The 113,421-nt window shown below is 72.7% G+C and carries 100 protein-coding genes, 2 tRNA genes and 1 riboswitch (1 of these 103 only partly in view); of the genes, 52 read left to right on the top strand and 50 right to left on the bottom strand.

Annotation, left to right across the window (positions count from 1 at the left end):
* The 3 genes in view from ACGF0J_RS33580 to ACGF0J_RS33570 are tightly spaced (each overlapping or abutting the next) and all read left to right on the top strand, a layout consistent with a single transcriptional unit that may run on beyond the window.
* A protein-coding gene (locus ACGF0J_RS33580) for a glycosyltransferase family 2 protein (protein ID WP_393152462.1) crosses the window boundary here: on the top strand, positions 1–642 show its 3' portion. 312 nt of this gene lie to the left of the window's left edge; 642 of the gene's 954 nt are visible here — the last part of the coding sequence; its start codon lies beyond the left edge, outside the window; its stop codon occupies positions 640–642.
* Positions 639–1,439 carry a polysaccharide deacetylase family protein gene (locus ACGF0J_RS33575; protein WP_393152459.1) on the top strand — a complete coding sequence of 267 codons (801 nt, stop codon included), beginning with the start codon at positions 639–641 and terminating at the stop codon, positions 1,437–1,439. Before ACGF0J_RS33580 ends, ACGF0J_RS33575 begins: the two co-directional genes overlap by 4 nt.
* Positions 1,436–2,815, top strand: a complete 1,380-nt coding sequence (locus ACGF0J_RS33570; RefSeq protein WP_393152457.1) for a lipopolysaccharide biosynthesis protein — start codon at positions 1,436–1,438, stop codon at positions 2,813–2,815. The genes ACGF0J_RS33575 and ACGF0J_RS33570 overlap by 4 nt, the downstream gene beginning before the upstream one ends.
* Here the strand turns inward: ACGF0J_RS33570 and ACGF0J_RS33565 are convergent.
* Positions 2,753–3,703: a glycosyltransferase family 2 protein gene (locus ACGF0J_RS33565; protein ID WP_393152455.1), complete on the bottom strand. Its 951-nt coding sequence runs from the start codon at positions 3,701–3,703 to the stop codon at positions 2,753–2,755. The two genes, ACGF0J_RS33570 and ACGF0J_RS33565, sit on opposite strands and share 63 nt — an antisense overlap.
* 99 nt (positions 3,704–3,802) lie before the next feature.
* Between ACGF0J_RS33565 and ACGF0J_RS33560 the strand changes: the two genes are divergently transcribed.
* The 4 genes from ACGF0J_RS33560 (at position 3,803) to ACGF0J_RS33545 (ending at position 10,110) form a co-directional block, all read left to right on the top strand.
* Positions 3,803–4,975, top strand: a complete 1,173-nt coding sequence (locus ACGF0J_RS33560; RefSeq protein WP_393152453.1) for a DegT/DnrJ/EryC1/StrS family aminotransferase — start codon at positions 3,803–3,805, stop codon at positions 4,973–4,975.
* A gap of 88 nt (positions 4,976–5,063) precedes the next feature.
* Positions 5,064–6,149: a glycoside hydrolase family 26 protein gene (locus ACGF0J_RS33555; RefSeq protein ID WP_393152451.1), complete on the top strand. Its 1,086-nt coding sequence runs from the start codon at positions 5,064–5,066 to the stop codon at positions 6,147–6,149.
* Between the two features lie 146 nt (positions 6,150–6,295).
* Positions 6,296–9,703 (top strand): glycosyltransferase, encoded by a 3,408-nt coding sequence (locus ACGF0J_RS33550; protein ID WP_393152449.1) that lies wholly within the window; start codon positions 6,296–6,298, stop codon positions 9,701–9,703.
* Positions 9,700–10,110 carry a hypothetical protein gene (locus tag ACGF0J_RS33545; RefSeq protein ID WP_393152447.1) on the top strand — a complete coding sequence of 137 codons (411 nt, stop codon included), beginning with the start codon at positions 9,700–9,702 and terminating at the stop codon, positions 10,108–10,110. Before ACGF0J_RS33550 ends, ACGF0J_RS33545 begins: the two co-directional genes overlap by 4 nt.
* Before the next feature lie 12 nt (positions 10,111–10,122).
* Here the strand turns inward: ACGF0J_RS33545 and ACGF0J_RS33540 are convergent, their stop codons facing one another.
* Genes ACGF0J_RS33540 through ACGF0J_RS33530 form a run of 3 tightly spaced genes read right to left on the bottom strand, consistent with a single transcriptional unit; the run spans position 10,123 to position 13,562 of the window.
* Complete coding sequence (locus ACGF0J_RS33540; RefSeq protein ID WP_393152445.1) at positions 10,123–10,935, bottom strand: SDR family oxidoreductase; 813 nt, start codon at positions 10,933–10,935, stop codon at positions 10,123–10,125.
* Positions 10,932–11,975 (bottom strand): phosphotransferase family protein, encoded by a 1,044-nt coding sequence (locus tag ACGF0J_RS33535; RefSeq protein WP_393152443.1) that lies wholly within the window; start codon positions 11,973–11,975, stop codon positions 10,932–10,934. The genes ACGF0J_RS33540 and ACGF0J_RS33535 overlap by 4 nt, the downstream gene beginning before the upstream one ends.
* 9 nt (positions 11,976–11,984) lie before the next feature.
* Entirely contained in the window at positions 11,985–13,562 is a 1,578-nt protein-coding gene (locus ACGF0J_RS33530; protein ID WP_393152441.1) for a PLP-dependent aminotransferase family protein, read from the bottom strand.
* A 72-nt stretch (positions 13,563–13,634) separates the two neighbouring features.
* Between ACGF0J_RS33530 and ACGF0J_RS33525 the strand changes: the two genes are divergently transcribed.
* The 7 genes from ACGF0J_RS33525 (at position 13,635) to ACGF0J_RS33495 (ending at position 22,365) form a co-directional block, all read left to right on the top strand.
* Entirely contained in the window at positions 13,635–14,273 is a 639-nt protein-coding gene (locus tag ACGF0J_RS33525; protein WP_393152439.1) for a pyridoxamine 5'-phosphate oxidase family protein, read from the top strand.
* 86 nt (positions 14,274–14,359) lie between these two features.
* Positions 14,360–16,870, top strand: a complete 2,511-nt coding sequence (locus tag ACGF0J_RS33520; RefSeq protein ID WP_393152437.1) for a serine/threonine-protein kinase — start codon at positions 14,360–14,362, stop codon at positions 16,868–16,870.
* A gap of 112 nt (positions 16,871–16,982) precedes the next feature.
* Positions 16,983–18,671 carry a serine/threonine-protein kinase gene (locus ACGF0J_RS33515; protein ID WP_393152435.1) on the top strand — a complete coding sequence of 563 codons (1,689 nt, stop codon included), beginning with the start codon at positions 16,983–16,985 and terminating at the stop codon, positions 18,669–18,671.
* A 21-nt stretch (positions 18,672–18,692) separates the two neighbouring features.
* On the top strand, positions 18,693–20,180 hold the full coding sequence (locus tag ACGF0J_RS33510) for a hypothetical protein (RefSeq protein WP_393152433.1): 1,488 nt from the start codon (positions 18,693–18,695) through the stop codon (positions 20,178–20,180).
* Positions 20,181–20,228: 48 nt separating this feature from the next.
* Positions 20,229–21,560 (top strand): DUF2510 domain-containing protein, encoded by a 1,332-nt coding sequence (locus ACGF0J_RS33505; protein ID WP_393152431.1) that lies wholly within the window; start codon positions 20,229–20,231, stop codon positions 21,558–21,560.
* A 70-nt stretch (positions 21,561–21,630) separates the two neighbouring features.
* Positions 21,631–22,224 carry an oligoribonuclease gene (gene orn / locus ACGF0J_RS33500; protein WP_393152429.1) on the top strand — a complete coding sequence of 198 codons (594 nt, stop codon included), beginning with the start codon at positions 21,631–21,633 and terminating at the stop codon, positions 22,222–22,224.
* Between the two features lie 65 nt (positions 22,225–22,289).
* Positions 22,290–22,365: transfer RNA gene (locus tag ACGF0J_RS33495), tRNA-His, on the top strand.
* A gap of 182 nt (positions 22,366–22,547) precedes the next feature.
* On the opposite strand, the gene ACGF0J_RS33490 is transcribed toward ACGF0J_RS33495, so the two are convergent.
* Positions 22,548–22,859 (bottom strand): LuxR C-terminal-related transcriptional regulator, encoded by a 312-nt coding sequence (locus ACGF0J_RS33490; protein ID WP_393152427.1) that lies wholly within the window; start codon positions 22,857–22,859, stop codon positions 22,548–22,550.
* Positions 22,860–23,351: 492 nt separating this feature from the next.
* Between ACGF0J_RS33490 and ACGF0J_RS33485 the strand changes: the two genes are divergently transcribed.
* The 3 genes from ACGF0J_RS33485 to ACGF0J_RS33475 all read left to right on the top strand — a co-directional run bounded on the left by ACGF0J_RS33485 (position 23,352) and on the right by ACGF0J_RS33475 (position 26,478).
* Positions 23,352–24,068 carry an LPXTG cell wall anchor domain-containing protein gene (locus tag ACGF0J_RS33485; protein ID WP_393152425.1) on the top strand — a complete coding sequence of 239 codons (717 nt, stop codon included), beginning with the start codon at positions 23,352–23,354 and terminating at the stop codon, positions 24,066–24,068.
* Positions 24,058–25,827 carry a DUF4012 domain-containing protein gene (locus ACGF0J_RS33480; RefSeq protein ID WP_393152423.1) on the top strand — a complete coding sequence of 590 codons (1,770 nt, stop codon included), beginning with the start codon at positions 24,058–24,060 and terminating at the stop codon, positions 25,825–25,827. The genes ACGF0J_RS33485 and ACGF0J_RS33480 overlap by 11 nt, the downstream gene beginning before the upstream one ends.
* Before the next feature lie 72 nt (positions 25,828–25,899).
* Positions 25,900–26,478, top strand: a complete 579-nt coding sequence (locus ACGF0J_RS33475; protein ID WP_393152421.1) for a hypothetical protein — start codon at positions 25,900–25,902, stop codon at positions 26,476–26,478.
* Here the strand turns inward: ACGF0J_RS33475 and ACGF0J_RS33470 are convergent.
* From ACGF0J_RS33470 to ACGF0J_RS33450, 5 genes are read right to left on the bottom strand one after another with little or no spacing between them, the layout of a single operon-like run.
* Positions 26,456–27,844 carry a polysaccharide biosynthesis tyrosine autokinase gene (locus tag ACGF0J_RS33470; RefSeq protein WP_393152419.1) on the bottom strand — a complete coding sequence of 463 codons (1,389 nt, stop codon included), beginning with the start codon at positions 27,842–27,844 and terminating at the stop codon, positions 26,456–26,458. The two genes, ACGF0J_RS33475 and ACGF0J_RS33470, sit on opposite strands and share 23 nt — an antisense overlap.
* Positions 27,845–27,848: 4 nt before the next feature.
* Positions 27,849–28,880 (bottom strand): glycosyltransferase family 4 protein, encoded by a 1,032-nt coding sequence (locus ACGF0J_RS33465; protein ID WP_393152417.1) that lies wholly within the window; start codon positions 28,878–28,880, stop codon positions 27,849–27,851.
* Between the two features lie 5 nt (positions 28,881–28,885).
* The gene (locus tag ACGF0J_RS33460) at positions 28,886–29,875 is read right to left on the bottom strand and encodes an NAD-dependent epimerase/dehydratase family protein (RefSeq protein WP_393152415.1); all 990 of its coding nucleotides are present in this window, start codon (positions 29,873–29,875) and stop codon (positions 28,886–28,888) included.
* Positions 29,876–29,931: 56 nt separating this feature from the next.
* Positions 29,932–30,885: an NAD-dependent epimerase/dehydratase family protein gene (locus ACGF0J_RS33455; RefSeq protein WP_393152413.1), complete on the bottom strand. Its 954-nt coding sequence runs from the start codon at positions 30,883–30,885 to the stop codon at positions 29,932–29,934.
* Positions 30,882–32,063 (bottom strand): glycosyltransferase, encoded by a 1,182-nt coding sequence (locus ACGF0J_RS33450; RefSeq protein WP_393152411.1) that lies wholly within the window; start codon positions 32,061–32,063, stop codon positions 30,882–30,884. The genes ACGF0J_RS33455 and ACGF0J_RS33450 overlap by 4 nt, the downstream gene beginning before the upstream one ends.
* Positions 32,064–32,396: 333 nt before the next feature.
* On the opposite strand from ACGF0J_RS33450, the gene ACGF0J_RS33445 reads away from it, so the two are divergent.
* A complete protein-coding gene (locus ACGF0J_RS33445; protein ID WP_393152409.1) occupies positions 32,397–33,686 on the top strand; it encodes a hypothetical protein in 1,290 nt (429 codons plus the stop codon).
* Here the strand turns inward: ACGF0J_RS33445 and ACGF0J_RS33440 are convergent.
* From ACGF0J_RS33440 to ACGF0J_RS33430, 3 genes are all read right to left on the bottom strand, one after another.
* Positions 33,648–34,937 carry a lipopolysaccharide biosynthesis protein gene (locus ACGF0J_RS33440; protein WP_393152407.1) on the bottom strand — a complete coding sequence of 430 codons (1,290 nt, stop codon included), beginning with the start codon at positions 34,935–34,937 and terminating at the stop codon, positions 33,648–33,650. The genes ACGF0J_RS33445 and ACGF0J_RS33440 overlap by 39 nt on opposite strands.
* A gap of 79 nt (positions 34,938–35,016) precedes the next feature.
* Positions 35,017–36,141, bottom strand: coding sequence for a glycosyltransferase (locus ACGF0J_RS33435; RefSeq protein ID WP_393152405.1), 1,125 nt, complete (start codon positions 36,139–36,141; stop codon positions 35,017–35,019).
* Between the two features lie 40 nt (positions 36,142–36,181).
* Positions 36,182–37,273, bottom strand: a complete 1,092-nt coding sequence (locus ACGF0J_RS33430) for a glycosyltransferase (protein WP_393152403.1) — start codon at positions 37,271–37,273, stop codon at positions 36,182–36,184.
* A 220-nt stretch (positions 37,274–37,493) separates the two neighbouring features.
* Here ACGF0J_RS33430 and ACGF0J_RS33425 point away from each other — a divergent pair, with 220 nt between their 5' ends.
* A complete protein-coding gene (locus ACGF0J_RS33425) occupies positions 37,494–38,363 on the top strand; it encodes a sulfotransferase family protein (protein WP_393152401.1) in 870 nt (289 codons plus the stop codon).
* A 71-nt stretch (positions 38,364–38,434) separates the two neighbouring features.
* On the opposite strand, the gene ACGF0J_RS33420 is transcribed toward ACGF0J_RS33425, so the two are convergent.
* Both ACGF0J_RS33420 and ACGF0J_RS33415 read right to left on the bottom strand, forming a co-directional pair.
* Positions 38,435–40,786 (bottom strand): hypothetical protein, encoded by a 2,352-nt coding sequence (locus tag ACGF0J_RS33420; protein ID WP_393152399.1) that lies wholly within the window; start codon positions 40,784–40,786, stop codon positions 38,435–38,437.
* Between the two features lie 63 nt (positions 40,787–40,849).
* Positions 40,850–44,023 (bottom strand): N,N-dimethylformamidase beta subunit family domain-containing protein, encoded by a 3,174-nt coding sequence (locus ACGF0J_RS33415; protein WP_393152397.1) that lies wholly within the window; start codon positions 44,021–44,023, stop codon positions 40,850–40,852.
* A 260-nt stretch (positions 44,024–44,283) separates the two neighbouring features.
* Between ACGF0J_RS33415 and ACGF0J_RS33410 the strand changes: the two genes are divergently transcribed.
* The 3 genes from ACGF0J_RS33410 (at position 44,284) to ACGF0J_RS33400 (ending at position 48,744) form a co-directional block, all read left to right on the top strand.
* Positions 44,284–46,740 (top strand): hypothetical protein, encoded by a 2,457-nt coding sequence (locus ACGF0J_RS33410; protein WP_393152395.1) that lies wholly within the window; start codon positions 44,284–44,286, stop codon positions 46,738–46,740.
* Positions 46,741–46,819: 79 nt separating this feature from the next.
* Entirely contained in the window at positions 46,820–47,974 is a 1,155-nt protein-coding gene (gene rffA, locus ACGF0J_RS33405) for a dTDP-4-amino-4,6-dideoxygalactose transaminase (protein WP_393152393.1), read from the top strand.
* Complete coding sequence (locus tag ACGF0J_RS33400; RefSeq protein WP_393152391.1) at positions 47,974–48,744, top strand: GNAT family N-acetyltransferase; 771 nt, start codon at positions 47,974–47,976, stop codon at positions 48,742–48,744. The genes rffA and ACGF0J_RS33400 overlap by 1 nt, the downstream gene beginning before the upstream one ends.
* On the opposite strand, the gene ACGF0J_RS33395 is transcribed toward ACGF0J_RS33400, so the two are convergent.
* The gene (locus tag ACGF0J_RS33395; protein WP_393152521.1) at positions 48,698–49,699 is read right to left on the bottom strand and encodes a glycosyltransferase family 2 protein; all 1,002 of its coding nucleotides are present in this window, start codon (positions 49,697–49,699) and stop codon (positions 48,698–48,700) included. The two genes, ACGF0J_RS33400 and ACGF0J_RS33395, sit on opposite strands and share 47 nt — an antisense overlap.
* Positions 49,700–49,778: 79 nt before the next feature.
* On the opposite strand from ACGF0J_RS33395, the gene ACGF0J_RS33390 reads away from it, so the two are divergent.
* The 3 genes from ACGF0J_RS33390 to rfbB all read left to right on the top strand — a co-directional run bounded on the left by ACGF0J_RS33390 (position 49,779) and on the right by rfbB (position 52,418).
* Complete coding sequence (locus tag ACGF0J_RS33390) at positions 49,779–50,243, top strand: GtrA family protein (RefSeq protein ID WP_393152389.1); 465 nt, start codon at positions 49,779–49,781, stop codon at positions 50,241–50,243.
* Positions 50,244–50,376: 133 nt separating this feature from the next.
* Complete coding sequence (locus ACGF0J_RS33385; protein ID WP_393152387.1) at positions 50,377–51,444, top strand: glucose-1-phosphate thymidylyltransferase; 1,068 nt, start codon at positions 50,377–50,379, stop codon at positions 51,442–51,444.
* Positions 51,441–52,418: a dTDP-glucose 4,6-dehydratase gene (rfbB, locus tag ACGF0J_RS33380; protein WP_393152385.1), complete on the top strand. Its 978-nt coding sequence runs from the start codon at positions 51,441–51,443 to the stop codon at positions 52,416–52,418. Before ACGF0J_RS33385 ends, rfbB begins: the two co-directional genes overlap by 4 nt.
* A 42-nt stretch (positions 52,419–52,460) precedes the next feature.
* On the opposite strand, the gene ACGF0J_RS33375 is transcribed toward rfbB, so the two are convergent.
* Complete coding sequence (locus tag ACGF0J_RS33375; protein WP_393152383.1) at positions 52,461–53,534, bottom strand: ice-binding family protein; 1,074 nt, start codon at positions 53,532–53,534, stop codon at positions 52,461–52,463.
* 138 nt (positions 53,535–53,672) lie between these two features.
* Positions 53,673–55,733, bottom strand: a complete 2,061-nt coding sequence (locus tag ACGF0J_RS33370; protein WP_393152381.1) for a DUF4082 domain-containing protein — start codon at positions 55,731–55,733, stop codon at positions 53,673–53,675.
* Between the two features lie 391 nt (positions 55,734–56,124).
* Here ACGF0J_RS33370 and ACGF0J_RS33365 point away from each other — a divergent pair, with 391 nt between their 5' ends.
* Positions 56,125–57,384 carry a nucleotide sugar dehydrogenase gene (locus tag ACGF0J_RS33365; RefSeq protein ID WP_393152379.1) on the top strand — a complete coding sequence of 420 codons (1,260 nt, stop codon included), beginning with the start codon at positions 56,125–56,127 and terminating at the stop codon, positions 57,382–57,384.
* A 100-nt stretch (positions 57,385–57,484) separates the two neighbouring features.
* On the opposite strand, the gene lat is transcribed toward ACGF0J_RS33365, so the two are convergent.
* The 4 genes from lat to ACGF0J_RS33345 all read right to left on the bottom strand — a co-directional run bounded on the left by lat (position 57,485) and on the right by ACGF0J_RS33345 (position 61,683).
* Positions 57,485–58,756, bottom strand: coding sequence for an L-lysine 6-transaminase (gene lat / locus ACGF0J_RS33360; protein WP_393152377.1), 1,272 nt, complete (start codon positions 58,754–58,756; stop codon positions 57,485–57,487).
* Between the two features lie 74 nt (positions 58,757–58,830).
* Positions 58,831–59,364 (bottom strand): HdeD family acid-resistance protein, encoded by a 534-nt coding sequence (locus tag ACGF0J_RS33355; protein WP_393152375.1) that lies wholly within the window; start codon positions 59,362–59,364, stop codon positions 58,831–58,833.
* Between the two features lie 75 nt (positions 59,365–59,439).
* Positions 59,440–60,087 carry a hemolysin III family protein gene (locus ACGF0J_RS33350; protein ID WP_393152373.1) on the bottom strand — a complete coding sequence of 216 codons (648 nt, stop codon included), beginning with the start codon at positions 60,085–60,087 and terminating at the stop codon, positions 59,440–59,442.
* 60 nt (positions 60,088–60,147) lie between these two features.
* The gene (locus tag ACGF0J_RS33345; protein ID WP_393152371.1) at positions 60,148–61,683 is read right to left on the bottom strand and encodes a penicillin-binding transpeptidase domain-containing protein; all 1,536 of its coding nucleotides are present in this window, start codon (positions 61,681–61,683) and stop codon (positions 60,148–60,150) included.
* 49 nt (positions 61,684–61,732) lie between these two features.
* Between ACGF0J_RS33345 and ACGF0J_RS33340 the strand changes: the two genes are divergently transcribed.
* Entirely contained in the window at positions 61,733–62,554 is an 822-nt protein-coding gene (locus tag ACGF0J_RS33340) for a spermidine synthase (RefSeq protein WP_393152519.1), read from the top strand.
* 14 nt (positions 62,555–62,568) lie between these two features.
* Here the strand turns inward: ACGF0J_RS33340 and ACGF0J_RS33335 are convergent, their stop codons facing one another.
* From ACGF0J_RS33335 to ACGF0J_RS33295, 9 genes are read right to left on the bottom strand one after another with little or no spacing between them, the layout of a single operon-like run.
* A complete protein-coding gene (locus ACGF0J_RS33335; protein WP_393152369.1) occupies positions 62,569–64,245 on the bottom strand; it encodes an amylo-alpha-1,6-glucosidase in 1,677 nt (558 codons plus the stop codon).
* Entirely contained in the window at positions 64,242–65,063 is an 822-nt protein-coding gene (locus tag ACGF0J_RS33330; RefSeq protein WP_393152367.1) for a carbohydrate ABC transporter permease, read from the bottom strand. Before ACGF0J_RS33330 ends, ACGF0J_RS33335 begins: the two co-directional genes overlap by 4 nt.
* Positions 65,064–65,074: 11 nt before the next feature.
* Positions 65,075–66,013: a carbohydrate ABC transporter permease gene (locus ACGF0J_RS33325; protein ID WP_393152366.1), complete on the bottom strand. Its 939-nt coding sequence runs from the start codon at positions 66,011–66,013 to the stop codon at positions 65,075–65,077.
* A gap of 2 nt (positions 66,014–66,015) precedes the next feature.
* Positions 66,016–67,296 (bottom strand): ABC transporter substrate-binding protein, encoded by a 1,281-nt coding sequence (locus ACGF0J_RS33320; protein WP_393152365.1) that lies wholly within the window; start codon positions 67,294–67,296, stop codon positions 66,016–66,018.
* Between the two features lie 42 nt (positions 67,297–67,338).
* Positions 67,339–68,103: an SDR family NAD(P)-dependent oxidoreductase gene (locus ACGF0J_RS33315; RefSeq protein ID WP_393152363.1), complete on the bottom strand. Its 765-nt coding sequence runs from the start codon at positions 68,101–68,103 to the stop codon at positions 67,339–67,341.
* The gene (locus ACGF0J_RS33310) at positions 68,100–69,353 is read right to left on the bottom strand and encodes an ATP-NAD kinase family protein (RefSeq protein WP_393152361.1); all 1,254 of its coding nucleotides are present in this window, start codon (positions 69,351–69,353) and stop codon (positions 68,100–68,102) included. The genes ACGF0J_RS33315 and ACGF0J_RS33310 overlap by 4 nt, the downstream gene beginning before the upstream one ends.
* A complete protein-coding gene (gcvPB, locus tag ACGF0J_RS33305; RefSeq protein WP_393152359.1) occupies positions 69,350–70,891 on the bottom strand; it encodes an aminomethyl-transferring glycine dehydrogenase subunit GcvPB in 1,542 nt (513 codons plus the stop codon). The genes ACGF0J_RS33310 and gcvPB overlap by 4 nt, the downstream gene beginning before the upstream one ends.
* A complete protein-coding gene (gene gcvPA, locus ACGF0J_RS33300; RefSeq protein WP_393152357.1) occupies positions 70,888–72,213 on the bottom strand; it encodes an aminomethyl-transferring glycine dehydrogenase subunit GcvPA in 1,326 nt (441 codons plus the stop codon). Before gcvPA ends, gcvPB begins: the two co-directional genes overlap by 4 nt.
* Complete coding sequence (locus ACGF0J_RS33295; protein ID WP_393152355.1) at positions 72,210–74,174, bottom strand: beta-galactosidase; 1,965 nt, start codon at positions 74,172–74,174, stop codon at positions 72,210–72,212. Before ACGF0J_RS33295 ends, gcvPA begins: the two co-directional genes overlap by 4 nt.
* Before the next feature lie 99 nt (positions 74,175–74,273).
* Here ACGF0J_RS33295 and ACGF0J_RS33290 point away from each other — a divergent pair, with 99 nt between their 5' ends.
* The 8 genes from ACGF0J_RS33290 to ACGF0J_RS33255 all read left to right on the top strand — a co-directional run bounded on the left by ACGF0J_RS33290 (position 74,274) and on the right by ACGF0J_RS33255 (position 79,153).
* Complete coding sequence (locus ACGF0J_RS33290; protein WP_393152353.1) at positions 74,274–74,918, top strand: GntR family transcriptional regulator; 645 nt, start codon at positions 74,274–74,276, stop codon at positions 74,916–74,918.
* 744 nt (positions 74,919–75,662) lie between these two features.
* Entirely contained in the window at positions 75,663–76,340 is a 678-nt protein-coding gene (locus ACGF0J_RS33285; RefSeq protein WP_393152351.1) for a hypothetical protein, read from the top strand.
* A gap of 4 nt (positions 76,341–76,344) precedes the next feature.
* A complete protein-coding gene (locus ACGF0J_RS33280) occupies positions 76,345–76,851 on the top strand; it encodes a hypothetical protein (protein ID WP_393152349.1) in 507 nt (168 codons plus the stop codon).
* A complete protein-coding gene (locus ACGF0J_RS33275; RefSeq protein ID WP_393152347.1) occupies positions 76,848–77,345 on the top strand; it encodes a hypothetical protein in 498 nt (165 codons plus the stop codon). Before ACGF0J_RS33280 ends, ACGF0J_RS33275 begins: the two co-directional genes overlap by 4 nt.
* Before the next feature lie 7 nt (positions 77,346–77,352).
* Positions 77,353–77,511, top strand: coding sequence for a hypothetical protein (locus ACGF0J_RS33270; RefSeq protein WP_393152345.1), 159 nt, complete (start codon positions 77,353–77,355; stop codon positions 77,509–77,511).
* 72 nt (positions 77,512–77,583) lie between these two features.
* Complete coding sequence (locus tag ACGF0J_RS33265; RefSeq protein ID WP_393152343.1) at positions 77,584–78,066, top strand: hypothetical protein; 483 nt, start codon at positions 77,584–77,586, stop codon at positions 78,064–78,066.
* Complete coding sequence (locus tag ACGF0J_RS33260) at positions 78,067–78,597, top strand: MauE/DoxX family redox-associated membrane protein (RefSeq protein WP_393152341.1); 531 nt, start codon at positions 78,067–78,069, stop codon at positions 78,595–78,597.
* A gap of 31 nt (positions 78,598–78,628) precedes the next feature.
* A complete protein-coding gene (locus tag ACGF0J_RS33255) occupies positions 78,629–79,153 on the top strand; it encodes a hypothetical protein (protein ID WP_393152339.1) in 525 nt (174 codons plus the stop codon).
* Positions 79,154–79,236: 83 nt separating this feature from the next.
* Here the strand turns inward: ACGF0J_RS33255 and ACGF0J_RS33250 are convergent.
* The 3 genes from ACGF0J_RS33250 to selA form a co-directional block, all read right to left on the bottom strand.
* A tRNA-Sec gene (locus tag ACGF0J_RS33250) sits at positions 79,237–79,330 on the bottom strand.
* Positions 79,331–79,354: 24 nt separating this feature from the next.
* Positions 79,355–81,139 (bottom strand): SelB C-terminal domain-containing protein, encoded by a 1,785-nt coding sequence (locus ACGF0J_RS33245; protein WP_393152337.1) that lies wholly within the window; start codon positions 81,137–81,139, stop codon positions 79,355–79,357.
* A gap of 19 nt (positions 81,140–81,158) precedes the next feature.
* Positions 81,159–82,475 carry an L-seryl-tRNA(Sec) selenium transferase gene (gene selA / locus ACGF0J_RS33240; RefSeq protein ID WP_393152335.1) on the bottom strand — a complete coding sequence of 439 codons (1,317 nt, stop codon included), beginning with the start codon at positions 82,473–82,475 and terminating at the stop codon, positions 81,159–81,161.
* Between the two features lie 286 nt (positions 82,476–82,761).
* On the opposite strand from selA, the gene ACGF0J_RS33235 reads away from it, so the two are divergent.
* Genes ACGF0J_RS33235 through selD form a run of 4 tightly spaced genes read left to right on the top strand, consistent with a single transcriptional unit; the run spans position 82,762 to position 86,921 of the window.
* Entirely contained in the window at positions 82,762–83,880 is a 1,119-nt protein-coding gene (locus tag ACGF0J_RS33235; RefSeq protein WP_393152333.1) for an acyl-CoA dehydrogenase family protein, read from the top strand.
* Positions 83,877–84,716, top strand: a complete 840-nt coding sequence (locus tag ACGF0J_RS33230; RefSeq protein ID WP_393152331.1) for a phosphate/phosphite/phosphonate ABC transporter substrate-binding protein — start codon at positions 83,877–83,879, stop codon at positions 84,714–84,716. The genes ACGF0J_RS33235 and ACGF0J_RS33230 overlap by 4 nt, the downstream gene beginning before the upstream one ends.
* Entirely contained in the window at positions 84,713–85,921 is a 1,209-nt protein-coding gene (locus ACGF0J_RS33225) for a hypothetical protein (protein ID WP_393152329.1), read from the top strand. The genes ACGF0J_RS33230 and ACGF0J_RS33225 overlap by 4 nt, the downstream gene beginning before the upstream one ends.
* A 13-nt stretch (positions 85,922–85,934) precedes the next feature.
* On the top strand, positions 85,935–86,921 hold the full coding sequence (gene selD, locus ACGF0J_RS33220; protein WP_393152327.1) for a selenide, water dikinase SelD: 987 nt from the start codon (positions 85,935–85,937) through the stop codon (positions 86,919–86,921).
* Between the two features lie 97 nt (positions 86,922–87,018).
* Here the strand turns inward: selD and ACGF0J_RS33215 are convergent, their stop codons facing one another.
* The 4 genes from ACGF0J_RS33215 to ACGF0J_RS33200 all read right to left on the bottom strand — a co-directional run bounded on the left by ACGF0J_RS33215 (position 87,019) and on the right by ACGF0J_RS33200 (position 90,142).
* Positions 87,019–87,594, bottom strand: coding sequence for a superoxide dismutase family protein (locus tag ACGF0J_RS33215; protein WP_393152325.1), 576 nt, complete (start codon positions 87,592–87,594; stop codon positions 87,019–87,021).
* A gap of 82 nt (positions 87,595–87,676) precedes the next feature.
* Positions 87,677–87,952, bottom strand: a complete 276-nt coding sequence (locus ACGF0J_RS33210) for a 4a-hydroxytetrahydrobiopterin dehydratase (protein ID WP_393152517.1) — start codon at positions 87,950–87,952, stop codon at positions 87,677–87,679.
* A gap of 40 nt (positions 87,953–87,992) precedes the next feature.
* Positions 87,993–89,207, bottom strand: a complete 1,215-nt coding sequence (locus ACGF0J_RS33205) for an aminotransferase class III-fold pyridoxal phosphate-dependent enzyme (protein WP_393152323.1) — start codon at positions 89,205–89,207, stop codon at positions 87,993–87,995.
* Between the two features lie 11 nt (positions 89,208–89,218).
* Positions 89,219–90,142, bottom strand: a complete 924-nt coding sequence (locus ACGF0J_RS33200) for a carbohydrate kinase family protein (RefSeq protein WP_393152321.1) — start codon at positions 90,140–90,142, stop codon at positions 89,219–89,221.
* A 67-nt stretch (positions 90,143–90,209) separates the two neighbouring features.
* On the opposite strand from ACGF0J_RS33200, the gene ACGF0J_RS33195 reads away from it, so the two are divergent.
* Positions 90,210–90,794: a TetR/AcrR family transcriptional regulator gene (locus ACGF0J_RS33195; protein WP_393152319.1), complete on the top strand. Its 585-nt coding sequence runs from the start codon at positions 90,210–90,212 to the stop codon at positions 90,792–90,794.
* Positions 90,795–90,884: 90 nt separating this feature from the next.
* On the opposite strand, the gene aztD is transcribed toward ACGF0J_RS33195, so the two are convergent.
* Genes aztD through aztB form a run of 4 tightly spaced genes read right to left on the bottom strand, consistent with a single transcriptional unit; the run spans position 90,885 to position 95,022 of the window.
* Positions 90,885–92,057, bottom strand: a complete 1,173-nt coding sequence (aztD, locus tag ACGF0J_RS33190; RefSeq protein ID WP_393152317.1) for a zinc metallochaperone AztD — start codon at positions 92,055–92,057, stop codon at positions 90,885–90,887.
* Positions 92,058–92,084: 27 nt separating this feature from the next.
* Positions 92,085–92,999, bottom strand: coding sequence for a zinc ABC transporter substrate-binding protein AztC (aztC, locus tag ACGF0J_RS33185; protein WP_393152315.1), 915 nt, complete (start codon positions 92,997–92,999; stop codon positions 92,085–92,087).
* Positions 92,996–94,186, bottom strand: coding sequence for an ABC transporter (locus ACGF0J_RS33180; RefSeq protein WP_393152313.1), 1,191 nt, complete (start codon positions 94,184–94,186; stop codon positions 92,996–92,998). The genes aztC and ACGF0J_RS33180 overlap by 4 nt, the downstream gene beginning before the upstream one ends.
* Positions 94,183–95,022: a zinc ABC transporter permease AztB gene (gene aztB, locus ACGF0J_RS33175; protein WP_393152311.1), complete on the bottom strand. Its 840-nt coding sequence runs from the start codon at positions 95,020–95,022 to the stop codon at positions 94,183–94,185. The genes ACGF0J_RS33180 and aztB overlap by 4 nt, the downstream gene beginning before the upstream one ends.
* Before the next feature lie 49 nt (positions 95,023–95,071).
* On the opposite strand from aztB, the gene aztA reads away from it, so the two are divergent.
* Both aztA and ACGF0J_RS33165 read left to right on the top strand, forming a co-directional pair.
* The gene (aztA, locus tag ACGF0J_RS33170; protein WP_393152309.1) at positions 95,072–95,794 is read left to right on the top strand and encodes a zinc ABC transporter ATP-binding protein AztA; all 723 of its coding nucleotides are present in this window, start codon (positions 95,072–95,074) and stop codon (positions 95,792–95,794) included.
* Positions 95,795–95,826: 32 nt separating this feature from the next.
* Positions 95,827–96,468, top strand: a complete 642-nt coding sequence (locus tag ACGF0J_RS33165) for a class II aldolase/adducin family protein (protein WP_393152307.1) — start codon at positions 95,827–95,829, stop codon at positions 96,466–96,468.
* A 37-nt stretch (positions 96,469–96,505) separates the two neighbouring features.
* Here ACGF0J_RS33165 and ACGF0J_RS33160 read toward each other — a convergent pair whose 3' ends face one another.
* The gene (locus ACGF0J_RS33160; protein ID WP_393152305.1) at positions 96,506–98,077 is read right to left on the bottom strand and encodes a DUF885 domain-containing protein; all 1,572 of its coding nucleotides are present in this window, start codon (positions 98,075–98,077) and stop codon (positions 96,506–96,508) included.
* A gap of 22 nt (positions 98,078–98,099) precedes the next feature.
* On the opposite strand from ACGF0J_RS33160, the gene ACGF0J_RS33155 reads away from it, so the two are divergent.
* Positions 98,100–99,305 carry a DUF4032 domain-containing protein gene (locus tag ACGF0J_RS33155; RefSeq protein WP_393152303.1) on the top strand — a complete coding sequence of 402 codons (1,206 nt, stop codon included), beginning with the start codon at positions 98,100–98,102 and terminating at the stop codon, positions 99,303–99,305.
* 128 nt (positions 99,306–99,433) lie between these two features.
* Here ACGF0J_RS33155 and ACGF0J_RS33150 read toward each other — a convergent pair whose 3' ends face one another.
* The 5 genes from ACGF0J_RS33150 to ACGF0J_RS33130 form a co-directional block, all read right to left on the bottom strand.
* Positions 99,434–100,219: a hypothetical protein gene (locus ACGF0J_RS33150; protein ID WP_393152301.1), complete on the bottom strand. Its 786-nt coding sequence runs from the start codon at positions 100,217–100,219 to the stop codon at positions 99,434–99,436.
* 200 nt (positions 100,220–100,419) lie between these two features.
* Positions 100,420–100,555, bottom strand: a riboswitch (cyclic di-AMP (ydaO/yuaA leader).
* A 162-nt stretch (positions 100,556–100,717) separates the two neighbouring features.
* Positions 100,718–100,918: a DUF5302 domain-containing protein gene (locus tag ACGF0J_RS33145; RefSeq protein ID WP_101787077.1), complete on the bottom strand. Its 201-nt coding sequence runs from the start codon at positions 100,916–100,918 to the stop codon at positions 100,718–100,720.
* Between the two features lie 139 nt (positions 100,919–101,057).
* Entirely contained in the window at positions 101,058–101,378 is a 321-nt protein-coding gene (locus tag ACGF0J_RS33140; protein WP_393152299.1) for a YbaB/EbfC family nucleoid-associated protein, read from the bottom strand.
* Between the two features lie 126 nt (positions 101,379–101,504).
* The gene (locus ACGF0J_RS33135) at positions 101,505–102,386 is read right to left on the bottom strand and encodes a hypothetical protein (protein ID WP_393152297.1); all 882 of its coding nucleotides are present in this window, start codon (positions 102,384–102,386) and stop codon (positions 101,505–101,507) included.
* Positions 102,383–102,733: a hypothetical protein gene (locus ACGF0J_RS33130; protein ID WP_393152295.1), complete on the bottom strand. Its 351-nt coding sequence runs from the start codon at positions 102,731–102,733 to the stop codon at positions 102,383–102,385. The genes ACGF0J_RS33135 and ACGF0J_RS33130 overlap by 4 nt, the downstream gene beginning before the upstream one ends.
* A gap of 37 nt (positions 102,734–102,770) precedes the next feature.
* Between ACGF0J_RS33130 and ACGF0J_RS33125 the strand changes: the two genes are divergently transcribed.
* Entirely contained in the window at positions 102,771–103,295 is a 525-nt protein-coding gene (locus ACGF0J_RS33125; RefSeq protein WP_393152293.1) for a hypothetical protein, read from the top strand.
* Between the two features lie 12 nt (positions 103,296–103,307).
* Here ACGF0J_RS33125 and ACGF0J_RS33120 read toward each other — a convergent pair whose 3' ends face one another.
* A complete protein-coding gene (locus ACGF0J_RS33120; protein ID WP_393152291.1) occupies positions 103,308–106,274 on the bottom strand; it encodes an ATP-binding protein in 2,967 nt (988 codons plus the stop codon).
* A gap of 171 nt (positions 106,275–106,445) precedes the next feature.
* Here ACGF0J_RS33120 and ACGF0J_RS33115 point away from each other — a divergent pair, with 171 nt between their 5' ends.
* From ACGF0J_RS33115 to ACGF0J_RS33080, 8 genes are all read left to right on the top strand, one after another.
* Entirely contained in the window at positions 106,446–107,132 is a 687-nt protein-coding gene (locus tag ACGF0J_RS33115; protein ID WP_393152515.1) for a response regulator, read from the top strand.
* Positions 107,129–107,983, top strand: a complete 855-nt coding sequence (locus ACGF0J_RS33110; protein ID WP_393152289.1) for a glutamate ABC transporter substrate-binding protein — start codon at positions 107,129–107,131, stop codon at positions 107,981–107,983. Before ACGF0J_RS33115 ends, ACGF0J_RS33110 begins: the two co-directional genes overlap by 4 nt.
* Positions 107,984–108,092: 109 nt before the next feature.
* Positions 108,093–108,836 carry an amino acid ABC transporter ATP-binding protein gene (locus ACGF0J_RS33105; RefSeq protein ID WP_393152287.1) on the top strand — a complete coding sequence of 248 codons (744 nt, stop codon included), beginning with the start codon at positions 108,093–108,095 and terminating at the stop codon, positions 108,834–108,836.
* Between the two features lie 11 nt (positions 108,837–108,847).
* Positions 108,848–109,678: a glutamate ABC transporter substrate-binding protein gene (locus ACGF0J_RS33100; RefSeq protein WP_393152285.1), complete on the top strand. Its 831-nt coding sequence runs from the start codon at positions 108,848–108,850 to the stop codon at positions 109,676–109,678.
* Between the two features lie 2 nt (positions 109,679–109,680).
* Entirely contained in the window at positions 109,681–110,349 is a 669-nt protein-coding gene (locus ACGF0J_RS33095; protein WP_393152283.1) for an amino acid ABC transporter permease, read from the top strand.
* Entirely contained in the window at positions 110,346–111,158 is an 813-nt protein-coding gene (locus tag ACGF0J_RS33090) for an amino acid ABC transporter permease (protein WP_393152281.1), read from the top strand. The genes ACGF0J_RS33095 and ACGF0J_RS33090 overlap by 4 nt, the downstream gene beginning before the upstream one ends.
* A gap of 130 nt (positions 111,159–111,288) precedes the next feature.
* On the top strand, positions 111,289–112,170 hold the full coding sequence (locus ACGF0J_RS33085) for an MBL fold metallo-hydrolase (RefSeq protein ID WP_393152279.1): 882 nt from the start codon (positions 111,289–111,291) through the stop codon (positions 112,168–112,170).
* Between the two features lie 111 nt (positions 112,171–112,281).
* Positions 112,282–112,935, top strand: coding sequence for a GNAT family N-acetyltransferase (locus tag ACGF0J_RS33080; protein WP_393152277.1), 654 nt, complete (start codon positions 112,282–112,284; stop codon positions 112,933–112,935).
* A 270-nt stretch (positions 112,936–113,205) separates the two neighbouring features.
* Here the strand turns inward: ACGF0J_RS33080 and ACGF0J_RS33075 are convergent.
* On the bottom strand, positions 113,206–113,421 hold a 216-nt coding region (locus tag ACGF0J_RS33075; protein ID WP_393152275.1), incomplete at its 5' end, for a zinc ribbon domain-containing protein.

Here is a 113,421-nt window from a genome sequence, read left to right as displayed (position 1 = left end):
CAGGACGCGGGCGCCGGCGGCACGGTCGTGGGCGTGGGCGGGCGCACCGAGCCGCTGTGGGCGTCGGAGCGGCGCCCCCGCTGGTTCCCGTACGAGTTCGACTGGACCGTGGGCTGCACCTACCGGGGCATGCCCGCGGTCCGGGCGCCGATCCGCAACGTCATGGGCGGCAACGCGGCGTTCCTGCGCGAGGTGATCGGCGAGGTCGGCGGCTTCCACAGCGGCATCGGCCGCAGCGTCCAGGGCCGCAAGAGCCGCCCCCTGGGCTGCGAGGAGACGGAGTTCTGCATCCGGCTGAGCCAGCGCAGGCCGGGCTCGGTCATGCTGTTCGAGCCGCGTGCGCTGATCGGGCACAAGGTGCCCCGCCAGCGCGAGACGTTCGCCTACTTCCGCTCCCGGTGCTACGCCGAGGGGCTGTCCAAGGCGCTGGTCACCCGCGAGGTGGGCACCCAGGACGGGCTGTCCAGCGAGCGGGCGCACGCGCTGAAGACGCTGCCGCTCGGCGCGCTGCGCAGCCTGGGCGAGGCGCTGCGCGGCGACCCCGGCGGGCTCGGCCGGGCCGTCGCCATCGTCGTCGGGCTGGCCTGGACCGCCTGGGGCTACCTGGTGGGGTCCGTACGGCTGCGGGGTGCGGGGCGGTGATCCGCGTGCCGATCCTCATGTACCACTCGGTCACCGACACGCCGAAGGACGAGACCCGCGGGCTGTCGGTACGCCCGTCCGACTTCGCCGAGCAGCTCGCCTACCTGGCCGAGAACGGGTTCACCCCGCTGACGTTCGGCGACCTGGCCGCCGCCCTGCGGCAGGGCCGGGGCGTATCGATGCCGGACAGGCCGGTCGTGGTGACGTTCGACGACGGCTACGCCGACTTCCACTCCCGGGCGCTGCCGATCCTGGAGCGGCACCGCTTCCCCGCCACGGTCTTCGTGACCAGCGGCTGGCTGGCCGACGCCGGCGCCGACGCGGCGGGCCGCCCGCTGGACGACATGCTGACCTGGGGTCAGGTCCGCGAGGCCGCGCGGGCCGGGATCGAGATCGGCGGCCACAGCCACAGCCATCCCCAGCTCGACCAGCTCCGCGACGCCGAGCTGCGCGACGAGCTGCGCCGCAACAAGGGCCTGCTGGAGGAGAAGGCGGACGCCCCGGTGACGACCATGGCCTACCCCTTCGGTTACTCCAGCGCGCGGGTGCGCCGCGAGGCCGGCGGGGCGGGATACGTAGCCGCCTGCGCCGTGGCCAACGCGGTGGCCGGCGACCACGACGACCTGCTGGCCGTGCCACGGCTGACGGTGGCCAGGGACACCGGCATGGCGAAGTTCCGCCGCGCGGTCGAGGGTCGCGGCGTCCCGTTGCTCTACCTGAAGGAGCGGGCGCTGACCAAGGGCTACGCGCTCGTCCGGCGGACCAGGTACGCGATCCGACAGGTCGTCCCCCGGTGAGCGGCGACGTCCGGCCCGCCGAGCGGCCGGCGGGCCTGCGGCGGTGGCTGCCGTCCGACCTCGACGACCCGCTGCTGCGCAGCGCGTACGCCCTGATGCTGAACGCCGGAGCCGGCGCGGTCATCGGGCTCGGCTACTGGACGGTCACCGCCCGCGTCTTCGACGAGAAGGACGTCGGCGTCGGCATGGCGATCCTGGCGGCCATGCGGTTCCTCGCCGCGATCACCTCGTTCGGCTTCGTCGGCACCGTGGCCCGGTTCGTCCCCCAGGCGGGCAGGCGGACCGGGCGGTTCGTCGCGACCGTCTACCTGGCCGGGGCCGGGCTGTCGGTCGCCGCGTGCCTGGTGTTCCTGCTGACGCTGACGAGCTGGGGGGAGACCTACAGCCTGCTGTCGGGCTGGACGGCCGGGGTGATCTTCACCGTCATGGTGATCGTGTGGAGCGTCTGCACGTTGCAGGACGTGGTGCTCACCGCGCTGCGCAAGGCGCCGTGGGTGCCGGTGGCCAACCTCGTCTTCTGGGTGGTCAGGTTCGGGGTGCTGGCGGCGTGCGCGTTCGCGCTGGCCTCCGCGTCGGGAGTGGCCGTGTCGTGGGCGGTGTTCCTGGCCTGGATCGCGCCGGGGCTGCTGGTGGCGCTGTGCCTGAACACGATCGTCTTCCGGCGGCTGATCCCCGAGCACTCGCGGCTGACCGCCGCGAACACGCTGCCGCCGACGCGGCAGATCGGCAGGTTCCTGGCCGGCGACTACGCGGGCTCCATCTTCACCCTGCTGTTCAACTACGGCGTGCCCGTCCTGGTGGCCGCGCAGGTCACCCAGGAGATGAACGCCTACTACGGGCTGACCATCACGCTCGGCGCCATGCTGGAGATGCTCAGCTACACGATGGCGTCCTCGCTGACCGTGGAGGGGGCGTTCGACTCGGCCCGGCTGGCGGAGAACTGCCGGCGGGCGCTGCGCCGCACGTTCCTGATCCTCACCCCGCTGGTGGTCGCCGCGGCGGCGCTGGCGCCCGTCGGGCTGTTGCTGTTCGGGGAGGGGTACGCCGAGAACGCCACCGACCTGATGCGGCTCATCGCGCTCGCGGCGCTGCCCCGGGCGGTCGTCGAATTGTACCTGGGCGCGCTGCGGGCGCTGCGGCGCCCCGGGACGATCGTGTTCGTGCAGTTCGTGATGGCCGCGCTGGCCATCGGTGGGGCGCAGCTCCTGCTGCCGGTCTACGGCATCACCGGGGTCGGCATGGCGATCTTCGGCAGTCAGACCATCACGGCGCTGGCCGTGCTGCCCGGGCTGCGGCGGATCGCCACCGGCCGGTCACGGGGCCCCGAGCCCGCGCGCCTCCATCCGCCGGACCACCCAGACCGGGTCGAGCCGTAGCAGCGCGATCACGGCGACGCCGTAGGACCTGATCTCCCGCGGGTCGGTGACGAAGGCCCGCGCCGCCCAGCGCAGCGCCTCGGCGCGGCGTCCCACGGCGACGCGGGTGAACGCCACCTGGCCGGCCAGCCGGGAGTAGCCCTTGCGGGAGGTGCGGATCTCGGGATAGCGCTGCAGCAGCCACTGCAGGGCCTCGGCGATGGTGTCCCAGCGCCCGGCGAAGTGCGACTGGCCGTGCATGGCCACGTGCAGGTGCTCGCCGGGCACGTGCACGATCGGCGCGTGCTTGCTGGCGCGCAGCAGCATCTCGTAGTCCTCGCCGTAGCCGCTGGGGATCGTCTCGGAGAACAGCCCCACCGCGTCGCCCACGAGCGCCGCCCGCCGGGCGAGGAAGCCGGAGGGGTGCATCGCCGGCTGGCGGCCGTCGAGCAGGTCGGTGAACGGCACGCGCTCCTTGTCGAGCGGGATGTGGCGGGTCCACTCGGGGTGCACGATCAGCGAGCCGCAGGTGGCGAAGACGGCGTCGGGGTGCCGGCGGAGCGCCTCGATCTGCACCCGGACGCGGGTCGGCAGCCAGGTGTCGTCGTCGTCGCAGAAGGCCACCCACTCGACCTCGTCGCCGTGGGTGAGGATGCCGCAGTTGCGGGCGGCCGGCAGCCCGCGCTGCCGGTTGTTGCGGACCACCCTGACCGGCCGGGCCGGGTCGTCGGAGACCAGGCCGGTGTCGGGGTCGTTGCCGTCGAAGACGACCACCGTGGTGACCCTGCCCGGGTAGTCCTGCGACTCGATCCCCTTGAGCGCTTCACGCAGCATCTCGGGCCGGTCGCCGCGCGTGCAGACCACGACGCCGACCTCCGGCCACGAGGAGGAAACGCCAGATTCCGCCATGGAGATAACCACCCTGGAGACATGAGCGCGATCTGCGCCGGCTGAGGCTGACAGCGTATCGTTCATGGGATGCCGGACACCCAGCGAAAGGGACATTCGATGCGGCTTCGTGAGGTGGGTGACGACACCCTGACCTGGTCGCTCACACGGCGGACCGGACGGCCTGGCCTCTATGTCCCTTCTGCCCGGCTCGGCCTCTATCTGGCCCTGCGCGGCCTGGTGCCGCGCGGGCAGCGGGTCCTCATGTCTCCGGTCAACTGCGAGACCGTGCTGTTCGCCGCCGTCGCCGCCGGGCTGCGCCCGGTCATGGCGCCGGTCTCCCCCGACGACGCGACCATCGACGTCGACCTGGTCGACTGGCGCGGCATCGGCGCCGTGGTCGCCACCCACATGTACGGCCTGCCGGGCCGCGTCGAACGGCTGGCGGCCGAGTGTCACCGGCGTGGCATCGTGCTCGTCGAGGACTGCGCCCACGCCTACCTGACCGAGGTGGACGGGCGGCACGTCGGCACGTTCGGCGCGGCCGGGGCCTTCAGCCTGTCCAAGCACCCGAGAGCCGGGGCGGGTGGCGTGCTGACCGTCGCCGACACGGCCACCCGCGACCGGCTGGCCCTGCTGCGCGACGGGCTGCTCACCGCGCCGTCCACCGGCGGCGAGACGCGCGCGATGCTCGGCCCGCTGCTGCGCGACGCCGTCTACGCGCTGCGGCTGAGCACGCCGGCCTGGCGGGCGGCCCGCGCCCTGGGCATCGAGGCCACCCACACCAGCGACGACACGCGGGCCCGCGACCTGGCCGCGACGGCGGCCGGGCACGAGGACCTGCCGGCGTTCGACCGGTGGATGTCGGTGGGGTCCGGCGGCTACCGCACCGCGCACGGGCCGCTGCTGCGCCGCTTCGCGGCCGGGCGGCAGCGCACGGCCGAGCGGGAGCGCGAGCGGCGCGTGCGGGGCGTGCGGCTGCTGGCCGAGCTCCCGGTGGTCGCGCCGCCGGTGCGGCGCTTCGCCGACCAGCCGCTGTTCAGGGTGCCGCTGATCGTCGAGGACCGCGACGCGGCCAAGGACGCGCTGGAGCGTCGCGGTGTCATCACCACGGCCCTGTACACGCCGCCGCTCGACGACGACTTCGGCCCGACGCTCGCCGAGCCGGGGCCGACGCCCGAGATCGCGCTGTGGTGGACCCGGCACGTGCTGCCGGTGGACCCGCTGCAGGCCGCCCGCGCGCTGCCGGTGCTGCGCACGCTCGGCGCGCCGGTGCGCCCGGCGGTCCGGTGACCCGGACTACATCAACTTCACAGTTACCTGCATACACTCTAGGTCGCCGAGCGTAACGAGCCGGCCGCCGCCCATCACGGAGAGCCACATGCCGCAGGAGACCGGGGGCAAGCACGCCGTGCCCCGCAAGAGCCGTCGCAAGCTGTGGGCCGTGCTGGCCGGGTTCTCGGTGCTCGTCGCCGGAGGAACGGTGGTCTACGTCGCCACCCGGCCCGACGTGGGGGCGGTCACGCAGGGCGCGGGCACGCCCGACCGGCCCTGCTCGGCGCCGGCCACGCTCAGGCAGGGGCCCGCGTGCGGCGCGTGGTGGGGGATCTACACCCCGCCGGTGCGGGGCAGCATGCTCACCTCGGTGCGCACCCTGGAGCAGCAGGTCGGGCGGACGTTCGACATCGTGTTCACCTACCACGACATGTCCGAGTCGCGTAACGGCCTGATGCTGCGCGACGACGAGCCCGACCTCGGCCGCGACCGGCTGCTGCTGCTCGGCTGGGAGTCCGAGCGCTGGGAGCACGGTGACAGCATCCCCTGGCGCTCCATCGCCCGCGGCGAGGCCGACGCGAGCGTCATCGACCCGCAGGCGCAGCGCATCAAGGCGTACGGCAAGCCGGTGCTGGTCGGCTTCGACGGCGAGATGGAGCTGCGGCCCGACAGCGGCACCCCGGCCGAGTACGTCGCCGCCTACCGGCACATCGTCAACAGGTTCAAGGAGCTCGGGGTCACGAACGTGGCGTGGGTGTGGGGTGTCACCGGCTACTACCCCTACCGCAACCGGTGGAAGGCGTTCTATCCGGGCGACGCCTACGTCGACTGGGTCAGCTACGACCCCTACAACTTCGCCCGCTGCCGCAACGCCTCCTGGCAGAGTTTCGAGGACACGATCGAGCCCACCTACGACTGGCTGATGAGCAACGGGTTCGGCGGCAAGCCGTTCATCCTCAGCGAGTACGGCACCGAGAGCGACCCGAGGGACCCCGACGCGCGCGGCCGTTGGTACGAGGACGTGCCCGCGGTGCTGGAGGACCTGCCGAACATCAAGGCCGTGGTCCAGTGGAACGCTGTGGACGACAACAGGTGCGACTTCACGCTGACCGGCCCGGGCACGCTGGCCACCTTCGCCGAGGCGGGCAAGGCTCCGTACGTCCGAAGGGACCTGCCGAAGACGCCGGCCTGAGGCGAACTTCCACCGCGCCAGATATGTCGAAGTATTTGGGGTTTCGCACCGTAAAGCCTGATCATGAGGCATGCGTTGCCACCCCCGATACCGAGTAAAGTCACAGGCAGTCAGCACGCAGGGCCACGCCAGCGAAAGGTAGACCGGTGGAGGGCAGGAAGACCGACGAGGTGACCGACGACTCGGCCACCAGGGCCATCCGGCTACCACGCGGCCCCCTCTCCCCGCCCGGCGCCCCACCGGCCGCCGAGGAGGACGACGGATCGGAGACGATCCAGGTGATCCTCCCGCTCGCCCGGCCCGGGTCCGGCGACACCGATCCCGCGGCCGACGCCCGCGGACCCGTGGGCGTCGACGCCTCTCCGGCCGACACCTCTCCGGCCGACACCTCTCCGGCCGACGGCTCTGCGGTCGACGGCGACGATGACGACCGCACGCTTCCGGGCCGCCCCCTGCCCGTTCGGACCGTTCCCGACGCCGTGGAGGGCGCCCAGGGCGACGGCGGCTGGGAGGCCGCCGAGCACGACACGGACGAGCCTCCCGGCGAGGACGCCACGGCCACGCAGACGTGGGCGTTAGCGGACATCCGGCAGCTCATGAACAAGGGGCCCGAGCCCGCGCAGGACACCGCCACGGCCGACCCCGTGGGCGACGCTCCGGACGCTGCCCGGTCCGCGGACGGCACCGTCACCGGGGACGTGGCGGCCGACGACGAGGACGACGCCACCTACACCCGGCCCATCCCCAAGATCGCTCTCAAGGAGCTGCCCGCCGCCGAGCCCGCCGCTCCCGGCGACCTCCCCCCGGCCCCGCCGAAGCCGCCCACCCTCTCGGTGGTCATCGTCACCGGCGAGGTGGCCGCGTGGCACAACCTGCGGGTCACGCTCGCCTCCCTGCGCGCCCAGCAGGCGCCGCCGGAGCAGATCGTCGTGGTCGTCGACCACTGCCCCGAGCTGGCGGAGCTGGCCCGGTCCGCGCTCGACGGCGTCGTCGTGCTGCACAACGAGGGGCACCGGGGCGTGGCCGCGGCCCGCAACCTCGGGCTGTCCGTGGCCACCGGCGACGTGGTGGCCTTCCACGACGACGAGACCGCCGCCGAGCCCGACTGGTCGGCCGCCCTGATGGAGGCGTTCGCCGACCGCCGGGTGCTGGCCGTCCGGAGCAACCTGACCCTGCGCTGGGTGTCGGGGCGGCCCACGTGGTTCCCCGAGGAGCTGACGTGGCTGATGGGCGACTCGTGCACGGGTTCGCCCGACGAGAGCGAGCCGCTGTCCGACCTGTACGGCGCCGGCCTGGCGTTCCGGCGTGAGGCGCTGACCGAGGTCGGCGGGTTCCCCGAGGACCTCGACCACCAGGCCGGCCACGTGCTGGCCGAGCCGCCCGGCGGCGTCAAGGCCGAGCTGTGGCACCGGCTGCGCGACCGGCACCCGAACGGCAAGGCGGTCTACGAGCCGGCGGCCAACGTCCGCTCCGGCATCTCGGCCCGGCGCGCCACCCGCGCCTACGTGCTCGCCCGCTGCGTCGCCGAGGGCAAGTCGCTGGCCGCCGTGCCGCAGCGCGACCGGGGCCGCAGGGAGCTGAGCACGCACCTGGCGCAGGTGAAGGCGTCGCTGCCGCGGACGGCGTTCCACGCGATCACGCTGACCGGCCCCAACAACGTCAAGCCGTGGCAGGCGCTGCTGACCCGGCTGATGGCGATGCTCGCCACGCTCTTCGGCTACCTGAGCGGCCGACTCGACTCCACGCGTACCGACCACATCCCGCAGGCGAGCAACCTGACGTGGTTCGTCGCGCGGACCGCGCTGCCGGTCTCCACCATCCTGTGGGGGCTGTCGCTGCGCTCGGTCAACCTCGAGGAGATGACCGACCTCGGGTTGCTGACCGTGCTGCCGGCCACCTTCTGGGTGGCGATGGCGCTCATGGTCATCGGGTTCGTCGCCCTGCTCGGCGACCGGCACGCGCTGGAGCTGTGGCACGCCGGCTACGTGCTGATCCTCATCGCGGTGCTGCACGCCACCCCCAGCCTCCTGTATCCCACGCTGCGCTACTCGTGGGCGTGGAAGCACGTGTCGGTCATCGACTACCTGATCCGGCACGGGGCGACCGATCCCGGCAACGGCCCGCTGTCCGCCTACCACCAGTGGCCCGGCTTCTTCTCGTTCTTCGCGCTGATGACCGAGACGGCCGGCCTGGAGAACGCGGTCGACATCGCCAAATGGGGGCCGCTGGCCTTCAACGTGGCCACCCTGCTGCCGCTGCTGCTGCTGTTCCGCACGGTGACCCGGGACCGGCAACTCATCTGGGGCGCGATCTGGGTCTACTTCTCGTGCTCGTGGGTCGGCCAGGACTACTTCTCGCCGCAGGCGACCACGCTGGCGCTCTACCTCATCGTGCTGGCGGTGGTGGTGCGGCGGTTCCGGCGGGGCCCGATCCGGGCCGGCGACGACCCCGACGGGCTGGCCGCCGAGCCGCCGCCCATGACCTCGACCTACACCCGGCTGACGTGGGCGCTGCTGCTGGTCGTCCCGATCGCGGCGATCGCATCCTCGCACCAGCTCACGCCGCTCATGCTGGTCGCCACCCTGGCCTTCCTGTTCGTGCTGCGCAGATACCGCAACCTCGGCATCCTGCTGCTGAGCGCGGCCCTGGCCGGCGGGTGGGCGGTCGGCGTCGCGTGGAGCCTGCTGGAGAGCAAGCTCAACTACATCATCGAGTCGCTGGGCGACGCCCGGTCCAACCTCAACGCCGGTCTCGTCGCGCTCGGCGACGTCGCGCCGGGCCAGGTGATCGTGGCCTACGCGGACCGGGCGCTGTCGGGCGGGCTGTGGCTGCTGGCCATCGCCGGCGCCGTGCTGCGCAGGCAGTGGCTGCGCAGGCCGGGCCTGCCGCTGCTGATGATCGGGCTGAGCCCGCTCGTGTTCCTGGCGGCCGGCAGCTACGGCGGGGAGATCATCTTCCGCGTCTACCTGTTCACGCTGCCGCTCACGGCGTTCCTGGCGGCGTCGGTGTTCCTGCCCAACCGCCGGGCGTGGGTCAGGGTGGCCGTCCTGCCGGTCGTGCTGCTGCTCATGGTCGGGGGCTTCTTCTTCGGCAACTACGGCAAGGAGCAGAGCAACTACTTCACCCTGGACGAGGTGCGGCTGGTCAAGCAGCTCCACCGGATCGCGCCGGAGAACTCCCTGATCGTGGCGCCCACGTTCTACCTGCCGGGCGCGTACGACGACTACGACAAGTTCGACCAGCTCTGGCTGGACGAACTGCCGCCGACGCGCACCGCGGTGCCCAACCTGCCGGCGTACGTGCCGACGCTGTCGGAGTTCGTGCAGAAGCCGACGCCGTCGCTCGTCAGCCTCATGTCGAAGATCCCGCCGGGGGCCAAGGGCTACCTGGTGCTCAACCGGGCTCAGCGGCCGGCGACGGAGACGGCGGGGATCCTGCCGAAGGGCACCATCGACCGGCTCAAGCGCGAGGTGGAGACGAGCGGCCGGTTCAAGCTGGTGCTGAGCAGTCCCGGCGGAGTCGTCTACGAGCTGCTTCCTGCGAGGAAAAAATGACCTTCTCTCGGGTGTCGCTGCTGCTGCTGGCCGCCTCGGGCTGGCTGGCGGTGCTGGTGACCCAGGCCGCGCCCGGCTCCGCCCTGCGGGTGGTCACGACCATCGTGTTCCTGCTGGTGTGCCCGGGGGCGGCGGTGATCGGGCTGGTCCGCCCGCTGCTCGGGCGGCGCGACCACACCGGTGACGCCATGGAGAGCGGAGCGCTGGCGCTGGCGATCAGCATCGGGCTCGGCATGATCGTCAGCGAGCTCTACTTCCTGACGGCGGCGTTCACCATGTCGCGCACGCTGATCACGCTCGCCGCCCTCACCTCCGTGGCGGCGCTCGGCGCGCTGGTGACGACCCGGCGGGCGCACCGCGCGCCGGCGCCCCGCGTCAACCGCCGCCGCGAGCCCCAGGACTGGTAGCCGCCGCCCGGCTCAGCCGGAGGCGGCGTCCTGCGCCCCCGTGGCACCGGGCGTCCCCGCGGGCGGGGAGCCGTGCACCTCCTCCGGCGGCCGCTGCCCGCCGGCCGGGCCCGGGACGCCCGCGAACCGGTACGGGACCGGCGACCTGCCCGGCTGCACCACGAGGACAGCGCCCGGCTGCTCGGCGTAGAAAGCCGACTCCACGGCGGCGGCCACGTCCTCGGCCGTCAGCAGCGGGAACCCGGCGCCGCGGAACGTCTCGCGCATCTCCGCCACCAGGGGCGTGTCGGTGAAGCCGGGGCAGACCGCGCCGATCCGGATGCCGTCGGCGGCGAGCGGCTGGGCCAGCGCGCGGACCAGCCCCACCACGGCATGCTTGGTCATCGTGTAGACCGGGTCGCCGTCGTAGCCGACCAGCCCGGCCAGTGACGCCGTGACCACGATCGCGCCGCCGCCCGACCGGCGCAGCGCGGGCAGCGCCGCCGCGACGCCGAACACGACGCCGTCCACGTTCACGCCGACCGCGCGGCGGTAACGCTCGGGGTCGAAGGCGGACAGGTCCACGCCGCTGACGATGCCGGCGTTCAGGTGGACCAGGTCGAGCCGCCCGTACGCCTCCAGGGCCAGCGCGACGGCGCGCTCCGACGTCTCGCGCTCGGTGACGTCGCCCGTCACCGCCGTGCCGCCGAGCTCCTTGGCCAGCCGCTCGACGGCGTCGTGGTCGACGTCGACCAGGACGCACCGGGCCCCGCCGCCGGCCAGCCGGTGGGCCGTGGCGGCCCCGATCCCGCCGGCCGCGCCGGTGATCAACGCCACTGAGCTCATGATGGGGCCTCCTGGTCGAGCATGCGGTGGGCGCGGGCGATCAGGGTGGGCACGGCGGCCCCGATGCCGTCGAAACCCTCCCCCACGGTCTTACCCTGCCGGAACCGGGCGTGGATACCCTCCACGATCACCGCGAGCTTGAAGTTGCCGAACGCCACGTAGAAGCCCAGGTCGCCGATGTCACGGCCGGACACCTTGGCGTAGTGGGCGGCGAACTCGGCGGCGTTGAGGAAGCCGGGCGCGAGCGTCACGTCACCGGCGACGGGCAGGCTCGCGCGCTCGTCGTCGCCGGGGTCGTGCCAGTAGGTGAGGGTGAGGCCCAGGTCGGCCAGCGGGTCGCCGAGGGTGGACATCTCCCAGTCGACCACGGCCATGATCTCCGGCGGCTCGGCGGCGGCCAGGCGCACCAGCGTGTTGTCCAGCCGGTAGTCGCCGTGGACGAGCGTGTTCGCCGAGGTGGCGGGCATGCGCGCGCGCAGCCGGGCGACCAGCCGGTCGTACTCGGGCAGGTCGGCGGTCTTCGACCGTTCCCACTGCTGCTCCCAGCGCTGGAGCTGGCGGGCAAGGTAGCCCTCGGGGCGGCCGAAGTCGGCCAGGCCGGCCTGGCGGTAGTCGACGTCGTGGATGGCGGCGAGGACCTCGGCCAGCCGTTCGGCGAGCCGCCGCGCCCGCTCGGGCGGCAGGCCGCCGAGCTCCTCCTTCTCGCGTACGGCGGTGCCGGCCACGTGGCCCATGACGTAGAACGGCGCGCCGAGGACGTCCTCGTCGGCGCAGAAGGCCAGCGCGGGCGGGACCGGCACGGGCGTGTCCGCCAGGGCGGAGATGACCCGCCACTCGCGTCGCATGTCGTGCGCGGTCGGCAACACGTGGCCGAGCGGCGGGCGGCGCAGCACGACGGGCCGCTCGCTCGCCTCCACGAGGTAGGTGAGGTTCGACTTCCCGCCGGAGATCAGCGACGCCCGCAGGGGCTCGCCCGCGCTGGGGACCTGCGCGGCCATCCAGGCGGCCAGCCGGGGCCAGTCAATGCCGGGTACGGTCATGGGACCACATTAGAACGCCGCTCTGGTTCGCGGCGCAACGAGCCGCGCGACGAGCCGGGCGAGGATCGCGCAGCCGCGGCGCACCTCCGGCAGCGAGGCGGAGCCGTACCCGATGACGAGGCCGTGCACCCGCGGGGGTCCGTGGTGGTGGCGGGCGGTGGTGTCGAGCAGGACGCCCTCCTCGCGGGCCGCAGCGACGAGCGGCGCGACCGCGTCCGCCGGGAGCTCGGCGAGGACGTGCAGCCCGGCCGTGTCCCCCCGCAGCCGGCACACGCCGCCGAGCACCTCGACGACCACGGCGCGGCGCCGGGCGTACTCCAGCCGCATGCGACGCAGATGCCGGTCGAGGTCGCCGCGTTCGAGCAGGGTGGCGACGGCCTGCTGGACCGGCCCGCTCGTGCGGTCGCCAAGGCCGTCCCGCAGGGCCGCGACACGGTGCACGAGCTCCTCCGTGCCGACCAGCCAGCCGAGCCCGACATCGGGAGCCAACGTCTTCGACAGGGTGCCGAGCAGCACGACGCGCGACGGGTCGAGCCCGAACAGGGCGGGCAGCGGCGCCACGTCGTAGCGGAACTCGGCGTCGTAGTCGTCCTCCACGACCGTCGCCCCGGTGGCGCGGGCCCAGCCGAGCAGGCGTTCGCGGCGCGGGATCGGCAGGCGTCCGCCGAGCGGGTACTGGTGGGCCGGCGTGGTGTAGAGCAGGCCGAGATCGCCGGGAAGGCCGTCGACGACCACGCCGTCCTCGTCCACCGGGCAGGGCACGATCTCGGCTCCCCTGGCCGCGAACACCGCGCGGGCCACCCGGTAGCCCGGCTCCTCGACACCCGCCCGGCCGCCGCCGGCGAGCAGGGCCAGCGCGCACAGGTCGAGGCCGTTGCCGGTGCCGCGGGTGACCAGGATGTTCTCCGGCCCGACGGTAACGGCCCTGGTGCGCCTCAGGTGGTCGGCCAGCAACTCCCTGAGGTGGGGCAGGCCGTACGGGTCGGGGTCGCCGCCGGGTGGCAGGTCGGCGGCCCTGCGCCAGGCCCGCCGCCAGGCCGGCTCGTCGTAGTCGCGCACCCAGGGGTGTCCTGGCCGCAGGTCCACCTGCCGCACGCCGGGCCTCGCCCCCGCCGCCCCGCCGACGCTACGGGCGCCGGACGCGCCGCTCGCGGGCGCCGCACGGGGGCGGCTGGGCACGCCGTTCGCGGTCGCCGTGCAGGGAGGACCGGGCAGGCCGCTCGCAGTTGCCGCGCCCGGGGAGCCGGGCAGGCCGTTCGCGGTCGCCGCGTGCGAGCCGCCGGCCGTCGTGCCGCCGCCCGGCTCCGGCGGGACGGGGCGGCGGGGAGTCTCGGCGGGGGCGACGAACGTGCCCGAACCGTGCCGGCCCTCCAGCCACCCCTCGGCGTACAGCTGCTGGAACGCCTCCGTGATCACCGTCCTGCTCACTCCGAGCTGCGCGGCGAGCCCGCGCGAGGACGGCAGCCGCTCCCCCGGCGCGAGCGTGCCCGCCAGCATCGCCCGCCGCAGCCAGTCGGCGAGCTGTGCGGACAGCGGCAGGGCCGCTCCCCGGTCGAGGGAAACGGGCAGGTCGACGAGGCTGCGCACGAAAGTGGTCTCCGAGAAGCGTCTGATAGTGGCCCTACAGGATAGGTCCACTTCGCCGTTAGCGTCGAACGCATGCTCTCCACCACACCCCGCACCAGGCTCGGCCGCGAGAAGCACCGCGGCAGCACCGACCGGGACGACCTGTACGAGGTGCTCGACACGGGGCTGTTCTGCCACCTGGGCGTGGTGGTCGACGGCTGCCCGATGGTGGTGCCCACCGGCTACGGGCGCATCGGCGACACCCTCTACCTGCACGGCTCCACCGGAGCCCGCTCGCTGCGCGCCGGCGACGGCACGGAGGTGTGCGTCACGGTCACGCACGTGGACGGCATCGTGCTGGCCCGGTCGGCGTTCCACCACTCCGTGAACTACCGCTCGGCCATCGTCTACGGCCGGGCCAGGCTGGTGACGGACGAGGAGGAACGGCTGGCGGCACTGCGCGCGCTGACCGAGCAACTCGCTCCCGGCCAGTGGGACTACGCCCGGCGGCCGTCGCGCAAGGAGCTGGCGGCCACGGCCGTCCTGGCCCTGTCGCTGGCGGAGGCGTCCGTCAAGATCAGGCGCGGCGGGCCGAGCGACGACCCCGAGGACTACGCGCTGCCCGTCTGGGCCGGGGTGCTGCCCCTGGAGACCTCGTGGGGTGCTCCCGTGCCCGACCCGGTGCTCCCAGAAGGTATCGACGTACCTGTTCACATCAGCGGCCGGCGGTAGTTCCATGAATCAGGAACCACCTGGCAAACTTCGCCCCTAGATCACGCGTCTCATCAGGTGGGCCAACTCCTGATGGGAGGCAGGCAGTGGAGTGGAGCGCTCCGGGATACACGGAGGTCAGGCAGCTCGGCGCGGGTGCCGGCGGCCGGGTCGTCCTCGCGGTGCACGACGAGACGGGCGTCAAGGTCGCGGTCAAGTACCTGTCCGAGCGGCTGCTGGGCGACCCTGAGGCGCTGGGCCGCTTCCAGGCGGAGGCCCGCCTGCTGATGACGCTGCGCGACCAGCACATCGCCACGCTCTGGGAGTACGTGCAGGATCCCGGGGGCGCGGCCATCGTCATGGAGCTCGTCAACGGCGTCTCGCTGCGCGCGCTGCTGCGCGAGAACGGCACGACGGGGCCGGAGGCGGCGCTGGTCGTGCTCAAGGGTTCGCTGCTCGGCCTGGCCAGGGCGCACGCGATGGGCCTGGTCCACCGTGACTACAAGCCCGAGAACGTGATCGTCCGCCCCGACGGCGTGAGCAAGCTCGTCGACTTCGGCATCGCCGTCCGCCAGGGCACCGTCTCGACCCCCGCCGGCACGCCCCCGTACATGGCGCCGGAGCTGTGGGCGGGCGCCCCCGCCTCACCCGCGACCGACGTGTACGCGGCGGCGACGGTCTTCTTCGAGTGCCTCACCGGCCACCGGCCCTACCGGTCCACCGAGCCGAGCGTGCTCGGCTACCAGCACGTGTACGCGCCGGTCCCGGTACACGACGCCCCCGAACCGGTCCGCGAGCTGCTCATGCGCGGCCTGGCCAAGGACCCTGCCGACCGGCCCGCCCGGGCCGAGACGTTCGTGGCCGAGCTGGAGGAGGCGGCCAGGGCCGCCTACGGCGAGGACTGGGAGGAACGCGGCAGGCGCCGGCTGGCCGCGCTGGTGGCGCTGCTCGCCGCGCTGCTGCCGACGCCGGAGCCGCCTCCCGCCGAGACGTCCACCTCGCTGGCGCAGACGGTGTTCCGGGGAGCGGTGCGCGGCGCGCGCAACAACGCGGTACGACTCGGCATGGGCGCGGGACTGGCCGCCGTGGTGGCCGTCGCCGCCGTGGCCGTGCTGACCGGGCGGACGCAGGGACCGAAACCCTTCGACGTGGTCGCGGCCGCGCCGTCGCAGCCAGGCCCGGCCCAGCTCGGCTCGCCCGACCCGGGGCCCGGTCCTGGTGACAGCGGCTCGCCGGAGCCCGCCACGCCGCCGCCCGGCAGCGGGACCGGCCTCCCGACACCCGCCGTCCTGCCCTCCGCATCCCTGACCGCCGCCCCCGAGACGGGGGGACCCGCGTCGGAGGGCCCGCCCACGACCCCGCAGCCGATCCGCCCGACCACGGGTACCCCCACGAGGCCCGCACCCCCGACCGGCACCGCCACCCCGACAGGCACCGCCACCCCGACGAGGACCGCCACGCCCACGGCCACGCCCACACGGACCGCCACCCCGACCCCGACCCCGACCCCCACCCCGACACCCACCCCGACGCCGACACCGACACCGACACCCACAGCGACGCCGAGCGCCACGCCCACGACGGGGACCTCGGTAACCGTCATCGGCGTCGGCGGGCTCACGGTGAACGCCGACGCGGTCGCCGCCGCCACGATCACCGTCCGGGCCACCGGCACCGCCCCCATCACCGCCACCGCCACCTGGGCGGTCGGCGGGACCGTCGTCCACACCCAGCGATCGTCCCTGAGCGGCGACACCTCCTACACCCGCACCCTCAGCCGCGACCTCGGCCGACGCCCCTGCGGCACGACGGTCACCCTGACCGTCGCCACCGCCCCCGCCGCGCCCGGCGGCGCCAGGACAGCCACACTGGTCATGCCGCCCTGCCCCGCCACGGTCACGAACCTGCGGCTCGCGCTCGTCATGGCCGACGCGCCCGGCCGGGCGGCCACCGCGCGGATCCGGGTGACGACCAGCGGAACGGCGGCGGTGCCGGTACGGGCGAGGTTCGCGGTGAACGGCGACACGGTCGCCACCCGGGAGGCGACGCTGTCCGGCAGGACCTCCTACACCAGGTCGCTGGGCCACGCCTTCCGGAGCCGCCCGTGCGGCGCCACGCTCACCGCCTTCGTGACGGCCGGTGACCGGCAGGCCACGGCCCGCACCCGGGTGAGCTGCCCGCCCGGGGTCCGGCGGGTGTCGATCGTGCGGGCGGCGATGACCGGGCGCGGCTCCGCCACCGCGGTCGTCGCGGTGACCACGGCCGACGAGCAGCCGGTCCGGCTGACCGTCTCGTTCACGGCGGGCGAGCAGTCGCGCACGGAGCGGCTGACCCTGTCCGGCGATACCTCCTACACCAGGACGGTCGCCCACGCGTTCGGCGAGGTGCCCTGCGGCGTGACGTGGCGGGTGCTGGCGGTCACCGACCCGGCGGCGGGCAGCGGCGCCGCGGCCAGGTCGGGCCGGACCCCCGCGTGCCCCCCTTCGGAGTCCCCTTCGCAGCCCCCGTCGGAACCGCCGCAGGACGGGCAGCCGGACGGCGGTGAGCCTCAGGAGCCGCGCACCGAGGACGGCCGGGCGGAGGAAGGCCCGTCGGCGGGCCCGGGAACGACGCGCTGACCTGTGACTTCAACCTCATTCAGCCACTCATGGGCGGATACCGGCCCTTTGTGGTTAAGCTACGGTGCGTTTGTTTTGGGTGGGGGCCCAGAAGACTCCAGAGGAGACCGTTATGCACGGCGATGAGCAGTGGGAGGTCCCTGGGTACAGCGCCGTCCGCGAGCTGGGGAGCGGTTCCGCCGGCCGGGTGGTCCTGGCCAGACGTGACCACGACGGCACGGAGGTCGCCGTCAAGTACCTGTCCGACCAGCTCAGGTACGACGTGGGCTTCGTCGCCCGGTTCCGGCACGAGGCCCGGCTGCTCGCCACCCTGCGCAGCCCGTACAACGCCCGCCTGATCGACTATGTCGAGACCGGGTCCGGCGCCGCGATCGTCATGGAGCTCGTCAACGGGGTGTCGCTGCGCCAGGTCCTCCGTTCGGAGGGGCCGACCGGGCCGGAGGCCGCGCTGACCGTGCTCAAGGGTTCGCTGAAGGGCCTGGCGGCGGCGCACGCGATCGGCGTCGTGCACCGCGACTTCAAGCCCGAGAACGTCGTCGTCCAGGGCGACGGCGCCAGCAAGCTCGTCGACTTCGGCATCGCCGTCCGTGCCGGCGAGGGCGGCAGCGCCGCCGGCACCCCGCCCTACATGGCGCCGGAACAGTGGTCGGGAGCCGCCGCGGCGCCCGCCACCGACGTCTACGCCGCCACGGTCGTGTTCTTCGAGTGCCTCACCGGCACCCGGCCGTTCCGCGCGTCCAACCTCGCCGCGCTCGCGCGGCAGCACCAGAGCGTGCAGCCGCCGGTCGAGGAGGTGCCCGCGCAACTGCGCGGCCTGGTCGAACGCGGCCTGGCCAAGAACGCCGCCGAGCGGCCACCGTCCGCCGAGGCGTTCCTGACAGAGCTGGAAGCGATCGCGGCCGAGGCGTACGGGCCGGACTGGGAGGAACGCGGGCGCCGCCGGCTGGCGCGGCTCGCCGGCCTGCTGGCCCTGCTCTTCCCCAACACGCCGGACACGCCGGCGGAGACGCAGACCTCGCTCGCCGAGACCACCTTCGACGAGCCGTCCGGGCTGCTCGCAAAGCTCTCCACGAAGATCCTCATCGGTGCGGTCTGCGTCGGACTGCTGGTGGGCGTGACGATGGTCGCGGTGAACGCCTTCGACGGCGACGCGGCGCTGCGGGCGCAGAGCTCGGAGGTGACGCCCACCACGGCCGAACCCGCGCCCCTCGAACCCGCCGACGACCCGGCCGAAGAGCCCGCCGAAGAGCCGGCCGACGAGGTCCCGGAGGAGACCGGCGAGCCTGCGACGCCGTCCGCCGACGCGGCGTCCGACGAGCCCGTGCCGCAGGCCACGACGTCGGCCGCCGTCCCGGTCGCCACGACGAAGAGCCCCACGCCGAAGGCGTCGACGTCCCCATCGCGCCGGCCCACCCCCACTCCGGTCAGGTCCACCAGGCGGCCGAGCCCCAGCCCGTCTCCCGACCCGGAGATCACCGGCACGGTCGACGACCCGCCGACCACGCGGGTGACGCGGTCGCCCGTCCCGTCGGCGTCGCCCACCACCGCCTCTCCTCCCCCCGTCTCGCCCGCCCCCTCCCCGTCCGACACGCCCAGCGGCTCGCCGTCGACCGGCGGAGGCGGGGACGGCGGCGGGGAGGGAACGCCCCGGGCGACCGGCCCCAGCGGGACCCCTGCTCCCGAACCCACGGCGACGGCCGCCGCCGCGCTGCTCGCGGCCGGGCTGGTGACGTCCGGCACGGTGCCCGTCACACTGGCGGTGAAGCGCCGCATGGCGGGGCGGCACCGGAGGAAGCGCTAGCGGCACCGGGGAGCGACGGCGATGGAGAACACGAGGGACGGAATCGCCGGCTTCCGGCTCACCCAGCACACCTGGCTCACCGAGCTGGGCAACTGGATCGACGCGATCTCGCCCGACGGCCGCAGGGCCGGGGCGCTGCTGTTCGATCCGCGGGTGATCGGGCTGCCCGGCGTGCGCGAACGGGTCGTGGCGGCCGTGCTGGCCGACCAGCGGCTGGTGACGAGCGGGATCGGCGGCCTGATCCCGGTGGCCGACGTGGTCGCGGCCGGAGAGCAGGTGTGGCTGCTCACCGCCCAGGCGGTCAGCCCCACCCTGGCCGACCTGCTGGCGGCGGGTCAGGTGGACGCGGGCGGCGCGGCGGCCGTACTGGTGGACACGGCGCAGACGCTGCTGGCCCTGCACGCGGCCGGGTTCACGCACGGCTCGCTGCACCCCCGGACCGTGGTGGTCGGGGCCGACGGGGTGGCGCTGCTGTCGGAGCGCGGGCTGGCGGACGCCATCCGCGGCCACAGCTCACCGCCCGACCGCGATGTGGCGTCGTGGGCTTCCCTGGCCCGCAGCCTGGCCGCGTCGATGCCCGGTGCCGCGGGCGGCGCAGGGGTTGTGGGGCTGGTGGAGCGGGCCGCGACGACGGCGACCGCGCACGGCCTGGCCGCCGCCAGGGACCTGCTGCTCGGCGGGCGCGACGTGCTGCCGGGCGGCGTGATCGGCCGCGAAGGGCTCATCCAGGCAGCGCTGAGCCGCTCGGCGTTCGCCCACCAGTCCCCGTACGAGCAGCCGGCCGTCCACGGTGCGGGCCCCCGCGACGAGGGCGACATCGTGACGCTCCTGCACGTGCCCGGCAGCAGCGGGCCGGCCGGCGCGCACGGCGGGTCGTACGGCGGCGGGCCGGACGGGTCGTACGGCGGGTCGTACGGCGGCGGGCCGGACGGCTCCCCCGGCGGCGGGCCCCTGGACGGCGGCGGCGCGGAGCCGGTGCGGTTCGGGCCGGGCGTCGAGACGCGGCAGGCGGCGCAGGAGACCACCGCCGAACGGATCTGGCGGGAGGGAAGGGCGGAGGCGGAGACGCTGCAGCGGGCCGGAACGGTCCGTGCGCGGGCCGCCCGCGCACGGCGCCGCCGGACGGTCGTGTCGGCCGCGGTCCTCGCGGTCGTGATCGCCGGGGCGATCCTGGCCTGGCTGAAACTCGGCGAGACTCCGGCGTTGCGGGTCGCCTCGATCGAGGTCGAGGCGCCGAGGAAGACCCAGGGCTGTGACAGCGCCGTGGTCGTCAAGGGCACCATCGTCACCAACGGCGCGCCCGGCGAGGTCACCTACGAGTGGCGCAAGAGCACCGACGACGACGTGGTCAGGCAGACACTGCGCACCGTCTCGGACCGGACCACGTACGAGGTGCCGCTGCGGTGGCGGCTCAAGGGCCGCAGCACCGTCAAGGCCACGGCCACGCTCGTCGTGCTGTCGCCCGGCACCCGGATGACCGACAAGGCGTCGTTCACCTACAAGTGCTGACCCCCGCCGAACAATGCGCATCAAAGCGGTTCTTACTAATCTGGCGGCATGACCACGCAGACCCCCGCGGGCTGGTACCCCGACCCCTACGGATCGCCCCAACTCCGCTGGTGGGACGGCGGCCAGTGGACCGACGCCACGCACCCGCCGGAGCCTGGCGGGCAGCGGCACCAGCAGCCGGGGCCACAGCAGCAGCCGTCGGGGCCGCAGACGGTGCCCGACGCGCCGGCCACGCCGGCCAACCCGACGCTCCGCTTCGGCGAGCCGCTGCCCGGGCGGTCCCCGTACGGTGAGAGCCCAGGGCTGCCGTCCGGTCCGGGCGAGGGTCAGCCGCCGACCGGCGGTCCCTCGGTCCCGGCCGCGTCGGCGCAGCCCGGCCACGGTCAGCTCCCTTCCGGACCGGTCATACCCGGCGAACAGGGCTATGGGCAGCCGGGCCCCGGTCAGCCCTCTTCGGGACCGGCAGGCCCCGGACAGCCCGCCTACGGTCAACCCGGGTACGGAGAACCGGGCTACGGACATCAGGGATACGGGCATCAGGGATACGGGCAACCCGCGTACGGGCAGGGGCAGCAGCCGGCGCAGTGGGGCGGTGCGCAGCTTCCCGGTCCCGGCTTCGACCGGCCGCCGAAGCGGAGCAACCCGCTGCCCTGGGTGCTCGGCGGGGTGGCGGCGCTGGTCGTGATCGGTGTGCTGGCCGCGGCCGCGATCTTCGTGGTCAACCGCGACGACTCCGCCGGCACCGCGCTGCCGAAGCCGACGGCCGCGCCCACCGAGCCCGGACGGTCGCCGGACCCCGGGCAGTCCTCGGAGCCGCCGCCTCCGACGGTGGAGCTGCCCCAGCCGCAGGCCGGCCGTGTCACAGACGCGCAGGCCGGCGTCTCGTACGCGGTGCCGGAGGGTTGGACCGTGCCCGCCCCCACCTCCGTCAACGGCACCAGCCCGGCACAGCAGCGCTGGTCGAGTGCCGTGCAGGCGGTCTCGCACGAGAAGTTCGACGGCACCGGCGACTGGGTCGGCAACGTCTACACGGGCCTGCTGCACGAGCTCTACCCCTATCCGGGCAGCCAGAGCATGGGCGCCACGTGCAAGGTGGTGTTCGCCCACTTCGCCCGCTTCTACCAGCTCCCCCACGAAACCAAGATCGTCGCGGACAAGGCGATGAAGGTGGGTGACAGGGACGCGTGGGTCTTCCAGTTCGAGCTCGACTTCAGCAAGGTGTCGAAGGAGCGGGACTACAAGTGGAACAAGGAGAACGGCGCGATCGTCCTCATCGATCGCGGCGCGGGCGAGCGTCCGGCGATCGTGTACGCGTCCGTTCCGGACAATCTCGGCACCGATGTGGTGGATCAGGTTCTCGGCTCGCTTAAGCCGGCCTGACGCATGGCACTAGGCTGGACGTGTGAGCAAGCGGGCGGGCAGCTCCGAGCCGCTTGGGCGAGGAGTGCGAATGAGTGACTTGCTGGTCTGGATCGACTGCGAGATGACCGGGCTCGACCTCGGTCGCGATGCTCTCGTCGAGGTGGCGTGCGTCATCACCGACAGCGAGCTCAACCAGGTGGACGAGGGCGTCGACGTGGTCATCAAGCCGCCGCCCGAGTCGCTGGAGCAGATGTCCCAGGTGGTGCGCGAGATGCACACCGCCTCCGGTCTGCTGCCGGAGCTCCAGGGCGGGGTGACGCTGGCCGAGGCCGAGTCGCTCGTGCTCGACTACATCCGCCGCCACATCCCCGAGCCGAAGAAGGCGCCGCTGTGCGGCAACTCCATCGGCACCGACCGGACGTTCCTCGCGCGCGACATGCCGGCGGTGGACGCCTACCTGCACTACCGCATGATCGACGTGTCGTCGATCAAGGAGCTGGTACGGCGCTGGTACCCCCGGGTCTACTTCGCCGCGCCCGAGAAGCAGGGCGGGCACCGGGCGCTGGCCGACATCACCGAGAGCATCAGGGAGCTGCGCTACTACCGCGCGGCGGTGTTCGTGGCGCAGCCGGGCCCCGACTCGGCCACAGCCAGGACACTCGCCGAGCGTGTCACGGGTTAAGGGGTGGCGAAACAACTCCCGAACACCGCTACACTTTTCCTGTGCCGTCTTCGCGGCGGCGCGTGGTGGGTGTAGCTCAGTTGGCAGAGCGCCAGGTTGTGGTCCTGGATGTCGAGGGTTCAAGTCCCTTCACTCACCCCAGGTGAAATGCCAGGCCAGAAGGCCCGGCCACTTCGGTGGCCGGGCCTTCTGCATGTCCGCTGTCCGGGGCGGCGCGGCATCCGCGACGGCCGCTGTCCGGTGTCCGGGGCGGCATCCGCGACGGCCGATGCGGGAGGGCGCGGGCCGTGCCGCAGAACGCGTCCCGACGGTGAGGGCGCCGGTCACGTCCGGCGGGCCGGGACCGCGTCCCCCGCCCCGCCCCGCCCCGCCGGCCGCAGGGCCGCCGGGTCGGGGGTCTCGCCGGGCTCGTGCTCGTGCCGCGACTGCCACAGGCCGATGGCGGTGACGCGGGAGTCCACGCCCAGCTTCGCGTAGATGCGGTTGACGTGGTTCTTGACCGTCTTCTCGCTCAGGAAGAGCCGCCGCGCGATCTGGCCGTTGGACTGGCCGGTCGCGATCAGGTCCATGACCTCGGCTTCGCGCTTGCTGAGCGAGGCGAGCACGCTCTCGAACGCTGCGTCGTCGACTCTCATCCGGCCTCCGGGGGCGGGCAGACGGTCAGAATCGCCGAGGGCCCCCGTGCTTCCGGCGTTAGCGGTAGACAGCGAGCATAACTCGCATTGACATGATTTGGGGGACGTTAAGGAGAAATCGCCAGCGTTCCCTCGAAGGCTCCCTCGAAGAAGGTGACGCGAGCGCAGCGGCGGAGCACCCCGAGAGCCCACACAAGATCGTGAATGCCGCCGCGCCCGCAATCGTGCAGAGCGGGCCGAACCGGGCGACACCCGGCGCACACCTCAGAAGCACCGCGCGAGGCCATGATCAGACCGTCAACTTATGGAGAATCAATTGTCCTCATTCGGTAAGACTCGTGCGGCGCACGGAGCCCCCCAAGAGGCGGCACATATAACGGGTTCCATAGCGAACATGTCACCGGCATGCCCGGCGAAATGTTCCAGGGCCCGCACTACCGTCACGGGGAGTCCGAAATGGCAATAAAAATCAGGAAATCCATCCTGGCCGCAGTGGCCGTCGGGAGCGGATTGGCGTTCGCCAGCACGGGGATGGCGACGGAGGCCGGTGCCGCCTCCCACCCGTCGCCCATGATGGCCGCGCTCCAGCCGTACCCGCCGGCGCCGATCGACTGCGAGTCGGGGAGGAACGACGTCGTCGTCTGCGCCAACATCACGAACAACAACGTGAACGACAACGACAACGACGCCGACGCCAGCGCCGTCGCCGTCTCGCAGTCGGAGCAGGAGATGTTCGACAACGCGCTGACCTCCGACGACCCGAACCTCGCGCCCCTCGGTGACTTCAGCGACATCCAGTCGTTCCCGAGCGCCGCCGAGCTGGACGGCGCCACGGGCGTCGTCAAGCCGGGCCCGCTCAACCTCGAAGGCGACGACGAGGACGGGGACGGCCGCGACGGGGACGACGGGGACGACGGGGATGACGGGGACGACTCGTCCGAGGACAGCAGCTCCACGCAGGACAAGCACTTCACCATCAACATCGGTGACGACGACAAGGGCAAGCACTTCGACGACGACTTCGGCCACGGCTGGTGGGACGAGGGCGAGTGCTACGAGGAGTACTGCGAGAAGGTCAAGAAGGAGCTGCCCATGACGGGCACGTCCTCCGTGAGCACCCTGGCAGGGGCCGGCACCGGCCTGCTGCTCGCCGGCGCCGCCGGCACGCTCATCGCCATGAGGCGTCGCCGCTCCACCGATGCCAAGTAGGACACGCGTCAACCGGCGTCGCATCGTCGCATTCGGGCTGCTGGGACCCGTGGCCTGCCTCGCGCTGGCCGGGGGATGGTCGGCGCGTCTCGGACTGAACGTGCGGGAGCAGCTCCAGGCGACCAAGGACGCTCTGGAGAACCTCCCCGTGGGCGACCCCGCCCGGCTGGGCGGGGCGCTCGTGCTCGCGCAGCGGCACGCGGCCGAGGCGCGCCGGCTCACCAGCGGCCCGGACTGGTCGTTGCTCACCCACTCGCCCGTGGTGGGTGAGGGAGCGACGACCATCCGCGGGCTGGCCGAGTCGGCCGCCGACCTCACCGGCGTGCTGACCGGCGTCCACCAGGCCGGCACGGGACTCATCCGGCCGGGCGGCTTCTCCGTGGCCGACCTGGGCAAGCTGCTGGACGGGCTGGACTCCGCCGCGCCGGCCCTGGCGGCCGCCGCCACGAAGATCTCCGGCACGCGCGCCCGGCTGGCCGCCACCCCGGCGGACACCGGAATCGCCGTGGTCGACGAGGCGCGGGCCACGGCGCTGCGCGAGATCGACCGGCTGCACGGCTGGCTCGACGCCGCCGACGACGCCGCCGCCCTCCTCCCCGCGATGCTGGGCCGCGAAGGCCCCCGCCGCTACTTCCTGGCGTTCCAGACCAACGCCGAGGCCCGCGCGACCGGCGGGCTGGTCGGCGCGTTCGGCGTCCTGAAGGCCGGCCGCGGCGGAGTCACCATCGAGGGGCTCTCCTCCAACAGCGCGCTCCCGGCGAGCCCACGGCCGGTCGTCGACCACGGGGCCGCCTACAGCGCCCGCTACGGCCGCGACGCCCAGGCGGCACTCAACATCTCCAACCTCTCCCCGCACTTCCCCTACGCCGCCGCCACCTGGACCGCCCTGTGGGAGCGCCGGCACGGCCGGCGGCTGGACGGCGCCATCGCCACCGACCCCGTCGGCCTGTCGCACCTGCTGCGGCTGATCGGGCCCGTCTCCCTGCCCGGCGGCGAGAAGCTCACCGCTGACAACGTCGTGGACCTCACCGAACGACAGGCGTACGCGCGCTACGACGACCAGCACGCCCGCAAGAGGTTCCTCATGCGGATCGCCGGCACGGTCGCCGACGCCGTCACCCGCAGCCGGCCGGACCCGCGGCAGGTGCTGCCCGTCCTGTCGAAGATGGTGAAGGAGCGCCGGCTGCAGATCTGGAGCCGCAGGGACGCGGAGCAGCGGCGGCTGGCGGCCACCCCGCTGGGCGGCGCGCTGCCCGGCCGGCCCGGCCCGTACGCGAGCCTCGTGATCAACAACTCGGCCGGCAACAAACTCGACTACTACCTGGACCGGCAGGTGGAGTACCAGCTCGGTCCGTGCCGCGCCGACGGTCACCGCGTCTCACGGGTGCGGGTCCGGCTGGTGAACGACGTGCCGCGGCGCGAGCTGCCCGCGTACGTCACCAGCCGGCTCGACCGGCCGGGCCGGCGCCACACTCCGGGCTCCAACCTGCTGTGGGTCTCGCTCTACACCGCGCCCGGCACCAGGATCGGCGACGTGCGGATCGACGGCGAGCCCGCGTCGGTGCTGCCGGCGGTCGAGCGCTCCCACCCCGTCCTCACGACGATGCTGGAGTTCGCGCCCCGGCAGGCCCGCACGCTGGAGTTCCACCTCCTGGAGCCCGCCTCGCCGGCCAGACCCGTGGTGCCGGTGCAGCCACTGGCCCGCCCGCAGCAGACGCGGGTCCTCTGGGACACCAGGGGCTGCGCCGCCGACGGCTGACCGAGGCAGGGATGGGTAAAGGGCGGCGTGCCGCGGGCGGGCCCCGGGCCGCCGCCGCCTACGGTCGCGCTCATGGAGGGTACGCCGGAGGCGGGTTTCCGCATCCTGTTCGTGTGCACGGGCAACATCTGCCGCTCGCCGCTGGCCGAGCGGCTGGCCCGGGCGGCGCTCGGCCCGCCGTTCCAGGTGACGAGCGCGGGCACCCGGGCCAGGCCCGGCATGGGGATGACCGAGCGCGCCCGGCGGGTGCTGGTCGGCCTCGGCGGCGACCCCGACGGGTTCGCCTCCAGGCCGCTCACCGGTGACCTGGTGGCGGCCGCCGATCTGGTGCTGACGGCCACGGTGGCGCACCGGGCCGAGGCGGTGGCGATGCACCTGCCGGCGGCCGGGCGGACGTTCACGATCGCGGAGTTCGGCGTGCTCAGCCGGGAGGTGGCCGGCGAGGCGCTGGCCGCCCAGCGCGACGTGGTGCGGCGGGCGCGGTCGCTGGTCGAGCAGGCCAGGGACCTGCGTGGGCTGGTCCGCGTGGACCAGCCCGACATCCCCGACCCGTTCGGTGGCTCCCGGTGGGCCTACCGGACGGCGGGACGACGCATCGCGCAGGCGCTGGCCGCCCCGCTCGGGCTGCTCACACAGCCGCCGGCTTCTTGACCGGCGCCGCGTCCGCGGGGGCCGAGTCGTAACCGTAGCCGTAGCCGTAGCCGTCGTAGCGGCTCGCCTTGGCCGGCACGAAGTTCAGCACCGTGCCCACGATCCGGGCGTTGATGGAGGCGAGCAGCTCGGTGCCCCGCTGGATGTGCTCCTGGCGCGTCTTGCCGTACCGGGCGACCAGCATCGTCCCGTCGCAGACCGCAGCGAGCGTGGCCGCGTCGGTGACCGGCAGCAGCGGCGGCGCGTCGATGATCACCATGTCGAACTCGGCGGCGAGCTGGTCGAGGACCTGCCGCATGCCGCGCGAGGCGAGCAGTTCGCTGGGGTTCGGCGGGATCTGGCCGCTCGGCAGCACGTGCAGCCGAGGCTCGCCCCAGGTCTGCACCACCTCGTCGAGCCGGGCCCGGCCGATCAGCACGTCGGTCAGGCCGACGCCGCCCTCGATGCCGAAGTAGTCGGGAATGCGCGGGCGGCGCAGGTCGCCGTCGACCAGGATGACCCGCCAGCCCGCCTGGGCGAGGGTGATGGCCAGGTTGGACGAGGTGGACGACTTGCCCTCGTTCGGCAGGCAGCTCGTGATGACCAGCGACTTGGGCTGCCGGTCCACGCCGATGAACTGCAGGTTGGTGCGCAGCGACCGGAACGCCTCCGCCCGGGACGAGCGGCCCTTGCGGCGCACGATCAGCGGGTTGCGGCGGGCGTCGCGCTCGTAGCCGATGATGCCGAGCGTGGAGCTGCCGGACGTCTCCTGCAGCGCGTGCGAGCTCTTGACGGTGGTGTCGAGCCGGTCGCGCAGCACGAGCGCGGCCAGCGCGACGAGCAGCGAGACCAGCAAGCCGAACAGGACGTTCATGGTCGGCCGCGGGCTGACCGGCGCCTGGGGCACCTCCGCCTCGTCCACCACGGTGATCTTGATGGTCGACTGGCTCCTCGGCGTGGGCCGCTCGATCCGGTCGATCAGCTCGGTGAAGCGCGCGCCCAGGGTGTTGGCGAGCTGCGCGGCACGGGCCGGGTCGGTGTCGCTGACGGAGGCGCGCAGCAGGACCGTGCCTGGGACGACCTCGGCGGTGATGTTCCCCTGCACGCGCCGGACGTCCTCGACTGCGACGATCTCGCTCACCAGCCGGCGGCTGGACAGCAGGGTGGCGTACGACTGGACGCGCTGCGCCGACAGCATCCCCGCCTGGTACGCGGTGGACAGGCTGCCCTCCTTGTCGTGGCCGGAGACCAGCATGGAGGTCGACGCCACGTACGTCGGCGGCGTGTTCGCGGTGACCATGACCGCCGCGGTCACCCCGATGACCAGCGACAGGAGGATGAACAGCCAGTTCCTGCGCGCCAGCCGTACGTAATAGAGCAGATCCACGGGATCAACGCCGCCTTTCACGGATTCTCGGAGGAGCCTTGAGGTGTTCGATGGGCACGTAGACGTGCACGCCCTGCAGCCGGCCGATGAGCAGGGCCGTGGCGGTGACCGCGACGACGGCCACTGCGAGCGGCGGCAGCAGGCGCAGGACGGCGGCGAGCCACAGCGCGCCGGCGCCGGCGGCGACCGCGCCGAGCAGGGCGGCGACCGCCCGGGTGGGCATCCCCGTCCTGCGCAGCCGGTGCGACACGTGGTCGGTGCCGCCCATCAGCGGCGAGCGCCCCGCCCGGATCCGCGACAGCAGCACGACCCCGGTGTCCACGCCCGCGACGAACGTCGGCAGGAGCAGCCCGGCGACCGCGATGTCGAGGCCGTGCCCCGTCACCAGGAGGGCGGCGGAGCAGGTGAGCACGAAGCCGATGAACAGCGACCCCGAGTCGCCCATGAATATCCGCGCCGGCGCCCAGTTGTGCGGCAGGTAGCCCAGGCAGGCACAGGTCAGCCCGGCGAGCAGCAGGCCCAGTCCGGCGTGGCCGCTGACGAACGCGGTCGCGGACAGGAAACCCGCCGTCGCCGTGGCGATGGCGCCGAGGGCGCCGTCCATGTTGTCGAGCAGGTTGAACGAGTTGGTCATCACGACGATCCACAGCACCGTGACGGCCAGGTCCGGCCAGCCGCCGAACAGCGTGACGTGCACGCCGGACAGCACGACGCCGGTCGCGGCGACCGCCTCCGCGCTCAGCCGGGTGACGGCGGGCAGCGGCCTGATGTCGTCGATCAGCCCGATCAGGGTGATCACCGCCCCGCCCAGCAGGATCGCGACGATCCGCTGGTCGGCGTCGCGGAGCACCACGAGCAGCGGCGCCACCGTGCCGAGCACGATGGCCAGGCCCCCCAGGTAGGGGGTCGGCCGCGCGTGGGCCTTCTTCTCGCTCGGGCGGTCGGTGAGGCCCCAGCGCAGCGCCAGGCGCTTGAACGACGGGACGGTCAGGCCGCTGATCAGGTAGGCGGCGCTGCCCACCGTGAGGACCAGCATCGCGCTCACCGGAGGGACGCCGCGAGGTCTTCGCGTACCTTCCTGACGACCTCGGTGAGGATCTCGTCGAGGGTGCGCCGAGGTGTCCAGCCGGTGAGTTCGCGCAGCTTGGTGGTGTCCGGCACCCGGCGGACCATGTCCTCGAAGCCCTGCTGGTAGGCCTCGTGGTACGGGACGAGCTCCAGCGCGGAGGGGGACCCGGTGTGCTCGATGACCAGCTTGGCCAGCTCCAGGATGCTGACCTCCTCGGCGGACCCGATGTTGAAGGTCTGGCCGACGGCCGTCTCCAGGTCGAGCAGCCGCAGCAGCGCGTCGACGACGTCGGCGACGTGCGCGAAGCAGCGGGTCTGCGTGCCGTCGCCGAAGACCGTGAGCGGCTGCCCGGTGAGCGCCTGCTGGACCAGCCGCGGGATGACCATGCCGTAGGCGGCGCTCTGCCGCGGCCCCACGGTGTTGAACAGCCGGACCACGACGGTCGGCAGCCCGCGCTCGCGGTGGTAGGCGTTGGCGAGGATCTCGTCGACGGCCTTGGCGGTGCTGTAGGCCCAGCGCACCACCGCGGGGCTGCCGAGGATGCGGTCGGCCTCCTCGCGCAGCGGCCCCGAGGAGTTCTTGCCGTAGATCTCGCTCGTGCTGGTGATGAGGATCTTCTTGCGGTACCGGTGCGCCGCCTCGATGACGATCTCGGAGCCGCGGATGTTGGTCGTCAGGCACCGCAGCGGCTGCTCGACGATGAGTTTCACGCCGACCGCGGCGGCCAGGTGGACGACGGTGTCGCACTGGTGCACGAGCTCGTCCACCATGAGCTCGTCCAGGACCGATCCCTGCACGAAACGCAGGTCCGGGTGCGGGCGGAGGTTCTCCAGCCGGCCGGTCGACAGGTTGTCCAGGACGATGACCGCGTCGCCGCGGGCGAGCAGCGCGTCGGTCAGGTGCGAGCCGACGAAGCCGCTGCCGCCGGTTATGAGGTACGTGGTCTTCGCTGAATTGCTCACGGGCTTCCCCTAGTCACATACGTCGAGAGCTTGCAATGCCGGGGGGAAGCGGCGGGTCAGGCGGGCTCGCCCGGGCCGGAGCCGCCCGCCTTCTCGTGCCAGGCCGCCGTCAGCCTGAGTCCCTCCTCCAGTGAGACGGGCTCCACGGCGGGGAACAGCTCGCGCAGCAGCTTCGGCGAGGCCTGTGACTGCCGGATGTCGCCGGCCCGGGGCGGCAGGAAGTCCGCCTCCAGGGGCCGGCCGAGCACCCCCGCCAGGACGTCCATGAGCTCCCGCAGCGTGACCCGGGTGCCGAAGGCGAGGTTGACGGGCCTGTCGCTGACGACCCGGCGGACGGCCGCCTCGATGAGGACGTTCGTCACCGACCCCACGTAGGTGAAGTCGCGCGCCTGGTGGCCGTCGCCGTGGACGGGCGCGGGCCGGCCGCGCAGCGCCGCCGACACGAAGGCCGGGATGACGGCCGCGTAGGCGTGGTCCGCCGGCTGCAGCGGGCCGTAGACGTTGAAGAAGCGGAACGGCAGGACCGGCAGGCCGAAGCTGCGGGCGTAGGCCAGCGCGTAGGCCTCGGTCGCCAGCTTGCTCGCGCCGTACGGGCTGAGCGGCCTGGTCGGCAGGTCCTCGTGCTTGAACGGCTCCGCCGAGTCGCCGTACACCGAGGACGACGAGGCGAGGACGACGTGCGGGGTGGTGGCCCGGCACGCCTCCAGCACGTGCAGGGTTCCGGTGGCGTTGACGGTGTGGGAGGCCAGCGGGTCGGCGAGGGAGCGCGGCACCGACGGGCGGGCCGCCAGGTGGACGACGGTGGTGGCGTCGGGCACGAGGTCGGCCAGCAGGTCGCGGTCGAGGATGCTGCCCATCACGAACCGCACGCCGACACCGTCGAGGTTGGCCAGGTCGCCGGTGCTCAGGTCGTCCAGCACCGTGATCTGTTCGACCTCGGGGCGGGTGGCCAGCGCGCGGCACAGGTTGGCGCCGATGAAGCCGGCGCCCCCGGTCACGAGTACTCTCACTGCTTCGTTACCTCCGGGATGGGGCGGCGCCCGGACGGGGCGCGCAGCGACCGGTAGAGCTCCTGGGTGTCCGCGACGAGCCGGTCCACGCCGAACTCGTGCGTCGTCCAGGTGCGGCCCTCCTCGCCCATCCGGAGCGCAAGAGCCCGGTCCGACAGGAGCCGGATCGTGTGGTCCGCCAGTTCGGCGGCGTCGGTGGCGGCGAGCAGGCCGGTCTGCCGGTCGCGGACGACCTCGGCGACGCTGCCCACGCGGGTCGAGACGACCGGGACCCCGGCCATGCCCGCCTCGACGAGGGTGAGCGGGGTGCCCTCGTTGTCGGAGGTGAGGACGACGACGTCGGCGGCCGCGTAGACGGTCTCGACGTCCTTGCGCCAGCCGAGCAGGTGGAAGGAGTCGCCGAACGGTTGCGCGTCCCGTTCCAGGGCGGCGGCCAGTTCGCCGCCGCCGCACACCACGAACCGGCAGCCGGGTACGCGTTCCCGCACCCGCCGGGCGACGGCGAGGAACCGGTCGGGCCGCTTGACCTGGGTGAGCCGCCCCACGTAGGCGACGACCGGCGCGAGCGGCGGGATGCCGAGCAGGTCGCGGGCCGTGGCCCGGTCGGGGACCGGGCCGAGCCCGACGCCCGGCGGGATGACGACGTACTGGCCGGGCCGGCCGATGCCGGCCGCGAGCAGGTCGTCGCGCACCTGCGCGCCGACTGTGACGAGCCGGTCGGTCAGGGCGGCGAGGATGCGTTCGGTCTGCACGTAGAGGCGCCGCCGGGCGGGGGTGAAGTAGCCGTGCAGCAGGTGGCCGTGGAAGACGTGCACGCGGGCCGCGCCGACCCCGGACAGGCGGGCGGCGGCCCGGCCGAGGGCCCCGGCCTTGGCGGTGCGGGTGTGCACGATGTGCGGGCGGAACTCCCGCATGGCGCGGACCAGCCACAGCAGCGCGCGGGCGTCGTCCCCGGCCCGGACCGACCTGCCGAGGCCGGGCACCCGGTGCACGCGGGTCCCGGCCTGGCGGAGCTGGAGGTGGTCCTCCTCGTTGCCGTCGACGTGGCCGGTGTAGAGGCGATGGTCGAACTCGTCGCGGTCCAGCCGCTCGTACAGGCCCATGACCTGGGTGGCGGGGCCGCCGACGTTCAGGCGCGCGATGATCTCCATGACACGGATGCGGTCGTCGGGTTTCACTCACGGGCTCCTCGGTGATGGCCTGGTCACGTCGGAGAAGCTAACCCGTCGCCTGATATTTCGCCGACACCGTCACGGCGGTGCCGAAATGTTTTTCCTATTCCCTACCTTCGCATGAGCCAGCGAAACGCCCGTACCAGCCGTCCCCGTTTCCCGACAATCCCGGACATGAGAGCTTTTTTATGGAGGCGGGGCGTCAAGAAACACTGGTCCCCCTTGTCGCCGGGCCTGGGCAGCGAAAAAGTAATCCCCGCCCCATTGACGCCCCCGGATGCCGGAGCGTGCGCCTTTGTTCCCGGTCGGAAAGTCGGCCGCCGACTAAGGTCCGATTCCATGGAGTACGTCATTGTCGCCGCCGCCGCGGTGGCACTCGTCCTGCTCGTCCGAGCCTGTTTCCAGGCCGACACGGCATGGCGGGTGCTCCCGGTGCTGCTGCTCGCTTTCGTCATCCGGCTGGTGACCCATGTCCTGGTGCTGCGCGGCGGCTCACTCGACTACGGCGGGGACAACATCGGCTACGAGCTGACCGCCATGGAGATCGTCGCGTACTGGAAGAACGAGGGAATCCAGTTCGTCTCCGCCGAACAGGTGAACTCCCTGTACTCGGCCGCCGTCCCGTGCCACGTCTTCGCGCTGGTGATCTACGTCTGCGGCGGCTACGCCCCGCTGGCCTGCACGTCCCTGGTGGCGCTGCTGGCGTGCGCCATGTGCATCGTGATGTACAAGTTCGCCCGGCTGATCGGCGCCGAGGAGCGGTCGGCCTTCCGGCTGCTGGTCCTGGTGGCGTTCGTCCCGGCGTTCCTCGTGCACACCTCCGACATGTTCAAGGACGGCTTCAACGCCTTCCTCGTGGTCGCCTGCCTCGGACTGGCCGCCTCCAACGTCCAGCGCTTCGACCTGCGCAAGATCATGCTGATGCTCCCGCTGCTGTGGGCGCTGTGGCACGTGCGCCCGTACATGGTCTTCATGTGCGCGGTGCCGCTGCTGCTCGGCGTCGTCAACCCCCGGCACGTCGTGTCCCTGCGGCTCATGCTCATCTCCGTCGCCACGCTCGTGTGCGCCGCGGTGTTCGTCGAGGACATCACCGCCACCACACCGGCCACGATGATGCAGCAGGAGCTCGAACAGGGCCAGGCCGACAACGTGCGCCGCTCCAACGCCTCCGACGACTCCGGAGTGGTGTTCGACGACGGCGGCAACGCCTGGAGCGGGCTCGGGGCGAAACTGGTCTACACGCTGCTGTCGCCGTTCCCGTGGATGGGCGGCAGCATGGCGCTGCAGTTCGGCAAGCTGGAGGCGCTGCTGCTCTACTACCTGCTCTACTGCGCGGCCCGCGGCGCCCGCCGGCTGTGGAACTCCGACCGGCGGATGCTCCTGCTGCTGCTGCTGTTCATCGTGCCGGGGACCATCGCCTACGCGACGACCATGGCCAACATCGGCCTGATCTTCCGGCAGCGCATCCCGATCGTCCTCGTCGTCAGCCTGCTCGCGTCGATCGCCTGGAACAGGACCCCGGACCGGGCCGACTCCCCCGCCGCGCCGGAACCCGCCGAGCGGCCCCTGCCCGGACCGCCGCCGGTCGGGTCAGCGCGACCCGCCGCCGCGCCGCCGCCCGCGCCATGAGGACGGCCCGCGCCCGGCCAGCCGCCGCCGCACCGCGCGGACGTCGGCCGGGCGCGGCAGCAGGTCGCGCACCGGGATGCCCGCCGAGCGCGCGAACCAGGAGATCTCCAGCAGGGCCATCGGGACGTAGGTGGCACTCGACGCCAGGGCGGCCCCGGCGGCCCCCCAGTGCGGGATCAGCAGCAGGTTGAGCACGACGTTGGCGCCCAGGGCGCAGACCGCGATCATGGTCATCCCGATCGGCCGCGCCAGCCGGACGAGATGCTGCTCCACCAGCCGGATCAGGGCCAGCGCGATCGCCCCCGGAGCCAGCGCCCACAGCGGCCCGACGCTCCCCGCGAACGCCTCCCCGTACACCAGCGGGATGAGCAGCGGAGCGGCGGCCGCGAGCGTCCCGATCACGGCCGTGGACAGGATGAGGTTCAGCCGGAGCGTCCGGGCGGTCACCCGATCGGCGTCGCGGGCGTTCTCCCCCGCCTGGAAGGGCAGCACGACCTGCGCGATCGCGTCCGCCGGGATGCGGGTCAGCGCCAGGACGGTGACCGCGACGGTGTAGATGCCGACCGCCGCCGCCGAGTCCAGCGCGTTCAGCAGCAGGACGTCGAGCGTCAGCAGGAAGTGGAACGCGACCCGGCCGACGTGGTACCGGCCGCCGACGGCCAACTGCCGCCGCGCGAGCCCGCCGTCCCAGTGCAGGGGCAGCGGACGCGAGGCCCGCAGGTGCAGCACGAACGGCACGATGATGGAGATGGTCCAGCACACCACGACGCTCGTCACCGTCAACTCGCCGACCGCCATGAGCAGCAGGAGCGGCAGGCACTGCGTCAGCGCGGCCGCCAGCGTCCCCCTGTTGACGATGTCCACCCGCGAGCGCAGCAGGGCGATGCCGTTGAGGTTGATCGCCGCGACGCCGAACGGCACGGCGATCAGCGCCACGGCCATCAACGGCGAGGCCGTGGGGATGACCCCGCACAGGGTGACGGCCAGCACGGCCAGCGCCGCTGCGGCGCCGAGCACCAGGCCCAGCACCAGGCTGTTGGAGGCGAGACCGCGGTGCCGGTCACGTTCCCCCCACAGCGCGATCTGCGACTTCTCGACGGACAGGTGCCCCAGGACCATCGTCATGCCCGCCGTGGTGGCGATGACCGCGTAGATGCCGCGCCCCTCCGGCTGGAGGGTGCGCGCGATCAGCATGCCGGTCAGCGTGGCCAGCATCAGCCGCAGCGTCCGGCTGGCCACCGTCCTGCTCACGGCTCTCAGGGAGAGCGCGCTGCCCGCCTCCGGTGGCCGGTCGGAGCCGCCGGAGGCTTCCAGCGTGGCTTCGTCCCGGCTATCCCGCACGGCGGGCCCGCAGGAGCCGCTCGTAGAGCTTGACGTGCTCGTCGGCCATGACGTGCGGGTCGAGGTTCTTGCCCGCCCAGGCGCGGGCCGCCGCGGCCAGGCCGCCGGCCAGATCACGGTCGTCGAGCAGCCGGGTGATTCCCTCGGCCAGCGCCGCCGCGTCGGCGGGCGGGACGAGCAACCCCCGCCCGTCGAGCAGTTCGGGATTGCCGCCGACCGAGGTGGCGACGACGGGCCGGCCGGCCGCCATCGCCTCCATCACGGCGTTGCTCAGGCCCTCCGTGAGCGAGGCGAGGACCACCACGTCGGCGCGGGCGAGCAGCCCCGCGCTGCCGGCCGTGGCCCCGAGGAAGCGGACGTCCACCCCGGCGGCCGCCGCCTGCCGCTCCAGCGGGGCCCGTTCCGGGCCGTCACCGGCGAGGACGAGCGTGCACGGGCGGCCGCGGTGGGCGAGCACCGCCATGGCGTCCAGGAGATGCCGGTGTCCCTTCTCCGCGCTGAGCCGGGCCACGCACGCCACCACGGGCAGGCCGGTGCGCACCTCCTCGGGCGGGGCCGGGTCGAAGGCCGCCGGCAGCAGGCCGTTGTAGATCACGGTCAGCCTGTGGCGGGGCAGGCGCAGCATGGCGTGCGCGTCCACGGCCAGGGCGGCCGCGTTGACGACGACGTGGTCGGCCATCCGCGCCGTCATCCTGTCCAGCGCGAGGCTCCAGGGGCCGGTGGCCGACAGCCGGGTCTCGTTGCGCCGTCCCGCCACCACCACGGGCACCCCCGCCAGCCTGGCCGCCGGCACGCCGAGCAGGACGGCCTCGTGCAGGAAGGCGTGCAGCACCTCCGGGGCGAGCCGGCGCAGCAGGCCGGTCAGCCGGGCGTAGGCGCGGGCGTTGCCGAGCGGCGAGCCACGGCCGAAGCCGAGCCGGTGCACCTCGATCCCGGCGTCGTGCAGGGCGTCCTCGTGCGGGCCACCCCGCGACAGCACCATGACGTGCACCTCCGTGCCGGCGTGCCGCAGCTCCTGCGCCAGCAGGGACACCTGCTTCTGGGTGCCGCCCATGCCGAGGTGGCCGATGAGCAGCGCGGCCCGCCGAACCCGGGCCCGGCCTTCAGCGATCACGGGCAACCCTCCTGAGGTCGTGAACGGGCGAGCCGGGACACTAGGCGCGCACGTCGTCGTAGAGCTTGTCGAACCACTCGCCGGTCCGGCCGATGTCCACCAGGTCGGCGCTGTCGCGTGCCCCCTGGCGCAGCAGGGCGTGCCGGTCGGGGCGCATCGCGTCGAGGATGGCGGCGGCCAGCGCTCCCGGGTCACCGGCAGGGGTGAGCAGGCCGTTGGCGCCGTGCCGCACCAGGTCGGGCACGCCGCCCACGTTCGTGGACACGACCGGCACCCCGGCCGCCAGGGCCTCCATGACGACCACGGGCAGCCCCTCGTAGGAGGAGCTGAGCACCAGCAGGTCGGCGGCGGCGATGAGCCGGGCGGCGTTCGGCACCGGACCGAGGAACCGGACGGCGTCCAGGCCCAGCTCGGCGACCCGGCGGGCGATCCGGTCGTGCAGCGGCCCGGAGCCGGCCAGCAGGAACAGCGCCCGCGGGTCGCGGGCCGCCACCCGGGCGGCCGTCGCGAGGAGCGTCTCGTGGTCCTTCTGCGGCCGGAGGTTGGCGACGTGCACGATGAGGAAGGCGGAGTCCGGCACCTGCCACTCCCGCCGGACGCGGTGGGCCTCGGCGGCCCTGCGGCGCTGCCCGGCGACGTCCACCCCGTGGATCCGGGTCGCCGGCCCGCGCGCGCCCCGGCTGACCACGGCCCGCGAGACCTGGGGCGAGACGGCCACGGTGCGGGCGTCCAGCCAGCCGGTGGCGCGGTCGAGCAGCATCGTCGGCACCCGGTAGCGGACGTTGTGCACCGTCGAGACGAGCGCGGGCCGGGGCCGGGACAGCCGGGACGTGACCCGGAGCAGCGACGCCGGCAGCGGCGAGTGCAGGTTCAGCACGTCCGGACGCAGGCGGTGCACGACCGCCGCCAGGCGGACCAGCCGCAGGGCCGGCGGGCACGGGGTCAGGTCCACGACCTCGACGCCCGCCGACCGCAGCCGGTCGGTCAGCTCCGCCGTGGAGGCGCGCAGGCACACCACCGTGTAGCGCTTGTCCCCGGGAGGCGACGCGAGCAGCCGCTCGACGAGCAGCACCTCCGCGCCGCCGACGTCCAGTGTCTTGATGACTTCACAGACATGCACCCTGGTCTTCACCAGCGCCATCATCGCGACCAGGGGGTCCGGCCGCCTGTGGCGGCGCTCCGGTGCCCGCAGACATTACGCACTCGTGCCCCTCCCATGACCGGAACGCCCGGGCACGGCACCACGAGACGCCCATCTCCGGGCGACACGGGCCAAGTCCGACCTCCAACACCAACGCCGCCGGTGGCCCTACGTTCGGGATGAACTGACCCGTCTCCACCAGGGAGGCCGTGTGCCCGACTTTCTCATCGGCACGGGACGCTGTGGCTCCACGATGGCCTACGAAGTCCTCGCCCACCATCCGCAGGTGGGCTTCGTGACCCGGCTGGACAACCGGTGGGCCCGGACGCCCCGGCCGCTGCGCCGGCACGGCGCGACGGTCTACCGCCGGCTGCAGGCCGGGCCGGTGACCGTGAGCCGCCGGCTCGGCCCGTCCGAGGCGTACGTCGCGCTGAGCCGCGAGGTGTCCCCGATGATCACCGACCCGTACCGGGACCTCACCGGCGACGACGTCACGCCGTGGCTGGCGGGGCGGCTGCGCAGGTTCTTCGACGACCGGACACCGCCCGGGGGGCGGTTCGTCCACAAGTTCACCGGCTGGCCGCGCGCGGCGTTCCTGCACGCTGTGTTCCCGGAGGCGCGCTTCGTGCACATCGTGCGCGACGGGCGGGCCGTGGCCAACTCGCTCGTGCAGATGCCCTGGTGGCGGGGGCACCACGGGTCGCCGGGCTGGCGTTTCGGCCCGCTGCCCGGCGACTACGCGCAGGAGTGGGAGGCCGGCGGCCAGTGCCTGGTGCACCTGGCCGGGCTCGGCTGGAAGACGATGATGGACCGCTACGAGGCCGTCCGCGCGGCCGTGCCGCCCGAGCAGTGGCTGGAAGTGCGCTACGAGGACCTGCTGGCCGACCCGCGCAAGCACCTGGACCGGATCCTCGCCTTCTACGAGCTGCCCTGGACCCGCGACTTCGAGCTGGCCCTGGACCGCCGGCGGTTCTCGCGCAGCCGTGCCGAGGCGTACCGGACCGACCTGTCCGCCCGGCAGCTCGCCCTGCTCGACAGCTCGCTGTCGGCCCACCTGCACCGGTACGGCTACCGCGTCTGACGCCGACCTCATGCCGCGGGCCCGGCCCTCCCCAAGGGGGGAGCCGGGCCCGCGGCGTGTGGCCGGGCAGCTCAGCGGGTGGGCTGTGCCGCCGGGTCGTCGCCGGTCAGCTCGTAGACGCCGTAGTCGCCGGAGCGGAACCGCAGCTTCGCGTGCGCCCACAGGTGCGTGCCCGCCCGCATCCGGCGGTGGTCGGCGAACAGCCAGCGCACCCCGTAACCGTCCCGCAGCCGGCGGACCGTCTGCGGCGAGGGCTCCTGGAAGACGGCGTCGTTGGCCTGGAGCCGGGCCTGGTCCCAGAACGGGCGGTTCTCCACCACCTCGCCGTCGCGCCAGCTGTCCATGTTGGTCGCCGTGTAGGCCCACCCCTCGACCAGCACGCGCCGTTCCGTCAGCGCCGTCGCCCAGAACACGCGGCTGTCGCACGGGTCCTCGTAGCCCCAGCGGCAGTGCGCGTTCGTGGCGACCAGGTCGCCGGGGGCGGAGTTGGCGCGCAGCCACCGCCCGGCCGCGAAGGCGCCCTTCGGGATCATCGGGGCGGTCGGCGTGCCGTTCGGGTTGGGCGGGGCCGACGTCGGGCTGCGGTAGGTGCCCGGCAGGACGCGGGTCGCCCACGCCGCGGGCGTGCCGGCCGCCGTGACCAGGCAGACGACCAGGGCGAACGCCCGCAGCCTGCCACGCCCGGCGGCCAGCAGCACCACACCGGCCAGCAGCGCGACACCCAGCAGGGCGATGTAGGGCGCGTACAGCGCGAAGTCGTCCCGGCCGGGCTCCAGCGGCACCGCGACCGCGAAGACCATCCGGATGGCGTAGACGGCCGCGATCCCGGCGACGACCGCGACCGCGATCTGCCTGACGCCCAGCCGTGCCCGGCGCACGACGGTCACCAGCCCGAGCACCGCGACCATCGCCACGTACGGGTACGGGGCCTGCAGGAAGTAGCCCTGGGACAGGTGCGGATGGCCGAGCAGGAGCGCCGCCCCGAGCCCGGCCACGGCCATGCCGAGCGCCAGCACGACCGCGGGCCGCAGCAGCAGCCGCGGCCGGCACAGCAGCCCCAGCACCCCGCACCAGGTGATCGCCGCGCACAGCACGCACAGCAGCGTGACGCCGAGCGCGGCGCCCGTCGTGACGTCGGCGGCGTCGCGGCCGGCCAGGTTGCCGAGCGTGACCCGCATGATCGACAGCGGGTCGAGCACGATGCCCTGGCGGACGCCGCCGAAGAAGACGAACTGGGCGAACAGCAGGGTCGCCCCCGCCATGCCGAGCGCGACGAGCAGCCGCCGGGGCACCCAGAACCACCTGGCCGCCTCGACCAGCACGACGGCCGCCAGGCCCGCGGTGAGCAGCGGCAGGTAGGTGGCCTTCGCACCCATGACGGCCAGCAGGAAGATCGCCAGCAGCGCCCAGGTGTGCCGGGACCGCTGCCGTCCCTCGAACTGGTCGACGAGCAGCAGCACGATGGGGGCGAACAGCAGGGCGCCGAACGTCTGCGTCGGGCTCGACCAGGACTGCACGGTCTTCCAGGTGAGGACGCCGGCGGTGGAGCCCAGGTAGAGGGTGGGGGCCGTGACGAGGACCGTCGCCGCGAGGGCGCCCAGCGACCCGGCGCGCGAGCCGGTGACGCGCCGGCCGATCAGCGCGAAGAGGACGACCAGCGCCGCCAGCATGGGCAGCACGGCGAGCCGGAACAGCAGCACCAGCGGTTCCACCCCGGTGACCCAGCTCGTGGCCGCGAGGTGTGCGTAGACGAACCAGTGGTAGACCAGCGGCTCGCCCGCGACGGTGGGCACCATGGGCGGCATGTGATGCTTCACCTCGCCCACCAGGGCCAGGTGGAACGGCATGTCCACGAAGGACGCGCCGAGCGCCGGCCAGGTGAGCGCCTGCGTCCGGAAGAAGTTGACGGCCGTCCACACCACCAGGTAGATGACGGTGAGGGCGAGGCTCCACGACCACCACAGCGGCGCCGGCCTGGCCCGGGAGGCGCCCCGCCAGTGCCTGCGCAGCCCCGGCACCGCGAGGAAGAGCGCGTACGTGCCGACCGGCCAGGCCAGCACGAGGAGCGGGGCCCCGAGGGCGCGGGCCGGGATGTAGGTGAGCACCTCGGCCGCGTAGCCGAGCGCCGCGCCGAGGGCGAGCCCTTCGGTGAGCGTGAGCGCGGGGCGGTACACCGCGCGGATCCACAGCAGGCCGGGCAGCGCGATGCCGAGACCGACGTAGCCGGCGAACCTGGCCTGGTCCCAGGCGGAGACGCCGTAGCGGCTCAGCACGATCGCGACGCAGCCGGCCACGGCCACCGCCGGCAGCAGGCTCAGGAGCCGTCGCCGGCGGGAGAGCGGGGCGGGTGGTGAGCCCTCCGCGTCCGGTCCGGGCGCGGAGGGCTGAGGCGTGGAACGCTGAAAGGGTGGTGCTTCGGCCATGCGCGCAAGCCTGGCGACACCGGCCTGCCGGGCGGGCGCGAACGACCGAAAGCGGAGATGTTCTTACCGGCGCTTTGCGGCCTTTTCAGTTCTGGCCGCCAAGCGGGCGGCCGCCCCGCTCTGCCCGCCGGTCGCGGGGCTGAACAGCGGGCTGACCCAGTAGTTGGTGAACTGGAAGGTGTTGTTCGGGAACGAGCTCGCCGAGCCGTACCGGTAGACGCCGTTGCCGCCCACCGTCGCGCCCGCCGGGGCGATGAGCGATCCCCGGCCGTACTCCGTGGTGAAGAACGGCCTGGTGATCGAGTAGTTGCCGTTGGGAGCGTGGTAGGCGGCGACATAGGTGGTGTTGGCGGTGATGGGGACCGGGGTGGCGAAGTTCGCCTGCTGCCAGCCGCTCGGCGTCTCGCCGGTGAAGGTGGCGCTCGCCAGGAGCTGGCCGCCGGCGGTCCACAGGGTGCCGGTGTGCGTGCCGGTGTTCTGCGGCGCCTTGTAGAAGCGGACGCCCGTCACGAGGCCGTCGGTGGTGCTCTGGAACTTCACCCCGACGACGACCGCCTTCGCGTCGCCGGCGGTGTCGAGCGCGGGCTCCGCCGTGTCGTCCCAGAGGGCGTTCGACGGGGCGAGGACGACGTCGACCCAGTAGTTCGTCGTCTTGAAGGTGCTGGTCGGGAAGGTCGGCGTGGTGCTGTAGGAGTACAGGCCGTTGCTCACGACGACCCCGCTGGCCAGCCCGGTCAGCAGGCCGGAGGAGTATTCCGCGCCGAAGTAGGGCCTCGTCAGCGCGTAGCCGGAGGTCGAGTGGTACGACGCGACGTAGGTGGCGTTGGTGGTCACCGGCACCGGGGTGGAGAAGTTCACCTGCTGCCAGCCGCTCCCCGACTCGCCGGTGAAGGTCGCGCGGGCCAGGAGCTGGCCGCTCGCGCTCCACAGGCTCCCGATGTGCGTGCCGGTGTTCCCGACGCCCTTGTAGAACCTGACGCCGCTGATCAGCCCGGGGCTGGACGCCTGGAACCGCACCCCCACCTCGACCGCCTTGGGGTCCCCGCTGTCGGCCAGCGCCGGGGTGGTGGACTCGGGCCAGGTGTTGCAGGGGCACGGCCCGCCGACGGTGACGGCCCGCGTGGCGGGCGTGGTCTGCAGGTTGCCGGAGTCGTCGACCGCCCGCACTCTGATCGTCAGCGGTCCGGTCTCGTTGTTCGTCCAGGCGAACTGCCAGTCGGTCAGACCCTTGGCCTGGAACCATCTGGTGCCGTCCATCGAGACCTCGACGCCCGCCACGTGGCCGCCACCGCTGTCGGCCGCCGTGCCGCGCAGGGTGATCGTGGTGCCGCTGGGGACCGTGGCCCCGGCGGTCGGCGTGCTGATCGTGGTCGTCGGCGGGGTGGTGTCCGTCGACGGCGTGGCGGGCACGAGCCCCGGCTGCAGGCTCGCCGGCTGGAGTCCCATGTCGGCGAAGAGGTTGACCGTCGCCTGCTGGATGCGGATGTCGGCGGGCGTGCCCGGCCGGTCGTGCACGGCGTCGAGGCCCCACGACCACTGGGTGGTGCCGGCGCCGAACACGCGGGCGCCGCTGGTGTGCTTGTAGAGGACGAGGTTGTGCGTCGGCACCCCGGCGCCGTACGTGCTGCCGAAGTCGAGCAGGATCTTGTCGAGCCGGCCGATCGTCGTCCTGGAGTACTTCACCGAACCCGACGGGGTGAAGAGCGTGTCGGGCGCGGCGTCCCACTCGTAGCCGAGCAACCCGGCCGGGAGGGTGGCCGTCTGCCCCGGCAGCAGGTCGGCCACCGAGGTGTTGCGCCACAGTCGCAGCCTGCCGTACTCGAACGGGACGGCCAGCGGGTCGTTCACGGTGCCGTTGGTGGCGAACAGGGTGCCGGTCAGCTCGTTCTCCGGGAAGCCGCCGTTGGGCGGAGTGGCGAACCGCGGGTCCCGCCAGGTGCCGGTCCACTCCGGGCTGGGGTCGAGCTTGCGGTTGGCCAGCGTCTCCTTGTAGCAGACCATCGTCCGGAACGGTGTCCCGGAGTCGACGATGCTGTTCTCCCACCGGGTCTTCCAGAACACCTCGTTGCCCGAGAAGAAGGCCAGGTTGACGCCGTTGTCACGGGCGGTGGCGAGGTTGTCGCGCATCGACAGCGACCAGTATTCGTCGTGCCCGACCGACAGGAACGCGTCGTGCTCCAGGATCTCGGGCCCGGACCTGGCGGTGTCGACGTTGGTGGTGTAGCTCACGTCGTAGGCGTTGGCCTCCAGCCACCTGATCATCGGGTACTCGGAGTTGAAGAAGTAGGACTGCAGGGAGCCGCTGAGCCCGGACCCGCGGTTGACGAACGGCCGGTTGTAGCTGACCTTGAACGCCCGCCCGGCGGGGCTGCCGCTGTAGAGACTGTTGCCGCCGTAGGTGTTGTACGCCTGCCACGTGGCGTCGGAGGTCTGGACCAGGATGTCCGCGCCGCGGGTGTCGTCCCGCACCACGAAGATCATCTGGCTCCGGCCCGGTGTGCCGTCCTCCCTGACGAGGTTGGCGAGATAGACGCCGGAGACGGCGGTGGCCGGTATCGCCCAGGAGGCCGAGACGGCCCAGTTGCCGCAGTCCACCAGGCCTGTCTCGGCCTGGCGGGCGCACGCCGGCTGGGTCTGCGGCAGGACGGCGAACGGCTGGACCGTCGTGATGTACCGCGCGCCCATGCCGCTGTAGTAGCCGACCCGGTAGATGTCCACGCGGTAGTCGGTGGCCGGCGTGTCCACCTTGAACTCCACCGTCTGGCCCTTGTCGACGCTGATGTCCGTCGTGTACCCCAGGATCGTGGAGCTGCCCCCGCCGGGCACGTCCCACTCGCTGGGCGGGGTGCCGGGCAGCTCGTTCTCCAGGCAGATCACCGAGGTGGGCGGGCAGTCCTGCCGGGCCCGGCGGGTCTCGCCCCGCGTCACGCGGAACGGGCGCAGCCGCTTCCTGACCGCGGGGGCGACCTTCTCGGGGGCGGGCCGCGGCCCCGCGTTCCTCCTCGCGCTCGCTTCCGCGATCGGTCGCGCGCCCTGCTCTGCCGTGCCCCGCTCTTCGGCGTGCGGCCCGGCCAGGTACGGCGTGCCGGTCACGCTCACGGCTTCGGCGGCCTGGTGCCGCGGCGCCCAGCAGGTGCCCGCCACCGCCAGCAGGGCGACCACGCCCACGGCCACGGCGACGCGGGCACGCCGTACCGGCCGCCGTGTCGCACCGAGTTCTTTCTCACCGACGGGCATGACATCTCTCCCGATTGCAGCAAACACAGCGAAAGTCCCAGCCAGTCATCCGGCGGGGCATGCATCAAGGCATATCCCGATGCGCGACTTGCCACCGGTTATTGCCACAGCAGGGCGATTTCCCGGCAAGCTTCACAGCAATTCCGTTTTCCGGCCGAAAGCCGCACGCGTTTCCCGGCTCCCACAAGGAAAAGCCAAGAAACGCCCGCACGCGGAGGTCCCGCCCGGAACGAGCGGCCCGCGTCACCAAGCTTGCGGCCATGGACAAGGCCATGGAGAAGACCTCGACGCCCGCCACCGGGTCCCCGGCGGGCCCCGGCCGCCTGGTCGCGCCGGCCGGGGCGGCGGCAGGCGGGGCGGCGGGCGGGCGCGCCCACCGGACGTGGCGGGGACATCCCCTCACCAGGTGGCTGCCCGCCGCAGCGGTGGCCGCGTTCACCGCCGCGGTGCTGAGCCGGTACGGGGTGTCGGCCGCCGACCTGGCGCTGTTCGCCGGATACGTCGCCCTGGGTCTCGCCCTGCCGGGCGTGCTGACGGTCCGGGCGCTGTACGGCCGCTCCCGCACACCGGCCGAGGAGGTCGCGCTCGGCCTGCCGCTCGGCTACGCCGTCGAGATCCTCGCCTACGTCGGCGCCCGCGCGGCCGGGCTGCCGCTGCTCGTCCTGGTCTGGCCGCTCGCCACCTACGCGGCCTTCCTCGCGGTGCCGTCGCTGCGCCGGCACTGGCGGGCCGGCCCGCGCCCGGCCGCCCCCTGGTGGTGGCCGTCGTTCCTGGCCCTGGTCACCGCCGCCCTCGTCGCCTGGAGCGCCGTGAAGTTCTTCGCGACCCACGCCGTGACCTGGCCGGCGCTGGGCACGGCGGCTCCCGACATGCCGTTCCACCTGGCGCTCGTCGGCGAGCTGCGGCACCACGTGCCGCCCGTGGTGCCGATGGTGGCGGGCGAGCCGCTCGCCTACCACTGGTTCGTCTACGCCCATCTGGCGGCGGCCAGCCACGTGACCGGCGTCGAACCCCTGATCCTGCTGTTCCGTCTCGGCATGCTGCCCATGCTGGCCGCGCTCGTCGTGCTGGCCGGCCTGACCGGGCGCCGGCTCACCCGCACGTGGTCCGGCGCCGCCGTCACCGTGGTGGGCACGGTCTTCGTGGGAGCCCCGAGCCTCTACCTGGGCGCCAACGGGCTGTTCACGTGGGGCGGAATCCCCGACACCGCGTGGATCAGCCCCACCCAGACGCTGGGGGCGCTGCTGTTCGCCGCCGTGGTGCTGGTCCTGCTCGACCTGCTGGAGGACCGGCCGCGCGACGTGCGCGCCTGGTGCCTGGCCGCGGTGCTGCTCGTGGCGCTGACCGGCGCGAAGGCGACCTACCTGCCGCTGCTCGGTGCCGGGCTGGCGGTCGTGGCCGGCGTGCGGCTGGCCCGCGGGCGGCGGCCGTCGAGGCCCGTCCTCGTCGGCCTCGGACTGACCGCGGTCTGCGTGCTGTTCGCGCAGTTCGTGCTGTTCGGCCGGGCCCGGCAGGGCATCGTCGTGGACCCCTTCTCTTTCATCAGAGTCACCTGGAGCGAGCTGACCGGGGCCGCCGGGACGCCCGCCGGAGGCGTGCCGGGCATGGCCGCGGTCTACCTCGTCTGCTGGGTGGTCACCTGGCTCGGCATCGTCGGGCTGGCCGTCCGGCCGGCGCAGCTCGCCCGCCCGGCCGTCACCCTGATGCTCGGCGTCGGCGGCGCGGGCCTGGCCGCCGCGCTGCTGTTCGGCCATCCCGGCCGCAGCCAGCTCTTCTTCCTCTGGGGCGGGTACCCGTGCCTGGCGGCGGTCACCGCCTGGGGGCTGATCCTCCTGGTCCGGTGGGCCGGGCTCTCCTCGCGAGCGACGGCCGCCGCGGCCGGCGCCGGCCTGGCCGCCGCCTATCTCGTGCCCCTCCTGTGCGGCGTCACGATCCCGCTCGCCCCGGGGCTGGACCCCGGCCTGCTGTACCGGCCGTACCTGGTGCTGGTCGCCGCCGCGGTGACGGCGGCGGCCCTGCTGGCGGTGCGGCGGGGCGTCCGCGGCGCGGCCGCCCTGGTCGTGGTGGCGCTCGCCTCCGTCGGCCTGCCCGCCTACGGGCACGCCCGGGTGCTGTCGGCGCTCGACGGCTCCGTCACCCCCGCCCCCGCCCCCGCCCCCGCCCCCGCCAACGCCGACTCCGACGCCGCGCAGGCCACCCCCGCCACGCAGGCCACCACTCGGGGCGCGCAGGCGGCACAGCCGCCGGGGCGCGGGCCCGTGGCCGAGCGGGCGATCCCGGAGGGCGGCCTGGCCGCCGGCCGGTGGCTGCGCGCCCACTCCGCACCCGGCGACCTGGTCGCCACCAACGCGCACTGCCGCTGGGGCCGCGAGGACCCGTGCGACAGCCGCTTCCCCTGGGTGTCAGCGCTCGCGGAACGGCGCGTGCTCGTCGAGGGGTGGGCCTACACGGCCGCCAACCTGAACCGGTGGCGGCCCGGCCTGCCGCCCGAGAGCCTGCCGTTCTGGGACCCGGAGCTCCTCAGACTGAACGACGCCGCCTTCCGGGCCCCCTCGGCGGACGTCATGCGGCTGCTGCGCGAACGCCACGGGGTGCGCTGGCTGTTCGCCGAGGAACGCCCGGGGGCCTCCCTCGGCAGGATCGGCGACTTCGCCGCCCTGCGCTTCCGCTCCGGCGGCTACGCCGTCTACCTGCTGCCCGGCTCCTCCCCCACGTGAGGTAAGGCTTGCGCAATGCGTCACCCAGCGGCACCGGGGTGCGCGTGCCGGTGCCGGCGACGCGTTGTTCACTGCGTTCGTGCATGCGACTGGTGTGACGGTGGTCCCGTTCAACCGGACCCACATCTCGGACAACGAGCTCGACTACCTGGCGGAGGCCGTGCGGGGCCGCGCCACCTGCGGTGACGGCCCGTTCACGCGGCGGGCCGGCACCCTCCTTCGGGAGATCACCGGCGCGCGGCAGGCGCTGCTGACCACCTCCTGCACCCACGCGCTGGAGATGTCGGCGCTTCTGCTGGGCGTGCGGCCCGGCGACGAAGTGATCATGCCGTCCTTCACGTTCATGTCGACCGCCAATGCCTTCGCGCTGCGCGGCGCCGTGCCGGTGTTCGTCGACTGCCGCCCGGATACGCTGAACCTGGACGAGCGGCAGGTCGAAGCGGCGATCACCAGCCGTACCAGGGCCATCGTCGTGGTCCACTACGCGGGCGTCGCCTGCTCGATGGACGCGATCGGGGAGCTCGCCCGCCGGTACGGCCTGGCCGTCGTCGAGGACAACGCCCACGGGCTGGGCGGCCGCTACCGGGACCGCCCGCTCGGCTCGTTCGGCTGCCTGGCGACCCAGAGCTTCCACGAGACGAAGAACATCCAGTGCGGGGAGGCGGGCGCGCTGCTCGTCAACGACCCCGCCCTGATGGAGCGGGCGGAGGTCGTCCGGGAGAAGGGCACCGACCGGAGCCGGTTCTTCCGCGGCCAGGTGGACAAGTACCGGTGGATCGACATCGGGTCGAGCTACCTGCCCTCCGACGTGCTCGCGGCGCAGCTCACCGCCCAGCTCGAAGCGTTCGGCCGGATCCAGGAGCGCCGCCACGCGGTGTGGGCCGGCTACCACGAGCGGCTCGCCGACTGGGCGGCCGCGGGTGGCATCGCCCAGCCGACGGTGCCGGACGGCTGCGCGCACCCGGCGCACCTGTACTACCTGCTGCTTCCCGACCTGGACAACCGCCAGGCCTTCATCGGTCACCTCGCGCAGCGGGGCGTGCAGGCGGCGTTCCACTACCAGCCGCTGCACTCCTCCCCCGCCGGTCTGCGCCACGGACGGACCGCTCCCGGCGGCTGCCCGGTGACCGAGCAGGTCGCGGACCGCCTCGTGCGGCTGCCGCTCTTCGCCGACCTGGACGAGGCCGGCCTGACCCACGTGATCGACGCGGTCCGTACCTACGAGGTGAGCTGATGGCCTGGCACGACGTGATCGAGGCGCCCGCGCTGCGCGCCCAGCCCTCCCCCTTCGAGTCGGCGCGGTTCGGCCGCTCGGTGGAGCGGCTGACCGTGTCCGCCGGCGCCGGGACGGCGTTCGACGCGGTCCGCGAGGCGGTGCTCCGCTCGGACGCGGACGTCGTCGTGCTGCGCTACCCGGCCGAGCGGATCGGCTGGTTCGCCGGGTTGACCGCGCTCGGCCGGACCGCCGTCTTCGCCGACTCGCTGGTCTACTGGCGGCTGCCGGCGGGCCGGGGCCGGGCTCCGGAGCCCGCCGCCGGCCTGGTGGCCGCGCCGACGACCGACCCGGCGGCGGTGGACGCGCTGGTGGCCGACATCTTCGCCGCCTACGGCAGCCACTACCTGGCCAACCCGCTGTTCGACGCCGCCGCGGCGCTGGCCGGCTACCAGGAGTGGGCGCTGCGGTCGGCGGCGGCGGACCGGTGCCTGACGCTGCGGGACGGCGCGCGCCCGCTCGCGCTGGCCACGCTGGAGGAGGACGCCGACCGCACCGAGATCCTGCTCGCCGGCGTGGTGTCCGGCTGCCAGGGGCGCGGCCTGTACGCCCACCTGCTGAAGGCCGTCGAGGACCGGACGCTGGCCCGCGGCGCCACGGAGGTGGTCATCTCCACCCAGGGGCACAACACCCGGGTGCAGCGGGCCTGGGCGCGTTACGGGTTCGAGCCGGTGCAGACGATCCTCACGGCTCACCTGGTCCGGAGCTCGCTCCTGCCTGGACCGGAATGACCGGTCCGTCCGGGCACGGGTCCGTCACGCACGACGGACCCACCCGGTCTCGGACGACGTACGTCGGCCGGCCCATGCCGCTGCCGTGGATGCGGCCGACGTACTCGCCGAGCACGCCGATGGCGATGAGCTGCGCCGACGAGAAGAGCGCCACCATCGAGGCGATCGTGGTGAACCCGGCCACCGTCGTGTCGCCCGTGACGAACCGCCACAGCACCCCGGCGCCCAGCAGCAGGCCGACGACGCCGGCCAGGAACCCGAGGTAGCTGGCCGCCCGCAGCGGGGCCGTGCTGTATCCGACGAGCATGTTGACGGCGTGCCGGATCAGGCTGCGCGCCGTGTAGTTGGACCGCCCGTGGGCGCGCTGGTCCATGTGCACCCGGACGGACCCCACCTTCGCCGTCGCCCACGACAGCGCCACGTCGATCGAGGCGTGCGGGCCGGACAGCCCCTCGAACCCGTCACGCAGCCGGGTCCGGAACGCGCGGAAGGCGCTGATGTCCTGGGCGGCCCGGACGCCGAGCGCCCCGGCCATCCCGGCCTTGACCGAGCGGGACGCCAGGCTGCGCAGGAAGCCGTGCTCCTCCTCGTGCGACACGCCGTACACCAGGTCGAGCCGGTCGCCTTCGAGCGCGGCCAGCAGGTGGGGGATCTGCTCCGGCGGATGCTGCAGGTCGTCGTCCAGCGTGACGACGACGTCGTGGGCCGCCTCCCGGATGCCGGCGACCAGCGCGTTGTGCTGCCCGTAGTTGCGGGAGAGGTGCAGGGCGCGCACGGCCTCGATCCCCCGGGCCAGCCGCGCGGCCGTCTCCCACGTGTCGTCCGGGCTGCCGTCGACCACCAGCAGGATCTCGTGGCGGACGTTCGCCTGGCGCAACGTCGAGACGATCCTGCTCACCAGCGTGGGCAGGGTGCGCGCGGACCGGTAACAGGGAATTACCACCGACACCGACATCGATCCCCCGATCATCCAGTGTTCACCGGTTACACTCATGCCGCCCCCACCACGCGATCAGAAGCGGAGTGCGGGCCACATGGTCGATCTGAGAAGCCGGACCAAGCGCGGCGAAGAAGCGTCATTCGGATGGCGGGCCCTGATCACGGCTCTTGGTGCACACCGCATCACATATCTGCTGGCCGGCGCCATGACGGCGGTGGTCTATTACGTTCTCCTTGGCCTAGCATTGCTGGCCGCGGACGATGCGGCTCCCTATCTTGTGCTGGTCGTGGCCAGCCACTTCGTCACCGTGGTCCTCGTCTATCCGGTGTACCGGCTCGTCGTCTTCCGCGTCTCGGGCGAATCCTGGCTGACCGGGTATCTGCGTTTCTACGCGGTCGGGCTGAGCTTCCTCGGGGCCTCGCTCGCCGGGCTCCCCCTCCTGGTGGAGGTCGCCGGGATGCCGCTGATGCTCGCCCAGGGCCTGATCATCCTGGCCAGCCCGTCGCTGAGCTACCTGATACACCGCACGTGGACGTTCCGCGACCGGGCGAACGTCTAGTCTCGGCAACGTCCCGGACGTGCTTGGACAAGCGCGTCCGGCCGCGGGCCGGTACGCCCGCACCCTGCATAAACTCCTGCGAGCAGGCGGCCGTCACGGCCACGTCCTCTTCGCGGAAGGACCGACGTACCTGATGAAGGCACTCGTACTGGCGGGTGGCAAGGGGACGAGGCTACGCCCGCTCACCCATACCTCGGCCAAGCAGCTCGTCCCCGTGGCCAACAAGCCGGTGCTCTACTACGGCCTCGAAGCGCTGCGCGACGCCGGCATCACCAGCGTCGGCATCGTCACCGGCGACACCGGCCCGGAGGTGCGCGAGGCCGTCGGCGACGGTTCGCGGTTCGGCCTGGAGGTGGAGTACATCCCCCAGGAGGCTCCGCTGGGGCTGGCCCACTGCGTCCTCATCGCCAGGGACTTCCTCGGCGACGAGCCGTTCGTCATGTACCTGGGCGACAACTTCCTGGTCGGCGGCATCCGCGACCTGGTGGAGTCCTACCGGGCGGCCGGCCACGACGCGCAGATCCTGCTCACCAGGGTGGCCGAGCCGCAGTTCTACGGAGTCGCCGAGCTGGGGCCGTCGGGTGAGATCCTCCGCCTGGAGGAGAAGCCGGAGCACCCGCGCAGCGACCTGGCCATCGTCGGGGTCTACATCTTCTCCCCCGCCATCCACGAGGCCGTCCGGGCGATCGGCCCGTCGGCGCGCGGCGAGCTGGAGATCACCGACGCGATCGGCTGGCTGATCGAGCGCGGCCACCGCGTCCACAGCCACCTGGTCAGCGGCTACTGGAAGGACACCGGCCGGTTGCAGGACATGCTGGAGTGCAACCGCATCGTCCTCGAACAGGTGGAGCCCGAGGTCAACGGCACCGTCGACGGCCTGAGCGAGATCACCGGACGGGTCGTCATCGAGCGCGGCGCGGTGGTGGAGAACTCCGTGCTGCGCGGGCCCATCGTGGTCGGCGCCAACGCCAAGATCGTCTCCTCCTACCTCGGCCCGTTCACCTCGATCGGGCCCGACTGCGTGGTGGCGGACGCCGAGATCGAGTACTCCATCGTGCTCGACGGCTCCTCGGTGGTCGGCGTCTCCCGCATCGGGCATTCGCTCATCGGGCGCAACGTGGAGGTGACCGGCGCCACCGGCGCCCCCAACACCCACCAGCTCATGGTGGGCGACCACAGCAAGATCAAGGTGCGCGCGTGAACATCCTCGTCACCGGCGGCGCCGGTTTCATCGGCTCCCACTACGTGCGGTCCCTGCTGCTCGGGGCGTACCCGGGCTACGAGGACGCGCGCGTCACCGTGCTGGACAAGCTCACCTACGCCGGCAACCTCGCCAACCTGGAGCCCGTGTCGGGCCATCCCCGCTACGCGTTCCGGCAGGGGGACATCGCCGACGCCCGGCTGCTGGCCGAGGTCGTGCCGGGATTCGACGTGGTGGTGAACTTCGCGGCCGAGACGCACGTGGACCGGTCCATCGCGGGGGCCGGCGACTTCGTGACGACCAACGTGCTCGGCACGCAGCGGCTGTTGCAGGCGGCGCTGGAGGCCGGCACCGGCACGGTCGTCCACGTCTCCACCGACGAGGTGTACGGCTCGATCGCCGAGGGGTCCTGGACCGAGGAGGAGCCGCTGCTCCCGAACTCGCCGTACTCGGCGGCCAAGGCGGGCGCCGACCTGTTGTGCCGCGCCTATCACCGCACGTACGGGCTGGACGTGCGCGTGACGCGCTGCTCCAACAACTACGGCCCGTACCAGTACCCGGAGAAGCTGATCCCGCTGTTCGTCACCAACCTCATCGACGGGAAGCCTGTCCCGCTGTACGGCGACGGGCGCAACGTGCGCGACTGGCTGCACGTCGACGACCACTGCCGCGGCGTCCAGCTCGTGCTGGACAAGGGTTCGCCGGGCGAGGTCTACAACATCGGCGGCGGCACCGAGCTGACCAACAGGGAGCTGACCGGCCTGCTGCTGGAGGCCTTCGGTCTGGGCTGGGACCTGGTCCGGCAGGTGCCCGACCGCCTGGGGCACGACCTGCGCTACTCCGTCGACTGCGGCAAGCTGCGGGGGCTCGGCTACGAGCCGCGTACGAGCTTCGAGCAGGGCCTTGCCGAGGTGGTCCGCTGGTACGCGGACAACGAGTCCTGGTGGCGGCCGCTCAGGGCGCGCTCCGCCTGACGCGGCGGCCGGGGGGCGCGCAGGGGGGAGCGTGCGCGTCCCTCAGCCGGCGAGCACGACCTGGAACACCGGCTGCGACTCGCTGCCGGCGTGGTGCACCGGGTCCTCGTCCTGGAAGGTGTCGCCGCCGAGATAGACGGCGTTGATCCGGTGCTGCCCCCGGGGCAGGTTGGAGATCACGAAGGTGGCCTGGCCCGTGGCGTTGAGGAAGGTGGCGCCGAGGATGACCGAGCGCCGCCTGAGCAGCACCTCGCCCTGGGGCACGAGCGTGCCGTTCACCGGCTGCACCGTGGCGGTGAAGGTGACGGGCTGGCCGACCACCGAGGGGTTGGGATCCGAGGTCAGCGTGGTGATGGTGGGTGGCTCGTCGGGCAGGCCGATCCGGGTGACGACCGAGGTGTTCTCGGTGCCGGTGATGGTGACGCTGTGGACGAAGGTGAAGACCCTGCCGATCACGTTCGCGCCGAAGTCGACGGCCGCCCAGTCGTCCACCAGGAGCGTGCCGCGGAAGGTGGAGTACACGCCTAGGCGGGCGGAATGGCCGATCTGCCAGAAGACGTTCTCGGTCTTCGCTCCCCGGATCATGCTGATGTTGCTGACCCTGGCGGTGTTGAGCGTCTCGGCCCGGAAGATGAAGACCGCGTCGGGGTCTCCTTGCGCGTCCAGGGTGAGTGACCCGTCGATGAGGAAGGCCCCGGTCTGCGAGTCGTAGACGCCCGGCCCCCGCGTCGTGCCGCCGAGCTGCTGGGGCAGGCTGCCGGTCGGGACGCGCGAGACGATGTCGTTGTAGGCGTTGACCGCGGCGATCCGGGCGTTGGCGGCGGTCGCGTCGCCGATGTGCCGGTCGCCGTCGACCACGCCGGGCGGGAAGCCGGTCACCAAGCTCCCCGGGCTCACCCCCAGGTCACCGGTGACCCGGGTGGCGTGCCTGTTGTCGACGGACGCCCCGCCGAAGACGGCGAACGGCCGCGCGGCGCCGAGGTCCACCGGCTCCTCCGCGTGCGCGGCGGGTGACAGGGCGACGAGCGTGCTCGCCACCATGGCCGTCACCACGGCCACCGGCTTCACGGAACGCCATGCCCTCGGCAGGACGCCGGAAAAGCGGAATTGCAGCATGAGTGTATCCTTGCTAATTCGGACTACTCTGTGCATTTGACAGTACCGGCCGCCGGTGGCGTCCGACGGAAATGACATGCGGACACGGCGGGCCCGCCGGAGGAATTCATTGTCCACCCGGCGGGCCCGCGTGTCGTCTTATGGGCGGAATATGACGTCGACCCAGTAGTTCGTCGCCTGGAAACTGCTCGTCGGGAAGGCGCTCGACGAGCCGTAGGCGTAGACGCCGTTGCCGCCGGCGGAATGCGCCGGAGCGGTGAGCGGGCTGTTGACGTACGCCGAGGTGAAATAGGGCCGGGTTATCGAATAGAACCCCGAGGTCGTGTGGTAGGCCGCTATGTAGGTGGTGCCGGCGGTGACGGGGACGGGGGTCGGGAAGTTCACTTCCTGCCAGCCGGTGGCCGTCTCGTGGACGAAAGGCGTGCTGGCCAGCAATGTGCCGGTGGCGCTCCACAGGCTCGCGACATGGGTGCCGGTGTTTTGGGAGCCCTTGTAGAAGCGGACCCCGTACACCGCGCCGGCCGTCGACGACTCGAACTTCGTGCCCACCGTGATCGGCTGGTTGTCGGGGTGGGACTGCACGGCCGGCGTCGCCGCCTTGTTCCACAGGCTGTCGGACGGCTGGAAGACGACGTCGACCCAGTAGTTGGTGGCCTGGTAGGTCTCCGTCGGGAAGGCGTTGGCGGCGCCGTAGGTGTAGACGCCGTTGCCGCCGGCGGCGCCGCTCGACGGCGCGGTGAGCGGTCCGTTGGTGAAGGCCGACGTGAAGTACGGACGGGTGATCGAGTAGCGTCCCACGGTCGTGTGGTAGGACGCGACGTAGGTGGTGTTCGCCTGGATCTCGACGGGCGGAGAGAAGCTCACCTCCTGCCAGCCGGAGGCGCTCTCGTCGGTGAAGGTCGCGTTGGCCAGCAGGGCGCCGGCCGCGCTCCACAGGCTGCCGACATGGGTGCCGGTGTTCTGCGGGCCCTTGTAGAACCGGACGCCGGAGACGGTGCCCTTCGTCGACGCCCGGAACTTCACGCCGAGCGTGACGGCCTGCGTGTCGGGCTGCGACACGACCGCGGGGGTGGCCTGCCGGTTCCACAGGCTGTCCTCCACGGTATGGGAGACCGTGGGCGAGGTGCTGGGCGCGAAGTGGATCAGCGCCTCGTTGTCGAAGGTGTCGCCTCCCAGATAGACGGCGGTGAGCTGGCGCTGCCCGCCGGGCAGCGTCGTGGTGGTGAACACCGCGGGCCCCTCGCTGCTGTGGAAGGCGGAGCCGAGGACCGTCGAGCCGTCCTTGAACACGACCTCGCCGAACGGGACGACGTCGCCGCTCACCGGCTGCACCGTGGCGGTCAGGGTGACCGGCTCGCCCTTCCAGGAGGGGTCGGGGGACGTGGTCAGGGACGTGGTGGTCGGCGGGTCGTCCGGCAGGGAGATGCGGGTGTGCGGGGTGCCGTCGGTGCCGGTGATGTTGACCGAGCTGCCGAGGGAGAACAGCCGCCCGTCCACGTCGGCCCCCCACGCCACCGCGACGGAGCCCTGCGCCAGCACGGTGCCGCGGAACGTGGCCCACATGCCGAGGCTGGCGTTGCCGCTGATCTGCCAGAAGATGTTGTCGGGCTGCGCCCCACGCGCCAGCGCGACGTTGCCCGTCTGGGCGACGGACAGCGTGGGGGCGCGGAAGACGAAGACGGCGTCGGGGTCGCCCTGGGCGTCGAGGGTGAGCGTGCCGTTGACGGCGAACGAGCCGCCGGTCGGCTCGTAGACGCCGGGTCCTCTGACGGTGCCGCCCAGTTGCGAGGCGATGGTGGCGGTGGTCGCGCGCCCGCTGAGCTCGGTGTAGACGTCTTCGGCGTCGTCCATGGCGGCGGCCGCGGTGGCGTTGCCCAGGTGCCTGGTGCCGTTGACCACGCCGGGCGGGAAGCCCGTCAACGTGCTGCCGGGGCTGATGCCGAGGTTGCCGGTGACCGTGGTCAGGTTGGTGTTGGTGACGGACGTGCCGGCCAGGACCGCGAACGGCTCGGCGTCGCCGAGGTCGACGGGCTGCGCGGCGAGCGCGCCGCCCGGCACGACGAGCGTGCCCGCCGCGAGCAGGGTGGCGAGCAGCGCCCGCCGCCACCGACGACGGGCAGCTTTTACCCCTTTTGTGATGTTCTGCCGATGATGTGCGCCGGGTGCCCGGTCGGGCGCATCGCGATGTGATGAGAACATGCGCCACAACTCCTTAGTTCATCGTGAGGTTGACCGGGCGATCGGGTGGGTTGAGGGGTGTTCACGGGCGCTCGTCCGGTTTTTGCCATTTGTCACGCTATTTGCGAAACGTGAGCCGTACGGGAAAGACGCTAGGGCATCAGGAGGGCGCCACCAGCGCAACGACGGCCACCGAAACGCATATATGATCAACAAAAGCCGGGGCTCATGCGCTATTGGCCCGCACTTTACCCAGGAATGCTCTCCATCAATACTTACTCCGAAGCGCCAAAAAGGTCCCGAATCTCCGGTGAACGGCGACACGCCGAGACAGTCGCCGAATCGGCGTTCCGCGAAGGATGGGCTCCTACAGTCAGGTGATATCTCATCTCGAAGTGACGGGGGTCCAGATATGGGAGAGAAACTGGTGGTCGTCGGCCAGGGCTACGTCGGCCTGCCGCTGGCGATGCGCGCGGTCGAGGCCGGGTTCGACGTCGTGGGGATCGACGTCGACGAGTGGCGCGTCAAGCGGCTCAACGCCGGCGAGTCGTTCGTCGAGGACATCGGCGACGAGCAGGTGGCGGCCGCCCTGCGCCACGGCCGCTACCTCGCGAGCACCGACTACGCCGACGCCGCCGGCTTCGACGTGTGCGTCATCACCGTGCCGACACCCTTGTGCGAGGGCGCCCCCGACCTCCGGCACATCGCCTCGGCGGGGCAGTGCGTCGCACCGCTGCTGCGGCCCGGCGCCACGGTGGTCCTGGAGTCCACCACCTATCCCGGCACCACCGAGGAGTACCTGCTGCCGATCCTGGAGGAAGGGTCCGGGCTGCGCGCGCCGGAGGACTTCCTGCTCGGCTACAGCCCCGAGCGGATCGACCCGGGCAACCCCGTGTGGCGGCTGGAGAACACCCCGAAGGTGGTCTCGGGCCTCGACGAGGCGTCGCTGCGGCGGATCCGCGCCTTCTACGAGCAGGTCGTCGACCATGTCGTGCCGGTCTCCTCACTGCAGGTGGCGGAGCTGTGCAAGCTCCTTGAGAACACCTTCAGGCACGTCAACATCGCCCTGGTCAACGAGCTGTCCATGTTCGCCGGGCAGCTCGGGATCGACGTGTGGGAGGCCATCGACGCGGCCTCGACCAAGCCGTTCGGGTTCATGCGGTTCACGCCCGGGCCCGGGGTCGGCGGGCACTGCCTGCCGATCGACCCGTCCTACCTGTCGTGGAAGGTCAAGCGGAGCCTGGGGCACAACTTCCGGTTCGTGGAGCTGGCCAACGACATCAACGACCACATGCCCGACCACGTCGTCCACCGGCTGGTCCTCGCGCTCAACCGGCGGGGGAAGCCGATCAACGGCAGCCGGGTGGTCACCCTGGGCCTGGCCTACAAGAAGAACGCCGGCGACTGCCGCGAGTCGCCCGCCATCGAGGTGGTCAGGTCGCTGCACAAGCTCGGCGCGCGGGTGCGGGCCGCCGACCCCCACGTGGAGGACTACCCGCTGCCCGCCGGCGTCGAGATCATCGAGGTGACGCGCCGGGAGCTGGCCGAGGCGGACGCCGTGGTGGTGCTCACCGACCACGACCGCTTCGACTACCGGCTCGTCGAGGAGGCCAGCCCGTACGTCTTCGACACGCGCAACCGCTGCCGGGGACCGAACGTCGAGCTGATCTGACCGTCGCGCCCGATGGGCCCTCCGGGAGCTCCCGGAGGGCCCGCCGCGTGTTCAGCCGAGCCCCGTTCAGCCGAGCCCGCCGTTCAGCCGAGCCCGCCGTTCAGCCGAGCCCCGCCGCGATGGCGGTGAGGCCGTGGTCGACGTCGTCGTCGGTGATGTTGAGCGCCGGGCGCAGCCGGACCGAGCGGGGGCCGCAGGCCAGCACCAGGACGCCGCGCTCCTCCCGCAGCCGGGTGACGAAGGTGTCGCGGGCGGCGCGGTCGGGCAGGTCGAAGGCGCACATCAGACCGCGACCGCGTACGCCCGACACGGCGTCGGGCCGTTCGGCCTGCAGCTTGGTGAGCCGCTCGACCAGGTGCTCGCCGAGCACGGCGGCGCGCCGGATGAGGCGGTCGCCCTCGATGATCTCCAGCAGGGCGCGCGAGCGGACCATGTCCACCAGGCCGCCGCCCCAGGTCGAGTTGATCCGGCCGCTGACCTGGAAGACGTTGTCGGGCACCAGGTCCACCCTGCGGCCTGCCATGATGCCGCCGACCTGCACCTTCTTGGCGAAAGCGACAATGTCGGGCGCCAGGCCGAGCTGCTGGTAGGCCCACGGGGTGCCGGTCGTGCCGCCGCCCGTCTGCACCTCGTCCAGCACGAACAGCGCGTCGTGCTCGTGGCACAGGCGCTGCATGGCCTGCAGGAACTCGGGCCGCATGTGGTTGTCGCCGCCCTCGCCCTGGATGGGCTCGGCGATGAAGCAGGCGATGTCGTGCGGGTGGCGCTCGAACGCCTCCCGCGCCTGCGCCAGCGCGCGGGCCTCGGCTGCCTCGACGTCGCCGAGGTGGACGGCGGGCACGTCGATGCGCGGCCAGTCGAACTTGGGGAAGCGGTCGGTCTTGCCGGGCTCGGTGTTGGTGAGGCTGAGCGTGTAGCCGCTGCGGCCGTGGAAGGCGCGGGTCAGGTGCATGACGCGGGTGCCGAGGTCGGGCGAGCGGCCGGCCGCCTCGTTGCGGCGGCTCTTCCAGTCGAACGCCGTCTTCAACGCGTTCTCCACGGCCAGCGCGCCGCCCTCCACGAAGAACAGGTGGGGCAGGTCCGGGTCGCCGAGCACGCGGGTGAAAGTCTCGACGAAGTCGGCGAGGTGCTCGGTGTACATGTCGGGGTTGGCGGGCTTGTTGCGCGCGACCCGGCCGAGCAGCTCGGCGGTCTGCGGGGAGAAGGGCGGGTTCACGCCGAGGGGGGCGGAGGCGAAGAACGTGTAGAAGTCGAGGTAGCGGCGGCCGTCACGGGCGTCGACGAGCCAGGACCCCTGGCTGCGCTCCAGGTCGAGCACGAGCCGGTAGCCGTCGACGAGCAGATGCCGGGCGAGGCGGGCGTGTACGTCCATGTGTCCTCCACGTTGAGCAGACACGGCATACGTTCCCCACACTAACCGGCTTTCATCCGGAAAATTTCCGGAATCTAGTGCTGGGGCGCGAGCTTTTTTATCCTGAATGACAGGAAGACCGTGGCCAGGCCGTACAGGATGGCGAAGACGCCGACCAGCCAGACGAGCGTGAGCAGGCCCGCGCCCGGCCAGACCAGCAACAGGATGCCGAAGATGACCGACAGCGCCCCGCCCAGGATGAGCGCCCACTCGTTCTCGATGACCTTGCGCATCTGGATGCCGGCCACGATCTCCGAGACGCCGGTGAAGATGGCCCAGAACGCCACGACGTAGAGCAGTGCCAGCGACGTGATGCCGGGCCAGACCAGCGCCACGATGCCCGCGAGGATGCTGATGATCCCGGAGAAGATCAGCCAGGCGCGGGACTTGGCGTCGTGCCGGAAGCCGGAGAACAGCGTGAAAAAGCCGTTCACCAGGGCGTACGCGCCGAAGAAGATCACGAGCACGAGGAGCGTGATCGCGGGCCAGATGAGCGCGAGGATGCCGAAGATGATCGCGGCGATGCCGCGGATCAGGACCATCCACCAGACTCGTGCGAGTTGTTCCATACTGGGCTGCTTTCCAGAAAGATCCCGAAAGCAGCCCATAGACCGGTCAAAACTCCGCGACCTGCTCCAGGCCTCTCAGGAAGTGGAGTAGACGACGATCGAGACCGCGACGTACTGCACCAGGTAGGCGGCGAGGGTGAACGCGTGGAACACCTCGTGGAAGCCGAACCAGCGGGGCGAGGGGTCGGGACGGCGCAGGCCGTAGACCACGGCTCCGGCGCTGTAGAAGACGCCGCCGACGGCCACCAAGACGACGGCCGCCACGCCCGCGCCCGCCAGGAGCTGGGGCATGACGAAGATCGCCGCCCAGCCGAGGGCCAGGTAGAGGACCGTGTAGAGCCAGCGCGGCGCGTTCATCCAGCACAACCGGAACACCACGCCGGCCAGGGCGCCGCCCCAGGTGACGGCCAGCACGGCCACCCGGGCCACCCCGTCCAGGGCGAGCAGCGCGAACGGGGTGTAGGTGCCCGCGATGATCAGATAGATGTTGGCGTGGTCGAACCGGCGCAGCACCTCGGCCAGCCGAGGGCCCAGCCGGCCGCGATGGTAGGTGGCCGAGATGCCGAAGAGCAGGGCCGAGGTCACGGCGTAGATCGCCGAGGCGATCCGGGCCTGGAGGGTGGGTCCGAGCGCCACGAGCACGAACCCGGCGACGAGCGTCACGGGCAGCGCTCCGGTGTGCAACCAGCCACGGAGGAGGGGCTTCGCGGTGATGGCCGTCATGAAACCTACGGTACCGTAGGTTACGTCATCCGGGGGACCGCGCACCCGTCCCGCCCAAGGTCAGAGTCCGTTGACGAAGCGGGCGCTGATCGGCAGGGCGGCCGACCGGCCGGAACCGCCGTGCCGCACGAAGACGCAGAAGGCCACGTCGTCGCGATACCCGATGAACCAGCCGTGATCCGGCCCGCCCTCCGTCTCGGCCGTCCCCGTCTTGCCGGAGACACCTCGGGGCAGGCCCGCCCCGCTCGCCGTCCCGTGGTCCACGACCGCCGCCATCATGTCGCGCAGCGCGGCGACGACCCCGGCGTCCAGGGTCACCGGCTCCAGCGGCGGGAAGCCCTCCACCCGGCGCACCTCGTCGGCCGCCAGCAGCCGCGGCGGGCGCCACGTGCCGTCGCTGACCGCCGCCGCGACCGCGGCCATGCACAGCGGGCTGGCCACGACCGAACCCTGACCGATGGCGTTCGCGCCGAACCAGTCCAGGCCCGCCGGGTCCTCCAGCGCTCCGCACCTGCCGCCCACCCCGGTCGGCAGGGTCCGGTGGAAACCCCACTCCTCGGCCGTCTCGCGCAGGTCCTCCTCGTCCAGCCGGGCGACGGCCTCCCGCACGAACGTGGTGTTGCAGGAGTGGGCGAAGGCGTCGGCGAACGACAGGGCGCCGCGGTCGGACGCGCCCGCGTTGGTGAAGGACCGGTGGAAGGGGATCGTGTACGCGGCGGGGCAGCTCACCTCCGCCGCCGGGTCGAGCCCGGCCTCCAGCAGCGCCGCCGCAGTGATCGTCTTGAACGTGGAACCCGGCGGGAAGAGGTCGTGGAAGGCGCTGTGGCCGGCCCGTAACCGGTCGGCCACCGCCAGCACCTCGCCGGTGCCGGGCCGTACCGCGACGATGGCGGCGTCCTCCACGCCGTCCAGCGCCCGCGCGGCGGCCGCCTGCACCGGCCGCGACAGGGTGGTGCGCCGGGTGTCCGGCTCGGGCTCCACCGCCAGCAGCCGCCGCTCGGCCCCTCCGGGCACCGCGGCGACCAGCGCCACGCCCTCCCCGGCCGGCTCGAACTCCGCCCTGAGCCGGTCGAGGTAGGCGTCGGCGTAGCTGTTGCGCGGGATCGGCTCGCCCTCGCGGGTGACCAGCGCGGCCGGAGGTCCCTCGAACGCGGCCAGGTCCAGGGTGCCGCCGTCCTTCAGCAGCGGGTGCAGCGTCTCGGGCGTCCACAGCACCCTCCACTCCCGCTCCCGCACACCGAGGCGCAGCGTCGCGGCGAACGGCCACGGCCCGAGGTCGCGCAGCCGCCGGACACCGGTGAACGCCACCTCCGCCGTCTCCCCGCCGGTGCCGCGGACCGGGCCCGGCCGCAGCTCGATGGCCTCGACACGCAGCCTCTCGCTGAACTCGACATGGCGGCTGACGAAGTCGGGCGGCGGCCGGTGCACCAGGCCGGCCATCCCCCGCACGTCCGCCGCGCGCCAGGCGCGGAAGTAGGCCGCCGCGACCTGCTCGGCACTCCCCCGAACGCGCTGGGCCGCGACGACCGCGAAGCCGTACGCTGCGATGATCGCCGTCACCGCGATGGCCAGCGCGATCAGCCTTCGTCGTCGCATACGGTTCTCCCTGGGAGGGAACAGCGTGGCACGAGCACAGCGGGAGCCGATGCCCGGCCTGTACCCGGTGACGTTCGGCGAGATCGAGCTTCTCCGGGATCTGGACCGGCAGGACGGCTGGGTGCTGTCCAAAGATGGCGTACCTCAGTCGTACGTCGATCTACAAGACCCCACATACCTGGACTTCGAGTACGTACGGCTGATGGCGGACGTGATCGACCTCATCCCGGACGGGCCGTTGAGCTGCGTCCACGTCGGCGGCGGGGCCTGCACGATCCCCCGCTACGTCGCCACGACCCGGCCCGGTTCGCGGCACATCGTGATCGAGCCCGACGGCCTGCTCGTCGACCTGGTCCGCGAGCAGCTCGCCCTGCGCTCGGTGCCGCGGCTGAAGGTCATGGTGCTCGACGGGCGCGAGGGGATCGCGAGGGTGTGGGACGACACGGCCGACCTGGTCGTGCTCGACGCGTTCGCGGGGGCGACCATGCCTGTCGAGCTGGCCACGGCCGAATACCTGAACGACCTCTCCCGGGTGCTGCGCCCGGCGGGGACGCTGCTGGTCAACCTGGCCGACGGCAAGGGGCTCGCGTTCGCCCGGCGACTGGTGGCCACGGTGCGCGGCACGTTCGGCGACGTGGCGCTGCTGGCGGAGCCGGGCGTGCTGCGGGGCCGCCGGTTCGGCAACCTCATCGTGGCCGCCTCACGTTCGGGGCTGCCGGTGGACCTGCTCACGCGGCGCGCCGCCGGCGGCCTCACCCAGGCGCGCTGCCTGCACGGCGAGGAGCTGACCAGGTTCGTCGCGGGCGCCGCGCCGATGCGGGACGGTGAGCCGATCTCCGCTCCCGTCCCGCCGCCCGCGGTCTTCGGCTGATCCGTTCGCGGGATTCAGGGGTGCAGGAAGGCGTCGTGGGCGAGGTCCACGAAGAGGGCGGCCGACCAGCCGAAGCCGCTCGTCGCCCGGCCCGCCCGGCGGCCGGTCAGCGGGTTCCAGTACTCGTACAGGCCGCCGCCGTCGCGCACCATCGCCAGGGTGCGGTCACGCAGCTCGCGGGCGGTCTCCCCGTGGCCGGACCGGCGCAGGCCGTCGATCAGCAGGTAGTTGACGTTCAGCCAGACCGGGCCCCGCCACATGGCGTCGGGGTCGAAGCGGGGGTCGTCGAACGCGACCGTCGGCACCGGCCGCTCGCCCCAGAAGCTGGGCGAGCGCAGGTCGGCGACGAGCCGGTCGGCGATGCCGGCCGGCAGCCGCCCGGTCAGCAGCGGCAGCAGCTCCAGCGGGGTGCGCACGTCCGTCTCCCGGCCGCCGACCAGGGTGACGAACCGGCTGCCGGTCCACCGGCGCGCCACCATGAGGTCCACCAGCGCGCCCGCCTCGGCCCGCCGGACGGCGGGGTCCTGGCCGAGCGCGGCGGCGATGTCGCCGAGCCGGTCGTACTGCAGGGCGAGGTAGGAGTTGAGGTCCGGCGGCTCGGCGCGCGGCCCGGCGTCCCAGACGGGGCTGTCGTCCAGGCCGGAGGAGTACGGGTGGAGGTATTCGGCCAGGCCGTCGCCGTCGGGGTCGGAGTGGGCGAACCACCACGCCTGTGAGCGGGCCAGCGGTTCGTACACCTCGGCCAGGAAGTCCAGGTCGGGGTCCACCTCGTGGATCTTCCAGACGGCCCAGGCGGTGAGCGGCGGCTTGGTGACGGGCACGACCTCGCGGACCGGCTCGCCGCCCACGTGCTGGGCCAGCCGGGCCAGGTCGGAGCGGGGCAGGTCGGTGGTCTCGGCGAGCGACCCGTGGTCGTGCACCACGTCGGGGATCAGGCCGTCCGGGCGCTGGTGGTCGAGGAGGATGCGGATCTGCTCCCTGGCCAGCGCCGGGTCGGCGTGCCGGAGGGCGATCGCGTGGAAGTAGGAGTCCCAGTTCCACAGACCGACGTAGCCGTACTTGGACGGGATGAGCGACTCGCGGCCCCGGATGGTCACCAGGTTGACGGCGAGTGTCCACCACGCCTGTTCGGCGCGTTCCCGCAGGTCGGCGGGGACCGCGGGCATCCGGGCGAACCAGTCGCGCCAGCGCGCTTCGGCCGCCCGCAGCACCGCCGGCCCGTCGGGCCGCGGCCCGCCAGGCCCGACGACGTACGGGGGGCGCCCGGCGGTCGGGGTGTCCACGCCGGTCGGGGTGTCCACGCCGGTCGGGGTGTCCACGCCGGTCGGGGGACCCACCAGCACGAGGCAGCCGACGAGGTCGGCCTGGCCGCCGTCCCACACGGCCCGTGCGGCGGCGCCGACGAGCACGATCGCGTCCGGGCCGGCGAAGGCCATGGACACCCCGTCACCCAGCCCGGCGGCCGCCCCACCCGTGTCGCCGGCCGCGAAGTCGACGCGGTCCGGCAGGGCACGCCGCACCGGGAGCTCCCGGCCGTCGGCGAAGATCCGCAGGCCCGTCAGCAGGGTCGTGTCGCGGAGCGGGGTCTCGTAGCGGGCGGCCGCGACCTGGAGGGAGCCGTCGTCAGCCGCCATCACCACCAGCCGCGAGCCGCGGTCGGTGAACGGTCGTTCGCGCAGGTCCAGCATCATCGCCCACCCAGTCCGGAGGCCGCCATCGAGTTGATGATCCGCCGCTGGCCGATCAGGAAGGCGATCAGCGTGGGCACCACCGCGATCGCGGAGGCGGCCAGGATGAGCCCGTAGTCGACCGCCGAGCGGTGCCCGGAGAACTGGCTGAGCAGCAGCGGCACGGTCGCCAGCTCCGGGGAGTTCAGGAAGATCAGCGGGAAGAAGAAGGAGTTCCAGGAGGTCAGGAAGGCGATGATGCCGAGCGCGCCGAGGCCGGGCCGGATGTTCGGCAGCACGACGCTCCAGAAGCACCGCCAGCGACCGGCGCCGTCCATCCTGGCCGCCTCCTCCAGCTCGACCGGCACCGCCCTGATGAACTGGCGCAGCAGGAACACCGCGAACGGGTTGGCCACGGCCGGCAGGATCAGCGACAGGTGCGAGTCGATCCAGCCGAACTCGGCCAGCATCAGGTAGAGCGGCACGATCGTGACCTGCGCCGGCACCATCTGCGTGGCCAGGAACAGCACGAACAGCGCCTCCGAGCCCCTGAACCTGATCCGCGCGAAGGCGTAGGCGGCCATGGCCGAGGTGAGCAGCGTCAGCGTGACGGTCAGCGCGGCGATGTAGAAGCTGTTCCAGTACGCGGTGCCGAACGGCATCGCCCCGAGGGCGTCGGGATAGTTCTCCCAGCGCCACGGGTCGGGCAGCCAGTCGGTCGGATTGTTCAGCATCTGCCGCACGCCCTTGAAGGACGTCAGCAGCATCCAGACGAAGGGGAACAGCATCGCCAGCCCGCCGAGGGTGAGCGCGGCGTGCAGGGCCACCTGCCGGGGTCGCATCGGGGCTCCCCTCACGAGTCGTAGTGGACGAGGCGCTTCTGCGCGGCGAACTGGACGAGCGTCACGAGCAGCGTCAGCGCCAGCAGGATCAGGGCGGCGGCGCTGCTCATGCCGAACTGGAAGTCCTTGAACCCCAGCTCGTAGACCTGGTAGACGATCGTGCGCGCCCCCTCGTTGTGCTCGGGGTTCACCAGCACGTAGATCTGGTCGAACGCCTGGAACGAGCTGATCACCGCGACCACCGTGGAGAAGAAGATCGTGGGCGACAGCATGGGCAGCGTGACCGAGCGGAAGACCCGCAGGCCGCTCGCGCCGTCCACCCGGGCGGCCTCCACGACCTGCGGCGGGATCGTCTGCAGCCCGGCCAGGAAGATCACCACGTTGAGTCCGAGCGACGACCAGATCGTCACGACCGCGATGGCCACGATCACCCAGCCGGGGTCGCCGAGCCAGTCGGGCGCCTCGACGCCGAACCAGCGGGCCAGCGAGGTGTTGAGCACGCCGTACTCGTCGCCGGCCAGGATGACCTGCCACATCAGCGCGACCGCGACCGAGCTGGTGACCACCGGCATGAAGTACAGCACCCGGTAGAAGCCGCTGCCGCGGACGCTGTTGAGGGCGATCGCGATGAGCAGCGCGAGGGCGAGCCCGAACGGCACGGTCAGCAGGGCGAGCTTGATCGTGTTCCACACCGCCACCCCGAACTCGGGGTCGGACAGCTGGGCGGCGAAGTTGTCCAGCCCGGCCCACTCCGTCGCGCCGAGCCCGTCCCACCGCATGAACGCGAGCACGAGCGCGAACCCGAGCGGGAAGAGCAGGAACACGGCCAGCGCCGCGAGCTGGGGCGTCAGGAAGAACGCGGCCCACCAGCCGTCGTGGTTGCGCACGCCCGCGGCCGGGCGGGCGAGGCCCGGCCGCGGGTCCCGCCGGGGGCGGGTGAGGACGGCCACGGCTAGCCCAGCTTGCTCTCGACGAGCCGGGCCAGCTCCGCCATGCCCTGGTCGAAGTCCACCTTCCCGGTCCACACCGTCATCAGGTGCTCGTTGATGGCGGCGGTCAGGCCCGGCACGGCGACCTCCTCGGGGTAGTTCGCGAAGCCGGTGTCGCGCACGTCGAGGAAGGTCTGCGCGTGGGCGGGGTAGCCGTCTTCCAGGACGACCTGCTCGGCGCCCTTGACGGACGGCACGGCGCCGCCGCCCTTGAGCCGCAGCAGTTGCCCGTCCTTGCCGACGAACTCGGTGAGGAAGGTGAAGGCCTCCTTCGGCACCTTCGTCTCCTTGTTCATCGCCAGGTAGGAGGCGGCGACGGCGCCGGGCATCGGCTCGCCGGTCTGCGAGGGGAACGGCACGATGTCGTAGTCGTCCAGTTCGCCGCCCTTGCGCAGGGAGTCGATCACCCAGCGGCCGCCGGCGTAGAAGCCGGCCTTGTGCTTGAGGAACTGGGTGCTCGCGCCGTTGCTGCTGGGCAGGATGTCGGCGCTCAGGAAGGTCTTGTCCTGGTAGCCCTTGGCGAGGGTGCGCAGCGCCTCCAGCGACTTGGGGTCGGTGGTGGCGACGAACTTCCCGCCGTCCCACACCTTGCCGCCGAAGCCGTTGATCATCGAGTAGGTGGAGCCGTACCAGTTCCAGAAGATCGATCCGGCCTTGCCCGCCGCCTTGAGCTTGGCGTTCATGTCCAGATATTTCGCCATCGTCCACTGTTTGGCCTCGTGGAGGGCGGCCGGGTCCTCGGTGATCCCGGCGGCCTTCAGGGCCTTCTTGTCGAACCAGAGGACCTCGGGGTTGGTGTCGTTGGGGACACCGTAGATCTGGCCGTCCCGCCGGGCGCCGCCGTACACGCCGTCGAAGAAGTCCTCGGGCCGGCTCTTCGAGTCGGGCCCGGCCAGCTTGTCGTTGAGCGGGGTGAGCACGCCGGCGGAGACGAACTTGCCGATGTTGTCGTCACCCACGAAGAACACGTCGGGCGCCGTCTTGCTGGTGAGCTGGGTGAGCAGCTTGGGGTGGTAGTCCTCGTACTTCGCGACGGACTCCAGCTTGAGCCTGATGCCGGGGTGCCGCCGGTGGAAGTCCTCGGTGAACTTCTCGTACAGCTTCAGGTCCTCTGCCGAGCCCCAGGTGGACCAGCGGACGGTGACCTGGCCGCCGCTCGTTCCGGGAACGTTCCCGCCGCCGCTGCCGCTGCAGGCGGTGGTGGCGAGGGTGAGGACGCCGAGGATGGCTAGCGCACGCTTCATGGTGGTTCCTTTGGTTCTTGCGGGGGGTGGTGCAGGCGCGGGTCAGGCGAGCCCGCCGCCGTCGACGACGAGGGCGGAGCCGGTGATGTAGCTCGCGGCGTCACCGGCCAGGAACAGGACCGCCTGGGCGATCTCGTCCGGCGTCCCGGCCCGGCCCATCGGCCGGTCGGCGGCGTCGCTCGCGAAGGCGGCCCAGTCCTCGCCGAGCTGGCGGGCCTCGTCCCGTAGCATGGGCGTGTCGGTGTCGCCGGGGTTGACGGAGTTGACCCGGATGCCGGCCCGGGCGTGGTCGATGGCGAGGGCCCGGGTCATGTTGACCACGGCGGCCTTGGAGGCGCAGTAGGAGATCGCGTTGCCGCCGCCCTTGAGACCCCACCCGGAGCCCGTGTTGACGATGGAGCCGCCCTCCGTCATGGCGGGGATGGCGTACTTGCACATGAGGAAGACGGAGCGGACGTTGACCGCCATCACCCGGTCCCACTCGTCCACGTCGAGGTCGAGCGCGGTGGTGCGCCGGATGATGCCCGCGTTGTTGAACAGCACGTGCAGCCCGCCGAACGTGTCGACGGCCGCCCGCACGATCCGCGCGCAGTCCTCGGGCCGCGACGCGTCCCCCTGCACCGCCACGGCACCGCCCGCCGGGGCGGCCTGCGCGGCGGCCTGCGCGGCCGTCGCCTCGGCGGCCGCGCCGTCGATGTCGGCCACGACCACCCGGGCGCCCTCCCGGGCGAACAGCAGGGCGGTGGCCCGGCCGATGCCCGAGGCGCCCCCCGTGACGATCGCGACCTTGCCCGCGAGCGTGTTCATCCGTACTCCTCACTTGCCGCGCGCACGCGGTAGATCGTGCTCTCGCGGTGTCCGGTGATCACCTGGACGTGTCCGCCGAGCTTGCTGTCGAGTTCCTCGTCGCCGGTGTCGGCGAGCAGCGGCCGCCCGCCCAGCGCGGCCAGCTTGTGCGGGGTGGCCAGCACGAGCATCCCGGTCAGCGCGTCCAGCACGCGGGGGGAAACCTGCTGGTTGCCGCGGCCGAGCACGAACCCCTGCCCGCCGATGACCGACAGTACGGCCACCGCCTCCGTGCCCGTGACCAGGTCGTACAGCTCCGCTTCCGAGACGTCCGCGGCCACCAGCCGGTGCGGGTCGCCGAACTCGGCCACGTCCACGCCGAGCAGCGTGGTCGCGAGCCCGAGCGCGCGGCCGACGGCCTGCGTGGTGGCGCCCGGCCCGAGGACGTAGCGGACGCCGGGCCGCATCCGCGCCACGACCTCCCGCGCGATCCCGTCGACCGTGCCGGGCGCCGTGCCGGACGAGCCGGCCTTGCGCCCGGACAGGGCGACCGGGGCGGCGGGGACGCGCAGGCTCCCGTACAGCCGGGGGCTCACCAGTCCGCGCCGGTAGGCCTCCTCGTCGAGATCGACCACCTCGGCCTCCACCGTCCGCCCGCCGGCGGCCTGCGCCCGCCCGTGCAGGAAGTCGGCGGCGAGGAACCCGGCGGCGGCCGGTCCGACGGCGAAGCAGCCCGAGTAGACCTTTACCCCGGCCGGGATGCCGAGCACGGCCGGGGCCCGGTCGCCGAGTTCCCGGATCGCGTCGAGCACGTCCCGGGCCGTCCCGTCGCCTCCGGCGAACAGCAGCAGGTCCACGTCGGCGAGCGCGGCCACCGCCCGGCGCGTGTCCCGCGCCGTCGTCCCACCGGCCACCCCGCCGGACGCGTCACTCGCCGTTCCGCCCGCCGCCCGCCCGGCCGGCCTGTCCGGCGGCCCGCTCACCCGCTCGCCCGGCACCAGGTCGTACGCGGCCTCATGGGCGCGCACGCTGTCCTCGCCCATGGGGCCGGGCACCGTGAGCAGCCGCGTGCCGGGGCGACGGGCGAGCAGGGTGCGGACGGCCCGCGCCGCCCGCTCCCCCGCCCGCGGCGTCGCGCCCCGGGCCAGCGCCGCGCGCTGGGTGCCGGCGCCGTCGCTGCCCTTGAGTCCCGCCGGGCCGCCCAGCCCGGCGACCGGGTTCACGACCAGCCCGACCACCCCGGGAGGCGGCGCCGCAGCCCGCCCGGTCATGGGCGGTGCTTGCGGACGTAGGCGCGCCAGGTGGGCGCCCACGCCTTCGGGTCGTCGAGCGGCGTCGGGTCGATCTTGTGGATGGTCTGGTTGTACGGCGCGCCCTTGACGAACTCCGGGTCCCGGCGGGCCTCCTCGGCCACGTGGGCCAGGATGGCGGCGTACTCGTCCAGGTCCTCCTTGGAGTACGACTCCGTGGGCTCCAGGGTGAAGGGCTCCGGCACCAGGTACGGGTGGTGGCTGGTCCAGTAGTGCACGCCGAAGTCGGCCGCCCGGACGCCGATCTCCTCGGAGTGCACCCCGGTCTCCTCCGACAGCTCCTGCCAGGAGTAGCGCGCCTGCTCGATGCGCCGCCTGCCCCAGGGCGCGGACGCGCCGCTGATCTGCAGGACCTTGTGCATGAGGTAGTTGTTGTTCAGCGCGGCGGTCTCGGCCACCTGGCGCAGGCCGTCGGCGCCCAGGGCCATGATCCAGGCGTACGCCCGGACGATGTTCGGGGTGACGCCGAGGAACGGCCGGATCTTGCCGATCGAGCGCGGCGGCGTCTCCAGCCGGTAGGTGTCGCCGTCGCGGGCGACGACGGGGCCGGGCAGGAACGGGGCCAGTTCGGCCGAGACGCCGCAGGCGCCGGCCGCCGGCCCCCCGCAGGAGTGCGGGGTGGAGAAGGTCTTGTGCAGGTTGAAGTGGCACAGGTCGAACCCGGCGTCGCGGGCGCGGGTGATGCCGAGGATGCCGTTGGCGTTGGCCTGGTCGTAGCAGGCCAGGCCGCCCGCCTGGTGCACCAGGTCGACGAACTCCTGGATGCGCGGGTTGAAGATGCCGGTGTCCTCCGGGTTGGTGATCATGAGGGCGGCGGTGCGTGGGCCGACGGCGGCGCGCAGCGCCTCGATGTCCGGCAGGCCGTCGGCGTCCGGCATGAGGGTGATGACCTCGTAGCCGGCGGTCTTGGCGCAGGCCGCGTTCGACGGGTGGGAGAACATCGTGGTGATGACCTGGTCCCTGGCCGCGCCGCCGGTGGCCGCGTGGTAGGCGCGGATCATGGCGATGTTGGCGTAGATGGCCGCCGACCCGGAGCCCGGCTGGAGGGAGACGCGGGACATGCCGGAGATCTCGGCCAGCATCTGTTCGAGCCGCCAGTAGATCTCCAGGACGCCCTGCACGGTGTCCTCGTGCTGCAGCGGGTGCACCTCGGCGATCGCGGCGGCGAACTGGTCGTTGACCTTGGGGCTGTACTTCATCGTGCAGGTGCCCTGGCCGACGTCGATGTTGAGGTCGGCCCCGAGGTTCTCCTGCGACAGGCGCAGGTAGTGGCGCAGCACGAGCTGCTGCGCCAGCTCGGGCAGCCGGGGCGGCTCGGCGCGCCGCACGGACTCCGGCAGTTCCACGCGCGCTGCGCCGGGTTCGGGGACGGCGAGGCCGCGGCGGCCCGGCGTGGACAGCTCGAAGATGATCGGTTCGTCCCAGCGGGCCTGGTGGAAGCGGCGCAGCGGCGGCTTCGGCGCGACGGGGAGCTCGGCGAAGGACTCCGCGGTGTTCACAGCACCTCCTGGACGGCTGCGGCGAGACGGTCGATGTCGGCGATGGAGTGGCGTTCGGTCACGCAGACGAGCACCGTGCGGGCGTCCAGCGGGACGCCGCCGTAGATGCCGCGCTCGCGCAGCGCGTCGAGCAGCGCCGAGCTGGAGGGCACCTCGATCGCGAACTCGCGGAAGTGGATCGCGTCCGGGTGCAGCACGGTGACGGACCGGGCGAGGGCGTCCATGGCGTAGCGGGTGCGGGCGAGGATCGTCTCGCCCAGCTCGCGCAGGCCGTTCGGGCCCAGCAGCGCGAGGTAGACGCCGGCCGTGATGCCCCAGAGTGCGGCTGCGGTGCCCACCCACTCCTTGCCCTCCTCGCGGTGGGCGAAGGAGGTGCGGTCGTAGAAGACGTCGCCGAAGCCGTACTCGCCGGGGACCTTGGTGGGCGCGATGCCGAACAGCCGGGAGGGGAACTCGGCGACCAGCGGCTCGTGGTCGTGGGTGGCGATGTAACCGGCGTGGCCGCCGCCGAAGCTCTGGTGCATGCCGAGCGACTGGATGTCGCCGCAGGCGATGTCGGCCCCGTAGGCGGCGGGCGGGGCGAGCACGCCGAGCGAGATCGGGTCGGCGCCGACGACGAGCAGCGCGCCGTGGGCGTGGGCCATGTCGGCCAGCTCCCGCCCGCGGGTCTCCACGACGCCGTACACGTTGGGCGTCTCCAGGTAGATCGCGGCGAAGGCGGCGTCGAAGGCCGGGACGGCGATCTCGCCGTCCTCGCCCGCCGGGGCGAGCACGATCTCGATGTCGGGGGCGAGGAAGTCGCGCAGCTTGCTCAGCTTGTCGGCGCTGACGGCCGCGCTGACCAGCACCTTGGACCGCCCGGTGTGCCGGCAGGCCATCCGCAGCGCGGTGCCCGCCGCCTGGAAGCCGTCGTAGGTCGGGACGTTGACGACGTCCATCTCGAGCAGCTCGCCCATCATGCTGACGTACTCGAACAGCGCCTGGAAGCGGCCGTGGTCCTCGTACGGCTCCCCGGCGTACGCGGTCAGGAACTCGCTGCGGGAGTTGACCTCGTCGCAGACGGCCGGCACGTGGTGCGGGTAGCAGCCGTGGCCGAGGAAGCTCAGCGCCTGCTCGGTGTCGGTCACCCGGTCAAGCAGGCCCTTCATGTGGCGTACCAGGTCCTGCTCGGCCGGCAGGGCCGGCGGCAGGTCCAGCGGGCGGTCGAGGAGCAGCCCGGCCGGGATGTCGGCGTAGAACTCCTCGACGCTCCGCGCGCCGACGGCGGCGAGCATCTCGGCCCGCACGCGTGGTTCGGCGTTCGGGATGTAGGGGTGGGTCACGTGTCTCCTTCGATCCTGAGCACGACGGCGTCGCGCGGGGCGAGCCCGACCGTGCCGCGCAGCTCGGTGTCGGTGAGCAGGTCCCTGCCGGAGTACGGCAGGGTGACCCGCTGCTGGTCGGTGGTGTGGTTGAGCAGGAAGAGGTGCCGGCCCCGCCTGACGGCCTCCACCCCGGGGGGCACGGGCAGCTCGCGGACGCCGGCGAGCACCTGGTCGAGGACGGGGGTGACGTCGTCGAGCAGGCAGCTCACGTAGGTGGCGCGGCCTTTGCGGGTGACGGCGGGCAGCCCGTCGAGGTCGCCGCCCTCGTAGCGGGCCAGCACCGCCGTGCCGTCGTCCGGGCGCAGCCACTCGGCCCAGGTCCGGGCCCGGCCGGCGGGGCCGTCGGCGTGGCGCACGCGCTGGACGGCGCCGTCGGGCAGCGGCCAGAACTCGTCCACCGCGACGCCGAGCAGGTCGCGCAGCGGGCCGGGGGCGCCTCCGGGGTGGACCTGGTCCGCCTCGTCCACGACCCCGCTGAACGGGCCGACGACGAGTTCCCCGGTGACGGCGGCGAGGGCCTCGGCCTGCCCGGCCGTGCACAGGTAGAGGTTCGGGACGATGACCACGCGGTAGGCCGACAGGTCGCGGTCCGGTGGCGCCAGGTCCACGGCGATCCCGCGGGCGTGCAGCGGGGCGTACCAGGCGAGCAGCAGGTCCTTGAGCCGGAGCCGGTTGGACGGCATCGACTCCGGCGCCTCCAGGCCCCACCAGCTCTCCCAGCCGAGGACGAGTGCCACCTCGGCCTCCGTGGCGGCGTCCGCCACCTCCGCCAGCCGCCGCAGGTCGGCGCCGAGCCGCAGCGTGTCCTGCCAGCCGCGGGTGTGGACGCCGCCGTGCGGCAGCAGGGCGGAGTGGAACTTCTCCGGGCCGTACCTGGCCTGGCGCCACTGGAAGAACATCACTCCGTCGGCGCCGTGGGCGACCGCCTGGAGGCTGTGCAGGCGCATCATGCCGGGCGGCTTGGGGACGTTGACCTCGCGCCACGACACCGCCGACGGCGCCGACTCCAGCAGCAGCCACGGCCGCTGCCTGAGCGAGCGCATGAGGTCGTAGCTGAGCGCGACGGCGACGTGCGAGCCGGGGTCGGCCGGGTCGGGGTAGGCGTCGTCGCTCACCAGGTCCTCTTCCGCCGCCCACGCCCAGTAGTCGAGGCCGTGCAGCAGGCTCATGAAGTTCGTGGTGACGGGGACGTCGGGGGTGAGCTCGCGCAGCGCGTCGCGCTCGGCGGCGAACAGCTCCAGCAGGGCGTCGCTGCAGAAGCGCCGCCAGTCGAGGAGCTGGCCGGGGTTGACCGGTCCGGGCGCCTTGCGCGGCGGCTCCACCTGGTCGAATGAGGTGTAGTGCTGGCCCCAGCAGGAGGTGCCCCAGGCGGTGTTGAGCGCGTCGACGGTGCCGTGGCGGGCGCGCAGCCAGGCGCGGAAGTGCCGGGCCGACTCGGGGCAGAAGCACTCCAGGGTGTGGTCGGCGTACTCGTTTCCGACGTGCCACATCGCCAGCGCCGGGTGTCCGCCGTAGCGGGTGGCCAGGGCGGTCGCCAGCCGTACGGCGTGCTCGCGGAAGACTGGCGAGCTGGGGCAGTAGCCCTGGCGGGAGCCGAACTCCAGCCGCACGCCCGCGGCGTCCACCGGCATGACCTCGGGGTGGTCGCGGACCAGCCACGGCGGCGGGGTGGCGGTGGCGGTGGCCAGGTCGGCGGCCACCCCGTGCTCGTGCAGCAGGTCGAGGACGCGGTCGAGCCAGGAGAAGTCGTACGCGCCGGGCGCGGGCTCCAGGCGGGACCAGGCGAACACGGCGACGGTGGCCATGGTGACCCCGGCCTCGGCCATGAGCCGGACGTCCTCGGCCCAGACCTCCTCCGGCCACTGCTCGGGGTTGTAGTCGCCGCCGAACAGCAACCCGGGCACTCGGGTCAGGCTCACACTCACTCCCTCCGGTATGTTTTGTATTCAGAATTCATAGTGCAGTATTTTGAACCACGTCAAGAGCCACGTTGTGGCCCGACCGAAACCGGAGGCGTCATGCCGATCGACCGGCGACCGCTACGCGAGCAGATCCGGGAAGAGCTGCTGAGCCGGCTCGATCGGGGGGAGTTCGCCGCCGGCACCGACATCAACGAGGCCGCGCTGGCGGCCGAGCTGGGCGTCAGCCGCACCCCACTGCGCGAGGCGCTGATCACGCTGGCGGGCGAAGGGGTGCTGCAGAGCAACCAGGGCCGGGGATTCCGGTTCGCGCCGGTGAGCCGGAAGGAGTTCCGGGAGCTGTGCGAGATCGTCGCGGGCCTTGAGTCGCTGGCGCTCGACTGCTCCGACCCCGCCTACCTGCGCGAGATCGCGCCGGAGCTGCTCCGGCTGGCCCGCGACTTCCCCGACCGGATCGCCGAGCAGCAGGTGATAGAGCGCCACGACGACGAGTGGCACGACCTGCTGCTGAGCGGCTGCCGCAACGAGCGGCTGCTCGACCTCGTCACCAGCGTCAAGGCGGGGCTGCGCCGCTACGCCCACCTGGTCGCCGGCGACGAGACGCCGCTCGAACGGGAGGCCGCCGAGCACTGCCGGGTGGCCGAGCTGCTCATGAGCGGCGACCTGGCCGGCGCCGGTCAGGCGCTGCGCGACAACTGGGTCAACGGCATGGAGCGGATGATGTCCCGCATCCCCACGTCCTGACGGCCCCAGGAGACGGCGGGTCGCCGGCGAACCTCGTCGATCCGTGGCCGAGGACACGTCCTGGAAGGGATCGCGAGAAAACCTGAGTGGTTTCTCGACGTGTGCGAGTCCGGCGTGATGTCCAGGGAACGGATTGCCGCCGGATGATCCGGGTGCGAGACGCCGGCGGCCCGGAGAATGTCCGCGCAACCGTCCGGCGCGCCATTCCGGGCGAATCTCCGTGAGGCTTTTCCCGCTTCATCCAACGGCCGGAAGCGCCAGGGGTCGTGGCAGGTCACCGAGCACAGCGTCCCGCGCCCTGCCGACATTCCGGACATCACCGGACACCGGGCCGAAACGTCGTCCCGGATCTCCGCCCCGTTCGGTCGGATCGCCATGAAGCCCCCTTGACTTTCCATGGCCGGCCCCGGGCCGGACGCGCCGTGGACCAGATCCGCGACGGCCTTCGGGCGCTAGAAGAAATGCTCCGACGACCCCCTTGAAAAATGTCCGGAAGGGGGGGCCGAATACCTGAACACCGGCAGGCGCCTGGCCGCTCGCCGCGTCGGCCAGTGGGCGTTCTCCCCGCCCCGTCGACGGTCAGAACAAGATCTTGACCCTCCTGAAGATCGCGTGAGATAGTCCCATCGATCTTGATCGTGCCTCGCGACCGGGCTCGGCACGTACGCACCTCTTTCGCAGCGCAAACAGCACGCGAACCCTATTCGGCGTGCCCTTCTCCCCCCTTCGCGGAAGGCGACGACAATGCACGTGCGTGCACCCAACGGACAGACTCTCACCGTCGACGGAAACCCCCAGCCCTTCATCGGCGGCTGGGCCTATCTCATCTGGGCCCACGGCCTGAGCGGCGGCATGCGCTTCCAGGTCACCCCGGCCGGCTCCGCCGAGCTCGTCTCCAAGCAACTGGGCGACTGGCCGCGGTTCACCGTGCGTGAGGCCCAGTGGAACGGCGGCCGCCTCCTGTCCCTGGAGGACCCGGAGAGCGGCACCAACATGGTGTGGGTAGGACCGCACCACGAGGTCGCCACCTTCATCACCGGCACGGCAGTCCCCTTCGAAACCTTCATGGACATCCTGGCCAAGTTCGACATCCAGGACACGCCGGAAGGGCTCACCATGCTGCCCCGCGCCGGATCGGGCCTGACCCTCGGCAACCTGCTGGCGGTCAACACCATCGACCAGGTCTGCAACGTCCAGGTCAAGCCGATCGCGGAGAGCTCGGAGGCGGTCCCCCGCTCCTCGGGCAAGCGGGTGCGCGGCGGCGCGATGTGGCGCGTCGACGAGCGGGACGAGTCCGGCGCCGTGAAGACCCGCTCGGTCTTCGTGGTCAACGAGACCGCCGCCACGACCGTCGTCGCCGCCAACCCCGACGACAGCCGGTTCATCAGCGTCGTGGAGTCCATCTCGTGCAGGCTGAGCTAGACCGGTGAGGGCCTTCCTCGATTCGCTGGCGGTTCTGTCCTTCCTGGGGACGGTGCTGCTGCTCTTCGCCTTCGCCTCGCTGCTCGGCATGGTCCGCGAGCTGCAGGGCAAGCTGCTGCGCGCGCAGGCGGCCGCGCCTGCGGCGCCGGCCGTCAGATCGGTGCCCAGGTTCGGCTCCGACGACGGCCTGCCCACCTACGTCCTGGTGGTGTCCGAGCACTGCCCCAACTGCCGGGAACGCGCCCGGCGCCTCGCCGACACGGCCGGGCCCGACCAGCCCTGGCACGCCGTGGTGCTCGGCTCCGCCGACCGTTGCGCCGAGTGGGTGGCGGGCAGCCAGGTCCTTCCCGTCATCGACTCCGCCCTCGTCGGCACGGTCGCCGTCGGCGCGACCCCGTCACTGGTCAGGTACTCCCCCGACGGGACGGAGGAGTGGCGCAGGGTCGTCGGCTCCGACGAGGACCTCGACACCTTCCTCACCGTCAGCCCCGCAGAGAGGTCAAACGCATGACCGTCGATGTCGACCGTTACTGGGCCGACGTGCCCTCCGTCGAGGACGAGCCGGACAGCGGCACGCACCAGCGCCCCGCCCGGACGGCGCCCTCCCGCAGAACCGTCTTCAAGACCATGGGCGTGCTGGGCGGCGCGCTGGCCCTGAACGTGCTGTCCGCCCTCCCCGGCCGGAACAACAGCGCCCACGCGGCCGTGGGCACCGAGTACACCGACTGCGCCGGATACAGCAACTTCTCCGGCTACAACAACAACACCAAGGCCTGCGTCGGCGCCCCGTACTCCCGCAGCTACTGCGGCGGCGACGGCTGGTTCCTGCGCTCCTCCGGCACCTGCTACAACAGCTACGCGATCAAGGCCTGCGGCGCCGGCAGCCTGTCCGACCGCAACGCGTGGCGCTGGACACACAACGGCACCCGGTACCGCTGCGCCGACGGAAACGTCGCCACCTGCGGCGGGACCACCTTCTACATCTGCTCCTGGGCCAACCCCTGAGCATCGGATGACCAACACCTTCGCCGCCACCCGGGTCGCGCTCGGCATCACGCTGTGCGCGGCCCTGGTGATGGCCGCGCACCAGGTCTGGACCCCGTCGTTCACCCCGCTCGCCTGGACGTTGCTGGGGGTGACCGCCGGGTTCTCGCTGTCCGGCTCCGTTTGAAGCCTCAACTCAGCGGACCTGCTGACCTCGTCGGTCTGGCGAGGCAAGTTACCGGTATTCAGCATCGGACTCATGCTCGGCGCGCTGCTGGCCGGGCTCATCACAGGGGCGCTCGGCGGGCTGGCCTCGATCATCCCGCAAGGGGTGCGGCTGTGGACGCTCGTCCCGGTCGTCGTCGTCATCATGCTCTTCGAGCTGGCCGGACGGCCGCTCTCGCTGCCACAGAACCGCCGGCTCGTGCCGCAGGACGTCATCCCGCGCGCCGACTTCGCCGGGCCGCTGCAGTTCGGCTTCGAGATGGGCACGGGTGTGCGCACCTTCACCCCGACCGCGCTGCCCCAGTTGCTCGTCCTGGTCATCGTGCTGGCCGGAGGTCTGGGCCCGGGCCTGCTGGCCGGGCTGGGCTTCGGCGTGGGCAGGACGCTCATGCCGCTCTCCCGGGCGCTCAGCGGCGAACCGCGCCGGTGGGACACGAAGTTGCTGGCCTCGACGGCATGGGTGGGGCGCCTGTGCGCCACCGGGTTCCTGCTGTCGCTCGCGCTCCTTTGGACGTAGATGACGGTTTCAGACACGCTGCCGGCCTGCTTCGCCCTGGCGGGCTCCGTGCTGCTGGTGATCGCGGCGGTGCGCCGCCGCGACCTCACCTCGACGATCAGGACACACGACCTGCTGCCCGCCTTCCTGGTACGGCTCGCGCCGCTGTTCGGCCCCGCCGAGGGCCTGGCCGGCGCCGCCGTACTGGCAGGTTGGCTGACCGGGGAGGTCAGGCTGCTGCGGTTCGCCGCCGCGGCCGTGGCGCTCTGGTACCTGGCGCTGGCGGTGTACCTGGCCGTCCTGCTGCGGCACAGGGGCGGAGTGCCGTGCGGATGCCTGGACGAGACCAGCCCGGTCTCGCCCGCGAAGGTCGGCCGTGCCCTGCTCCTGGCTCTGGCGACGGCCCCGCTCGTCGCGGGATGGCCGCCCGTCCCGGCCGGGACGGGCGCCCGGCTGCTCACCTGCGGGCTGGCCGCCTTCGTGGCCGGGTTCGTGATCATCGCCGGTACGTTGGCCGATCTGCGGGGAACCTCCGCGGCCCACGGGCAGTAGTCACGGTGACGACCTCCGGAAGGGATCAGCCTTGAACCGCACCATCGTGACGCTCATCATGCTGCTCTGCGCCGCCTGCGGCACAGCCGCCCACGGGAAGACCGACCCCGCCTCGCCCCTCCTGGATCCGGACCAGCTCAAGGACGGCCGGACGTGGACGGTCGCGGGCACCTCGCACGGAACGTGGGGTGAGCTGGACGAGAGCCTGGTGCCCTGCGGCAAGCGGATCATCGCGCCGGCGGCGGCCGAGACCCGGTGGCGAACCTTCACGGCGACGGACGGGGCCACGGTGACGCAGGTCGTGGTGAGCGGGGTCGACGCCATGGACTCGTTCAAGGCCTTCTACGCGGAATGCGGCGTGGTCGGCAGCGTCGACTCGATCGCCGGGCCCGGGAACGTCGCGCGCCACGACGGCGAGGTGGAGGTGGCGGCGATGTCGAAGAACAGGTTCGTCGTGATCGGCGGCACCGCCTCCGAAACGCAGCTCCGGCAGTTCGCCGAGACCGCCCGCATCCACCTCGACGCCGTCGGTACGGGTACGGCCGGAGGAAGCTGACGGGCTCGTCGAGGTTCTGGAGTAATCCGGCGACCGCACCACGGTGCTGGAGTGCGACATCACGGGCAGGCAGGCATGACCAAGCGGAGGCGGACGGGAATCGAACCCGCCGCGCCGAGATGCTCGGCGCCACCGGTTTTGAAGACCGGGAGGGCCACCAGGCACCCAGTCGCCTCCGCGGCCCATCCTAGTGGGCCGCCCTCACCCGAGGATCACCCGATGGCTGTCGTCGACGCGGCGGGTGCGGCCCAGCCCGTCCAGGTACTGCAGCACCGCGAGCGCCACCCGGCGGGAGGTGCCCATCGCCTGTCGGGCCTGGGCGACGGTGAACGGCTGCGCCAGCCCGGCCAGGACCCGCCCGGCTTCCTCCGGCGCGCCCGGCAGCAGCACGACCCCCGGCTGCACCCGCAACAGCGCACCGGCGGCCTCGGCGATGGCCAGCGCCCTGGCGTCCAGGCCGAGCTCGGCCAGCCTGCCCGCGTCGGGCGCGGCGAAGGGGTCGCCGGCCAGGTCGCGTCGGACGGCGGCGACGGCGCCGCGCAGCCGGTCCGGCAGCACGGGCAGGGCGGCGGCCAGCCGGCCACGCCGGCGGCGCAGCGACGTCTCGGCGGCGAGCGCGTCGACGAGGGCACGGTCCGGCAGGCCGAGAGCCTGCCGGACGGCCTCGGGCGTCAGGCCCGGATCCTCGGGATGGGCCCTGTCGTGCTCCTCGACCAGCCGGAGCAGCCGATCGCGGAGCCCGGCCCAGTGCTCGCCGTCCGCGAGCCAGTCGCCCGCCACGGGTGGGCCGGGCGGTGCCGCGCCCATCGCCACCAGGTCGGCGCGCCGCATCAGCCCGCGTCGCCGCAGCTCGGCCGCGCCATCCGGCACGCCGGTCAGCGTGGCCAGCTCCGCGGCCCGGGCCCGCGCCGCGCCCCGGCGGCCGAGCGCGGGAGGCCGGACGTCCAGGAGCGTCGCCCCGTACACGTCGCGGTTGCCGGGGTCGCGCAGCAGCGCCCGGTCGCCCAGCCGGAGCGGGAGCGGGCGGCTCAGCGTGACACGGGCGGTGCCGGAGCCCAGTGGCCGGACCCTGGCCGGCACGGCTGCCGAGCCGATGTGCCAGACGAGCTGCCCGGGCACCCGCGCGACCGCGCCGTCCCCCCGGGCCGCCCGCGCCCGCGCGGCGGGCGCGCCGGTCTCGTCCAGCCGGACGTCCACCTCGCCGACCACCGCCCAGCGGCCCTGGTCGATCAGCGCGTCCCCCCGGCGCAGCCCGGCCGCCGCCCGCCCGCGCAGGTTCACCGCCACCCGCGCCGGCGCGCGGACCTCCTCATGGGCCACCTTCAGGCTGTGCAGGCCGCGCACCTCGACGAGCTCGCCGGTGCCGGCGATCTCCAGGGTCTGCGCCGTCGTGAGCGTGCCGCGACCCAGCGTCCCCGTCACGACGACGCCACGCCCGTCCACGGTGAACGCCCGGTCGATCCACAGCCGCACGTCCGCCGACGGGTCGGGGACGGGCAGGGCGACGGTGAGCCTGCCCAGCGCCGCCCGCAGCTCGGGCAGCCCCTGTCCGGTGACCGCGCTGACGGCCACCGCCTCGACCCCGCCCAGGCTCGTACGGCCGAGCCGCTCGGCCGCATCCGCCAGCACCGGGGCCGGGTCCGCGAGGTCGGCCCGCGACACCGCCAGCACCCCGTGCCGGATGCCGAGCGTGTCCAGCACCGCCAGGTGCTCCTCGGACTGCACCTGCCAGCCGCCGTCGGCGGCCACCACGAACAGCACGGCGGGGACCGGCCCCACCCCAGCGAGCATGTTCGACAGGAACCGTTCGTGGCCCGGCACGTCGACGAAGGCGACGTCCAGGTCGCTGGTCCACACGAAGCCCAGGTCGATGGTGAGGCCCCGGCGCCGCTCCTCCGCCCAGCGGTCGGGCTCCATCCCGGTCAGGGCGCGCAGCAGGGTGGACTTGCCGTGGTCCACGTGCCCGGCGGTCGCGATGACGTGCACCGTCGTTCCTCCCGCCTCGTCAGTCCGGCAGGCGATGGGCCACGGCCAGGACGGCGTCCAGCAACGTCTCGTCGTCGGCCTCCGGAACGGCGCGCAGGTCGAGGAGGCAGCGGCCGCGCTCCACCCGGCCGAGCACGGGCGGCTCGCCCCGGCGCAGCAGGGCGGCCAGGCGCTCGTCGAGGGCCACGGCCGCGCCACGCAGCCGCACCCCCGGCGCGCCACCCCCGCCGACCACGCCGTCGCTGTCCACCACCTCGGCGGCGATCGCCTTGTCCCGCAGCCGAGCCGCCAGTTCCCCGGCCCGGCGGCGCAGCCCGGCGGGGTCGGCGTGCAGCGCGTCGCGGATGGGCGTGCCGGGGCCGCCGACCGTCGCCTCCAGCGCGGCGAGGGTGAGCTTGTCCACCCGCAGCGCCCGTGCCAGCGGGTGGCGCCGCAACCGCTCGACCAGCTCCGCCCTGCCGAACACCAGCCCGCTCTGCGGGCCGCCCAGCAGCTTGTCACCGCTGCTGGTGACGAGGTCGGCGCCCTGGCGCAGCCAGGTGGCCACGTCGGGCTCGTCCGGCAGCAGCGGCTCCGGCCGCAGCAGCCCGGAGCCCGCGTCGCCCACCAGCGGGACCCCGCGCTTCCGGCAGAGCGCCCCCAGATCAGTGATCGGGACGGTCGCGGTGAAGCCCTCGATCCGGTAGTTGGACGGGTGCACCTTGAGCACCATCCCGGTGTCCGGGCCGATCGCCTCGGCGTAGTCGCGGACGGAGGTGCGGTTCGTGGTGCCCACCTCGCGCAGCCGTGCCCCGGTGGCGACGAGCAGGTCGGGCAGGCGGAAGCCGTCGCCGATCTCGATGAGCTCGCCCCGGCTGATGACGATCTCCCGGCCGGCGGCGAACGCGGTGGCCGCCAGGGCGAGGGCGGCCGCGTTGTTGTTGACGACGTGCACGGCCTCGGCCTCGGGTACGGCGGCGGCCAGCGTGTCCAGGGCCGTGCGCCCACGCCTGCCGCGTGCGCCCGTGTCGAGGTCCAGCTCGATGTCCGTGGCGCCGGCCGCCCGGTCCACCGCCTCGCGGGCGGCGGCCGACAGCGGGGCGCGGCCCAGGTTGGTGTGGAGCAGCACGCCGGTGGCGTTGATCACGCGTCGCAGCCCGGAGGCACTCGCCGGCAGCGCGGCCAGCGCCTCCGGCAGGACCTCCTCCGGCGAGATGGCCCCCTCCCTGGCGCGCCGCTGCGCGGCGACGACCACGCCCTTGACGCGCTCGGACCCCAGCCGCCGACGTGCCTCGGCCAGTCGCGGGTCCGCGAGCAGCACGTCGGTGCGCGGGATCGACCGGCGATGATCCACCATGCCCGGAAACCTACCCCCTCCGGCATTTCCTTTTTGCCCGGTGACGGCTCCCTGACCGTAGGTCACCGGACGGGTGATCCGGAAATCAATCCTTCCCGAATACCGTGCGGCTAAAGGGGCCAACCTGCGGGACGCCTCTTGATCATGTTCATGAGCGCCTGTAGATTCCTCACGAATCGCCTACGGAGCAGCGTTTTCCACCGGGCGCGGTCCCCCCTTTTCCCATGCCGGGTCCTATTCATGATGTCTTTCGTGAGGGGATAACGTTTTGCCGTTCTCACCACGCGTGACCCCCGAGCTCGCGGCAGTGATCGCCGATGTCGTGGCACCGGCCGCGGCCGAGGTCGACCGGAGCGGCGTCTTCCCCCGCGCGGGCGTCGACGCGCTGGGCAAGGCCGGCCTGCTCGGCCTGACCAGCGCCACCGAGGTGGGCGGCGCGGGGCAGGGCCTGGCCGCCGCGGCCGAGGCCGTCACGGCCCTGGCGTCGGCCTGCGGATCCACCGCCATGGTCACCCTCATGCACTACGCGGCCGCCGCCGTGATCGAGGCGCACGGCCCCGGCGAGGTCCGCCGCGCCATCGCCCGCGGCGAGTACCTGGCCACGCTCGCCTTCTCGGAGACCGGCTCGCGCAGCCACTTCTGGGCGCCGCTCGGCACGGCCACCGGGCACGGGGCCGACGTCCGGCTCGCGTCCCGGAAGAGCTTCGTCACCGCGGCCGGAGAGGCCGACGGGTACGTGTGGTCCAGCCGCCCCCTGGCCGCCTCCGGGCCGATGACGCTCTGGCTGGTGCCCGGCGGGGCGGCGGGGCTGTCGGTCAGCGGCGCGTTCGACGGGCTGGGCCTGCGCGGCAACGCCTCCAGCCCGATGACCGCCGACGACGTGCGGCCCGAGACGATGCTGGGCGCCGACGGCGCCGGGCTGGCCATCGCCCTGGACGCCGCGCTGCCCACGTTCCTCGTGCTCAACGCGGCGTTCTCGCTGGGCGTGATCGACGCGCTCGTCGACGGAGCCCGCGCGCACGTCGCCCGGACCCGGCTGGAACACCTCGGACAGACCCTGGCCGAGCAGCCCGGCGCCCGGTCCGCGTTCGCCCGGCTCGCCGCCCGGCGCGACCAGGTGCGGGTCTTCCTCGACGACGTCCTGGCCGCGCTGGAGGACGGCAGGGACGACGCGACGCTCCGCGTTCTGCAGGTCAAGGCCGTCGCTGCCGAGGCGGCCGTCGAGATCGCCGACGAGGTCATGCGGCTGTGCGGCGGTTCGGCGCTGCGCCGCGGCACGGGCGTCGAGCGACACTTCCGCGACGCGCTCGCGGCCCGGGTGATGGCCCCCACCACCGAGGCGCTGCACGACTTCGCCGGCCGGCTCGCCTTCGGCCTGCCGCTCTTCGACGGGAGCGGCTCATGACGCTCCTGATGGGGGCCGTGGCCTACGACGCCAAGGTGGTGACCATCTGGTCGGGGTTCCGCGCCTGGTTGCGGCGGCAGGGCCTGCCGTTCGACTTCGTGCTGTACTCCCACTACGAGCGCCAGGTCGAGGACCTGATCGCCGGGCGGATCCACGCCGCCTGGAACTCGCCGCTCGCCTGGGTGCGAGCGCGGCGGATGGGCGAGGCCCGCGGCGAGCCGGTGCGCCCGCTGGTGATGCGCGACACCGACTGCGACCTGCGGTCGGTCGTGGCGGTCCGCGCCGACTCGGGCATCGACACGGTCGCCGGGCTGAAGGGCGCGACCGTGGGCGCCGGAGCGGCCGACTCCCCGCAGGCCACCCTGCTGCCGCTGCGCCACCTGCGAGAGCTGGGCGCCACGGTCGAGGCGAGACTCTTCCAGGTGGGCGTCGGGCTGCACGGCGACCACGTCGGCGGCGAGCGGGACGCGGCGCGGGCGCTGCTGGCCGGCGAGGTGGCCGCGGCCTGCATGCTCGACGCCAACCACCTGCTCTTCACCCAGGAGGGCACCCTGCCCGCCGGTTCCACCCGGATCCTCACCATGACCGCCCCCTACGACCACTGCAACATGACGATCGCGGCGAACGCCCCCCGCGACCTGGTCGAGGAGTTCGGGGGCCTGCTGACCGGCATGTCCTACGCCGATCCCGAGGTGCGGCCCCTCCTCGACCTGGAAGGGCTCACGGATTGGCGGCCGGGCCGCGCCACCGGGTACGCGGCGCTCGAGGCCGCGGTGGACGCGACCGGCTTCTACGACCCGGTCGGCCGGGTCACCGCCACGGCCTACGACCCGTGACCTCGCGTGTCGCCGATCTGGCGGGCATCGGCTTCGACCAGGGAGCGCAGGTCATCCTGCGCAGGGAACTCGCGCTGCTCCCGCCCGGCGGCCGGCTCGGTGTCACCGGAACCCACGACGCCCTCGTCGTCCACCTCGCCGCCTGGTGCCGTCGGGAAGGCCACGCGCTCACGGTCCCGCCGGACGGCGACCCGGTCACGCCGGGCGTGCGTGCCTGGATCGTCCCCGGTCCCGCCACCCGCGCGAGGTGGGCCGGCGCGGAACGGGCCGGCGGCGTGGCCCCCTCCCAGGTGGTGGCCCACCCGGCCGCGCACTGGGGGCTGGCCGCCCGCGGCGCGCTGGTCGAGCCCGGCGGACCTCCCGCGCCGTTCGACCTCGACCGCAAGGAGGTCGTCTGGGCCGACCTCGCGCCCGCCCTGTACGCGCAGGCCGCGGCGCGGCAGTGGGACCCGGCCACCGCGATCGACTGGGACTGCGCCTTCGAACTGCCCGCCGAGGTCGAGGCGGCCGTCGTCCAGGTGATGACCTACCTGGTGGAGAACGAGCAGGCCGCCCTGGTCGTCCCGGCGCGGCTGCTGGCCCGGGTCCACCCGCACTTTCGCGAGGTGACGCAACTGCTCGCCGTCCAGGCGGCCGACGAGGCCCGGCACATCGAGGTGTTCAGCCGGCGCGCCACGCTGCGCGGCGAGGAACTGGGCACCTCCTCGGCCGGCGGGCGCGCCTCGCTGACGTCCCTGCTGGCCGAGCCGGACTTCTCGCTGGCGTCGTTCCTGCTCTCCGTACTGGGCGAGGGCACGTTCCTCAACCTGCTGTCGTTCCTCGACCGGCACGCGCCGGACCCGGTCACCCGCCGCATCGCCGCGCTGGCGCACCAGGACGAGGCCCGTCATGTCGCGTTCGGCGTCGCCCACCTCGCGGAGCAGGCCCGGCGCGATCCCGCTTTCCGTGGCAGGCTCAGAGGAGCGATCGAACACCGCCACGACGTGCTGGCGGACACCGCCGGCATCAACGAGCATGTGCTCGACGCCTTGACGCTGCTGGCCGCAGGCTCCTGGTCCCCGGGGGCCGTCGCCGACGGCCACGGGGCCGTCCAGCGGCTGCAGGCCGAGATGTTCGAAGGCCGCCGTAAGCGCCTCGTCCACCTGGGCTTCCCTGCGGACGAGGCGGCCGAGCTCGCTGCCCTGCACACACGTAACTTCATGTGAACGGGAGTCCACGATGCGGCTGACGCAGTACGCGCAGGGCGGCGGGTGCGCCTGCAAGATCCCGCCCGGGGAGCTGGAGGAGGTGCTCGCCGGCCTCGGCGCGCCCGCCCCTCGCGGAGCCGCCGGCGAGCTGCTGGTGGGCCTGGAGACCGGCGACGACGCCGCCGTGGTGCGGATCGAGCACGACACGGCCGTGGTGGCCACCGCCGACTTCTTCACCCCCGTGGTGGACGACCCCTACGACTGGGGCCGGATCGCCGCGGCCAACGCGCTCTCCGACGTGTACGCGATGGGCGGCCGGCCGCTGATCGGGGTCAACCTGCTGAGCTGGCCGAGGGACGTCCTGCCGTACGACGTCGCCCGCGAGGTGCTGCGCGGCGGCGCGGCCGTCGCGGCCCAGGCGGGATGCCACCTGGCGGGCGGGCACAGCGTCAACGACCCCGAACCCAAGTACGGCATGGCGGTGACCGGGATCGCCGACCCGGAGCGACTGCTGCGCAACGAGGCCGGGGAGGCCGGCCGGCCCCTCACGCTGACCAAGCCGCTCGGCCTCGGCGTGCTGAACAACCGGCACAAGGTGACGGGAGAGGTGTTCGCGGAGGCCGTCGAGGTCATGGCGCGGCTGAACGCCGAAGCCGGCCGGGCGGCGGTCGAGGCGGGCCTGCGCTGCGCCACGGACGTCACCGGGTTCGGGCTGCTCGGCCACCTGTACAAGCTGGCGCGGGCGTCAGGGGTGTCGGCGGTGGTGGACGTGGCCGCGGTGCCGTGCCTGGCGGGGGCCCGCGAGGCCGTGCGCGACGGCTACGTGCCCGGCGGAACCCGCCGCAACCTCGACTGGGTGGCCCCGCACACCGACTTTGGCCGCACGGACGAGGCGACCCGGCTGCTCCTGGCCGACGCGCAGACGTCGGGCGGCCTCCTGCTCGCCGGCGAGATCCCGGGCCACCCGGTGATCGGTGAGCTCGTGCCGAGGGCCGAGAGCGTCCTCATCCTGCGGTGACCGCGGTCAGGGCGGCCACGCCCCGCCCGGCACCTCGCCGGTCGGCGGCCCAGGCCGCCCCCTCAGGCCGGGCCGCCGCCGCAGGCCGGGCCGCCGCTCAGCCGAGTGTGAGGCAGGCCACCCGGGGACCGGCCGCGCCCCGGTCGGGCTTCTTGGCCTTGGTGCGCTCGGCGTGGATGACCAGCGAGCGGGGCAGCCGCTCGGAGGTGAGCAGCCACGGGTTGCGCGCGGAGGCGTTGGCCGAGCCGGTGCCGTCGGTGGTGAAGTCGAGCCACACCTCGTTCTTGGCGGTGACCTTGCCCGGCTTGTTCTGGTAGTGGGGGCCCGAGTCGTCGGGCTCGGCGCCGCACGGGTTGGCGTGCAGGTGGGCGCCGTACGTGCGGCCGGGCAGGAACCCCTCGACGACCAGGGACGAGCGGGTCTTGCCGGCCTCCAGCTCCGACTCGACGAGCAGGCTGGCCCGGGCCCCCTCGGGGGCGAGCTTGCGGTCGTAGACGATGGCCTGCGTGGCGTCGGGCGCGAAGTCGCCGCTGGCCGAGAGCGCGAGGTTGGGGTTGGCCGAAGGGCCGGCCGACGCGGAGCCGGCCGTGCCGCTCGGCGCCGGGGGCGCGCCGGTCTGGGCACATCCGGCCGCGGCCGCTAGCAGGGCGAGCAGGAGCGCGGGCAGGCGCATGAGAACCCCCAGAGTGGTGACAGTGCAGAAGCCGGTACGACAGGCTCGCGAAGGGCCACCACTCTAACGGGTAATCGACACGTCACACAGCGTGTTCGGCGACGATGCGGTCGATCGCGGCGGCCAGGGTGAAGTCCATGTCCGTCAAGCGTCCTTTGTCGTGCGTGGTGAGGGCGAGGTGGAGCGTCCGCCACCTGATGTCGATGTCGGGATGGTGGTTGAGCTCCTCGGCCCGGACCGCGATCTCGCCCACGATCCGGATGGCCGTGGGGAAGTCGGGCGCGGTGACCGTCCGCCGGATCTCCTCGCCCTCGCGGCGCCACTCGGGCACCTCGGCGAGCCTCTTGTCGATGTCCATCGGGTTCATGTGGCTCACGCTACTTCAGGGCGCGGCGGCGTCAGCCGAGGTGCGCGCGGGTCTCGGCGAAGGCCTGGTCGGTGCCCTCCAGGGCCCGCGCCACATCCTGTCGCGTGTGGGCGGCCGACAGGAACCAGTTGTGCCACGGGTGCAGGTAGACGCCGTGCCGCAGGCAGGCCTCGCTCCAGTACAGGGCCGTGGACAGGTCGGCGTCGCCGTCGAAGCTCAGCCACGGGATCGTCACCGGCCCGGTCTGGTTGACCGTGAACCCGTGCGCCTTGGCCTGCGCGTACAGGCCCTCGCGCAGCTGCGTGCCGGCGCGTTCCATGGCGGCGATGCCGTCGGTGTCGCGCAGCGTCTCGATGGTGGCCTTGGCCGCCGCCATGGCCACGGCCGAGAACCAGAACGAGCCGGTCGAGTAGAGCGACTGGGCGGCGCCGCGCAGCGCGTCGACGCCGGTGACGGCCGCGATGGCGTAGCCGTTGGCCATGGCCTTGGACCAGGCCGTGAGGTCGGGCCGCACCCCGTACGGCTCCCACGAGCCGCGCAGGTCGATGCGGAAGCCGGCCCGCACGTCGTCGATGACCAGCGCGGCCCCGATCCGGTCGGCCAGCGCCCGCGCGCCCCGCGCGAAGGCGGGCTCCACCAGCTCCTGGTCCTCGAACGAGTCGTGCTTGAACGGCGTCACGATGATCGCCGCAACGTCGCCCTCCACGGTGGCGGCGGCGGCCTCCAGCGACTCCAGCGAGTTGTAGGCGAACTCCACCAGGTCGGCCCGCTCGTTCGGGGTGGTGCCCGCGGTCGAGGGCGTGCACCACGGGTCGGCCCCGTGGTAGGCGCCGTGCGCCATCAGCACCTTGGTGCGGCCCGTCGCGGCCCTGGCCACCATGAGCGCCTGGGTGGTGGCGTCGGTGCCGTTCTTGGAGAACATCGCCCAGTCGGCGCTGGGCACGGTGTCCACGAGCAGCTCGGCCAGCTCGACCATGACGGCGCCGGGCCCGTTGAGGCAGTCGCCGAGGGCAAGTTGCCGGGCGGCGGCCTCCTCGACCTTCGGGTGCCGGTGCCCGAGCACGACGGGCCCCCAGCTGCACATGAGGTCGATGTACTCGCGCCCGTCGGCGTCCCACTGGCGGCAGCCCTCGCCGCGCTGGAAGAACTGGGGGTAGCCGGGGGCGAAGATGGCGGCGTTGAGGTGCCCGTACATGCCGCCGGGCACCACCTTGAGCGCGCGCTCGCGCAGCTCGGCGTCGGTCATGGGTCGGCCTTTCACGAGTCGGTGAGCAGGGCGAGCGTGGACGGCAGGTCGGTGATGCCGGCGTCGGAGCCGAGGCCGGTGGCCACGCGGGCGGCGGCGGCCGTGCCCCAGCGGGCGGCGGCCGGGGCGTCGCGGCCGTGCAGCAGGCCGGTGAGGAAGCCCGCGCAGTAGGCGTCGCCGCAGCCGGTCGTGTCGGCGACCTCCACCTTCAGCGCGGGGACGTGCTCCACCCCGGTCCCGGTGGCGACCAGGCTGCCCTGCGCGCCGAGCGTGACCAGCACGCCGCGCGGCCCCTCGGCGAGCAGCGCGAGCGCGGCGGCCCGGACGTCGTCCTCGCCGGTCATGTGCCGGGCCTGCGACTCGTTGGGCAGCACGTAGTCGACGTGCGGCAGGAAGGCGCGGGCCATGCCCAGCAGGTCGGGCAGCTCCGACAGCAGGTCCATGGTGACGACGACGCCGTCCTCGCGCAGTTCGTCGAGCAGCCCGAAGAAGGCCGGCTCGCCGAGCCCGAACGTCACGTCCACGCCGCCGAGGTGCACGGCCCGCGCGGCGCGCAGCGTCTCGACGTGCAGGTCGGCGAGCGTCACGCCCAGGTTGGCGCCCGGCACGTGGAAGCTGGGGCGGCCTCCGTCGGGGCGGATCGGCAGGATGGAGGCGGCGGTCTGCTCGCCCGGCCGGCGCGCCAGGCGCGAGACGTCCACGCCCCGCCGGGCCAGCACGGCCACGAGGAAGTCGCCGAGCTCGTCGTCGCCGACCGCCCCCATGGTGACGACGTCGTTGCCCAGCTTGACCAGGTCCACCGCCGTCCCGGCCGCTGCTCCCGCGGCGGTCAGGCGGATCTGGTCGACCAGCACGGTGTCCTGGCCCGGGGGGATGTGCTCGACGGGCCTGGCGAGGATGTCGACGATGTGCACGCCGACGGTGGCGACGGTCATGGTCTAAATAGACAGACGTCCGAATAAAAAGTCAATATGCTGGAACCGGTACGACGGAGGGAGCGCGATGCCGAAGATCGTTGACCACGACGAGCGCCGCAGGGAGCTGCTGTCGGCGGCCCGCCGAGTGATCGTCAGGGACGGCATCGACGCCGCCACCACCCGCGCCATCGCCAAGGAGGCGGGCTACAGCAACGGGGTGCTGGCCCACTACTTCGCCGACAAGGACGAGATCCTGCTGTCGGCGCTGCGCCAGTCGCACCAGCGCATCCGCGAGCGGCTGGCCGGCAAGGTCCACGGCGCCGGCGGGCTGGCCGCCCTGCGCGAGCTGCTGCTGGACAACCTCCCCCTCGACGCCGAGCGCACCCAGGAGACGCGTCTGGAGGTGAGCTTCTGGAGCCGCAGCCTCGCCTCCGAACGGCTGGCCGAGGTGCAGCGCGCCGAGGCCGGCGAGCTGCGCGCCGTCGTGCGGGGGCTGCTCGGCCAGGCGCGCGCGGCGGGCGAGCTGCGCGGCGACGACGACCTGGACGACGTGACCGAGCATCTGCTCGCCCTGGTGGACGGGCTCAGCCTGCACCTGCTGCTGTACCCGGGCCGGCTCAGGCGGGTGGACCTGGAGCGCATCATGCTCGCCCACCTCGACCGCCTCTAGCAGGGACGCCGTGCCGGCCGGGACCGGGGGCGACGGCCATCGCGACGGACGCGGGCACTGCTCCATCGAACGCCCAGGCCGCCGTCGAGCTCAGTCGGTGGTGCCGGTGAGCTCGTTCGGGGGCTGGGGCAGGGACGTGGTCCTGGTGACTTTCCCGGACGTGAGGTCGATCGCGTGCACCCGCTTGCCCGCCGGGTCGCTCACGTAGACGTTCTGGTCACGGACGAAGATGTTCGGCCGGGGCTGCTGCCACTCCAGCGGCTCCTTCCACTCCTCCACGACCTTGATGGTTCTGACGACCTTCGCCGCGTCCGGGTCGATGACGTGGACGGCGCCGTCGGTGCCCAGGACCAGGGCCTCGCCCTGGGGACCGCGGGCCAACGAGCGGAAGGTGTAGCTCGCGCCCAGGTCGACCAGCTTCAGCTTGCCGGTCTCGGTGTCGATGAGGGAGATCCGGGTGGGGCGTTCCAGCTCGGCGTCGGGGTCCTTCTTGTAGTCGCCCAGGACGATCGGCGAAAGGTCCGAACCGGACTGGTTACCGATGCGCCCGTACTCGTCGGGACTGTCGATCTTGCTGATCTTGCCGCCCTTGTAGAGCAGAACGCCGTTCTCGCAGCCGATCACGACAGCCTCGCCCTGGGCGGTGGCCTCGCCGTGCACACCGGGGCAGTCCTCACTGCGGGTGACCTCCTTGCGGTCCTTGTCGAGGACGACGATGCCGGTGCGCTTCTCTTCGGTGCCGAGGGTGACGACCAGCTCGCCGTTCTCGAGTTCGATGGCGACGCCGTGATGCGGCGCGGCCGCCTGGTACGTCTCGCCCTTCGGCAGACCTGTGGCGAGGTCATCGGGGTCGAACATGGTGACCTCGCCGGTTCCGTCGGAGAACAGGACGGTGGTTCCGGCGTGCCTGACCACGTGGCCCGGCTTGGTCCCCTTGAACTCGTCCTCCTTCAGCGTGGCGGAGGCGGCGTCCAGGACGCGGAACCCGGTCGAGGTGGAGACCAGGACGTGCCGTTCGTCCCCGGCGGGGTTGACGCGGTTGTATCCGGCGAGGGGGATGTCCTTGACCAGTTCCAGGCTCTGCCCGTCCAGGACGTACAGGCCGCCGGCGTACGTCATGACGATGGGGTCGGTCACCGTCTTCTGGGAGGTGGCGCGTGCGGGTGCGGCGCTCGCGGGCGCCCTCGGGGGCTCTTGGGCTCCGCAGGCGGTGAGGAGGAAGCTCGCTGCGAGCAGTGCGGTTGTCCGGGATCGGACGGTCATGTGTCGTGTGCCTTTCTGAGGAGGATGTCAACGGCCGTTGAGGCCGTCGGCCATGGCCTTGGTGTTGCTGCGGATCATGTCGAGGTACGTGGCGGCGCCCGGTGACCTGCGACTCAGGGACTCGGAGAACAGCGGGACCACCTCGACGTCCACGCCGGCTTCCGAGGCGAGCACCCGGGCGAGGCGCTCGGGCTGCGAGGAGTCGGCGAAGATCGCTTTGACGTGCGCCGACTTGATCGCGTCTCTCAGCGACTCCAGGTCAGAGGCACTCGGGGAGGCCAGGGTGGTGCCGCTGGGGATCACGGCGCCGATGACCTGGAAGCCGTATCGCTGAGCGAAGTAACCGAAGACGTGATGGTTGGTGACCAGGCGTCGGGAATCGGGCGGGATGGTGGCGACCTGCTGTTCAACCCAGGAGTCGAGCTGTTCGAGCTGGGCCCGGTAGCTCGCGGCGGCGGTCCGGACGGCGGCGGCGTCTATGCCGTCCACGTGCGTGACGACCTGCTCCGCGATCAGGTCCACGGCCTTGGCCATCCGCCGTGGGTCCGTCCAGAAGTGGGGATCGAGCTGCCCCGCCGTCTCGTCGGCGGCGAAGCGGATCGGGTCGACGCCCTCCCCCACAGCCAAGGCGGGCACGCCGGCCTGCTCGGCGGCCGCGACGTGGCGCAGCACGCCCTCCTCGAGGCCGAGCCCGTTGTAGACGATCAGGTCGGCGTCCTCGATCAGCGCGGCCTCCCGGGCGGAGACGCCGAAGGAGTGCGGATCCGAGTCCGGTTTCATCAGCACGGTGACCTCGGCCTGGTCACCGATGATGGTGTGCGTGACGTCACCGAGGATGTTGGTGGTGACGACCACCCTGGGGGCGTTCTCACCGGTGGCGGCGCATCCGGCCACCATCACGAACGCGATCGCCGTCACGAGCCGGGCCATCAGCAGGGTCATCGTCCGGTCTCCGTCATGTACGTGGGCGCGAAGCCGGGCCTGAACGTGCGGGCCCGCCGGAGATCGTCGTTGTAGTCGATCTCGTACACGGCCTTGCCGGCCGGGTCGTTGACGTAGGCGCGGCCGGTGTCCACCTGAATGTCGGGTGAGCCGGTCAGCGGTTCGGCCAGGAGCTTCGTGCCGGCGATCTCCTTGCCGGAGGCGGGATCGTGAGCGCGCAGGACGCCGTCCTCGGTCAGGGTCAGGACCGGCGCGTCCTCGCCCACGGCGGTCACCGCCACCACGGGGCCGGTTCTCAGGAGTTTCCACGTTCTGGCGGCGACGTCGAGCACCCACGTCCCCGAATCGCCGGCTTTGGCGGCCATGGTCGAGCTGCCCGGACGGTGCCGGAACGCCGTCGCCCGGTCGCTCGCGGGCGTCTTGTGCGGATATCGGATTTTCACGCCCTCGAACGCGCCGTCTTTCTCGGTGACCAGGAGGGCCCCGTCCGCGCACCCGAAGATCACGCCACGCCGCGTCACCGCCGTACCTGCCGCGTCCACGCAGGCGCCGACGCCGGCACCCCCTTCGACCCGTACGGCACCGCCTTCGGCGACCAGCAGGTGTCCTCGGTAGGGCAGGACGGCAGCGGCGTTCTCGATCTCTCCGGCCTCGACGAGCTCGCCCTGCTCCATGCGCGCGCGGTCGAGCAGCGTGATCGTGCCGTCGCCGGTCCGGACGGCGGTGGTCGCCGTGTCGGCAGTGGCCGCCGTGTCGGTGATGGTCGCCGTGTCGGCGGCGGCGTACGAGGGTCGCTCGGCGACGGCGCCGAGATCGCGGGCCGCGGTCCGGTAGTAGTGGAAGTGGTCCCCGTGATCGACGGCCCAGGCTCCGCTGTCGATCACGTGCAGGCCGCCCGCGCCGGCGGTGACATAGGCGAAGCGGCCGTCACCGGTGACTCCGCGCACGTCCTCGACGCGGGCCACCGCCGTGGTCTGCTCCGTGAGCAGGTCGAGCACGTGGACCGTGCCCGTCCCCCCGTCGGCCAGGACGAGACGGGACTGGGGCTCGGGCATCTCCTCGGCACCCTCGACGTACCCGTGCGGAACCTCTTCCGTCGCCCGCGGCACCGCGCCGTCGCCGCTCTCCTGAGCGCACCCTCCGAGCAGGACGACGAGGGCGAGCGCCCCGACTCCGCACGACCTCATACCTCGGCCGCCTTCCGGGAGAGCCGGTGGCGCAGCCCGTCGCCCAGCGCCGACAGGAAGAACAGGCCCACGGCCACGGCCGCGATCGTGGCGCCCGCCGCCGTGGCCGCGTGCCACGACACCACCAGTCCGATCACGGTCGAGGCGATGCCGAGCAGCGCGGCTCCGAGCATGATCATCGAAATGCGCCGGGCCCACAGCGCGGCGGCGGCCGGCGGTCCGATGAGCAGCCCGAACACCAGCAGCGTCCCCACGATGTGGAAGGAGGCCACGATCGCCAGCGTGACCAGGCCGAGCATCAGGACGTGTGCCGGCCGGGGACGCATGCCCAGCGTGTGTGCCTTGCGCGCGTCGAAGGCGAGCGCGACGAACGGCCGGTGCCCGAGCACCGCCACCAGCGCCGTCACCGCGAGCGCGACACCCAGCCCCGCAAGATCATGCTCCCCTACCGCCAGCACGTCACCGAAGAGGAATCCGGTCAGGTCCACCGCGAAGGACTGGGAGTGCGAGACCACGATCACGCCCAGCGACAACATCCCCGCGAACAGCAACCCGATGCTGGTGTCCTGCGACAGCCGGCCCGACCGGCCCAGCACGCTGACCCCCCACGCCATCCCGCCCGCACTCAACAGCGCGCCGAGCAGGACGTTCACCCCGGCCATCGCCGCGACCGCCACTCCCAGGAGCATGCCGTGGGACATCGCGTCGCCGAGGAAGGCCAGGCCGCGCAGCACCACCCAGGTGCCGGCAAGCGCGCAGAGCAGCGACACCAGGACGCCCGCCCACAGCGCATGCCGGACGAAAGTCACCTGAAAGGGGTCGAAGAACCAATCCATGACCTGGACCATACAATGAAAACCGTTGTCACTTTCACTTGGGGGTTTCATGATGGACGACGGAGTCGTGATCCGCGAGGTCACGGCGGGCTACGGCCGCAGGACGGTCCTGCACAGGCTCTCGGCGAGGTTGCCGCGCGCCGGCGTGACCGCCGTCGTCGGACCGAACGGATCCGGCAAGTCGACGCTGCTGGGCGTGCTCGCCGGGACCGTGCGCCTGTCAGGCGGCGCGGTCGGGCGTCCGACCACCGGCCGCCCCGGCTTCGTGGTCCAGCGTGACGCCGTCTCCGACTCCCTGCCGATCACAGCCCGGGACACGGTCGCGATGGGGCGCTGGGCCCTGCGTGGTCCGTGGCGGCGGCTCAGGCCGGACGACTGGGCGATCGTCGACGCCTGCATGACCGTGCTGGACGTCGCAGACCTGGCCCCGCGCCGGCTGGGCACGCTGTCAGGCGGACAGCGCCAGCGCGTCCTCGTCGCCCAGGGGCTCGCCCAGCAGCCCGACCTGCTCCTGCTGGACGAGCCGACGACCGGGGTGGACGCCAACGCCAGGCAGCACATCGTCGCCGCTCTCGACCGCGAGAAGGCGCGGGGCGTCACGGTCGTCCACGCCACGCACGACCTGGACCTCGCCATGCGTGCCGACCACTGCCTCCTCCTCGACGGAGGACGGCTCCTGGCGCAGGGCCCTCCCGACTCCGTCCTGACACCGCAAGCACTGGGCGATGACCGCCTGGCGGCGGGCGAGCGAAGCCTGCCAGCCGAGCGTTGATGTATTTCGGACGACCGACTACATTGCCGGTCATGAGCCTCCGCGAGCAGCTGTGCGCGTACGGCAGGCGCGCCGTCGAGCTGGGCCTGGTGATCGGCAGCTCGGGCAATCTGAGCGTGCGCGAGGGCGACCTCGTCGCCGTCACGCCGGCGGGCGCGGCGCTCGACCGGCTGACCCCGCAGATGTGCCCCATCGTGGACGTCGAGGGCCACCTGGTCGAAGGGGACCTGCAGCCGTCCTCGGAGACCCCCATGCACCTGGCGGTCTACGCGGCGACCGGCGCGGGCGCGGTGGTCCACACGCACTCGGTGTTCGGCACGGTGGTGGCCACGACGATGACCGAGCTGCCGCCCGTGCACTACAACGCGCTGCTGCTCGGCGGGGCGGTCCGGGTGGCCCCGTACGCCACCTACGGCACGCCCGAGCTGGCGGCGAACGTCCGGGAGGCGCTGGCGGGCCGGAAGGCGGCGCTGATGGCCAACCACGGCGGCGTGACCGTCGGCGCCACGCTGGAGGAGGCGTTCGAGGCCACCCGCCTGCTGGAGTGGCTGTGCGAGGTCTACGTGCGGGGGCTCGGCGTGGGCGCGCCGACCGTCCTCACCGGCGAGCAGCTCGACGCGGTGGTCGAGCGGGCGCTCAACCCGCCCGCCTTCCCTCGCCGGGCCTCGTCCTGATCCGCTACCTTCCCTCGCCGGGCCTCGTCCTGACCCGCTACCTTCCCGCGACGGCCTGCTCGGCCAGGCCGAGCGGGAGTCCGCCGGAGCCCGCGATCAGGTCGTGGAACGACTTCAGCGATCCGCCGTACGACTCCCGGATGCGGTCGATCTCAATGGCCCCGGTCAGGTAGGACGGCGCTTGGGTGGGCCAGGCGCAGTAGCGGTTCACCTCGCCCTTGGCCGTGCCGGGCGTCAGCGACGCCTTCGTGGCCATGAAGTGCTCGGCCTCCTCGATCGACATGTCGTCGCAGTGCAGCGCCGTGTCCACCACCATCCGGGCGGCCCGGAAGATCCGGCAGTCGAGGTGGGCCAGCTCCGTGGCCGGGGTGTCGAAGTAGCCCTGCTCGTGCAGCATCTTCTCGACGTAGAGGGCCCAGCCCTCGGTGAAGTACGGCGTGCGGAACACCTTGCGCACGGTCCGCGGGTTGCCGGCCATGTGCGACAGGTGCCAGTGGTGGCCGGGATAGGCCTCGTGCACGGCGATCGACGGCATCTGGGCGCGGGAGTTGGTGCGCAGGCGCTGGCGCACCTGCTCCTCGGTGAAGCCGTCCGGCGTGTACGGCACGAAGAAGACGCCGGTGCGCGAGCCGGTCAACGGCGGCGGCGCCAGGTAGTGGGCCACGGCCAGGATCGGCCTGATGAACTCCGCCGACGGCAGCACCAGGCACTCGTCCCCCTCCGGGAAGGTGACCAGGTCGCGGTCACGGACGAAGGCGCGGGCCCGCAGCGTCTCGGCCTCGTACTCCTCGCGCATGGCCGCGAGCGTCGGCGGATGGTCGTCCATCAGCGACTCCATCGCGGCCCGCCAGTCGCCGGTGCCGTTGACGCGCACGGCGACCTCGCGCATGCGCTCGTCCAGCTCGGCCCAGGCGGCCTTGCCCTTCTCGTGCAGTTCGGCCGCGCCGTAGCCGAGCAGCTCGCGCTCGCGCAGCAGCGTGGAGTAGAGGCTCTCCCCCATCCGCCAGGTGCCGCCGCAGCGGAAGCCCTCCAGGAACGCGACCAGCTCGTCGAAGGCCTGGCCGGCGGGCTCGGCGGCAGCGGCCAGCTTGGCCCGCAGGCCCTCGTCGCCCACCATCGACGGCACGGTCACAGTGAGGAACTGCCGCCCGGTGCGGGCCTGGCCGAGCCCGCGTTCGACGAGCAGCGGCGCGGCGAGGTCGGGGTCGAGATTGGCGCGGCAGGCGGCCAGCACGCCGGGGACCTCGGCCAGCCGGGAGATCGCGGCGGCCACCAGCTCCGGCTCCGGCTTGAGCCGCTGCTGGAACGGCGTGAACATGGCGGCGAAGATCGGCGACAGGTACGCGGCCGGGTCGCGGCGCCACTCGGGCCAGGACGCCGGCGCCAGCCAGCCCCGTAGCTGCGCCAGCACGAGGTCCCGGTCGATCGCGTCGTCCGGCGTGGCGGCCTCCAGCCGGGAGAGCCGAGCGAGCCAGCGCTGCTGCTCACCGACCCTGGCGGTGAAGGCGGTGGCGGAGAAGTCGCCGAGCGTGTGGTCGTAGCCGTCCGCCCCGAGCAGGCTGGCAGTGACGGGATTTCCGGAAAAGTACCACGTGAGAAACTCGTCCACCGCCGCACCCTATCCTGAGGGCATGCCCCTCCAGATCACCGGCGCGCTCGGCGACCCCGACCTCCTCAGCCTGCCCTGGGACGTCCCGCTGGCCGAATGGCCGCAGCACCACCTGGTCGACCTGCCCCGTGGCATCTCCCGGCACGTGGTGCGCTTCGCCCGGCTCTCGGGCAAGGTGTACGCGATCAAGGAGATCAGCGAGCGGTACGCCAAGCGCGAGTACCAGCTTCTGTGGGACCTGGCCAGGCTGGACGCCCCCGCCGTGGAACCGGTCGCCTACGTCACCGGCCGGGAGGAGGGGCTCGACGCCGCACTGATCACCCGGCACCTGCAGTTCTCGCTCCCCTACCGGGCCGTCATGTCGGGCACGCTGCGGCCCGACACGCTGACCCGCCTGCTGGACGCCCTGGCCGTGCTCCTCGTGCGGCTGCACCTGAACGGTTTCTACTGGGGCGACTGCTCGCTGTCCAACACGCTGTTCCGCAGGGACGCCGGCGCGTTCGCCGCGTACCTGGTGGACGCGGAGACCGGCGAGATGCACCCCATGATCAGCGAGGGGCAGCGGCTGGGCGACATCGACAACGCCCACACCAACATCTTCGGCGAGATGCTCGACCTGGAGGCCGGCGGGCTGCTGCACCCCTCGGTGGACCCGATGGAGACCGCCGAGGACATCGTCGCCCGCTACCACCGGCTGTGGGCCGAGATCACCCAGGACGAGATCATCGAGGAGGTCGACTGGCACCGGGTGGAGCAGCGGATCAGGCGGCTCAACCTGCTGGGGTTCGACGTGGCCGAGATGATGGTGCGGCGCAAGGTCGGCACCGGGCGGCTCATCGTCCGGCCCAAGGTGGTCGACGCCGGGCACCACCAGCGGCGGCTGCTCCGCCTGACCGGGCTGGACGTGGAGGAGAACCAGGCGCGGCGGCTGCTCAACGACCTCGACGGGTTCCGGGTGGCCAAGGGGCTCCGGCACGAGGACGAGGCGATCGTGGCGCACCGGTGGCTGGCCGAGGTCTTCCAGCCGACGGTCGCGGCGCTGCCCGCCGAGCTGCGCGGCAAGCTGGAGCCCGCCCAGCTCTTCCACGAGGTGCTGGACCACCGGTGGTACCTGTCGGAGGCGGCGGGCGGCGACGTGGGGCTGCCCGCGGCCGTGAAGTCGTACATCGCGAACGTGCTGGTCCACAAGCCCGACGAGAAGGCGGTGCTCCCGGACGAGCCCGGGTGACCCGCCCCGAGGGGCCCGTCGCGGCCCGTCCGAGGCCCGCGTCGACGCTCTCGCGGCGGTGAACGCCGCGAGGGCGTCCCCGGTGCGGGGACGCCCTCGTGACGGACCGCTGCCGTGAGGGGGTCGGATCAGCGGCGGACCAGCTTGCGGAGGCGGTCGCGGCCCACGACGGCGCCGCCGCCGATCGCGGCCAGGGCGACGGCCGCGGCCACGCCGGCCGCGCTGCCGTCGGAGTTCTCGGCCGCCGGCTGGGCGGCCGCCGAGGTGGTGACGTGCGCGGCGGGGGCGACCTGGAGGGTGCTGCCGGCGGTGGCCCGCTGCTCGGCGGCGCCGGCCTTCTCCGACACGGTCTGCGTGGCGGGCGCCTTCTTCTTGGCCAGGACCTGCGGCGGCTTGGCCGGGTTGTTGTCCACCCGGGCGTAGGCGCGGGTCGCGAACGGCACCGGGTGGTTCTTCTTGCCGGGACCCTTGCCCCACTTGGTGATGACGTACTCGATCTTGATGTGGCCCATGCCGCCGTTGCCGTTGACGTGCAGCGTGTTGGTGTTGAAGGTGCCGCCGGTCAGCTCGGCGAACGTCTTGCCGTCGAGGTCCAGCATGATGCCGCGGTTGGACGGCTCGCCGGGACCGCGGTCGCCGACGAAGAAGGGCATCTTCTTGCCCTTGTAGACGACGTAGCCCTCGGTCAGCAGCGGCCAGCTCGGGCTGGCGGCCATCCCCTTCTGCATCGGCTTGCCACTGGCCGGCAGGCCGGTGTCACCAGCGCGGCCGGAGGCGTCGTCCCAGAAGTAGGAGGCGGTGGTGGAGCCCTTGAGCAGGACCTGCCGGTCCTCGGGCACATCGGCGTGGGCGGCGGTGCCGCCGATCGTCAGCGAGCCGGCCACGGTGGCGGTGAGCAGAGCGAGGGAACGCATGCCGAAACGGGGAGACATGAAGCGGTGAAGTCCTTTACCTGGGCAACGGGAGAGTCGCGCTCGCACAGCAGGGCGTAGCCGGGCAGGGGCCGAACGGTCGCTACGCGCGGGAGCGCGGAAAAGGTCTGTGGTGGGGGCCGCTCAGCAGGCGGCGGATGACGCTACGCAGTCGGGGGATACGCGGTAGTGCATCTGGGAAGGTGTCCTCTCCATCTCGCCTACCGGGTTAGCTGACGGGTTCGGGCGTGGAGATGCCCTACCGACGCGTGGTGGTCGGATTCACCCCAGGAGATGGGTCCCCGGTTCCCGCCGTGCGGGATTCGGCGCCGGTCAGCCGCCTCTTCCTGGTGAAGGGCTGGTCACTGACCGGTAACGCGCATGACTCTAGCGTGCAAATCGGACATAGGCAAAGGTAAGGCCATGAATCGGGCGAAGATCTACCTAAGACGGCAAAGAAAAAGGGGGCACGGCATGCCGTGCCCCTGGGTGTGGTGTGCCTCAGCCACCGCTCTTACGCCGGAAGGAACGCTTGCTGGCGGCCGGACCGTGCGCCCCGTGGATCTTCGAAGCGTCGGCGCCCCTGCCACCCGCGCCCGCGCCGGCCTGCTGGCCGCGCTTGCGCTCCAGCGCCTCGCGGAACTTGCGCTTCATCTCGTCCTCGGGAGTTTCGCTGACTTCCGGCTCCGGTGTTTCGGCCATGAGGACCTCCTGGTGTTGGGGACATCCACAGCTTCGCATGGTCCCGCACGTGACGCGAAACCGGGTGATTCCGGCGTGTCCACCGAGGACGCGCGGGGCCGGCGGGCTCGCCACGAGCCGGGCGCGCCTCCCCCGGGGCTCAGCGGCCCTCCGGCTCGGCGAGGAGCCGCTGGGTGACGGCGAGGGTCTGGCCGGTGACGTCCTCCTCGGCCTGCCGGGCCGCCTCCATGATCGCCTCGGCCAGTTCCTCGGACCCGAGCCGCATCGCGCGGGGGGCGATGCGCACAGCGGCGAGCCCGCCGCTGGGCAGCACCTCCACCCGCACCAGGCCGTCCGCCGCCTCTCCGTGCCCCCGCGCCGCCTCCAGGCCGCGGCCCACCTCCTCCAGCAACTCCGTCTGCTCGGCGAGCTGGGCGAGCATGCGATCGATCTCCGGATCGCCGCTGCGCGGTGTGGTCATGACTGCTCCTCCTTGTCCGTGAGTGCTCGGCCGTCCGTGCCCTCGGTGTCCGTGCCCTCGGGGCGTTCCCGTCCGCGCGCGGCTGATGCGTCCTCGCCCGCTCGGGGGCCCGTCCCGGCGGCCGTCCTAGCGGTGCAGCAGGAACGCGCGGGGCGCGTGCGCGAGGGCGGAGCGCAGGGCGCCCTCGTCGCTCATCTCCCCGCTCGCGACCAGCGCGTACAGGGTGGAGGCGGACGTGGTGCGGCGGAAGAACGCGCCCATCGGGCCCGTGCCGAGCATGGTCTCGGTGAACTTGCTGGCCGGCACGAACCTGCGCACGTCCCGCAGGCCCTTGATGCCGGCGTTGTAGGTCATCTCGGCGGCGAAGTGCTTGCCCGCGTACACCCAGAGGTTGCCCATGTCCTGGCCCGAGGCGGCGGAGCTGACGGCGTGCACCGCCGTCTTCCCGGCGGCCCACACCACCGAGTCGGCCAGCGCGTCCAGCCCTTCGCGCACCGCGTACGTGCCGACGTCGAACCTGCCGATCCGCCGGCTGAGGACCGCCTGCGTCACCTTCTGGAAGATCGTCCTTTCCAGTCTGGCCCGCGCCACCAGCCACTTGAACACCGCCTCGGCGGCGACCCTGGCCGCCGGGTAGAGGTAACCGAACAGCATCGTGAACGCCATGGCGGCGAGCTGCGTACCGATGATCGTGAGCTGCTCGCGGTGCTCCTCGACGACGTCCGCGTACTCGTCGCAGCCCTCGGCCAGCTCGGTCAGCGCGGCGCGCATGTTGGCGTAGCGGGGGGCCAGCTCGGCCGCCCACAGGGCGGCGAACCGCTCCACGGTGCGGCTGTCGTTCGCCAGCAGCGCCGCCTCGATCGCCTCCCGCGTGCCGCGGGCGACCGCGTCGACGTCGTCGGCCAGGGCGCGCAGGTCACGGGCGCGGGCGCGCAGGTTGGACACGTCGGCCTCGGGGACGTGCACGCCGGCGAACCAGGCGAGGGCCTGGAAGGGGTCGAGCATCACGCGCCTTCCTGGTGCGGGGGTGGCGGGGGGATCGGCGGCTCCGAGAGGTCCGGGATCTCCGGCAGGGACGCGATGATCTTCTGTTCGAGGAGGTCCCAGAGCATCTCGAAGTCCCGCGCCGTCGTCGCGGCGGTGAAGCTCGTGTCGGCGACCCGGTTCATCGAGCCGGTCAGCTCGTCGTAGCCGCGGACGTACCACTCGGCGAACGCGCGGCCGTCCTCGTCGTCGCCCACGAGGGACGACGTGCCGCCCAGGGGGCCGGCGAGGCGTAGTGCCCGGACCACGTCGTCGCCCGCCTTGTCGAACAGCCGCGCCAGCTCCCGGACGGACGCCCAGTCGACGGCCACCTGATCGCCCTGTCCCGGCCTCGGCGGTGGGGCGGGCGTGGGGGTGTACGAGGGCGGCGGGGCCGGTGGCGCAGGCGGGTCGGAGGGGCTGGGGGTGGGCGTGCCGGAGGGGCCTGGGGTGCCCGAGGGGCTGGGCGTGGGCGTGTCCGAGGGGCTCGGGGTGCCCGATGGGCTGGGGGTCGGCGTGTCCGAGGGGCTCGGGGTGCCCGAGGGGCTGGGGGTCGGCGTGTCCGAGGGGCTCGGGGTGCCCGAGGGGCTGGGGGTCGGCGTGTCCGAGGGGCTCGGGGTGCCCGAGGGGCTGGGGTCCGAAGGGGTGGGGGAGGGGGTTCCGGAAGGGGTGGGGCTCGGCGCCGGGCTGCCCGACGGAGTCGGGGTGGGTGACGAGGTAGGGGTCGGGGTGCCCGACGGCGTGGGCGCCGGTGTGCCTGTCGGTGTGTATGTCGGGGTCGGTGTCGTGGTTTCGCCCATCAGGCCCCTCCCCCTCTCCTACGCCCGCAAAGCACCCGATCAAGGACGACAAGACATTAACGATCACAAATTTCACTCGTGTAACGGCAGGTGAAGGCACGTTAACTTACGAACACGAAACGTTCATCCACCGCGGCAGGTCCCGAAACTCCTCGTCGAGCCGGCCGAGGAGGTCCGGGTCCCGGTCGCCCCGGCGGGCCAGATCCTCGACGCGGCGGCACAGGTCGGCCGCGCCGGTGGCCCCCACGGTCGCGCAACTGCCGGCCAGCCGGTGCGCCAGCCCCGCCGCCCGGTCCAGGTCGCCCTCGTCCACGGCCTGCCGCAGCTCGTCCAGCGTCCGGCCGGCCGTCGCGTGGAACGCGGCGGCGATCTCCCTGACGTCGTCCGGCGACAGGCCCTCCAGTTCCGGCGGCAGGCCGGGCGCCGCGATCCAGTCGGGCACCTGGGCGAGGACGTGCTGCCAGTTCACCGGCTTGGTGAGGTGGTCGTCCATGCCCGCCGCCAGGCAGCGCACCCGGTCGGCCGGCAGGGCGGCCGCGGTCATGGCGATGATCGGGACGCGCCGTTCCTCGTGGAGCCTGATCTCCTCGGTCGCCGCCAGGCCGTCGAGGACCGGGAGCTGGCAGTCCATGAAGACCAGGTCGTAGGCGCCGGAGAGCGCGGCGGTGACCGCCTGCCTGCCGTCGTCCACCGCCTCGACGTGGTGGCCGGCCTTGCGCAGCACGATCGTGGCGACGTTCCGGCTCACCTCGTCGTCCTCGGCCAGCAGGATCCGCGCCCTGACCGGTGCGGCCACGCCCGGAACGTCGAGGAGGGTCGGCGAGTCCTCACCGGACGGGGCGGCGGCCGGCGGCTGAGCCGGGCGGGGCCGGGGCGACGGCGGCGCGCCGACACCGAGGGCGTTCTCCACGGCGGCGAGCAGGCGGCGGCGGCTCAACGGCCGGGTGATCGGCTGCACCGCCCGATCGGCCGAGGCGATCGGCCAGGCGACGCCCGGCCGGCCGGGCGTGACGAGCACGACCACGCTGGTGTCGCACGGCGGCGGGTCGGCCAGGATCGCGGCGCCCACCTCCAGGTCGGCGACGGCCAGGTCGAAGGGCCGCCCCTCGGCGGCGGCCGCCCGCAGCGCCTCCAGCGCCGACCGCTCGTCCGCCGCCTCCTCGACCCGCAGCCCGGCGTCCCGCAGGATCCGCGCGGCCAGCCCGGCGTCTGCCCGCCCACCGCCGAGCCCGCCGCCGCGCCCGCCGCCAAGCCCGCCGCCGCGCCCGTTCGCCTCGTGACCGCGCACCGAGTCTCCCCGGGTGTCGGTCACGAGGGCGCGGCGGCCGCGCAGCGCCGGTGCGGCCGGGTGCGACCAGGTGACCACGTCCACCGGCAGCCGCACCCAGAACCGGCTGCCCACCCCCTCGACGCTGTCGAGCCCGATCCGCCCGCCCATCAGTTCGGTGAGCTGCCGGCTGATCGCCAGTCCGAGGCCGCTGCCGCCGGTCCTGCGAGTGATCGGCGAGTCCACCTGCCGGAAGATGGCGAAGACCCGCTCGCGGTCCTCCGGCGCGACCCCGACGCCCGTGTCGGTGACCGTGAAGCGCAGCGTGACCCGCTCGTCGCCGGCGTTCCCCTCCTCCAGCTCCACCTCCAGGCCGACGCCGCCCTGGTCGGTGAACTTCAGCGCGTTCCCCACCACGTTGGTGAGCACCTGCCCGAGGCGTACCGGATCTCCGACGACCCGCTGCGGGACGCTGTCGCCGAGGCGGAGCGTGAGCCACAGCCCCTGCCGGTAGGCGTGCGGCGCGAACGGCGCGACCACCTCGTCGCACAGCCGCGGCAGGTCGAAGGGGACGGCCTCGACCTCCAGGTGCCCGGCCTCGATCTTCGACAGGTCGAGGAAGTCGTCGAGCAGCCGCAGCAGGCTCTGCGCCGACTCCCGGGCCGTGCCGGCGTAGTGGCGTTGCTCGTCGTCCAGCGGCGTGTCCAGGAGCAGGGTGTTCATGCCCAGGACGCCGTTGATCGGGGTGCGGATCTCGTGGCTGATCTTGGCGAGGAACTCGGTCTTGGCCTCCGACGCCTTGACCGCCTCGTCTCGGGCGGCGGCGAGGGCGTCGGCGTACCCGGCGAGCTTCTGCTGGGCCCGGCGGCGCCCGCGCGTGGTGTGCAGCTGCACCGCGAGGCCGATGAGGATGAGCAGGGCGAGCACGGCGGCGATGGCGAGCACACGCACCCGGAGCTGGCCGGCGGAGGCGAGCGCGGTGGCGGCGGGCACCTCGGCGGTGACGGTCCAGCCGATGTCGGGGATCGGCTCGGAGGCCGACAGCACGGTCCCGTCGGCGCCCCGGTGGGTGGTGAACCACGTGCGGCCGGCCAGCGCGGCGTCCACCCGCGGGTCCTCGCGCAGCGAGGTGAGCGCGTACAGCTTCCTGCCGGGGTCGGCCACCAGCACGCCCGACTGGTCGGTGATGAGCAGCCTGATCCCCTGCGCGTCGGCGGCCTGGGAGGCGAGGTCCTGGATGGCGTCGAGGCTGTAGACGACGGCGACGACGCCGAGCAGCCTCTTGCCGTCGGCGCTGGAGACGGGCGCCGCGGCGGCGATGGCCCGCGACACGCCGGGCATCGGCGGCGTGTACGCCTGGGAGATGTAGGGCCGGCGCTGGTTGTGCACGGTGACGTACCAGTCGGTGTTGCGGACGTCCTGCGGCAGCACGCTCTGCGGCCGGGCGCCGACCATGTCGCCGCGCGGGCCGATGACGATCATGCCGCTGACGCCGCCGCGCATCCGGGCCAGCTCGGCGTGGAAGCGTTCCATCGTCGCCGCGGGCGCGGGCTCGCCCGAGGTGACGGCCTGCAGCACCTCCGGGCGCTGGGCGTACGCGCTGACGAGCTGCTTCAGCGAGCTCATCTGCTGTTCGACCACGACGCGGCTGACGGAGGCGGTGGTCCTGACCCGGTCGCCGACCTCGTCGTGCACCGCGTCCTGGGACAGCGTGATGCTGGAGGAGGTGAGCAGCGCCAGCGGGAGCAGGCCGAGCAGGATCCACAGGGCGGTCACGGCCAGCACCCATCCGCGGTCGCCTCGCACCGGCGCGCACCTCCCCCTCCGACCTCGACGGCCTGCGTGCGGGTACACAGTAGGAGGGTTTGGTCGCCGGTGGAGCGCCCCGGTGAGCAAAATGAGCAGAATGCGTTTTGCTGTAACAAAGCGTGCCTAAGATGCGCGCGTCGGCCCAACCTGACGAGGAGCGTGGTGGCCATGCCCGGGGCGGCGGAGCACACCGTCCTCATCGTGGACGACGACCCGGTCGTCACCACCGCGCTGCACGCCCAGGTGAACCGGGTGCCCGGCTTCAGGGTGGTCGGCATCGCCCACACCGGGCAGGTGGCGCTCGCCGCGGCGCAGCGGTTCGCGCCCCGGCTGGTGCTGCTCGACCTGCACCTGCCTGATCTGCCGGGACTGGAGGTGGCCCACCGGCTGCGCCGGCCCGACCAGCCGCCGGCGGACGTCATCGTGATCTCCGGCCGCAGGGAGTCGGCCGCGGTACGTGCCGCCATGCAGCGCGGCGCCCTGTACTACCTGGTCAAGCCCACCCGGGCGGCGGTCCTGGAGCAGACGCTGCAGCGCTACGCCGCCACGGTGGCGCAGCTCGGCCCGGACGGGAGCTTCGTGGAGCAGCAGGAGATCGACCGCGTCTTCCGCTCGCTGCACCTCGACACGGCGCCGCGCGCCAAGAGCATCGCCGCCGCCACCGAGCGGGCCGTGCTCGACGCCCTGGCGGCCGCCGAGGACGACCTGTCGGCGTACGAGCTGGCCGAGACCGTGGGCATCAGCCGGGCGACCGCCCGCCGCTACCTGGAGCACCTCGCCGAGTGCGGGCAGGTGGAGGCGCGGCTGAGATACGGTCCGACGGGCCGGCCGCAGCACCGGTACTGGGTACGGTGAGGCCGGTCCGGGCGCTGCTGGCCGTCCTGGCCTGCCTGGCGCTGACCGCTGCCTGCGGCGGGACGGACGCGGCGGCGTTCCCCGAGGGCTCCACCATGGAGCGCATCCGGGAGCGCGGGGTGCTCACCGTGGGGATCAAGTTCGACTATCCGCTGCTGGGGTTCAAGGAGCCGGCGTCGGGACGGATCACCGGGTTCGACGCGGAGATCGCGCGGCTGGTGGCCCGGGACCTGACGGGTAGCGAGCGGGGCATCCGCTTCGTGGAGACCATGCCGGCCAACCGGGAGCACTTCCTGAGGGAGGGCGTGGTCGACATCGTCGTCGCCACGTACTCGATCACACCGGCCCGGCAGGCGATGGTGGGCTTCACCGACCCCTACTACGTGGCCGCGCAGGATCTGCTCGTCAGGGCGGGCGAGACGGACATCGACGACGTCGGCGACCTCGACGGGCGGGCGGTGTGCACCGCCACCGGCTCCACCTCGGTCGACCGGCTGCGCAGTCTCGTGCCCGGCGCCGAGCTCGTCGTCGTGGACACCTACAGCGAGTGCGTGCCCGCCCTCGTCGCGGGCCGGATCGACGCCGTCAGCACCGACGACACCATCCTGCTCGGGCTGCTCGACCGCAATCCCGAAGGGCTCAGGCTGGTCGGCAGGCCGTTCGGGCGCGAGCCGTACGGGATCGGCGTGCGGAAGGACGACGTCGTCTTCCGCGCGTACCTCAACGGGCTCATCGCCCGCTACCTGCGCGACGGCCGGTGGGACCGCGCCTTCCGCGACACGATCGGCACGGCGGGCGCCACCCCTGAGCGGGGCCGGCCGACGCCCGCCCCGGCCGGATCCGCGCGCTGATCCCTGAGCAGAACGCGCACAACCCTTTCCCGGAAACGTCCGGCTCCTACGGTTACGCCATCCACCGCAACCCAGCCGCCTGCGCGGACGGACGGAAGGAGCGCGCACCGTGCCCGACCAGGAGCTGGTCGTCCTCGACCAGGTCAACAAGCGCTTCGGCGATCACCACGTGCTCAGGGACGTCAGCCTGAGCGTCCGGCGGGGCGAGGTCGTGGTCGTCATCGGCCCGTCCGGCGCCGGCAAGTCCACCCTGTGCCGCGCGATCAACCGGCTGGAGACCGTCGACTCCGGCACGATCAGCGTGGACGGCGTGCCGCTGCCCGCCGAGGGGCGCGCGCTGGCCCGGCTGCGCGCCGAGGTCGGCATGGTGTTCCAGTCGTTCAATCTGTTCTCCCACAAGACGGTGCTGGAGAACGTCGTGCTCGGCCAGGTCCACGTGCTGAAGAAGCGCCGTGACGCCGCCGAGCGCCGGGCCCGCGAGCTGCTCGACCGGGTCGGCATCGGCGCGCAGGCGGCCAAGTTCCCCGCCCAGCTCTCGGGCGGCCAGCAGCAGCGCGTGGCCATCGCCCGGGCCCTGGCGATGGACCCGAAGGTGATGCTGTTCGACGAGCCCACCTCCGCCCTCGACCCCGAGATGGTCAACGAGGTGCTCGACGTGATGACGTCGCTGGCCCGCGACGGCATGACCATGATCGTCGTCACGCACGAGATGGGCTTCGCCCGCCGGGCCGCGGACCGGGTCGTGTTCATGGCCGACGGCGAGATCGTCGAGCAGAACGGCCCGGACGACTTCTTCGGGACGCCGCGCACCGAGCGCGCCAGGTCCTTCCTCGCCAAGATCCTCACCCACTAAGGACGGCAACCATGTTCGGAAGATCCCGCTACGCCGTGTTCGCCCTGGTCGCGCTCACCGTCACCGCCTGCGGGAGCGGCGAGGAGACGTACGCGTCGATCGTGGACAAGGCCAAGAACGACAAGAAGCTCGTCATCGGCGTGAAGGCCGACCAGCCCGGTCTCGGGCTGCGCACCCCCGACGGGAGCTTCAGCGGCTTCGACGTCGAGGTGGCCAGGTACGTGGCCAAGCAGCTCGGCGTCGAGGCGAAGGACATCACGTTCAAGGAGACCGTGTCGGCCAACCGGGAGGCGTTCCTGCAGCAGGGCCAGGTCGACATGGTGGTGGCGACGTACTCCATCAACGACGCGCGCAAGGAGAAGGTGTCGTTCGCCGGGCCGTACTTCGTGGCCGGGCAGGACCTGCTGGTGCGCGCGGACGACACGAGCCTCACCGGGCCGGAGGCGCTCAACGGCAAGAAGCTCTGCTCGGTGGCGGGCTCGACGCCGGCGCAGAAGGTCAAGGAGAGCTACGCCAAGCAGGTGCAGCTCCAGGAGGAGCGCACGTACTCGGCCTGCGTCGACCGGATCCTCGGCGGGCAGCTCGACGCCCTCACCACCGACAACGTGATCCTCGCCGGGTACGCCGCCCAGCACGGCGGCAAGCTCAAGGTCGTCGGCAAGACGTTCAGCACGGAGAAGTACGGCATCGGCCTGAAGAAGGACGACAAGCAGGGCCGCGACGCGGTGAACGACGCGCTGGAGAAGATGTTCGCCGACGGGAGCTGGAAGAAGGCGCTGGAGGGCAGCGTCGGCGCCGCCGGCTTCGCCGTGCCGCAGGCCCCGCAGCTGGAGCGGTACTGACCGTGGACGCGCTGCTGAGCGAGTGGCCGACGATCACCCTCGCCTTCTGGATGACGGTCAAGCTGGCCGTGGTCAGCGCGGTCGGCTCGCTGGTGCTCGGCACGGCGCTGACCGCCATGCGGGTGGCGCCGCTCGCCGCCCTGCGCGGCGCCGCCGGCACGTACGTGACCGTCGCCAGGAACACCCCGCTGACGCTGGTGCTGCTGTTCACCGGCCTCGGCGTGGGGGCGAACCTGGGCGTCGAACTGTCGTCCGACATCGCGACCAACAACTTCTGGCTCGCCACGATCGGGCTGACCGCCTACACCTCCGCGTTCGTCTGCGAGGCGCTGCGTTCCGGGATCAACACGGTGCCGGTCGGCCAGGCGGAGGCCGCGCGGTCGCTCGGGCTGAGCTTCGTCAGGACGCTCGCGCTGATCACGCTGCCGCAGGCGTTCCGGGCGGTGATCGCGCCGCTCGGCAGCATCCTCATCGCGCTGACCAAGAACACCACGATCGCGCTGGTCGTCGGCGTCAGCGAGGCGTCGGTGCGGATGCGTGAGCTGATCGAGACCTACGGGGACCAGGTGCTGCAGATCTTCTTGGGGTTCGCGCTCGGGTTCGTGGTGCTGTGCCTGCCGACCGGGCTGCTGTTCGGCTGGCTGTCGCGCCGCCTGGCGGTGGCGCGATGAGCTACGCGAACCTGTACGAGGCGCCGGGGCCGCGCGGCGTCCGCCGCAACCGGGTGCTGGGGGCGCTCATCGCGCTCGCCCTGCTGGGCGTGGCGTACGCGGTCTACGCGCGCTTCGACGAGAAGGACCAGTGGGCGGCCGAGAAGTGGACGCCGCTGCTGCGGGCCGACGTCTGGAGCACGTTCATCCTGCCCGGCCTGGCCGGGACGCTGCTGGCGGCGGTGGCGGGGGTTGTGCTGGCCGGGGTGTTCGGGATGGTGTTCGCCGCGGCCCGGCTGTCGGAGCATCGGTGGGTGCGGGTGCCCGCGGGGGCCGTGGTCGAGTTCTTCCGGGCCGTGCCGCTGCTGTTGCTGATCTTCTTCGCGTTCTTCGGCTCGTACGTGCTCATCGGGGTGAACGTCTCGGCCTTCGCCGCCGTGGTGTTCGGGCTGACCGTCTACAACGGGTCGGTGATCGCCGAGATCATCCGGGCGGGGGTGCTCAGCCTGCCGCGGGGCCAGTCGGAGGCGGCGTACGCGGTGGGCATGCGCAAGAGCCAGGTGATGCGGCTGGTGCTGCTGCCGCAGGCGCTGCGGGCCATGCTGCCGGCGGTCGTCTCGCAGTTCATCGTGCTGCTGAAGGACTCGGCGCTGGGGCTCATCGTGGGGTACGACGAGCTGGTGGACCGGGGGCTGAACGGCATCGCGGCCAACTTCTCCAACGTGATCCCGGCGGCCATCCTGATCGCCGCGATCTTCATCCTGATCAACCTGTCGCTGGACCGCCTCGCCCACTGGCTGAACGACCGCCGGTCGGCGAGGGCCCGCTGACCCGGCGGGCTCAGGCGGCTCCCGTCCCGGACACGACCTGTCACCGGGCGGGAGCCGCCACACCAAGCAAGGGCTTGCTACGAATCCGCTTCCGATCTACGGTGAACCCCGGAGCCGGAGGAGGAGCCGCATGACCACGTTCCAGGTCGGGGCGGTCAGCGTGACCGAGGTCGTCGAGACCGCCATGCCTGTCCCGGTCCCCCTCGCGTTCCGCGGCCCGGACGGGGACGCAGACCAGGTCGACGCGGATCAGGTCGCCGCGCTCCGCGCCCGCTACCCGGCCGCCCTCTTCACCGCCGGCGGCGACCCGCTGCTCGTCTTCCGCAGCCACGTCCTGCGCACCCCGTCCAGCGTGATCGTGCTGGACACCTGCTGGGGCAACCACAAGGAACGGCTGCTCGACCCGTACGCGCACCGGCTCCACACCCCCTACCTCGACCGCCTGGCTGCGGCCGGGACCGACCCGGCAGAGGTGGACTACGTCTTCTGCACCCACCTGCACCAGGACCACGTCGGCTGGAACACCCGCCTGGTGGACGGCACGTGGGTGCCCACCTTCCCGAACGCCGCCTACCTGTTCGTCGCCGCCGAGTACGAGCACTTCAGCACGGTGCCGGCGGGCACGCACGGCCACGACTCGTTCGCCGACAGCGTCCTGCCCGTCGTCACCGCCGGGCGGCACCGCCTGGTCGAACCCGGCTTCGCCATCGACGACACGGTACGGATCGAACCGCTGCCCGGTCACACCCCCGGCCACAGCGGCCTGCACGTCACCTCCGGCTCCCAGGAGGCCGTCTTCACCGGCGACCTCTTCCACGTCGCCCACCAGTTCGCCCGCCCCTCCTGGCACATCGTGTCCGAGCACGACGCGGCCCGGGCCACCCAGACCCGCCGCGCCTTCCTCGCCCGGTACGCGGACACGGGCGTCCGGGTCGTCCCCGCCCACTTCAACCTGCCGGCGGGCGGCTACCTGGAGTCCCGGCCCGGCGGGTACGCGTACGCGCCCGCCTGACAACCGGTCTCCGAGCGCGCCCGGGGCCGGCACGACGGCCGGACCCGACTCCCGGCGGTCCCCCGATATCCGGTGGCAGCCGTACCCGCCGGCCCGGAACAATGGCGGAGCATGCGTCACTGGCCACTCTTCGACCTCCGGCTGACCACGCCCCGTCTCGAACTGCGCCTGCCCGGCCCCGACGACCTCGACGAGCTCGCGGACCGCGCCCTCGAAGGGGTGCACGACCCCGAGCGGATGCCGTTCTTCGTGCCGTGGACCGACCTGCCGTCCGACGAGCTCGGCAGCCAGGTGGTCCGCTACCAGCTCGACGTCATGTCCCGGTGGCGGCCCGAGCGGTGGAGCTGCAATTTCGCCGTCGCGCACGAGGGTCGGGTGATCGGCGTCCAGGAGTTGTCCGCCACCGATTACGCGGTCACGCGCGAGGTGTCCAGCGGTTCGTGGCTCGGCCTGCGATACCAGGGGCGGGGGCTCGGCACGGAGATGCGGGCCGCCGTGCTGCACCTGGCCTTCGCCGGGCTGGACGCGTTGACGGCCGTCTCCAGCGCGTTCACCGACAATCCGGCCTCGCTGGCCGTCTCGCGCAAGCTCGGATATCGGCCCGACGGCCTGTCGGTGCAGGCCAGGCGCGGTGAGCGGGCCGTCCAGCAGCGCCTGCGCCTCGACCGCGCGGACTTCGCCTGCCCGGTGCCGGTGACGATCACGGGGCTGGAGCCCTGCCTGCCGCACTTCGGCCTCCCCGCGGGTGCGGCGGGCCGCGGATGAGCTACCGGCGGCGGGCCCGCGCCACCTGCCGGAGCCGCGCATGCCAGGCTGTGCCGTGCAACGCAGCCGTCCAGATCGGAACAGCACATGAGGTATGCGGACCCCGTCTTCGCCGGCCCCACCGACCCCACCGTGGTGCGCGACGGCGACCGCTGGCTGATGTACTACACCAGCCGCCGCGCCAACGTGCCGGACCTGCCCGGCCACTCGTGGGTGTTCGGCACGCCCATCGGGGTGACTCCTCCGCTCCCTGAAGGGAGCGGCTTCTCGCTAAGCCGCTTGGGCAGCCTGGCGAAGGGCAAGCCCTGCCCTCAGGATGTTGATCGCCGCGTTCACGTCGGCGTGCGCGGTGTGCCCGCACGCCGTACAGGCGAATGCGGCCTGGGTGAGGCGGTTCTCCTTCGCCACGTGCCCGCAGCGGGCGCACGTGCGGGAGGTGTTGCGGGGATCGACTGCGATCAGCTCTCGACCGGCGCTTTCAGCCTT

Source organism: Nonomuraea sp. NPDC047897, from assembly GCF_043204415.1.
GTDB lineage: Bacteria > Actinomycetota > Actinomycetes > Streptosporangiales > Streptosporangiaceae > Nonomuraea.
Note: the sequence above shows the minus strand (reverse complement) of the source record. Positions and strands in the feature narration are given on the sequence as shown.

Bases quoted from the DNA above. Each gene is read 5' to 3' on its own strand.
- ACGF0J_RS33565 (WP_393152455.1), bottom strand. From the start codon at position 3,703: ATGGCGGAATCTGGCGTTTCCTCCTCGTGGCCGGAGGTCGGCGTCGTG.
- ACGF0J_RS33560 (WP_393152453.1), top strand. From the start codon at position 3,803: ATGCGGCTTCGTGAGGTGGGTGACGACACCCTGACCTGGTCGCTCACA.
- ACGF0J_RS33555 (WP_393152451.1), top strand. From the start codon at position 5,064: ATGCCGCAGGAGACCGGGGGCAAGCACGCCGTGCCCCGCAAGAGCCGT.
- ACGF0J_RS33545 (WP_393152447.1), top strand. From the start codon at position 9,700: ATGACCTTCTCTCGGGTGTCGCTGCTGCTGCTGGCCGCCTCGGGCTGG.
- ACGF0J_RS33540 (WP_393152445.1), bottom strand. From the start codon at position 10,935: ATGAGCTCAGTGGCGTTGATCACCGGCGCGGCCGGCGGGATCGGGGCC.
- ACGF0J_RS33535 (WP_393152443.1), bottom strand. From the start codon at position 11,975: ATGACCGTACCCGGCATTGACTGGCCCCGGCTGGCCGCCTGGATGGCC.
- ACGF0J_RS33525 (WP_393152439.1), top strand. From the start codon at position 13,635: ATGCTCTCCACCACACCCCGCACCAGGCTCGGCCGCGAGAAGCACCGC.
- ACGF0J_RS33515 (WP_393152435.1), top strand. From the start codon at position 16,983: ATGCACGGCGATGAGCAGTGGGAGGTCCCTGGGTACAGCGCCGTCCGC.
- ACGF0J_RS33510 (WP_393152433.1), top strand. From the start codon at position 18,693: ATGGAGAACACGAGGGACGGAATCGCCGGCTTCCGGCTCACCCAGCAC.
- ACGF0J_RS33505 (WP_393152431.1), top strand. From the start codon at position 20,229: ATGACCACGCAGACCCCCGCGGGCTGGTACCCCGACCCCTACGGATCG.
- orn (WP_393152429.1), top strand. From the start codon at position 21,631: ATGAGTGACTTGCTGGTCTGGATCGACTGCGAGATGACCGGGCTCGAC.
- ACGF0J_RS33490 (WP_393152427.1), bottom strand. From the start codon at position 22,859: ATGAGAGTCGACGACGCAGCGTTCGAGAGCGTGCTCGCCTCGCTCAGC.
- ACGF0J_RS33480 (WP_393152423.1), top strand. From the start codon at position 24,058: ATGCCAAGTAGGACACGCGTCAACCGGCGTCGCATCGTCGCATTCGGG.
- ACGF0J_RS33475 (WP_393152421.1), top strand. From the start codon at position 25,900: ATGGAGGGTACGCCGGAGGCGGGTTTCCGCATCCTGTTCGTGTGCACG.
- ACGF0J_RS33465 (WP_393152417.1), bottom strand. From the start codon at position 28,880: ATGCTGGTCCTCACGGTGGGCAGCGCCGCCTACCTGATCAGCGGCCTG.
- ACGF0J_RS33445 (WP_393152409.1), top strand. From the start codon at position 32,397: ATGGAGTACGTCATTGTCGCCGCCGCCGCGGTGGCACTCGTCCTGCTC.
- ACGF0J_RS33420 (WP_393152399.1), bottom strand. From the start codon at position 40,786: ATGGCCGAAGCACCACCCTTTCAGCGTTCCACGCCTCAGCCCTCCGCG.
- ACGF0J_RS33415 (WP_393152397.1), bottom strand. From the start codon at position 44,023: ATGCCCGTCGGTGAGAAAGAACTCGGTGCGACACGGCGGCCGGTACGG.
- ACGF0J_RS33410 (WP_393152395.1), top strand. From the start codon at position 44,284: ATGGACAAGGCCATGGAGAAGACCTCGACGCCCGCCACCGGGTCCCCG.
- ACGF0J_RS33400 (WP_393152391.1), top strand. From the start codon at position 47,974: ATGGCCTGGCACGACGTGATCGAGGCGCCCGCGCTGCGCGCCCAGCCC.
- ACGF0J_RS33395 (WP_393152521.1), bottom strand. From the start codon at position 49,699: ATGTCGGTGTCGGTGGTAATTCCCTGTTACCGGTCCGCGCGCACCCTG.
- ACGF0J_RS33390 (WP_393152389.1), top strand. From the start codon at position 49,779: ATGGTCGATCTGAGAAGCCGGACCAAGCGCGGCGAAGAAGCGTCATTC.
- ACGF0J_RS33385 (WP_393152387.1), top strand. From the start codon at position 50,377: ATGAAGGCACTCGTACTGGCGGGTGGCAAGGGGACGAGGCTACGCCCG.
- ACGF0J_RS33375 (WP_393152383.1), bottom strand. From the start codon at position 53,534: ATGCTGCAATTCCGCTTTTCCGGCGTCCTGCCGAGGGCATGGCGTTCC.
- ACGF0J_RS33370 (WP_393152381.1), bottom strand. From the start codon at position 55,733: ATGTTCTCATCACATCGCGATGCGCCCGACCGGGCACCCGGCGCACAT.
- ACGF0J_RS33365 (WP_393152379.1), top strand. From the start codon at position 56,125: ATGGGAGAGAAACTGGTGGTCGTCGGCCAGGGCTACGTCGGCCTGCCG.
- lat (WP_393152377.1), bottom strand. From the start codon at position 58,756: ATGGACGTACACGCCCGCCTCGCCCGGCATCTGCTCGTCGACGGCTAC.
- ACGF0J_RS33355 (WP_393152375.1), bottom strand. From the start codon at position 59,364: ATGGAACAACTCGCACGAGTCTGGTGGATGGTCCTGATCCGCGGCATC.
- ACGF0J_RS33350 (WP_393152373.1), bottom strand. From the start codon at position 60,087: ATGACGGCCATCACCGCGAAGCCCCTCCTCCGTGGCTGGTTGCACACC.
- ACGF0J_RS33345 (WP_393152371.1), bottom strand. From the start codon at position 61,683: ATGCGACGACGAAGGCTGATCGCGCTGGCCATCGCGGTGACGGCGATC.
- ACGF0J_RS33340 (WP_393152519.1), top strand. From the start codon at position 61,733: ATGCCCGGCCTGTACCCGGTGACGTTCGGCGAGATCGAGCTTCTCCGG.
- ACGF0J_RS33335 (WP_393152369.1), bottom strand. From the start codon at position 64,245: ATGATGCTGGACCTGCGCGAACGACCGTTCACCGACCGCGGCTCGCGG.
- ACGF0J_RS33330 (WP_393152367.1), bottom strand. From the start codon at position 65,063: ATGCGACCCCGGCAGGTGGCCCTGCACGCCGCGCTCACCCTCGGCGGG.
- ACGF0J_RS33320 (WP_393152365.1), bottom strand. From the start codon at position 67,296: ATGAAGCGTGCGCTAGCCATCCTCGGCGTCCTCACCCTCGCCACCACC.
- ACGF0J_RS33315 (WP_393152363.1), bottom strand. From the start codon at position 68,103: ATGAACACGCTCGCGGGCAAGGTCGCGATCGTCACGGGGGGCGCCTCG.
- ACGF0J_RS33310 (WP_393152361.1), bottom strand. From the start codon at position 69,353: ATGACCGGGCGGGCTGCGGCGCCGCCTCCCGGGGTGGTCGGGCTGGTC.
- ACGF0J_RS33290 (WP_393152353.1), top strand. From the start codon at position 74,274: ATGCCGATCGACCGGCGACCGCTACGCGAGCAGATCCGGGAAGAGCTG.
- ACGF0J_RS33285 (WP_393152351.1), top strand. From the start codon at position 75,663: ATGCACGTGCGTGCACCCAACGGACAGACTCTCACCGTCGACGGAAAC.
- ACGF0J_RS33275 (WP_393152347.1), top strand. From the start codon at position 76,848: ATGACCGTCGATGTCGACCGTTACTGGGCCGACGTGCCCTCCGTCGAG.
- ACGF0J_RS33270 (WP_393152345.1), top strand. From the start codon at position 77,353: ATGACCAACACCTTCGCCGCCACCCGGGTCGCGCTCGGCATCACGCTG.
- ACGF0J_RS33265 (WP_393152343.1), top strand. From the start codon at position 77,584: ATGCTCGGCGCGCTGCTGGCCGGGCTCATCACAGGGGCGCTCGGCGGG.
- ACGF0J_RS33260 (WP_393152341.1), top strand. From the start codon at position 78,067: ATGACGGTTTCAGACACGCTGCCGGCCTGCTTCGCCCTGGCGGGCTCC.
- selA (WP_393152335.1), bottom strand. From the start codon at position 82,475: ATGGTGGATCATCGCCGGTCGATCCCGCGCACCGACGTGCTGCTCGCG.
- ACGF0J_RS33230 (WP_393152331.1), top strand. From the start codon at position 83,877: ATGACGCTCCTGATGGGGGCCGTGGCCTACGACGCCAAGGTGGTGACC.
- selD (WP_393152327.1), top strand. From the start codon at position 85,935: ATGCGGCTGACGCAGTACGCGCAGGGCGGCGGGTGCGCCTGCAAGATC.
- ACGF0J_RS33215 (WP_393152325.1), bottom strand. From the start codon at position 87,594: ATGCGCCTGCCCGCGCTCCTGCTCGCCCTGCTAGCGGCCGCGGCCGGA.
- ACGF0J_RS33210 (WP_393152517.1), bottom strand. From the start codon at position 87,952: ATGGACATCGACAAGAGGCTCGCCGAGGTGCCCGAGTGGCGCCGCGAG.
- ACGF0J_RS33205 (WP_393152323.1), bottom strand. From the start codon at position 89,207: ATGACCGACGCCGAGCTGCGCGAGCGCGCGCTCAAGGTGGTGCCCGGC.
- ACGF0J_RS33200 (WP_393152321.1), bottom strand. From the start codon at position 90,142: ATGACCGTCGCCACCGTCGGCGTGCACATCGTCGACATCCTCGCCAGG.
- ACGF0J_RS33195 (WP_393152319.1), top strand. From the start codon at position 90,210: ATGCCGAAGATCGTTGACCACGACGAGCGCCGCAGGGAGCTGCTGTCG.
- aztD (WP_393152317.1), bottom strand. From the start codon at position 92,057: ATGACCGTCCGATCCCGGACAACCGCACTGCTCGCAGCGAGCTTCCTC.
- aztC (WP_393152315.1), bottom strand. From the start codon at position 92,999: ATGACCCTGCTGATGGCCCGGCTCGTGACGGCGATCGCGTTCGTGATG.
- ACGF0J_RS33180 (WP_393152313.1), bottom strand. From the start codon at position 94,186: ATGAGGTCGTGCGGAGTCGGGGCGCTCGCCCTCGTCGTCCTGCTCGGA.
- aztB (WP_393152311.1), bottom strand. From the start codon at position 95,022: ATGGATTGGTTCTTCGACCCCTTTCAGGTGACTTTCGTCCGGCATGCG.
- aztA (WP_393152309.1), top strand. From the start codon at position 95,072: ATGATGGACGACGGAGTCGTGATCCGCGAGGTCACGGCGGGCTACGGC.
- ACGF0J_RS33165 (WP_393152307.1), top strand. From the start codon at position 95,827: ATGAGCCTCCGCGAGCAGCTGTGCGCGTACGGCAGGCGCGCCGTCGAG.
- ACGF0J_RS33155 (WP_393152303.1), top strand. From the start codon at position 98,100: ATGCCCCTCCAGATCACCGGCGCGCTCGGCGACCCCGACCTCCTCAGC.
- ACGF0J_RS33150 (WP_393152301.1), bottom strand. From the start codon at position 100,219: ATGCGTTCCCTCGCTCTGCTCACCGCCACCGTGGCCGGCTCGCTGACG.
- ACGF0J_RS33145 (WP_101787077.1), bottom strand. From the start codon at position 100,918: ATGGCCGAAACACCGGAGCCGGAAGTCAGCGAAACTCCCGAGGACGAG.
- ACGF0J_RS33140 (WP_393152299.1), bottom strand. From the start codon at position 101,378: ATGACCACACCGCGCAGCGGCGATCCGGAGATCGATCGCATGCTCGCC.
- ACGF0J_RS33115 (WP_393152515.1), top strand. From the start codon at position 106,446: ATGCCCGGGGCGGCGGAGCACACCGTCCTCATCGTGGACGACGACCCG.
- ACGF0J_RS33100 (WP_393152285.1), top strand. From the start codon at position 108,848: ATGTTCGGAAGATCCCGCTACGCCGTGTTCGCCCTGGTCGCGCTCACC.
- ACGF0J_RS33090 (WP_393152281.1), top strand. From the start codon at position 110,346: ATGAGCTACGCGAACCTGTACGAGGCGCCGGGGCCGCGCGGCGTCCGC.
- ACGF0J_RS33085 (WP_393152279.1), top strand. From the start codon at position 111,289: ATGACCACGTTCCAGGTCGGGGCGGTCAGCGTGACCGAGGTCGTCGAG.
- ACGF0J_RS33080 (WP_393152277.1), top strand. From the start codon at position 112,282: ATGCGTCACTGGCCACTCTTCGACCTCCGGCTGACCACGCCCCGTCTC.